General features: G+C 66.7%; 98 protein-coding genes, 2 tRNA genes and 1 pseudogene (2 of these 101 cut by a window edge). 66 read left to right on the forward strand and 35 right to left on the reverse strand.

Annotated features, from left to right (window positions below):
• From FFI87_RS07095 to FFI87_RS07105, 3 genes are all read left to right on the forward strand, one after another.
• A protein-coding gene (locus FFI87_RS07095; protein WP_138847856.1) for an ABC transporter ATP-binding protein crosses the window boundary here: on the forward strand, positions 1 to 34 show its 3' end. Its footprint begins 716 nt before the window's first position; the window shows 34 of its 750 coding nt (coding positions 717-750); its start codon lies off the left edge, out of view; it ends in the stop codon at positions 32 to 34.
• A complete protein-coding gene (locus FFI87_RS07100; RefSeq protein WP_138847855.1) occupies positions 31 to 735 on the forward strand; it encodes an ABC transporter ATP-binding protein in 705 nt (234 codons plus the stop codon). Before FFI87_RS07095 ends, FFI87_RS07100 begins: the two co-directional genes overlap by 4 nt.
• Before the next feature lie 174 nt (positions 736 to 909).
• Positions 910 to 1656 carry a glucose 1-dehydrogenase gene (locus FFI87_RS07105; RefSeq protein WP_012363679.1) on the forward strand — a complete coding sequence of 249 codons (747 nt, stop codon included), beginning with the start codon at positions 910 to 912 and terminating at the stop codon, positions 1654 to 1656.
• A gap of 22 nt (positions 1657 to 1678) precedes the next feature.
• On the opposite strand, the gene FFI87_RS07110 is transcribed toward FFI87_RS07105, so the two are convergent.
• From FFI87_RS07110 to iolC, 5 genes are all read right to left on the reverse strand, one after another.
• Positions 1679 to 2185, reverse strand: a complete 507-nt coding sequence (locus FFI87_RS07110; RefSeq protein ID WP_012363680.1) for a heme-degrading domain-containing protein — start codon at positions 2183 to 2185, stop codon at positions 1679 to 1681.
• A gap of 84 nt (positions 2186 to 2269) precedes the next feature.
• The gene (gene iolB / locus FFI87_RS07115; protein ID WP_138847854.1) at positions 2270 to 3088 is read right to left on the reverse strand and encodes a 5-deoxy-glucuronate isomerase; all 819 of its coding nucleotides are present in this window, start codon (positions 3086 to 3088) and stop codon (positions 2270 to 2272) included.
• Positions 3089 to 3131: 43 nt separating this feature from the next.
• Positions 3132 to 4061, reverse strand: coding sequence for a myo-inosose-2 dehydratase (iolE, locus tag FFI87_RS07120; RefSeq protein ID WP_012363682.1), 930 nt, complete (start codon positions 4059 to 4061; stop codon positions 3132 to 3134).
• 62 nt (positions 4062 to 4123) lie between these two features.
• Positions 4124 to 6007: a 3D-(3,5/4)-trihydroxycyclohexane-1,2-dione acylhydrolase (decyclizing) gene (gene iolD / locus FFI87_RS07125; RefSeq protein WP_012363683.1), complete on the reverse strand. Its 1884-nt coding sequence runs from the start codon at positions 6005 to 6007 to the stop codon at positions 4124 to 4126.
• 46 nt (positions 6008 to 6053) lie between these two features.
• Entirely contained in the window at positions 6054 to 8009 is a 1956-nt protein-coding gene (gene iolC, locus FFI87_RS07130; protein WP_012363684.1) for a bifunctional 5-dehydro-2-deoxygluconokinase/5-dehydro-2-deoxyphosphogluconate aldolase, read from the reverse strand.
• 308 nt (positions 8010 to 8317) lie between these two features.
• Here iolC and FFI87_RS07135 point away from each other — a divergent pair, with 308 nt between their 5' ends.
• The 8 genes from FFI87_RS07135 to FFI87_RS07175 all read left to right on the forward strand — a co-directional run bounded on the left by FFI87_RS07135 (position 8318) and on the right by FFI87_RS07175 (position 17334).
• Entirely contained in the window at positions 8318 to 9244 is a 927-nt protein-coding gene (locus tag FFI87_RS07135) for a sugar ABC transporter substrate-binding protein (protein WP_012363685.1), read from the forward strand.
• 68 nt (positions 9245 to 9312) lie between these two features.
• A complete protein-coding gene (locus tag FFI87_RS07140) occupies positions 9313 to 10887 on the forward strand; it encodes a sugar ABC transporter ATP-binding protein (RefSeq protein WP_138847853.1) in 1575 nt (524 codons plus the stop codon).
• Between the two features lie 26 nt (positions 10888 to 10913).
• A complete protein-coding gene (locus tag FFI87_RS07145) occupies positions 10914 to 11939 on the forward strand; it encodes an ABC transporter permease (protein ID WP_012363687.1) in 1026 nt (341 codons plus the stop codon).
• A gap of 37 nt (positions 11940 to 11976) precedes the next feature.
• Entirely contained in the window at positions 11977 to 12891 is a 915-nt protein-coding gene (locus FFI87_RS07150) for a sugar phosphate isomerase/epimerase family protein (RefSeq protein WP_138847852.1), read from the forward strand.
• A gap of 63 nt (positions 12892 to 12954) precedes the next feature.
• The gene (locus tag FFI87_RS07155) at positions 12955 to 13968 is read left to right on the forward strand and encodes a Gfo/Idh/MocA family protein (protein WP_126227583.1); all 1014 of its coding nucleotides are present in this window, start codon (positions 12955 to 12957) and stop codon (positions 13966 to 13968) included.
• 58 nt (positions 13969 to 14026) lie between these two features.
• Positions 14027 to 14953 (forward strand): TIM barrel protein, encoded by a 927-nt coding sequence (locus FFI87_RS07160; protein WP_012363690.1) that lies wholly within the window; start codon positions 14027 to 14029, stop codon positions 14951 to 14953.
• 63 nt (positions 14954 to 15016) lie between these two features.
• Positions 15017 to 16189, forward strand: a complete 1173-nt coding sequence (locus FFI87_RS07165; RefSeq protein WP_138847851.1) for a Gfo/Idh/MocA family protein — start codon at positions 15017 to 15019, stop codon at positions 16187 to 16189.
• 260 nt (positions 16190 to 16449) lie between these two features.
• Entirely contained in the window at positions 16450 to 17334 is an 885-nt protein-coding gene (locus FFI87_RS07175) for a MurR/RpiR family transcriptional regulator (protein ID WP_012363692.1), read from the forward strand.
• A 60-nt stretch (positions 17335 to 17394) separates the two neighbouring features.
• On the opposite strand, the gene FFI87_RS07180 is transcribed toward FFI87_RS07175, so the two are convergent.
• Entirely contained in the window at positions 17395 to 18915 is a 1521-nt protein-coding gene (locus FFI87_RS07180; RefSeq protein WP_138847849.1) for a CoA-acylating methylmalonate-semialdehyde dehydrogenase, read from the reverse strand.
• A gap of 107 nt (positions 18916 to 19022) precedes the next feature.
• On the opposite strand from FFI87_RS07180, the gene FFI87_RS07185 reads away from it, so the two are divergent.
• From FFI87_RS07185 to FFI87_RS07215, 7 genes are all read left to right on the forward strand, one after another.
• A complete protein-coding gene (locus FFI87_RS07185) occupies positions 19023 to 19958 on the forward strand; it encodes a LysR family transcriptional regulator (protein WP_105830844.1) in 936 nt (311 codons plus the stop codon).
• Positions 19959 to 20090: 132 nt separating this feature from the next.
• The gene (locus FFI87_RS07190; protein ID WP_006753156.1) at positions 20091 to 20318 is read left to right on the forward strand and encodes a sulfurtransferase TusA family protein; all 228 of its coding nucleotides are present in this window, start codon (positions 20091 to 20093) and stop codon (positions 20316 to 20318) included.
• Between the two features lie 225 nt (positions 20319 to 20543).
• A complete protein-coding gene (locus tag FFI87_RS07195; protein WP_138847848.1) occupies positions 20544 to 20933 on the forward strand; it encodes a peptidase in 390 nt (129 codons plus the stop codon).
• Positions 20934 to 21280: 347 nt separating this feature from the next.
• On the forward strand, positions 21281 to 21985 hold the full coding sequence (locus FFI87_RS07200; RefSeq protein ID WP_006756066.1) for a response regulator transcription factor: 705 nt from the start codon (positions 21281 to 21283) through the stop codon (positions 21983 to 21985).
• Complete coding sequence (locus FFI87_RS07205) at positions 21982 to 23343, forward strand: FecR domain-containing protein (protein ID WP_138847847.1); 1362 nt, start codon at positions 21982 to 21984, stop codon at positions 23341 to 23343. The genes FFI87_RS07200 and FFI87_RS07205 overlap by 4 nt, the downstream gene beginning before the upstream one ends.
• A 10-nt stretch (positions 23344 to 23353) precedes the next feature.
• On the forward strand, positions 23354 to 25741 hold the full coding sequence (locus FFI87_RS07210) for a CHASE2 domain-containing protein (protein WP_138847846.1): 2388 nt from the start codon (positions 23354 to 23356) through the stop codon (positions 25739 to 25741).
• A 37-nt stretch (positions 25742 to 25778) separates the two neighbouring features.
• A complete protein-coding gene (locus FFI87_RS07215; RefSeq protein WP_138847845.1) occupies positions 25779 to 26393 on the forward strand; it encodes a DUF4136 domain-containing protein in 615 nt (204 codons plus the stop codon).
• Between the two features lie 60 nt (positions 26394 to 26453).
• Here FFI87_RS07215 and galU read toward each other — a convergent pair whose 3' ends face one another.
• Positions 26454 to 27338, reverse strand: coding sequence for a UTP--glucose-1-phosphate uridylyltransferase GalU (gene galU, locus FFI87_RS07220; protein WP_011656638.1), 885 nt, complete (start codon positions 27336 to 27338; stop codon positions 26454 to 26456).
• Positions 27339 to 27425: 87 nt separating this feature from the next.
• Entirely contained in the window at positions 27426 to 30293 is a 2868-nt protein-coding gene (locus tag FFI87_RS07225) for a valine--tRNA ligase (RefSeq protein ID WP_138847844.1), read from the reverse strand.
• A 214-nt stretch (positions 30294 to 30507) separates the two neighbouring features.
• Between FFI87_RS07225 and FFI87_RS07230 the strand changes: the two genes are divergently transcribed.
• Positions 30508 to 32871, forward strand: coding sequence for a UvrD-helicase domain-containing protein (locus FFI87_RS07230; RefSeq protein WP_012363702.1), 2364 nt, complete (start codon positions 30508 to 30510; stop codon positions 32869 to 32871).
• On the forward strand, positions 32868 to 33665 hold the full coding sequence (locus tag FFI87_RS07235; protein ID WP_138847843.1) for a 5'-methylthioadenosine/adenosylhomocysteine nucleosidase: 798 nt from the start codon (positions 32868 to 32870) through the stop codon (positions 33663 to 33665). Before FFI87_RS07230 ends, FFI87_RS07235 begins: the two co-directional genes overlap by 4 nt.
• A 66-nt stretch (positions 33666 to 33731) precedes the next feature.
• Here FFI87_RS07235 and FFI87_RS07240 read toward each other — a convergent pair whose 3' ends face one another.
• Complete coding sequence (locus FFI87_RS07240) at positions 33732 to 34970, reverse strand: MFS transporter (protein WP_006754226.1); 1239 nt, start codon at positions 34968 to 34970, stop codon at positions 33732 to 33734.
• 394 nt (positions 34971 to 35364) lie between these two features.
• Between FFI87_RS07240 and FFI87_RS07245 the strand changes: the two genes are divergently transcribed.
• Positions 35365 to 37041: a methyl-accepting chemotaxis protein gene (locus FFI87_RS07245; protein WP_138847842.1), complete on the forward strand. Its 1677-nt coding sequence runs from the start codon at positions 35365 to 35367 to the stop codon at positions 37039 to 37041.
• Between the two features lie 18 nt (positions 37042 to 37059).
• Here FFI87_RS07245 and FFI87_RS07250 read toward each other — a convergent pair whose 3' ends face one another.
• The 4 genes from FFI87_RS07250 to FFI87_RS07265 are packed head-to-tail and all read right to left on the reverse strand — an operon-like array spanning position 37060 to position 41975.
• Entirely contained in the window at positions 37060 to 37938 is an 879-nt protein-coding gene (locus FFI87_RS07250; RefSeq protein WP_138847841.1) for an HlyD family secretion protein, read from the reverse strand.
• Positions 37939 to 37950: 12 nt separating this feature from the next.
• Positions 37951 to 38154: a DUF1656 domain-containing protein gene (locus FFI87_RS07255; protein ID WP_006755504.1), complete on the reverse strand. Its 204-nt coding sequence runs from the start codon at positions 38152 to 38154 to the stop codon at positions 37951 to 37953.
• On the reverse strand, positions 38151 to 40352 hold the full coding sequence (locus FFI87_RS07260) for an FUSC family protein (RefSeq protein WP_138847840.1): 2202 nt from the start codon (positions 40350 to 40352) through the stop codon (positions 38151 to 38153). The genes FFI87_RS07255 and FFI87_RS07260 overlap by 4 nt, the downstream gene beginning before the upstream one ends.
• A 15-nt stretch (positions 40353 to 40367) precedes the next feature.
• Positions 40368 to 41975, reverse strand: coding sequence for an efflux transporter outer membrane subunit (locus FFI87_RS07265; RefSeq protein WP_138847839.1), 1608 nt, complete (start codon positions 41973 to 41975; stop codon positions 40368 to 40370).
• Between the two features lie 157 nt (positions 41976 to 42132).
• Between FFI87_RS07265 and FFI87_RS07275 the strand changes: the two genes are divergently transcribed.
• On the forward strand, positions 42133 to 43074 hold the full coding sequence (locus FFI87_RS07275) for a LysR family transcriptional regulator (RefSeq protein ID WP_011656649.1): 942 nt from the start codon (positions 42133 to 42135) through the stop codon (positions 43072 to 43074).
• A gap of 124 nt (positions 43075 to 43198) precedes the next feature.
• The gene (locus FFI87_RS34435) at positions 43199 to 43357 is read left to right on the forward strand and encodes a hypothetical protein (protein ID WP_012363708.1); all 159 of its coding nucleotides are present in this window, start codon (positions 43199 to 43201) and stop codon (positions 43355 to 43357) included.
• A 56-nt stretch (positions 43358 to 43413) separates the two neighbouring features.
• Here FFI87_RS34435 and FFI87_RS07280 read toward each other — a convergent pair whose 3' ends face one another.
• The 4 genes from FFI87_RS07280 to wrbA are packed head-to-tail and all read right to left on the reverse strand — an operon-like array spanning position 43414 to position 46718.
• Positions 43414 to 44241 carry a metallophosphoesterase gene (locus FFI87_RS07280; protein WP_138847838.1) on the reverse strand — a complete coding sequence of 276 codons (828 nt, stop codon included), beginning with the start codon at positions 44239 to 44241 and terminating at the stop codon, positions 43414 to 43416.
• Between the two features lie 25 nt (positions 44242 to 44266).
• Positions 44267 to 45688: an FAD-binding oxidoreductase gene (locus FFI87_RS07285; RefSeq protein ID WP_138848489.1), complete on the reverse strand. Its 1422-nt coding sequence runs from the start codon at positions 45686 to 45688 to the stop codon at positions 44267 to 44269.
• A 20-nt stretch (positions 45689 to 45708) separates the two neighbouring features.
• A complete protein-coding gene (locus FFI87_RS07290) occupies positions 45709 to 46101 on the reverse strand; it encodes a DUF2069 domain-containing protein (RefSeq protein ID WP_138847837.1) in 393 nt (130 codons plus the stop codon).
• Positions 46098 to 46718 (reverse strand): NAD(P)H:quinone oxidoreductase, encoded by a 621-nt coding sequence (gene wrbA / locus FFI87_RS07295; RefSeq protein ID WP_138847836.1) that lies wholly within the window; start codon positions 46716 to 46718, stop codon positions 46098 to 46100. The genes FFI87_RS07290 and wrbA overlap by 4 nt, the downstream gene beginning before the upstream one ends.
• Positions 46719 to 46862: 144 nt before the next feature.
• Between wrbA and FFI87_RS07300 the strand changes: the two genes are divergently transcribed.
• Positions 46863 to 48194, forward strand: a complete 1332-nt coding sequence (locus FFI87_RS07300; protein WP_012363713.1) for a YihY family inner membrane protein — start codon at positions 46863 to 46865, stop codon at positions 48192 to 48194.
• 18 nt (positions 48195 to 48212) lie between these two features.
• Here the strand turns inward: FFI87_RS07300 and FFI87_RS07305 are convergent, their stop codons facing one another.
• Positions 48213 to 48530 carry an Mpo1-like protein gene (locus tag FFI87_RS07305; protein WP_012363714.1) on the reverse strand — a complete coding sequence of 106 codons (318 nt, stop codon included), beginning with the start codon at positions 48528 to 48530 and terminating at the stop codon, positions 48213 to 48215.
• Positions 48531 to 48687: 157 nt separating this feature from the next.
• Between FFI87_RS07305 and FFI87_RS07310 the strand changes: the two genes are divergently transcribed.
• The 3 genes from FFI87_RS07310 (at position 48688) to aroC (ending at position 52518) form a co-directional block, all read left to right on the forward strand.
• Positions 48688 to 49143, forward strand: a complete 456-nt coding sequence (locus FFI87_RS07310; RefSeq protein WP_006755543.1) for a CBS domain-containing protein — start codon at positions 48688 to 48690, stop codon at positions 49141 to 49143.
• A 142-nt stretch (positions 49144 to 49285) separates the two neighbouring features.
• Positions 49286 to 51220 carry an MFS transporter gene (locus FFI87_RS07315; RefSeq protein WP_138847835.1) on the forward strand — a complete coding sequence of 645 codons (1935 nt, stop codon included), beginning with the start codon at positions 49286 to 49288 and terminating at the stop codon, positions 51218 to 51220.
• Between the two features lie 197 nt (positions 51221 to 51417).
• Positions 51418 to 52518: a chorismate synthase gene (gene aroC / locus FFI87_RS07320; RefSeq protein WP_012363716.1), complete on the forward strand. Its 1101-nt coding sequence runs from the start codon at positions 51418 to 51420 to the stop codon at positions 52516 to 52518.
• A 70-nt stretch (positions 52519 to 52588) separates the two neighbouring features.
• Here the strand turns inward: aroC and FFI87_RS07325 are convergent, their stop codons facing one another.
• Positions 52589 to 53671, reverse strand: coding sequence for a LacI family DNA-binding transcriptional regulator (locus FFI87_RS07325; protein ID WP_138847834.1), 1083 nt, complete (start codon positions 53669 to 53671; stop codon positions 52589 to 52591).
• A 238-nt stretch (positions 53672 to 53909) separates the two neighbouring features.
• Here FFI87_RS07325 and rbsK point away from each other — a divergent pair, with 238 nt between their 5' ends.
• The 3 genes from rbsK (at position 53910) to FFI87_RS07340 (ending at position 57214) form a co-directional block, all read left to right on the forward strand.
• Positions 53910 to 54839, forward strand: a complete 930-nt coding sequence (gene rbsK / locus FFI87_RS07330; RefSeq protein WP_138847833.1) for a ribokinase — start codon at positions 53910 to 53912, stop codon at positions 54837 to 54839.
• 63 nt (positions 54840 to 54902) lie between these two features.
• Positions 54903 to 56222 carry an MFS transporter gene (locus tag FFI87_RS07335; protein ID WP_138847832.1) on the forward strand — a complete coding sequence of 440 codons (1320 nt, stop codon included), beginning with the start codon at positions 54903 to 54905 and terminating at the stop codon, positions 56220 to 56222.
• Positions 56223 to 56266: 44 nt separating this feature from the next.
• On the forward strand, positions 56267 to 57214 hold the full coding sequence (locus FFI87_RS07340; protein WP_138847831.1) for a dihydrodipicolinate synthase family protein: 948 nt from the start codon (positions 56267 to 56269) through the stop codon (positions 57212 to 57214).
• Positions 57215 to 57278: 64 nt separating this feature from the next.
• On the opposite strand, the gene FFI87_RS07345 is transcribed toward FFI87_RS07340, so the two are convergent.
• Positions 57279 to 58952: an electron transfer flavoprotein-ubiquinone oxidoreductase gene (locus tag FFI87_RS07345; RefSeq protein WP_138847830.1), complete on the reverse strand. Its 1674-nt coding sequence runs from the start codon at positions 58950 to 58952 to the stop codon at positions 57279 to 57281.
• A gap of 178 nt (positions 58953 to 59130) precedes the next feature.
• Between FFI87_RS07345 and FFI87_RS07350 the strand changes: the two genes are divergently transcribed.
• Together FFI87_RS07350 and FFI87_RS07355 are read left to right on the forward strand one after the other, a co-directional pair.
• Positions 59131 to 59907 (forward strand): SDR family oxidoreductase, encoded by a 777-nt coding sequence (locus FFI87_RS07350; RefSeq protein ID WP_006753332.1) that lies wholly within the window; start codon positions 59131 to 59133, stop codon positions 59905 to 59907.
• 32 nt (positions 59908 to 59939) lie between these two features.
• Positions 59940 to 60371, forward strand: a complete 432-nt coding sequence (locus FFI87_RS07355) for an acyl-CoA thioesterase (RefSeq protein WP_006753331.1) — start codon at positions 59940 to 59942, stop codon at positions 60369 to 60371.
• 106 nt (positions 60372 to 60477) lie between these two features.
• Here FFI87_RS07355 and FFI87_RS07360 read toward each other — a convergent pair whose 3' ends face one another.
• On the reverse strand, positions 60478 to 61023 hold the full coding sequence (locus tag FFI87_RS07360; RefSeq protein ID WP_011656664.1) for a PAS and helix-turn-helix domain-containing protein: 546 nt from the start codon (positions 61021 to 61023) through the stop codon (positions 60478 to 60480).
• A 223-nt stretch (positions 61024 to 61246) separates the two neighbouring features.
• On the opposite strand from FFI87_RS07360, the gene FFI87_RS07365 reads away from it, so the two are divergent.
• Together FFI87_RS07365 and FFI87_RS07370 are read left to right on the forward strand one after the other, a co-directional pair.
• Complete coding sequence (locus tag FFI87_RS07365; protein ID WP_012363722.1) at positions 61247 to 61951, forward strand: CoA transferase subunit A; 705 nt, start codon at positions 61247 to 61249, stop codon at positions 61949 to 61951.
• Between the two features lies 1 nt (position 61952).
• Positions 61953 to 62594 (forward strand): CoA transferase subunit B, encoded by a 642-nt coding sequence (locus FFI87_RS07370; protein ID WP_012363723.1) that lies wholly within the window; start codon positions 61953 to 61955, stop codon positions 62592 to 62594.
• 77 nt (positions 62595 to 62671) lie between these two features.
• On the opposite strand, the gene FFI87_RS07375 is transcribed toward FFI87_RS07370, so the two are convergent.
• From FFI87_RS07375 to FFI87_RS07385, 3 genes are read right to left on the reverse strand one after another with little or no spacing between them, the layout of a single operon-like run.
• Complete coding sequence (locus FFI87_RS07375; protein ID WP_138847829.1) at positions 62672 to 63385, reverse strand: SDR family oxidoreductase; 714 nt, start codon at positions 63383 to 63385, stop codon at positions 62672 to 62674.
• 37 nt (positions 63386 to 63422) lie between these two features.
• A complete protein-coding gene (locus FFI87_RS07380) occupies positions 63423 to 64433 on the reverse strand; it encodes a polysaccharide deacetylase family protein (RefSeq protein ID WP_138847828.1) in 1011 nt (336 codons plus the stop codon).
• A gap of 11 nt (positions 64434 to 64444) precedes the next feature.
• Entirely contained in the window at positions 64445 to 65002 is a 558-nt protein-coding gene (locus FFI87_RS07385; RefSeq protein WP_138847827.1) for an ester cyclase, read from the reverse strand.
• Positions 65003 to 65140: 138 nt separating this feature from the next.
• On the opposite strand from FFI87_RS07385, the gene FFI87_RS07390 reads away from it, so the two are divergent.
• The 13 genes from FFI87_RS07390 to FFI87_RS07455 all read left to right on the forward strand — a co-directional run bounded on the left by FFI87_RS07390 (position 65141) and on the right by FFI87_RS07455 (position 78080).
• A complete protein-coding gene (locus FFI87_RS07390) occupies positions 65141 to 66046 on the forward strand; it encodes a LysR family transcriptional regulator (protein ID WP_138847826.1) in 906 nt (301 codons plus the stop codon).
• Between the two features lie 120 nt (positions 66047 to 66166).
• Entirely contained in the window at positions 66167 to 67063 is an 897-nt protein-coding gene (locus FFI87_RS07395) for an alpha/beta fold hydrolase (RefSeq protein WP_138847825.1), read from the forward strand.
• An 81-nt stretch (positions 67064 to 67144) separates the two neighbouring features.
• On the forward strand, positions 67145 to 67498 hold the full coding sequence (locus FFI87_RS07400) for a RidA family protein (protein WP_006486103.1): 354 nt from the start codon (positions 67145 to 67147) through the stop codon (positions 67496 to 67498).
• 39 nt (positions 67499 to 67537) lie between these two features.
• Positions 67538 to 69757, forward strand: coding sequence for a RelA/SpoT family protein (locus tag FFI87_RS07405; RefSeq protein ID WP_138847824.1), 2220 nt, complete (start codon positions 67538 to 67540; stop codon positions 69755 to 69757).
• 94 nt (positions 69758 to 69851) lie between these two features.
• Positions 69852 to 69928: transfer RNA gene (locus FFI87_RS07410), tRNA-Val, on the forward strand.
• 270 nt (positions 69929 to 70198) lie between these two features.
• The gene (gene thrS, locus FFI87_RS07420; protein ID WP_138847823.1) at positions 70199 to 72106 is read left to right on the forward strand and encodes a threonine--tRNA ligase; all 1908 of its coding nucleotides are present in this window, start codon (positions 70199 to 70201) and stop codon (positions 72104 to 72106) included.
• 49 nt (positions 72107 to 72155) lie between these two features.
• Positions 72156 to 72680 (forward strand): translation initiation factor IF-3, encoded by a 525-nt coding sequence (gene infC, locus FFI87_RS07425; protein ID WP_081467222.1) that lies wholly within the window; start codon positions 72156 to 72158, stop codon positions 72678 to 72680.
• Positions 72681 to 72870: 190 nt separating this feature from the next.
• Positions 72871 to 73068 carry a 50S ribosomal protein L35 gene (gene rpmI, locus FFI87_RS07430; RefSeq protein WP_004191477.1) on the forward strand — a complete coding sequence of 66 codons (198 nt, stop codon included), beginning with the start codon at positions 72871 to 72873 and terminating at the stop codon, positions 73066 to 73068.
• 30 nt (positions 73069 to 73098) lie between these two features.
• The gene (gene rplT / locus FFI87_RS07435; protein WP_006052502.1) at positions 73099 to 73458 is read left to right on the forward strand and encodes a 50S ribosomal protein L20; all 360 of its coding nucleotides are present in this window, start codon (positions 73099 to 73101) and stop codon (positions 73456 to 73458) included.
• A 148-nt stretch (positions 73459 to 73606) separates the two neighbouring features.
• The gene (pheS, locus tag FFI87_RS07440; RefSeq protein ID WP_186381716.1) at positions 73607 to 74620 is read left to right on the forward strand and encodes a phenylalanine--tRNA ligase subunit alpha; all 1014 of its coding nucleotides are present in this window, start codon (positions 73607 to 73609) and stop codon (positions 74618 to 74620) included.
• 96 nt (positions 74621 to 74716) lie between these two features.
• Positions 74717 to 77146 (forward strand): phenylalanine--tRNA ligase subunit beta, encoded by a 2430-nt coding sequence (gene pheT / locus FFI87_RS07445; RefSeq protein WP_138847822.1) that lies wholly within the window; start codon positions 74717 to 74719, stop codon positions 77144 to 77146.
• 72 nt (positions 77147 to 77218) lie between these two features.
• On the forward strand, positions 77219 to 77605 hold the full coding sequence (locus tag FFI87_RS07450) for an integration host factor subunit alpha (RefSeq protein ID WP_006753316.1): 387 nt from the start codon (positions 77219 to 77221) through the stop codon (positions 77603 to 77605).
• 61 nt (positions 77606 to 77666) lie between these two features.
• On the forward strand, positions 77667 to 78080 hold the full coding sequence (locus FFI87_RS07455; RefSeq protein ID WP_012363733.1) for a MerR family transcriptional regulator: 414 nt from the start codon (positions 77667 to 77669) through the stop codon (positions 78078 to 78080).
• Between the two features lie 86 nt (positions 78081 to 78166).
• On the opposite strand, the gene FFI87_RS07460 is transcribed toward FFI87_RS07455, so the two are convergent.
• A complete protein-coding gene (locus FFI87_RS07460; RefSeq protein ID WP_138847821.1) occupies positions 78167 to 80377 on the reverse strand; it encodes a hypothetical protein in 2211 nt (736 codons plus the stop codon).
• 150 nt (positions 80378 to 80527) lie between these two features.
• Here FFI87_RS07460 and FFI87_RS07465 point away from each other — a divergent pair, with 150 nt between their 5' ends.
• The 4 genes from FFI87_RS07465 to bamC all read left to right on the forward strand — a co-directional run bounded on the left by FFI87_RS07465 (position 80528) and on the right by bamC (position 83253).
• Positions 80528 to 80818 carry a hypothetical protein gene (locus FFI87_RS07465; RefSeq protein ID WP_138847820.1) on the forward strand — a complete coding sequence of 97 codons (291 nt, stop codon included), beginning with the start codon at positions 80528 to 80530 and terminating at the stop codon, positions 80816 to 80818.
• 122 nt (positions 80819 to 80940) lie between these two features.
• Positions 80941 to 81654 (forward strand): class I SAM-dependent methyltransferase, encoded by a 714-nt coding sequence (locus FFI87_RS07470; RefSeq protein WP_012363735.1) that lies wholly within the window; start codon positions 80941 to 80943, stop codon positions 81652 to 81654.
• A 172-nt stretch (positions 81655 to 81826) separates the two neighbouring features.
• Positions 81827 to 81903, forward strand: a tRNA-Pro gene (locus tag FFI87_RS07475).
• 141 nt (positions 81904 to 82044) lie between these two features.
• The gene (gene bamC / locus FFI87_RS07480) at positions 82045 to 83253 is read left to right on the forward strand and encodes an outer membrane protein assembly factor BamC (RefSeq protein ID WP_012363736.1); all 1209 of its coding nucleotides are present in this window, start codon (positions 82045 to 82047) and stop codon (positions 83251 to 83253) included.
• Between the two features lie 667 nt (positions 83254 to 83920).
• Here the strand turns inward: bamC and FFI87_RS07485 are convergent.
• The 3 genes from FFI87_RS07485 to FFI87_RS07495 all read right to left on the reverse strand — a co-directional run bounded on the left by FFI87_RS07485 (position 83921) and on the right by FFI87_RS07495 (position 85484).
• Complete coding sequence (locus tag FFI87_RS07485) at positions 83921 to 84178, reverse strand: hypothetical protein (protein WP_006758856.1); 258 nt, start codon at positions 84176 to 84178, stop codon at positions 83921 to 83923.
• Between the two features lie 136 nt (positions 84179 to 84314).
• A complete protein-coding gene (locus FFI87_RS07490) occupies positions 84315 to 84587 on the reverse strand; it encodes a hypothetical protein (protein ID WP_011656682.1) in 273 nt (90 codons plus the stop codon).
• Positions 84588 to 84809: 222 nt separating this feature from the next.
• Complete coding sequence (locus FFI87_RS07495; RefSeq protein ID WP_011656683.1) at positions 84810 to 85484, reverse strand: YdcF family protein; 675 nt, start codon at positions 85482 to 85484, stop codon at positions 84810 to 84812.
• A 199-nt stretch (positions 85485 to 85683) separates the two neighbouring features.
• Here FFI87_RS07495 and FFI87_RS07500 point away from each other — a divergent pair, with 199 nt between their 5' ends.
• Entirely contained in the window at positions 85684 to 86001 is a 318-nt protein-coding gene (locus FFI87_RS07500; RefSeq protein ID WP_006754206.1) for a hypothetical protein, read from the forward strand.
• 189 nt (positions 86002 to 86190) lie between these two features.
• Here FFI87_RS07500 and FFI87_RS07505 read toward each other — a convergent pair whose 3' ends face one another.
• Positions 86191 to 86442 carry a hypothetical protein gene (locus FFI87_RS07505; RefSeq protein ID WP_011656684.1) on the reverse strand — a complete coding sequence of 84 codons (252 nt, stop codon included), beginning with the start codon at positions 86440 to 86442 and terminating at the stop codon, positions 86191 to 86193.
• Positions 86443 to 86644: 202 nt separating this feature from the next.
• A pseudogene (locus FFI87_RS07510) lies at positions 86645 to 87040 on the reverse strand (transposase); the annotation flags it as partial.
• A 432-nt stretch (positions 87041 to 87472) separates the two neighbouring features.
• Here FFI87_RS07510 and FFI87_RS07515 point away from each other — a divergent pair.
• The 9 genes from FFI87_RS07515 to truB all read left to right on the forward strand — a co-directional run bounded on the left by FFI87_RS07515 (position 87473) and on the right by truB (position 99534).
• The gene (locus FFI87_RS07515) at positions 87473 to 88375 is read left to right on the forward strand and encodes a LysR family transcriptional regulator (RefSeq protein WP_011656685.1); all 903 of its coding nucleotides are present in this window, start codon (positions 87473 to 87475) and stop codon (positions 88373 to 88375) included.
• Between the two features lie 64 nt (positions 88376 to 88439).
• The gene (locus tag FFI87_RS07520) at positions 88440 to 89642 is read left to right on the forward strand and encodes a pyridoxal phosphate-dependent aminotransferase (protein WP_138847819.1); all 1203 of its coding nucleotides are present in this window, start codon (positions 88440 to 88442) and stop codon (positions 89640 to 89642) included.
• Between the two features lie 271 nt (positions 89643 to 89913).
• Positions 89914 to 90936, forward strand: coding sequence for an SMC-Scp complex subunit ScpB (gene scpB, locus FFI87_RS07525; protein ID WP_138847818.1), 1023 nt, complete (start codon positions 89914 to 89916; stop codon positions 90934 to 90936).
• A 60-nt stretch (positions 90937 to 90996) separates the two neighbouring features.
• A complete protein-coding gene (gene rluB, locus FFI87_RS07530) occupies positions 90997 to 92715 on the forward strand; it encodes a 23S rRNA pseudouridine(2605) synthase RluB (protein ID WP_138847817.1) in 1719 nt (572 codons plus the stop codon).
• A gap of 416 nt (positions 92716 to 93131) precedes the next feature.
• Positions 93132 to 93590: a ribosome maturation factor RimP gene (gene rimP, locus FFI87_RS07535; RefSeq protein ID WP_006752291.1), complete on the forward strand. Its 459-nt coding sequence runs from the start codon at positions 93132 to 93134 to the stop codon at positions 93588 to 93590.
• The gene (gene nusA / locus FFI87_RS07540; protein WP_006752290.1) at positions 93590 to 95065 is read left to right on the forward strand and encodes a transcription termination factor NusA; all 1476 of its coding nucleotides are present in this window, start codon (positions 93590 to 93592) and stop codon (positions 95063 to 95065) included. The genes rimP and nusA overlap by 1 nt, the downstream gene beginning before the upstream one ends.
• 91 nt (positions 95066 to 95156) lie before the next feature.
• Positions 95157 to 98075, forward strand: a complete 2919-nt coding sequence (infB, locus tag FFI87_RS07545) for a translation initiation factor IF-2 (RefSeq protein WP_138847816.1) — start codon at positions 95157 to 95159, stop codon at positions 98073 to 98075.
• A 114-nt stretch (positions 98076 to 98189) separates the two neighbouring features.
• Positions 98190 to 98588, forward strand: coding sequence for a 30S ribosome-binding factor RbfA (gene rbfA, locus FFI87_RS07550; protein WP_006752288.1), 399 nt, complete (start codon positions 98190 to 98192; stop codon positions 98586 to 98588).
• 13 nt (positions 98589 to 98601) lie between these two features.
• Positions 98602 to 99534, forward strand: a complete 933-nt coding sequence (truB, locus tag FFI87_RS07555; protein WP_012363742.1) for a tRNA pseudouridine(55) synthase TruB — start codon at positions 98602 to 98604, stop codon at positions 99532 to 99534.
• A 102-nt stretch (positions 99535 to 99636) separates the two neighbouring features.
• Here truB and FFI87_RS07560 read toward each other — a convergent pair whose 3' ends face one another.
• The 4 genes from FFI87_RS07560 to FFI87_RS07575 all read right to left on the reverse strand — a co-directional run bounded on the left by FFI87_RS07560 (position 99637) and on the right by FFI87_RS07575 (position 104570).
• The gene (locus FFI87_RS07560; RefSeq protein ID WP_012363743.1) at positions 99637 to 101196 is read right to left on the reverse strand and encodes a DHA2 family efflux MFS transporter permease subunit; all 1560 of its coding nucleotides are present in this window, start codon (positions 101194 to 101196) and stop codon (positions 99637 to 99639) included.
• A 28-nt stretch (positions 101197 to 101224) separates the two neighbouring features.
• On the reverse strand, positions 101225 to 102442 hold the full coding sequence (locus tag FFI87_RS07565) for an efflux RND transporter periplasmic adaptor subunit (RefSeq protein WP_012363744.1): 1218 nt from the start codon (positions 102440 to 102442) through the stop codon (positions 101225 to 101227).
• Between the two features lie 52 nt (positions 102443 to 102494).
• Positions 102495 to 103991 carry an efflux transporter outer membrane subunit gene (locus FFI87_RS07570; protein ID WP_138847815.1) on the reverse strand — a complete coding sequence of 499 codons (1497 nt, stop codon included), beginning with the start codon at positions 103989 to 103991 and terminating at the stop codon, positions 102495 to 102497.
• 84 nt (positions 103992 to 104075) lie between these two features.
• Complete coding sequence (locus FFI87_RS07575) at positions 104076 to 104570, reverse strand: MarR family winged helix-turn-helix transcriptional regulator (RefSeq protein ID WP_138847814.1); 495 nt, start codon at positions 104568 to 104570, stop codon at positions 104076 to 104078.
• Between the two features lie 321 nt (positions 104571 to 104891).
• Here FFI87_RS07575 and typA point away from each other — a divergent pair, with 321 nt between their 5' ends.
• Positions 104892 to 106718 (forward strand): translational GTPase TypA, encoded by a 1827-nt coding sequence (gene typA / locus FFI87_RS07580; RefSeq protein ID WP_006752282.1) that lies wholly within the window; start codon positions 104892 to 104894, stop codon positions 106716 to 106718.
• Between the two features lie 59 nt (positions 106719 to 106777).
• Here the strand turns inward: typA and FFI87_RS07585 are convergent, their stop codons facing one another.
• Positions 106778 to 108103, reverse strand: a complete 1326-nt coding sequence (locus tag FFI87_RS07585; RefSeq protein WP_138847259.1) for an IS4 family transposase — start codon at positions 108101 to 108103, stop codon at positions 106778 to 106780.
• Positions 108104 to 108476: 373 nt separating this feature from the next.
• Here FFI87_RS07585 and FFI87_RS07590 point away from each other — a divergent pair, with 373 nt between their 5' ends.
• The 4 genes from FFI87_RS07590 to zapE all read left to right on the forward strand — a co-directional run.
• The gene (locus tag FFI87_RS07590) at positions 108477 to 111341 is read left to right on the forward strand and encodes a 2-oxoglutarate dehydrogenase E1 component (protein WP_012363747.1); all 2865 of its coding nucleotides are present in this window, start codon (positions 108477 to 108479) and stop codon (positions 111339 to 111341) included.
• 135 nt (positions 111342 to 111476) lie between these two features.
• Positions 111477 to 112754, forward strand: a complete 1278-nt coding sequence (gene odhB / locus FFI87_RS07595) for a 2-oxoglutarate dehydrogenase complex dihydrolipoyllysine-residue succinyltransferase (RefSeq protein ID WP_011656695.1) — start codon at positions 111477 to 111479, stop codon at positions 112752 to 112754.
• An 81-nt stretch (positions 112755 to 112835) separates the two neighbouring features.
• Positions 112836 to 114266, forward strand: coding sequence for a dihydrolipoyl dehydrogenase (gene lpdA, locus FFI87_RS07600; RefSeq protein WP_012363748.1), 1431 nt, complete (start codon positions 112836 to 112838; stop codon positions 114264 to 114266).
• Positions 114267 to 114365: 99 nt separating this feature from the next.
• Positions 114366 to 114821 carry the beginning of a cell division protein ZapE gene (zapE, locus tag FFI87_RS07605; RefSeq protein ID WP_006752278.1) on the forward strand. It continues 642 nt past the right edge of the window, so 456 of the gene's 1098 nt are visible here — the first part of the coding sequence; it begins with the start codon at positions 114366 to 114368; its stop codon lies beyond the right edge, outside the window.

Consider the following 114821-nt stretch of genomic DNA (forward strand, 5'->3'; position numbering starts at 1 on the left):
CGTGCGCGCCGCCTATCTCGGCGACGGCGCATGAGCGCGCTGCTCGACATTCGCGGCCTGCGCGCGTGGTACGGGATGCAGCCCGTGCTCGACGGCGTCGATCTCGCGCTCGCGCCGGGCGAGACGCTCGCGCTGCTGGGCCGCAACGGCTCGGGCCGCTCGACGCTCGCGAAGGCCGTGATGGGGCTCGTGCGCACCGCGGGCTCGGTGCGCATCGGGGGCGCCGAATGCGCGGGCGCCCGAACGTTCGAAATCGCGCGGCGCGGCGTGGCTTACGTCGCCGAAAGCCGTGACGTGTTCTCGCTGCTGAGCGTGCGCGAGAATCTGCGGCTCGGGCTGCGCGGTGCGCGCGGCGCGGCCGAACGCGCCGCGCTCGACCGGCTGCTCGCGCGCTTTCCGCTGCTGGCCGCGCGGATCGACGTGAAGGCCGGGCGGCTGTCGGGCGGCGAGCAGCAGGTGCTCGCGCTGGTGCGTGCGCTTGCCGGCCGCCCGCGCGTGTTGATCGTCGACGAACCGGCCGAAGGGCTCGCGCCGCTCGCGGTCGACGAGGTCGGTGCGTGCCTCGCCGCGCTGCAGGCCGACGGCGTCGCGATCCTGCTGATCGAGCAGCGATTGCAGCTCGCGCCGCGGCTCGCGCAGCGCGTCGCGGTGATGGGGCGGGGACGGATCGTCTACGACGGCGCGCTCGAAGGGCTCGGCGGCGACGTCGTCAGTGCGTGGCTGAGCGCCGGCTGAGGGCAGGCTGAGCGCAAGCCCGCCGATTGTTCGGCAAACCCCGCCAGTCAATTCGTGTCGAGCCGCTTTATCGCTGCGGCGCAGCACCTTACATTGCCAGTCATGCCGGTGCGCCGCCACCGCGCGGCAACCGGCTCCCATCCATCGAAAGTCTTCCGACTGAGGAATGAAATCATGAGCAAGCTGACAGGCAAGGTTGCGATCGTCACCGGCGGGTCCAAGGGCATCGGCGCCGCGATCGCGAAGGCGCTGGCCGCCGAAGGCGCGTCGGTCGTCGTGAACTACGCGAGCAGCAAGGCCGGTGCCGACACCGTCGTGAGCGCGATCGTCGAAGCGGGCGGCCGCGCGGTCGCGGTGGGCGGCGACGTGTCGAAGGCAGCGGACGCGCAGCGCATCGTCGATGCCGCGATCGAGAACTATGGCCGTCTCGACGTGCTGGTGAACAATTCCGGTGTCTACGAATTCTCGCCGATCGAGGCGATCACCGAAGAGCACTATCGCCGGCAGTTCGATACGAACGTGTTCGGCGTGCTGCTGACGACGCAGGCCGCCGTCAAGCACCTCGGCGAAGGCGCGAGCATCATCAACATCAGCTCGGTCGTGACGAGCATCACGCCGCCCGCGAGCGCCGTGTACAGCGGCACCAAGGGCGCCGTCGACGCGATCACCGGCGTGCTCGCGCTCGAGCTCGGCCCGCGCAAGATTCGCGTGAACGCGATCAACCCGGGGATGATCGTGACCGAAGGCACGCACAGCGCGGGCATCATCGGTTCGGATCTCGAAACGCAGGTGCGCAGCCAGACGCCGCTCGGCCGCCTCGGCGAGCCGGACGACATCGCGTCGGTCGCCGTGTTCCTCGCGTCGGACGATGCGCGCTGGCTGACCGGCGAGCGCCTCGTCGCGAGCGGCGGGCTGCACTGACGCGCCAGGTCGGCGCGCGCCGCTACGCGATCATCGCGAGCGCGTTCGCGCCGACATGCCAGCGCAGGCTCTCGACGACGAGCGCGTGATCGTGTTCGTCGTCGAGCCCCGCGATCGTCATCGCGCCGACGAGTGCACTGCCGATTGCGCCGCCGGCAACCCGCAACGGCACGCCGCCGCCGTCGAGCGCATAGTCGGCGTCCGACAATCCCTGTGACTGCAACGACCAGCCGGCACGGCGAAAGCGCGCGCCGACCTCGAGCGAGCTGACGCCGAAACGCAATACCGTGTTCTGTCGGCGCCGGATCGCATCGCTGTGGTGCACGCGGCTGCCGTCGAGCGCGCAATAGAACAGCGGTGCGGCTTCACCGACGATGCCGACCGCGATCGGCAGCCCGCGCCGTGACGCGAGATTGATTGCGATGTCGCCGAGCCGGCGCGCGACGTCGGCATCGAAGTGCGGCAGCATCGGCGCCGACGCGGTGTCGCCGAAAGGCGCGGATGCGAAGCGCGGGAAGGGGATGGCCATGGCAGCTCCGTGTCGTCGCAAGTCCGGCTCGTGCGCGCGCGTGCCGCGTCGCGCCGGCCGTCGATCGTTCATCGCATCAACGTGTCAGCGCTTGGGCGCCGCGTCGAGCATCCACTCGTGCGCGGGATCGTTCCTGAACGCCCATGCGCGGCTCGGCCCGGCCATCACGTTCAGGTAGTACAGGTTGTAGCCGTGCGGCGCGACCACCGGGTGATAGCCGCGCGGCACCATCACGACGTCGTGGTTCTCGACCGCGCACGCTTCGTCGAGGCTGCGATCGTCCGTGTACACGCGCTGGAACGCGAAACCTTGCGGTGGATCGATCCGGTGGTAATAGGTTTCCTCGAGCGAGGTTTCGTCGGGCGCCGCGTCGCGATCGTGCTTGTGCGGCGGGTAGCTGCTCGAATGGCTCGCGGGCGTGATCACTTCGACCACCAGCAAACGGTCGGCAGCCGGGTTGTCGCCCATCAGGATGTCGCACACGTAGCGCGTGTTGGTGCCTTGCCCGCGCACCGCGCGGCGCATCCGTTCGCCGTCGAGGCGCTGCACGCGCTTGTCGCCGCTCGCGTAGGGCGCGATGCATAGCGCAACTTCCGCGTCGCGCGTCGCGACCAGCGTGACGGTCTTGCCGCCCGGCACGTACAGCGCGTCCGGCGACACCTCCTCGAACACGCTGTCGCGCTTGCCGAGCGCATCGTAGGTTTCGCCGTCGACTTGTGCGCGCAGCGTGCCCGTGAGCACGACGACGCACAGTTCGCGCGTGCCCGTGTCGAGCGTTTCGGTGTCGCCGGCCTTCAGGCGCAGCGCGCGAAAGCCGACGTGTTTCCAGCCGGCCGACTCGGGCGTCACGTTGCAGATTTCGCGGCCGGCGGATGCCTTGACCAGCAGGGGAGAAATCGTCATGGAACCGGGCTCCACAATGGGGTGATAGCGGGGGTGGAAGGGCTCACGCGCTCAACCGGTCGACGATCGCGCGCAGCGACTCGTAGCCCTTCTTCGCATACTGATAGCTCGGTGCGACGGCCGGGTCCTGCTCGGCCTCGACGACGAGCCAGCCTTCGTAGCCGGCATCCTTCAGCGTGCGCAGCGTCGCTTCGTAGTCGAGCGCGCCGTCGCCCGGTACCGTGAAGGTGCCGTTGATCACGCCGTTCAGGAAGCTCCAGCCGCCGTTGCGCGCCTGCGTGACGACCTGCGGCCGCACGTCCTTGCAGTGCACGTGCACGACGCGCGACACATGCTTCCTCAGCAGTGCGACCGGATCGGCCGCGCCGCCGAAATACGCGTGCCCCGTGTCGAACAGCAGGAACACCTTCGCGGGATCGGTCAGCGCCATCAGGCGGTCGACGTCGGCCGGCGATTCGACGTAGGCGCCCATGTGGTGATGGTAGGCGAGCTTGATCCCGTAGGTCTCGAGCAGGTGCGCGCCGAATGCGTCGAGGCGCGCCGCGTAGCGCCGCCAGCTTTCATCGTCGACGAAGCGCGGCCGCTTCGCGACCGGCGTGTCGATGCTGCCCTGGATCGTCCCCGCGCATTCGCCGTACACCACGACCTTCACGTCGTTCACCTGCAGCTTCGTCATGTGCGCGCGGCAGCGCTCGATCTCGGCGGCGACCGCGTCGGCATCGCTCATGCCCGGCTCGACTTCCGCGAGGAAGCCCGAATACCAGCCCGACACGCACACGAGCCCGAACTCGGCAAGCTTCGCCTTCAGCTCGGGGCCCGTCTTCGGAAACTTGTTGCCGAGCTCGAAGCCCGCATAGCCGATCTCGGCGCCTTCCTTCAGCGCCGTCTCGAGCGGCGTCTCGCCGCCGAGCGACGGCAGGTCGTCGTTCATCCACGACAGGGGATTGATACCGATGCGAACGTTCCAGCTCATGACGTGCTTCCTTGGTTCGGTTGTTGTTTTCGCGGGGCGGCCCATGGAAAGGGGAAAACGGTTCAGCGCCGCTGCCGGGTTTTTTCGTCGAGATACGCGTGGTGCGCGCGTTCGACGCCGGCGCGCGCGGACACCTGCGGCACCGCGACTTCCCACCACGCGCCGCCGTCCGCGGTCGTGCGCTCGTGCGTCGTGTCGATCACGAGCACCTGGCTCGTCGTGGCCGCGCGCGCACGCTTCATCTCGCGGCGCAGCTCACCGACGTCGCGCACGTGCACGGCTTCGGCGCCCATCGCGCGCGCATGCATCGCGAAGTCGATCGTCGAGCGCTCGCCGCCTTCCGGCACGCAGTCGTCGAGCATGTTGTTGAAGCTCGCGCCGCCGCAATTCAGTTGCAGCCGCTCGATGCAGCCGTAGCCGCGGTTGTCGAGGATCACGACGATGAGCTTGCGGCCGAGCATCACGGAGGTCGCGAGTTCCGCGTTGAGCATCATGTACGAGCCGTCGCCGACGATCACGATCACTTCGCGCTCCGGCCGCGCGAGCTTCGCGCCGAGGCCGCCCGCGATCTCGTAGCCCATGCACGAGTACGCATAGTCCATGTGGTAGTTGCCCGGCACGCCGCTGCGCCACAGCTTGTGCAGCTCGGCCGGCAGCGTGCCGGCCGCGCACACGACGAGATCGTCGCGCGCGCTGTCGCGTCCCGCGTCGGCCGCGGAGTCGCGCACCGCGCCGATCACTTCCGCGTCGTACGGCAGCGTGTCGGTCGGCACGCGCGTGGTCAACTCGGTCACGCGCGCGTTCCACGCGGCGGCCTGGTCGCGGTTCGCGGCGGTCCATCCCGCATCCGCGCGCCAGCCCGCGAGCGCGGCGGACAACTGGCCGAGGCCGGTGCGCGCATCGGCGATCAATTGCCGGCCGCGCTTCTTGCCTGCGTCGAACGGCTGCACGTTCAGGCTCAGCAGCGTGGCATGGCCGAACAGCGCGTGCGAGCCGGTCGTGAAGTCCTGCAGGCGCGTGCCGACCGCGAACACCACGTCGGCCTGCGCGGCCGCGCGGTTCGCGGCGGGCGAGCCCGTCACGCCGATCGACCCGAGGTTCAGCGGGTGGTCCCACGCGAGGCTGCCCTTGCCGGCCTGCGATTCGGCGACCGGCACGCCGTGCGTGTCGGCGAACGTGCGCAGCGCGTCCCATGCCTGGCTGTACAGCACGCCGCCGCCGGCGACGATCAGCGGCTTCTTCGCGGCCTTCAGCACGTCGAGCGCGTCCGCGAGTTCGAGCGCGTCGGCCGGCGGCCGGCGCATCCGGATCACCGGCGGCGCGAAGAAGTCCTCGGGCCAGTCGTAAGCGAAGGTCTGCACGTCCTGCGGCAGCGCGAGACACACGGGGCCGCACTGCGCGGGATCGGTCATCACCTGGATCGCGCGCGGCAGCGCGACGAGCAGCTGCTCGGGCGACGTGATCCGGTCGAAGTAGCGCGTCACCGGCCGGAAGCAGTCGTTCGCGCTGACGTCGCCTTGTTCGAAGTCCTCGACCTGCTGCAGCACCGGGTCGGGCAGCCGCGACACGAACACGTCGCCGGGCAGCAGCAACAGCGGCAGCCGGGCGACGTGCGCGAGCGCGGCCGAGGTCAGCATGTTGGTCGCGCCGGGGCCGATGCTCGACGTCGCGGCCATCATCCGCTGGCGGAAATTCGCCTTCGCGAACGCGATGGCCGCATTCGCCATGCCTTGCTCGTTGTGCGCGCGGAACGTCGGCAGCCGCTCCCGTTCGGAGTAGAGCGCCTCGCCGAGCCCGGCGACGTTGCCGTGGCCGAAGATCGCGAACACGCCGCCGCAGTACGGCAGGATCCCGGTGCGGCCGTCCGGCTGGACGACTTCGGCGCGCAGGGCGGCCAGGTAGCGCACGAGCGCCTGGCTGACGGTCAGTCTCACGGTGGTGGTCATCGTCTGTCGATAGGAAAGAGTCGGGTGGTCGTCACAGGCGCCGGCATCAGGCCGCGGCGGCGCGCGCGGCGGCACGGCGGCCGAGCCACGCGTCGACCAGCTGCGTGAAATTGCCGGCCACTTCGTCGATCAGCGCCTGGTCGTCGCTCTGGCCGGCGAGCCAGCGCAGCGACGCATCGGCCCACAGCGTGCGCCCGACCATGAAGCCCTTGACGATCGGGTTGGTCGCCGAGCGGAAGCTGTCGACCAGGTATTGGAGCGGCTGGTTCAGCCCGAGGATCACCGCGCCGCGGCAGTGATGGTCGCGCTCGGCCACGAGCGTCTCGAGCCGCGCCCAGCCGTCGGCGCTCAGCGGCGGGAGCTTCCACCACTCGGGCATCACGCCGAGGTTGTAGAACCGCGCGACCGTGCGCAGCACCGCGTCGTCCTCGGTGCCGGCCGGCGTGACCGCGCGCGGCGGAATCATTTCGAGCAGCAGCTCGTTGCCGCTTTCGCGCGTGGCTTCCCACAATTCCAGCACGCGCTGCTCCTGCTCGACGCGCAGGTCGACGTCGTCGTCGGGGTGGTAGTGGACGAGGCACTTCACGACCTGTTCGGTCGGCCAGTGCGTGAGCGACGAGCCGACCGAGCGCGTGTCGTCGAAACGCAGCGGCCGCGAGCCCGGCAGCTCGACCGGCCGGCCGACCCACCAGCCGCGGCCGGTGGCCTGCGCGAGCGCGTCGCGGCCGTAGGCGCCGCCGTCGATCAGCACGCCGACGTGGCCTTCGAGATGACGATCGCGCTCGACCTGTTCGACCGCGCGCACGAGCAGGCGCTTGAGCGTCTTGATTTGAGCTTCGTCCGCGCCGGCCTGCACCGCGAGTTCGTAGAACTGGCTGCGATGGTCGAACGCCATCACGCACAGCTCGTCCCATTCGCGGCGCGGCACCGTCACGCGATGCAGGTGCGCGAGCGTGCGATCGGCGTCGACCTGCGGGTGGCGGCTGCCGCCGAACCAGTGAGCGAGCTCGGCCGGCGTCGGCATCGCGGCCGAGCACGCATGGCGCGACACGACGATCGCGCCGCACGCATTCGCGATGCGTGTGGCTTCCGTCCAGTCGCGCCCGCGCAGCAGGCCTGACAGCAGACCCGACAGGAACGCGTCGCCCGCGCCGAGCACGTTCAGGACTTCGACGCGTTCGCCGTGGAAAGTCGGTGCATCGTCGATGCGCGCGGGGATGTCGCCCTCGATCACGCAGCAGCCGAGCGCGCCGCGCTTGACCACCAGCACCGCGCCGCTCGCGCGGCGCACGGCCTGAAGCGACGCGATCAGGTCGTGCGGCACGCCGCCCGCGATCAGGAATTCCTCCTCGGTGCCGACCAGCAGGTCGAATTCGCCGAGCACCTGCTGCAGCTGCCGCGTGACCTGCGCGTCCGGCACGTAGCGGTTCTCGCCCGCGCCGCGCGCGGTCAGCCCCCACAGCACCGGCCGGTAATCGATGTCGAGGATGCGCACGACGCCGTGGCGGCGCGCGTAGCCGAGCGCGGTCAGCGACGCTTCGCGCGTGGCCGGCGTCGAAAGATGGGTGCCGGTGATCGCGAGCGCGCGGCAGCCGGCGATGAAGTCCTCGCGAATCTCGTCGGCGCGCACGGCCATGTCCGCGCAGTTCTCGCGCACGAACAGCAGCGGGAACGTGTCGCGGTCCTTCAGCCCGAGCAGCACGAGCGCGGTCAGGCGTTCCGGATCGGTCTGCAGCTGGCTCGTATCGCAACCTTCGCGCTCGAGCGTCTCGCGCACGAAGCGGCCCATCTGCTCGTCGCCGACGCGCGAGATCATCGCGGTCTTCAGCCCGAGCCGCGCGACGCCGAACGCGACGTTGCCCGACGAGCCGCCGAGATACATCTGGAAGCTGCGTGCGTCCTCCAGGCGGCTGCCGTACTGCTGCGCGTAAAGATCCACGGCGACGCGGCCGAGGCAAGCGAGATCGATGGGGCGGTCAGTCGGAAAGTTCAACGGGCTCATGTCAGGTATCACGCTCGCGGCCGGCGTTCGACCTGGCCGGCGGATTGATGGGACCGATTCCGCGACGGTTCCGCGTCACGTATGCCGCACGGCACGAGAACGCCTGCCGCAAGGAATCGGGCTACGGAACGGAGTCTAGACTTTTTGGAAATCCAGTTCCCTAGGTGAAATCACGTAGAAATAAATTTCCAAATTCTCGAGGAAGTGATCTACAGTTTCATCCGGATGCTTCGGTCCGTATCGGACGCGATGCCGACGGCGCGCAACGCGCCGCTTTCCGCCCCCGGAGATGAGGAGACAGAGTGATCATGAAGACCAAGCTGATGGCCGCCGCGGCCGCCGCGATCCTGACCATGCCGCTCGCGCACGCCGAGAAGATCGGCGTGACGATGGCATCGTTCGACGACACGTTCCTGACGATCCTGCGCAACAGCATCGGCGACGCGGCGAAGAAGGACGGCGCGACCGTGCAGATCGAGGATGGCGGCAACGACGTCGGCAAGCAGTTGAGCCAGGTCCAGAACATGATCGCGCAGAAGGTCGACGCGATCATCGTGAATGCGGTCGACACCGACGCGACGCCGAAGATCACGAAGATGGTGAGCGCCGCGAAGATTCCGCTCGTCTACGTGAACCGCAAGCCGGTCGACTTCGACAAGCTGCCGGCCGGCGTCGCGGTGGTCGCGTCCGACGAGAAGCAGTCGGGCACGCTGCAGGCCCGCCAGGTGTGCAAGCTGCTCGGCGGCAAGGGCGACATCCTCGTGCTGATGGGCGAGTTGTCCAACGAGTCGGCACGTGCGCGCACCAAGGACATCGAGGACGTGATCGCGACCAAGGACTGTTCCGGCATGAAGATCGTCGACAAGCGCGAAGGCAAGTGGAGCCGCACGCAGGGCCAGGACATCACGATGAACTGGCTGAGTTCCGGCACGAAGTTCGACGCGATCGTGTCGAACAACGACGAAATGGCGATCGGCGCGATCAATGCGCTGAAGGCCGCGCGCAAGCTGACGCCGAAGACGGTCGTCGCGGGCATCGACGCGACGCCGGACGGGCTCGCGGCGATGAAGAGCGGCGAGCTGAAGGTGTCCGTGTACCAGAACGCGGCCGGGCAGGGCGCGCAGGCCGTCGCGACCGCGCTGAAGCTGGCGAGGAAGCAGCCGGTCGAGCGCTACGTGAACGTGCCGTTCGAGCTCGTCACGCCGGAGAACATGAACCAGTACGCGAAGCACTGACCGGTTTTTCCGCTGAACTGCGCGGGCCCGGCGCGTCCGGGTTCGCGTGCGACTTTCGAGGAACGTCCATGTTTACTGCCAGGATGGCGCGCCCGATGGCCAACGAAAGCGCGCCGGCCGCGTCGTTCGCCGCGCCGGGTTCGTCCGGTGCGCCCGTCGCCGACTGCCTGCTCGAGGTGCGCGGCGTCGGCAAGTCGTTTCCCGGCGTCGTCGCGCTCGACGGCGTGCAGTTCCGCGTGCGTCGCGGCACCGTGCATGCGCTGATGGGCGAGAACGGCGCCGGCAAGTCGACGCTGATGAAGATCATCGCCGGCGTCTACACGCCCGACCAGGGCGAGATCCTGATCAACGGCGAGCCCGTCGTGCTGAGCGGCCCGCTCGACGCGCTCGATCGCGGGATCGCGATGATTCACCAGGAACTCAACCTGATGCCGTACATGACGGTCGCGGAGAACATCTGGATCCGTCGCGAACCGAAGAACCGCTTCGGCCTGATCGATCACGCCGCGCTGCGCAGCCGCACCGCCGCGCTGTTCGAGCGGCTGTCGATCGACATCGATCCGGAAGCCGACGTGCGCACGCTGACGGTCGCGAGCCGCCAGATGGTCGAGATCGCGAAGGCCGTGTCGTTCGACTCCGACGTGCTGATCATGGACGAGCCGACTTCCGCGCTGACCGACAAGGAGGTGTCGCACCTGTTCCGGATCATTCGCCAGCTGCGCGAGCAGGGCAAGGGCATCGTCTACATCACGCACAAGATGAACGAGCTGTTCGAGATCGCCGACGAGTTCTCGGTGTTCCGCGACGGCAAGTACATCGGCACGCACGCGTCGACCGACGTCACGCGCGACGACATCATCCGGATGATGGTCGGCCGCGAGATCACGCAGATGTTCCCGAAGGAGGAAGTGCCGATCGGCGACGTCGTGCTGGCCGTGAAGAACCTCGGCGTCGACGGCGTGTTCCGCGACGTCAGCTTCGAGCTGCGCGCGGGCGAGATCCTCGGCGTCGCGGGCCTGGTCGGCTCGGGGCGCTCGAACGTCGCGGAGGCGCTGTTCGGCGTCGTGCCGGCGACCTCCGGCGAGATCCGCATCGACGGCAAGCCGGTGCGCATAGCCACGCCCGCGCAGGCGATGAAGCACGGGATGGCGTTTCTCACCGAGGACCGCAAGGACACCGGCTGCTTCCTGAATCTCGACCTGCTCGCGAACATGGAAGCGGCCGTGCTCAGCAACCGCTACGTGAAGTTCAATTTCGTGCGGCAGGCGCAGTTGAAACGCGACTGCGAGGCAATGAGCCGGATGCTGCGCGTGAAGACGCCCGGGCTGCACGAGGAAATCCAGAACCTGTCGGGCGGCAACCAGCAGAAGGTGCTGATCGGCCGCTGGCTGCTGACGCAGCCGCGCATCCTGATCCTCGACGAACCGACGCGCGGGATCGACGTCGGCGCGAAGGCCGAGATCCACCGCCTCGTCAGCGCGCTCGCCGGCAAGGGCGTCGCGGTCCTGATGATCTCGTCGGAGATGCCGGAAGTGCTCGGCATGAGCGACCGCGTGATGGTGATGCACGAAGGCCGGATGACCGGCATCGTCGAACGCAAGGACGCCGACCAGGTCCGCATCATGGACCTGGCCTCGCGCTGAGCCGAAACAAGATTGGAGACAAAGCAATGGGCAACCTGAACCCGGTCGCGGACGCGCAGTCCCTGACGATCAAGACGCGGCACGCGAAGTGGCCGCCCGAACTGAGCATCTTCCTGGTGCTGGTGGGCATCAGCCTGTTCTTCGAGGTGATCGGCTGGCTCGTCGTCGGCCAGAGCTTCCTGTTCAACGCGGAGCGGCTCGAGATCATCGTGCTGCAGATGGCCGTGATCGGCATCATCGCGGTCGGCGTGAACCTCGTGATCATCACCAGCGGGATCGACCTGTCGTCGGGCTCGGTCGTCGCCGCGGCGGCCGTCGTGTCGGCCAGCCTCGCGCAGGTGTCCGATTTTCCGCGCGCGGTGTTCCCGCACCTGACCGACCTGCCGGTCATCTGGCCGGTGCTGGCCGGCGTGTGCGTCGGGCTGCTGGTCGGCCTGCTGAACGGCTCGCTGATCGCGTTGACCGGCATCCCGCCGTTCATCGCGACGCTCGGCACGATGGTCGCCGCGCGCGGCTTTGCGAAGTGGTTCACCAACGGCATGCCGGTGTCGATGCTGACCGACCAGTTCGCGGCGATCGGCGCGGGCGCGAACCCGGTGATCATCTTTCTCGTGGTGGCCGCGATCTTCCACGTCGTGCTGCGCTATACGCGCTTCGGCAAGTACACGTATGCGATCGGCGCGAACCGCCACGCGGCCGTCGTGTCGGGCATCAACGTGACGCGCCACCTGGTGTTCGTCTATGCGATCGCGGGCCTGTTGAGCGGCATCGCCGGCACCGTGACGGCCGCGCGCGCGATTTCCGGCCAGTCGGGCATGGGCGTGATGTACGAGCTCGACGCGATCGCGGCCGTCGTGATCGGCGGTACGTCGCTGTCAGGCGGCCTCGGGCGCGTGACGGGCACCGTGATCGGCGTGCTGATTCTCGGCGTGATGACCTCGGGCTTCACGTTCATCCGGATCGACGCGTACTACCAGGAGATGGTCAAGGGCGCGATCATCGTCGCGGCCGTGATCGCCGATCAGTACCGCAACAAGAAGTCGCGCCGCTGAGCGGCCGAGACCGATACCCACTTCGCCCGGAAAGAAGATGAAGATCGCTCTGGATCCCTACATGATTCGCCACCTGCCGCTCGACCGGTTGCCGCATGCGGTCGCCGAGCTCGGCTACGACCAGATCGAGTTGTCGCCGCGCAGCGATTTTCTCGACTGGTGGGTGATGCCGCGCGCGACGCGCGCGCGCATGACCGCGTTCCGCCACGCGTTGCGCGCAAGCGGCGTGGGGCTCGCGTCGCTGCAGCCGATGTACCGCTGGGCCAGCCCGTTCGAGGACGAGCGGCAATGGGCGGTGCGCTGCTGGAAGAAGGCGATCGAGGTTGCCATCGAGATGGAATGCGCGCTGATGGTGTCCGAGTTCGGGCGCGGCGCGTCGCCGGAGCGCTCGGTCGGCGAGCGCCCGGGCGCGAACCCGAAGGAGCTGTGCGAAGCCGCATGGTTCCGTTCGATGGACGAGCTGCTGCCGATCCTCGAGCGCGAACGCATCGTGCTGTCGGTCGAGCCGCATCCGGAGGACTGGATCGAGCAGCTGCAGCCGGCGATCGACATCGTCACGAACCTCGGCTCGCCGTCGCTGAAGCTGTCGTACATCGCGCCGCACACGTTCTACTACGGCGACGACATGGCCGCGATGATCGCGCAGGCCGCGCCGATCCTCGCGCACGTGCGCGTGGCCGACACCTTCGACCACCGCAAGAGCAGCCAGCTGCGCTACATCGTCAACCCGCCCGGCTCGAACCAGATCCGCGTGCACCAGCATCTCGACATCGGGCAGGGCGAGATCGACTGGGACATATTTTTCCGCGCGCTCGGCGACGCCGGCTTCGACGGCGTGATGTCATCGTGCGTGTTCGCGTGGGAGGACCGCGCGGAAGCGTCGTCACGCTACATGCGCGACACGATCCAGCGCTACGTCGAGCGCCATTTCGATCGCGCGGCGGCGCGCTGACCCAATACTGACCGGCGCGGCACCGGCCGCGCCATGGATGAACGACAGACTGGAGATATCCGGATGACCTTGCAAATCGGCGTGATCGGCTGCGGCGCGATCGGCCAGGACCATATCCGCAGGCTGACGCGCACGCTGTCCGGCGCGCGCGTGGTGGCCGTCAACGACATCGATCCGCAGCAGGCGCGCGATGCGGTGACGAAGTACGGGCTCGATGCGGAAATCTACGGCGACGGCCACGAGGTGGTCGCGGCCGCCGACGTGCAGGCCGTGCTCGTCACGTCGTGGGGGCCGACGCACGAAGCGTTCGTGCTCGACGCGATCGCGCACGGCAAGCCGGTGTTCTGCGAGAAGCCGCTCGCGGTGACCGCGCAAGGCTGCATGCGGATCGTCGAGGCCGAGGTCGCGCATGGCCGCCGGCTCGTGCAGGTCGGCTTCATGCGGCCGTACGACGAAGGCTATCGCGCGCTCAAGCACGTGATCGACAGCGGAGGGATCGGCGCGCCGCTGATGCTGCATTGCGCGCACCGCAACCAGTCGGTCGGTGAGCGCTACACGACCGACATGGCGATCACCGACACGCTGATCCACGAGCTCGACGTGCTGCGCTGGCTGCTCGGCGAGGACTACACGAGCGCGCAGGTCGTCTACCCGAAGAAGACGCGCCACGCGAGCGCGCATCTCGCCGATCCGCAGATCGTGCTGCTCGAAACCGCGAGCGGCGTGCGCATCGACGTCGAGATCTTCGTCAACTGCCAGTACGGCTACGACATCCAGTGCGAGGTCGTGGGCGAGAACGGCATCGCGAAGCTGCCCGATCCGCCGGCCGTCGGGCTCAAGCACGCGGCGCGGCAATCGGTCGAGATCATGACCGACTGGAAGGAGCGCTTCATCGCGTCGTACGACGTCGAGCTGCAGGCGTTCATCGACGGCGTGCGGCAGGGTGCGCTGACCGGCCCGTCCGCGTGGGACGGCTACGCGGCGGCGGTCGCGGCCGACGCGTGCGTGCGCGCGCAGCAGAGCGGGGCGGTCGAGCCGATCGCGATGGCCGAACGCCCGGCGTTCTATCGCGGCTGAGCCACGGCCGCGCCACCCCCACGCGGCACCGCGCCGCTTTTCTGCCGGACTGACCGACATGACGATGAAGATTGGCTGCGCGCCCTGCTGCTGGGGCGTCGACGACGTGAACAACCCGCACCTGCCGTCGTGGCGGCACGTGCTCGCCGAGGCCGCGCAGGCCGGCTACTCGGGCATCGAGCTCGGGCCCTACGGCTATATCCCGCTCGAACTCGACGTGGTGAGCGCGGAGCTCGAACGGCAGCGCCTGAGCATCACCGCCGGCACGATCTTCGACGATCTGGTGTCGCCGGAGAACCTGCCGGACCTGCTGCGCCAGACGCGCGAGATCTGCGCGTTGATCACGCGACTGCCGAAGCTGCCGACGCAGCACGGCCAGCGCTACGCGGCGCCGTACCTGGTCGTGATGGACTGGGGGCACGAGGAGCGCGACTACGCGGCCGGCCATACGGCGCGCGCGCCGCGCCTGTGCGCCGAACGCTGGGCGCGGATGGTCGACCACATCCGCCGGATCGCGACGATCGCGCGCGACGAATTCGGCGTGCGCGCGGTGATCCATCCGCATGCGGGCGGCTACATCGAGTTCGCGGACGAGATCGACCGGATCGTCGCCGATATCGCGGCCGACACGGCCGGCCTGTGTCTCGACACCGGCCACCTGTACTACTCGGGGATGGATCCCGAGACCTGGCTGCGTCGCCATGCGGCGCGGCTCGACTACGTGCATTTCAAGGATATCGACGCGGCCGTGTACGACGCGGTGATGGGCGAGCACATCGCGTTCTTCGCGGCCTGCGCGCGCGGCGTGATGTGCCCGATCGGCACCGGCGCGCTCGACTACCGCGCGATCCGCCGCGCGCTCGACGACATCGGCTATGCCGGCTACATCACGATCGAACAGGAGCGCGATCCGCGCAACGCCGGCACGAGCCTGCGCGACGTCGCGGCGAGCCGCGCGTTTCTCGCGTCGGCCGGGTTCGCATGAACGATCGACCGCCTGAACCTTTGAACATCTGAACACCTGAACACGGACAGGAGCACGACAATCATGATCGACGGACAGATGCTGCTCGGACATTCGATTCCCTGGGGCATGGTCGGTGGCGGGCTTGGCAGCCAGATCGGCTACAGCCACCGGTCGGCCGCGTTGCGCGACGGCAGCTTCCGGCTGGTCGCCGGTGCGTTCGATATCGATGCCGAGCGCGGCCGGCAGTTCGGCGTGAAGCTCGGCGTCGACGCCGGGCGCTGCTATCCCGACTACCGCGCGATGTTCGACGCCGAGGCACGCCGCGCCGACGGCATCCGCGCGGTGTCGATCGCGACGCCGAACAACACGCACTTCGAGATCTGCCGCGCGGCGCTCAACGCCGGGCTGCATGTGGTCTGCGAGAAGCCGTTGTGCTTCACGACCGCGGAGGCCGAGGCGCTGCAGCGGCTGTCGGTCGAGAAGAACCGCATCGTCGGCGTCGCGTACGGCTATTCGGGCCACCAGATGATCGAGCAGGCGCGCGAGATGATCGCGCGCGGCGATCTCGGCGAGATCCGCATCGTGCAGATGCAGTTCGCGCACGGTTTTCACAGCGAGGGTGTCGAGGCCGCCAGCGCGGCCGCGCGCTGGCGCGTCGATCCGACGTTCGCGGGCCCGAGCTACGTGCTCGGCGACATCGGCACGCACCCGCTGTACATCTCGGAGGTGATGGCGCCCGAGCTGAAGATCCGCCGGCTGATGTGCTCGCGGCAGAGCTTCGTGAAAAGCCGCGCGCCGCTCGAGGACAACGCGTTCACGATCATGGAATACGACACGGGCGCGATCGGCTACGTATGGTCGAGCGCGGTGAACGCGGGCTCGATGCACGGGCAGAAGGTGCGCGTGATCGGCTCGAAGGCGAGCGTCGAATGGTGGGACGAGCATCCGAACCAGTTGCGCTACGAAATCCAGGGGCAGCCCGCGCAGGTGCTCGATCGCGGGATGGGCTATCTGCATCCGCGCGCATTGCGCGAGGATCGCATCGGCGCCGGGCATCCGGAAGGGCTGTTCGAAGCGTGGTCGAACCTGTATGCGCGCTTCGCGCTTGCGATGGACGCGGCCGATCGCGGCGACACGCAAGCATTGCAGAACATCCGCTTTCCGGACGTTCACGCAGGCGTCGAAGGCGTGCGCTGGGTCGAGAACTGCGTGCGCTCCGCCGATGCGGGCGGCGTGTGGGTCGACTATCGTTGAGCCATGGCGGCCGATGCGCGGCGTCGGTAGCGGCCCTGATCTTTACGGCGCGGCGAGCGCATTGGAGAATGGGCTCCGGTACGGTTCCAGTATCGCCGTGGAGCGTGTGCAGGTGATGATCGAGCGCGTGGGAGCGAGCAGGCGGCACGGGCCGTGCCGCAAACGTGATTAAATTCGCCCTTCATGCATGTATTCAGGGGAGTCCCGGGCCGCGCCCACAGGCCGCGCGCGCATCGGGGCCGTCAACTTCGCGCTATCCGATGAGCTCATCCGAGAAACCTCCCGCCACCGTCGAGGAGTTCCTGCAGCATCTGACGCAGGAGTACGACGGCCTCAGCAATCGCCTGAAGGTGATTGCGCGTCACGTGGAAACGCATCGCGACCAGCTCGGCCTGGAGGGCATCCAGTCGCTCGCGGAGGCCTGCGGCGTCCAGCCGTCGGCCGTCGTGCGGTTCGCGAAGCATTTCGGCTTCTCCGGCTTCTCCGAGATGCAGCGGCTGTTCCGCGAGGGCCTGGCCCAGCAGATCGCGCCGGGCCGCGCGTACAACCTGCGGTTGCGCGACGTGATCGAATCGGGCTCGTCGAGCCTGCAGCCCGAGCAGATCGCCGACGAATTCATCAAGGGCAGTATCGCCGGGATGCAGCAGCTGCGGCAGACGCTCGATGCGCAGGCGCTCGCGCAGGCCGTCGACCTGCTCGCCGACACGCAGGCAATCTGGATCGCCGGCTCGCGCCGCGCGTTTCCGATCGCCGTGTATCTCGACTATGCGCTGCAGCACACCGACAAGCGCATCGGCCTGTTCAGCGCGCTCGGCAGCATGCATCTCGGCCAGATCCGCTCGGTGCGCGAAGGCGACGTGATGATCGTGATCTCGTTCATGCCGTATGCGGAAGAGACGGTGCAGGTCGCGCAGCAGGCCGTGCAGCGCGGCGCGCGCCTGATCGCGATCACCGACAGCCGAATGAGCCCACTCGCGCGGGAGGCCGAGGTGACGCTGATGGTGCAGGACAGCGCGACGTTCGGGTTTCGCGCGCTGACCGCGACGATGGGCCTCGCGCAGAGCCTGTTCGTCGCGCTCGCGTACCGCCTCGAGCTGTCGTACCTGCCGACCGCCGACGGCGCGCACGGCACGAAGGCCGGCTGACGCCGGCCATGTGCTTGCCCGCCGCCCGCGGGATTGCCCGGCGGGCGGCGCACGGGCTGCTTACTTCGCGGTCGGCATCGCGAACTCGGCGCCCTTGCCGATGCTCGACGACCAGCGCTGCATCACCGACTTCTGGCGCGTGTAGAAACGCACGCCTTCCTCGCCGTACGCATGCATGTCGCCGAACAGGCTCTTCTTCCAGCCGCCGAAGCCGTGCCATGCCATCGGCACCGGAATCGGCACGTTGATGCCGACCATGCCGACCTGGATGCGCCGCGCGAATTCGCGTGCGATGCCGCCGTCGCTCGTGAAGCAGGCGACGCCGTTGCCGAACTCGTGCGCGTTGATGAGGTCGACGGCTTCGCCGAAGTCCTTCACGCGCACGCAGCCGAGCACCGGCCCGAAGATTTCTTCCTTGTAGATGCGCATGTCGGGGCTCACGTGATCGAACAGCGTGCCGCCGGTGAAGAAGCCTTCCTCGCGGCCCGGCACGCGCAGCCCGCGCCCGTCGACCACCAGTTGCGCGCCTTCGCTGACGCCTTGTTCGATATAGCCTTCGATGCGCTTGAGCGCTTCGCCGGTGACGATCGGGCCCATCTCGACTTCCGGCGACATCCCGTCGCCGATCACCAGCTTGCGCGCGCGCTCGGCGACCGCCGGCACGATCCGGTCGGCCACGTCGCCGACCAGCACCGCGATGCTGATCGCCATGCAGCGTTCGCCGGCCGAGCCGTACGCCGCGCCGATCAGCGCATCGACCGCCTGCTCGATGTTCGCGTCCGGCATCACGACGAGGTGGTTCTTCGCACCGCCGAGCGCCTGCACGCGCTTGCCCGACTGCACCGCGCGCTGCTGCACGTAGGCCGCGATCGGCGTCGAGCCGACGAAGCTGACGGCCTGCACGTCCGGGTGGTCGAGCAGCGCGTCGACCGCGCCCTTGTCGCCTTGCACGACGTTGAACACGCCGGCGGGGAGGCCGGCCTGCGTGAGCAGGTCGGCGATGAACAGCGCCGCCGACGGGTCGCGCTCGCTCGGCTTGAGCACGAACGTGTTGCCCGTCGCGAGCGCGACCGGAAACATCCAGCACGGCACCATGCACGGGAAGTTGAACGGCGTGATGCCCGCGACGACGCCGAGCGGCTGGCGCATCGTCCAGTTGTCGATGCCGGTGCTGACCTGGTCGGTGAAGTCACCCTTCAGCAGTTGCGGCACGCCGCATGCGAATTCGATGATGTCGATGCCGCGCGCGACTTCGCCCTGCGCGTCGGAAAACACCTTGCCGTGCTCGGCCGTGATGATCGCCGCGAGGGTGTCGCGATGCTCGTTCATCAGTTGCAGGAAGCGGTGCAGCACGCGTGCGCGGCGGATCGGCGGCGTGTCGGCCCAGGCCGGGAACGCGGCATGGGCGGACGCGACGGCGCGCTGCACTTCGTCGCCGTCGGCGAGCGCGACGCGGCGCACCGCGCGGCCGAGCGCCGGGTTGAGGACGTCCTGGAAGCGGCCGCTGCGGCCGGCAACGGGCGCGCCGTCGAGGTAATGGCCGACGTCGGCGTCGGACGTGTACGCGGGAACCGGGTTCATCGTGTCTCCTGGGGATGGGGCGAATGGAGCCTAGTCTAGGCAAAGCGGCGGGGCGGGAGAAGGCCGCGCAGCTTGATTCACTGTTTAGAATTCTGAATAATCGATGGATGAATCAGCAAAATGTCCAGGCGCTCTGGCCGCATATCCATTCGCTGACGGTGCTCGCCGCGGCCGGCAGTTTCACGGCCGCCGCGCAGCGGCTCGGCATCAGCAAGGCCGCGATGAGCCAGCGCATCGCCGATCTCGAGAAGGCGGCCGGCGTGCCGCTCGTGCGGCGCACCACCCGCAGCGTGCGGCTCACCGACGCGGGGCAGACGCTGGTCGACAGCACGCGCGACGCGTTCGAGTCGATCGGCCAGCATTTCGCGCGCGTGAAGGAGCTGGCCGGCGAACCGCGCGGGCTGCTGCGCGTGACGGCGCCCGTCGCGCTCGGGCGCCAGCAGGTGGTGCCGCACCTGCCCGATTTCCTGCGGCAGCATCCGGGCGTGCATATCGAGCTCGACCTGTCCGACCGGCTGCATTCGCTGACGCAGGAGGGCTTCGATCTCGCGATTCGCCATACGACGACTGCGCCGCAGACCCACGTCGCGTGGAAGCTGTGCGACACGCGTTCGCTGCTGGTCGCGAGCCGCGACTACCTCGATGCGCGCGGCGCGCCGCGTCACCCGAGCGAGCTCGTCGATCATAGCTGCCTGTGCTATCTGCGCGACAACGAGCCGGCCGCCTGGAGCTTCGAGCCCGACGGCCGGCGCCGCCAGCGCGTGAGCGTGCCGGTGCGCGGCAGCTTCGCGGCCAACAACAGCGAGGCGATGCGCGAGGCCGCGCTCGGCGGGCTCGGCATTGCGCTGCTGCCGGATTTCAGCGCGCAGCGCGATCTCGACGCAGGCCGGCTCGTCGCGCTGCTCGACGGCTGGCGACCGTCGGGCGCGTTCGGCGACCATATCTTCGCGATCCGGCCGTACAGCCCGGTCGTGCCGAGCGCGGTGCGCGCGCTGGTGCGGCACCTGCGCGAGCGGCTCGCGGGCGGCTTTTCGGGCGCCTGAGCGGCGCGCGCGGCATGCCTGCCTGCCCGCATGGCCGTGCTTCGGCGGCGCCGGGCAGGCCCGGCCGCACTGCGGTAAAATCGCCGCTTCCTCCCGCGCCCGTGTGGCGCGTCACTCGAAGGTCGACAGCCGATGCAGATTCACAAGGAAGTGGACGCGCGCGGGCTTAACTGCCCGTTGCCGATCCTGCGCGCCAAGAAAGCGCTCGCCGATATGGAGAGCGGGCAGATCCTCAAGGTGCTCGCGACCGATCCGGGCTCGCAGCGCGATTTCGCCGCGTTCGCGAAGCAGACGGGCAACGAGATCGTCGAAGTCACGACCCAGGACAAAACCTTCGTATTCCTGATGCGCCGCCGCTGACGGCCCGCATCACGCGCCTCTCGCGGCACCCGGCCGGGCAGTGCCCGTGGCGGGCCCCCGCACCTTCGCTGCCTCTGACAATTCTTAAACCTCGTCGCACGACCGGCTGCGTATACTGACCCGGCCGGTCGTCCGTCTCGGATGGATGCGCCGGCCACGGTACGTCATACGAGGCGGGCACGGGGGCCATGCCTGACGCTACCGTCGTACAAACGGGGAGAGGACATGTCCTTCAGACAAGGAACCATTCGAAGTCCGTCCGCGGCGGAACGCACCGCGCCCGCCCGCGCGGCGGGGTCGAGCCGGATCGAGCTCGACCCGCAACAGGATCGCCACGCGCGTGCCGCGCTGGAGGCCTATGCCGATTCGGCGGCGGCCGAGATGCCGTGGCTGGCCGAATCGCTCGACGAACGGCTGCGCGACGCCGCGCACGGCGACGGCGCGGCCATCACGTATTGCGGTGCGACGGTCGAGCGCGTGTTCGATCTCGCGCACGCGTGGGCGGCGAGCCAGCCCGACTATGCGGCGCCGGCGTGGGAGCGCGTGCGCGGCCAGCTGGAGCGGATGCTGCGGCAGCCGATGCTGCGGCAGCCGACGCTGCGGCAGCCGGAGTAGGCGTCGCTCGCGCGGCGGCGGGGTGTGCCGACCGACGATTTTGCCGAGCCGATGGCCGGCCTGGCAGGCGCCGACCAGGGCGCGTAATCGCGCGATGGGCAGGATTATTCGAATAAAGGACCGTAGTCCGCGCAATTTCTTGGCGAATTTCATACTACTATGATGAAATCGCCGGTTCGTCCGTGCCCCGTTTTTGAGATATTGGCCGGGGCGCCGTGTCACGCAGGGTGCGCGAGCGGCCAAACGGCGGCTCGCCGGCCGGCTTCGGAAGCCGTGCCCGTGTCCGGCGCGGCGGAGTGAGCGCGGGGAGCTGAACTGGACGAATCGATTTCGATTTGCGGGGTGCTATGAGAATTGCTGTACTGGATGACGATCCGGCCCAGACGGATTTCGTCAGTCAAACGCTGACGGCCGCCGGCCACACGTGCTATGCGTTCAAGGAAGGCAAGGCCCTGAAGAAGCGTCTGCAGCGCGAGACGTTCGATCTGCTCGTGCTCGACTGGAACGTGCCCGACATGTCCGGCGAGGAAGTGCTGAAGTGGGTCCGTGCGAACCAGTCCGAGCACAGCCTGCCGATCATCTTCATGACCAGTCGCGACGACGAGGCGGGGATCACGCAGATCCTCAACGCCGGCGCCGACGATTACGTGGTCAAGCCCGTGTCGGGCCCGATCCTGCGCGCACGCATCGGCTCGCTGCTGCGCCGCGCGTATCCGGTCAATCCGGAGGCGACCGTTCGCGAGTTCGACCAGTTCCGCTTCGACGTGAACCTGAAGCAGGCGTATGTCGGCGACAAGGCCGTGAGCCTCACGCAGAAGGAATTCGAGCTCGCGCTGCTGCTGTTCCAGCATCTCGACCGGCCGCTGTCGCGCGCGCACATTCTCGATCTCGTGTGGAAGCAGGCGACCGACATTCCGTCGCGCACGATGGACACGCACATCTCGATGCTGCGCACGAAGCTTGGCCTGCGGCCGGAAAACGGCTATCGTCTCGCGCCGATCTACGGCTATGGCTACCGGCTCGAGCGCGTCGGCCAGGGAGAACCGGAGTGATCGCGCGCATTACGCAGCGCACGCCGGGCCTGCGCACGGCGGCACTGCGCGCGGCGTGTGCGGTCGCGCTTGCGTGCGCGGCACAGCAGGCCGCCGCGCGGCCGCCGGCGGCCGCGGGCAAGACGATCGTCTACCGCACGCAAGCCGGCGACACGCTGTACGACGTCGCCGCGCGGTACCTGCAGGGCCCGGACGACTGGCAACTGCTGCAGCAGATCAACGGCGTGCCCGCCCCGAAGCACCTGCAGCCCGGCATCGCGCTGAAGCTGCCGGTCGCGCGGCTGCGCAAGGAAAAGCTGACCGCGCGCGTCGTCGCGGTGCAGGGGGCGGCCGAGCGCACGTCCGGCGACGCCTACGTGCCGCTCGCCGACGATGCGACGCTCAACGAGGGCGACCGCGTGCGTACCGGCGCGAACGGTTTCGTGACGATCGAGCTCGCCGACGGCACGCACATGAGCCTGCCGCCCGACAGCCAGCTCGACCTGAAGACGCTGCGCCGTACCGTGCTGACCGGCACGCTCGATCGCGAGTTCGAGCTCACGCGCGGCTCGGTCGACAGCGAAGTCACGCATCTGAAGAAACGCGACGACCGCTTCCAGATCCGCTCGCCGTCGGTCGTGGCCGGCGTGCGCGGCACGCGCTTTCGCGTGAACTACGATGCGGCCGGCAACGCGACGACGCGCGTCGAAGTGCTCGACGGTACCGTCGGCGTCGCCGGCAAGCGGCAACCGGCCGACCCGACGCTCGTGCACGCGAACTTCGGCAGCATCGCGACGTCGTCCGGCGCGATCGGCGCGCCCGTCCAGCTGCTGCCCGCACCGGCGCTCACGCATCCGGACAAGGTGCAGGACGAGCCCGACGTCGCGTTCGACATCGCGCCGCTCGCCGCTGCGCACGCATATCACCTGCAGCTCGCGCACGACGCGGGCATGCTCGACCTGTTCCGCGAAACCCGCACCGATACGCCGAGCGCGGTGTTTCGCGACGTGCCGAACGGCACGTATTTCGTGCGGGTCGCCGCGATCGACACCAACGGCCTCGAAGGTATGCCGCGCACCTATGCGTTCGAGCGGCGCCAGATGGGGCTCGACGCGAGCGCGTCGCCGGGCGCCGGCGGCTACGAGTTCCGCTGGTCGCCGAACGGCGCGGGCAAGGATGCGCGCTACCGGTTCGTGCTGTCGCGCTCGAAGGACCTGAGCGCGCCGGTCGTCGACCAGGTCGGCCTGCACGCGCGCAAGATCACCGTCGCGCACCTGCCGCCCGGCGACTACTACTGGGCCGTGACGGTCGAGGAGTTCGAAGGCGGCAAGTTCTACCAGAAGACGAGTCCGGTCAGCGCGTTCACGTTGTCGCGCTGATCCGCGGCAGATGAAAACCGACTCCGTTTCCCCGCGGCGGCGCCTCGGCCGCCGCTTCCTGATCGAATGGATCGCGATCGGCTGCCTCGGCATCGCGGTGATCCTCGCGTGCGCGCTCGGCCGGCTGTCGTCGAGCGTTGACGGGCTGATCTACGACCGGCTGCTGATGCTGCGCAGCCTGCCGCTGTCGCCCGACGTCGTCGTCGTCGACATCGACAACCAGAGCGTGTCCGCGCTCGGCCGCTGGCCGTGGCCGCGCAGCGTGCATGCGCGGCTGCTCGACACGCTGGCGCGTGCGCAGCCGGCCGCGGTCGTCTACGACGTGCTGTTTACCGAGCAGTCGCCCGAGGATCGTCCGTTCGCGGACGCGATGGCCCACGTGCCGACGTTCCTCGCCGTGCTGCTGAGCCCCGAGCAGGCGGACGGCACGCGCACCGTCGATCCGCCGGTCGCGGAGCTTGCGGCCCGCGCGACGGGGCTCGGCCACATCAATCTCGAAGTCGATCCCGACGGCATCGTGCGCAGCGTCGCGCTGTTCGAAAGCGACGGCCGCGTGCGCTGGCCGCAACTGATGGTGCCCGTCTACCGCGCGCTCGAGGCCGGCCGGCTGCATCCGGTCGGCGGGGCGCCCGGCGCGCATGCGCACGACCTGTCGCGCGACCTGACAGGCGAGGGCCGCTACCTGATCCCGTTCAGCCGCAACACCCCCGCGTATCCGACGCTGTCGTTCGACGACGTGCTCGAAGGGCGCGTGAAACCCGACGCGCTGCGCGGCAAGATCGTTGTCGTCGGCGTGACCGCTTCGGGCCTCTACGACCGCTTCGCGACTCCGGTGTCGGGCGAGTTCGGCCCGCTCGCGGGCGTGTACATCCATGCGAACGTGCTCGACATGCTGACGACCGGCAGCGCGATCCTGCCCGTGTCGCGCGCGGGGCTGTGCGCCGCGTCGCTGCTGCCGCTCGCGGTGCTGCTGGCCGGTTTCCTGATGCTGTCGCCGTGGCGCGGCCTGCTGCTGACGCTGAGCCTGGCGGCGGCGGCCGTCGTCGCGAGCGTCGCGCTGTTGTTCGAGGCGCGCGTGTGGCTGTCGCCCGCGCCCGCGATCTTCGGGCTGATCGCCGTGTACCCGATCTGGAACTGGCGGCGCCTCGAAATGACGATGTCGTACCTGCGCCGCGAGCTGCAGCGGCTCGCCGACGAGCCGCACCTGCTGCCCGAGGCGCCGCGCACGCGCAGCGTCGGCGGCGACGTGCTCGAACGGCAGATGGCGCTGATGGCGCAGGCCGCGCAGCGCGTGCAGGACATGAAGCGCTTCGTATGGGACAGCCTTGACAGCATGCCGGAGCCGATCTTCGTCACCGACCTGGCCGGCACCGTGCTGATCGCGAACCACGCGGCGAAGCGCTACGGGGCGCGGCTCGCGCTGCCGTTGCCGGAAGGGAGGCCGCTGCGCGCCGCGCTCGGCGAGCTGACCTTCATGAAGACCGTCGACGGCAACGTCGAACACGACGTCGCGATCCGCGAGCACTGGCCGGCCGCGCTCGACCCGACGCTCGAGGCCGAGCACGATGCGATGGCGCGCGGCATCGAGGTGCGCGACCGCGACGGGCTCGACCATCTGCTACGCTACGCGGCATGTACGAACGCGCAGGGCCACGTGACGGGCTGGATCGCCGGCCTCGTCGACGTGACCGAGCTGCATGCGGCCGAGCGGCAGCGCGAGGAGGCGCTGCACCTGCTGTCGCACGACATGCGCTCGCCGCAGTCGTCGATCCTCGCGCTCGTCGAGATCGAGCGCGAACGCGTCGAGACCGACGCGACGCGCCGGCTGCTCGCGCGAATCGAGCGGTATGCGCATCGTGCGCTGTCGCTCGCCGACGAATTCGTGCAACTGGCGCGCGCGGAGTCGCAGGCGTACCAGCTCGAGCCGACGAGCCTCGTCGACGTGCTGATCGACGCGAGCGACGAAGTCTGGCCGCAGGCGCAGGCCAAGCGCATCCGCATCGATACCGACGTCGGCACCGACATGGGCTGGACGCGCGCCGACCGCTCGCTGATCACGCGCGCGTTCGTCAACGTGCTGAACAACGCGGTCAAATACAGTCCGTCCGACACGGTGATCACGTGTACGCTGACGATCGAGCACGCATCGAGGCGGATGTTCTGTACGATTCGCGATCAGGGGTACGGCATCGCGCCGGAAGATCAGCGGCATCTGTTCGAGCGTTTCAAGCGGTTCCATGCCGGCGAGCGGCCCGAAATCTCGGGCTCCGGGCTCGGCATGGCATTCGTGAAGACGGTCGTCACGCGCCACGGCGGCAGCGTGACGGTCGACAGCGAAGTGGGTGTCGGCACCGCGGTGACGGTGTCGCTGCCCGCGATCGACGAGCCGTCCGCCTGACAGGGCCGGGCACGACGGCAGGCATTTGGGGGAAGTCATGAGAAAGGAATGGGCAGCGACCGCATTGGCGGCGTCGCTGTTGACGGGTTGCGCCGGCGTCACGACCGGCGTGAGCGCGCTCGGGCAGCCGAATGCGTTCGCGTCCGGTGCGCACGGCTACGATTTCGTCCGCACGGCCGCTCAGGCCGACGATGCCGAATACCGGCGGATCGAGACGCTCGTGCGCGACGAACTCGCGCATCGCGGCTTCGACGCGCAAGCCGGCAAGGACGCGCGCTACCGGCTATCGATCGCGTATGCGACGCAGCCGGCGTCGGTCGCGGCGACGGCCGACCAGTGCGGCGCCGCGAGCAGCGCGTGCGTGACCGTCGACGGGCCGGCGCCGTTCGCGCTGCCGTTCGCGGGCCAGGTGTACCGCCACGTGCTGACGCTGCGTTTCGTCGACGCGAGCTCCGGCGCGGATGTCTATCGCGTGTCGGCGTCGCTGCGCGATCGCGATCCGGGCACGCAGCAGGCCGCGCCGACGCTCGTGCGGAGCGCGCTCGCGAAGCTGCCGTTCGAGCAGGGTGACGGCTGGCTCGTGAAGACGAAAAAAGACGACGCGGGCGCAATGCCGGGCGTCGTCTCGGTGAAGCAGGCCGCCGCGCGCTGACGCGCCGGCCGTGAGGTGAGGGCGGGCCCGCCGGAAAGGCGAGGCCGGCCCGGGCCGCGTTCAGGCGGCCGGATGCGCGTTGCCGCGCGTGCGCAGGTACGCGTCGAACTCGGTGCCGACTTCCGGGTGGCGCAGCGCGAATTCGACCGTCGCCTTCAGGTAGCCGAGCTTGCTGCCGCAGTCGTAGCGCGTGCCCTGGTACTTGTAGGCCAGCACCTGTTCGTCGGCGAGCAGCGCCTGGATCGCGTCGGTGAGCTGCAGCTCGCCGCCCGCGCCCGGCTTCAGCGCACGCAGGTGTTCGAAGATGCGCGGCTTCAGGATGTAGCGGCCGACCACGCCGAGATTCGACGGCGCGACTTCCGGCGCCGGCTTCTCGACGATCGCCGACATCTTGACGATCGACTCTTCCCACTCCTTGCCGTCGACGATCCCGTACGACTTCGTCTCCGACGGCGGAATCTCTTCCACGCCGATCACCGAGCTGTGATAGTGGTCGAACACGTCGACCATCTGCTTCATCACCGGCGGGTTGCCGTCGAGCAGGTCGTCGGCGAGGATCACCGCGAACGGGTTGTCCGCCACGAGCTTTTCCGCGCACAGCACCGCATGGCCGAGGCCGAGCGCTTCCGGCTGGCGCACGTAGAAGCAGTCGACGTGGCTCGGCTTGATGCTGCGCACGAGCTCGAGCAGCTTTGCCTTGCCGCGCGCCTCGAGTTCGGCCTCGACCTCGTACGACTTGTCGAAGTGATCCTCGATCGCACGCTTGCTGCGCCCGGTCACGAAGATCATCTCGGTGATGCCCGCGGCGATCGCTTCCTCGACCGCGTACTGGATCAGCGGCTTGTCGACGACCGGCAGCATTTCCTTCGGGCTCGCCTTCGTTGCAGGGAGGAACCGCGTGCCGAGACCGGCAACGGGGAATACCGCCTTGTTGACTTTCAACATGATCGAACCTTTATTCCTGTAATCGTCTTGTCAGACGGTCTATGTTCACGTTCCGATTATAGTGAACGCAAACGACCTTACCGTTTGTTACGCAGGCAACCGATCGAGCTGGGCACGCAGTTTTTCCAGCGTACTACCGAACTCGGCGACGCGCTTCTGCTCCTGTTCGACCACGGCCGGCGGGGCTTTCGCGACGAATGCCTCGTTGCCGAGCTTCGCGTTGCACTTCGCGATCTCGCCCGTCAGGCGCGCGATTTCCTTCGACAGGCGCTCGCGTTCGGCCGCGACGTCGATCTCCACCTTCAGTACCAGCTTGTTCGGGCCCACGATCGCGATCGGCGCGCCGTGCGCTTCCTTGTCGAGCGTCGCTTCGTCCGCGAGGATCTGAACTTCCGACAGGCGGGCGAGGGCCTGGACGTACGGCGCGAACGAGCGCAGGCGCTCGGCGTCGCCGGCCGCGAGCAGCGGCACCTTGGTCGCCGGCGACAGGTTCATCTCGCCGCGCAGGTTGCGGCACGCATCGACGATCGCCTTCAGGTCGGCCGCCCATTGCTCGGACGTCTCGTCGATCTTCTGCAGGTTCGCGACCGGATACGCCTGCGTCATCAGCGATGCCTCGCCCTCGGCCTTGCCTTGCGGATAACGGCCGGCGAGCGGCGCGACCTTCTGCCAGAGCGCCTCGGTGATGAACGGGATGATCGGGTGCGCGAGGCGCAGCACCGTCTCGAGCACGCGCAGCAGCGTGCGGCGCGTCGCGCGCTGCTGTTCCGGCGTGCCGTTCTGGATCTGCACCTTCGCGAGTTCGAGGTACCAGTCGCAGTACTCGTCCCACACGAACTTGTAGATGCTGGTCGCGATGTTGTCGAAGCGGTAATCGGCGAATCCCTTCGCGATGTCGGCCTCGGTGCGCTGCAGCAGCGACACGATCCAGCGGTCGGCCGCCGAGAAGTCGAGGTAGCCGCCGGGGCCGCAGTCGCCCGCGGCGCACACTTCCGGCTTGTCGTTGCCGCAGTCGTGGCCTTCGCAGTTCATCAGCACGAAGCGCGTCGCGTTCCACAGCTTGTTGCAGAAGTTGCGATAGCCTTCGCAGCGCGCGAGGTCGAAGTTCACGTTGCGGCCGAGCGTCGCCATCGACGCCATCGTGAAGCGCAGCGCGTCGGTGCCGAACGCGGCGATGCCGTCCGGGAATTCCTTGCGCGTCTTCTTCTCGATGGTGGCGGCCTGCTTCGGGTTCATCAGGCCCGTCGTGCGCTTCGCGACCAGCGTTTCGAGGTCGATGCCGTCGACGATGTCGATCGGGTCGAGCGTGTTGCCCTTGCTCTTCGACATCTTCTGGCCTTCCGCGTCGCGCACGAGGCCGTGCACGTAGACGGTATGGAACGGCACCTTGCCGGTGAAGTGCGTGGTCATCATCACCATCCGGGCGACCCAGAAGAAGATGATGTCGAAGCCCGTGACGAGCACCGACGACGGCAGGAAGTGCTGCAGTTCAGGCGTTTCGTTCGGCCAGCCGAGCGACGAGAACGGCACGAGAGCCGACGAGAACCACGTGTCGAGCACGTCCTCGTCGCGCTTGAGCGCGCCGGCATAGCCCTTCGCGGCGGCCTGCGCGCGCGCTTCTTCCTCGTTGCGCGCGACGAACACCTCGCCGTTCTCGCCGTACCACGCCGGAATCTGGTGACCCCACCACAGCTGGCGCGAGATGCACCAGTCCTGGATGTTCTCGAGCCACTGGTAGTAGGTGGTCGTCCAGTTTTCCGGCACGAACTTGATCTGGCCGCTGCGCACGACGTCGAGCGACGTTTCGGTGATCGACTTGCCCGGGTTGAACGTGCCTTCCGGCGCCGCCTTCGTCATCGCGACGAACCACTGGTCGGTCAGCATCGGCTCGATCACGACGCCCGTGCGGTCGCCGCGCGGCACCATCAGCTTGTGCGGCTTCACGGAGTCGAGGAAGCCCTGCGCGTCGAGGTCGGCGACGATCGCCTTGCGTGCGTCGAAGCGGTCGAGGCCGCGATACTGCTCGGGGCCGTTGTCGTTGATCTTCGCGTCGAGCGTCAGGATCTCGATCGGCGCGAGGTTGTGGCGCAGGCCGACCTGGTAGTCGTTGAAGTCGTGCGCGGGCGTGACCTTCACGACGCCCGTGCCGAACTCGCGATCGACGTAGTCGTCGGCGATCACCGGGATCTCGCGGCCCGTCAGCGGCAGCGTGACGAGCTTGCCGATCAGGTGCGCGTAGCGCTCGTCTTCCGGGTGGACCATCAGCGCGACGTCGCCGAGCATCGTCTCGGGACGCGTCGTCGCGACGGTCAGCGACCCCGAACCGTCGACGAGCGGGTAGCGGATGTGCCACAGGTGGCCGTTTTCCTCTTCGCTCGCGACCTCGAGATCGGACACCGCGGTGAGCAGCACCGGATCCCAGTTGACGAGGCGTTTGCCGCGGTAGATCAGGCCCTGTTCGTAGAGCGTGACGAACACGTCGCGCACGGCGGCCGACATCTTGTCGTCCATCGTGAAATATTCGCGTGACCAGTCGGTCGACGCGCCGAGGCGGCGCACCTGGCCGGTGATCGTCGAGCCGGACTGCTGCTTCCACTCCCACACGCGCTCGACGAACTTCTCGCGGCCGAGGTCATGGCGCGACACGCCCTGCGCATCGAGCTGGCGCTCGACGACGATCTGGGTCGCGATCCCAGCGTGGTCGGTGCCGGGCACCCACAGCGTGTTCTCGCCGAGCATCCGGTGATAGCGCGCGAGGCCGTCCATGATCGTCTGGTTGAACGCGTGGCCCATGTGCAGCGTGCCGGTGACGTTCGGCGGCGGCAGCTGGATCGCGAAATCGGGGCGCGCCGGGTCGAAGGCCGGGGCGGCATAGCCGCGTTTTTCCCACTCCGGCCCCCATTGGGACTCGATGGTGTGGGGTTCGAAACTCTTCGCAAGCGTGCTGTCGCTCATGGTTGGAAATCTGCCGAAAAATGCGTGAATTGGATGCCGAATCCGGCAATTATAAATGGATGCACATCGGCCAGCCATTGCAGGGTCCGCGCCGGCCCGTCGGGTGGCCCTCACTGCGCCGCGGCGGCGCGAGGCCGAACGGATCGGAAACGGCATCGCGCCGCCGACTTATAATGTCGGGTCCGCATTTTTCTCGCACGCCCGCTGCCGCTCCATGCCCGATCTGCTCGCCAATCTGAACCCTGAACAATACGCCGCCGTCACGTTGCCGAACGAACCGGCGCTGATCCTCGCGGGGGCGGGCAGCGGCAAGACCCGCGTGCTGATCACCCGCATCGCGTGGCTGATCCAGCAGGGCTACGCGTCGCCGCCCACCGTGCTGGCCGTCACCTTCACGAACAAGGCCGCGCGCGAGATGATGGCGCGCTTGTCAGCGATGATGCCGATCGACACGCGCGGGATGTGGATCGGCACGTTCCACGGGCTGTGCAACCGGATGCTGCGCACCCACTGGCGCGACGCCGGCCTGCCGCAGACCTTCCAGATCCTCGACACGGCCGATCAGTTGTCCGCGATCAAGCGGCTGATGAAGGCGGCGAACGTCGACGACGAGAAGTACCCGCCGAAGAATGTCCAGTACTTCATCAACAACGCGAAGGAGCAGGGGCTGCGTCCCGACAAGGTCGACGCGACCGACAACTTCAACCGCAAGTTCGTCGAGCTGTACCAGGCGTACGACCAGCAGTGCCAGCGCGAGGGCGTGGTCGACTTCCCCGAGCTGCTGCTGCGCTGCTACGAGCTGCTCGCGTACAACGCACCGCTGCGCGCGCACTACCAGGCACGCTTCAGGCACATCCTCGTCGACGAGTTCCAGGACACCAACAAGCTGCAGTACGCGTGGCTGAAGATGCTCGCGGGCGGCGAGAACGCGATCTTCGCGGTCGGCGACGACGACCAGTCGATCTACGCGTTCCGCGGCGCGAACGTCGGCAACATGCGCGACTTCGAAGACGAATTCCGCGTGCGCAACCTGATCAAGCTCGAGCAGAACTACCGGTCGCACGGCAACATCCTCGACGCGGCGAACCAGCTGATCTCGAACAACGCGCACCGCCTCGGCAAGAACCTGCGCACCGACGCCGGCCACGGCGAGCCCGTGCGCGTGTACGAGGCGAGCACCGATGCGCAGGAAGCCGGCTGGATCGTCGAGGAGATCCGCTCGCTGATCAACACCGGGATGTCGCGCAGCGAAGTCGCGGTCCTGTATCGCAGCAACGCTCAATCGCGCGCGATCGAGCACACGCTGATGACTTCGGGCATTCCGTATCGCGTGTACGGCGGCCTGCGCTTCTTCGAGCGCCAGGAAGTGAAGCATGCGCTCGCGTACCTGCGCCTGATCGACAACCCGAACGACGACACCGCGTTCGCCCGCGTCGTGAACTTCCCGACGCGCGGGATCGGCGCGCGCTCCATCGAGCAGCTCGCGGATGCCGCGCGCCTGTACGACTGCTCGATGGCCGCCGCGATTCCGTACGTGACCGGCAAGGCCGGCACGAGCCTCGGCGGGTTCGCGACGCTGATCGCGAAGATGCGCGCCGAGACGCAGCAGATGAGCCTGCCCGAGACGGTCGAGTACGTCGTGCGCGCGAGCGGCCTCGCCGATTTCTACCAGGGCGAGCGCGAAGGCCAGGACCGCCTCGAGAACTTGCAGGAACTCGTGAACGCGGCCACCGCGTTCGTCAGCGAGGAAGGCTACGGGCTCGACGCGCCGGCCCGCTCGATCCCGCTGCGCGCGGGGGCGATCGCGGCGCCGGAGCTCGGCGTGGACGCGAACGATCCGTCGGTCGACGTGCTGGATCCGGCGCCGCTCGACGACCCCGCGCAGAACCCCGACACGATGACGCCGCTCGCGGGCTTCCTGTCGCACGCCTCGCTCGAAGCCGGCGATAACCAGGCGCAGGCCGGCCAGGACGCCGTGCAGCTGATGACGGTGCACGCGGCGAAGGGCCTCGAATTCTCGGCCGTGTTCATCACCGGCCTCGAGGAAGGGCTGTTCCCGCACGAGAACAGCGTGCTCGAATCGGACGGCCTCGAGGAAGAGCGCCGGCTGATGTACGTCGCGATCACGCGCGCGAAGGAGCGGCTCTACCTGTCGTTCGCGCAGAGCCGGATGCTGCACGGCCAGACGCGCTACAACGTGCGCTCGCGCTTCTTCGACGAATTGCCGGAGCACGTGCTGAAGTGGCTCACGCCGAAGGTCGAGGCGGGCGCACGCTGGGGCGGCCGCTCGGACAACGCCGGCTGGGGGCGCGATTGGTTCTCGCGGCCGGGTGGCGGCAGTCGCGAGCAGGTCGTCGACGCGGCGGTTTCCGCGCCGCTGCCGGCGTTCGCGAACAAGCAGCGCGCGGCCGACACCGGCTTTCGCGTCGGCCAGCAGGTGTTTCATACCAAGTTCGGCGAAGGCACGGTCACCGCGCTCGAAGGCAACGGAGCCGACGCGAAGGCGCAGGTGAAGTTCAAGCGGCACGGCGAGAAGTGGCTCGCGCTGGCAGTCGCGAAACTGCAGGCGGTGGAATGATGAGCATCGACATGGTCGGAACGGTTTCGATGCGCCCGCTCGGCATTCTGGCCGCGCTGCCCGAGGAGCTCGGCGACCTGATCGCCGCGATGCGCGCCGAGGGCGTGATGAAGACGATCACGCTCGGCCGCCGCGACTACCACCTCGGCACGGTGCACGGCGCGGCCTGCGTCGTCACGCTCGCGCGGGTCGGCAAGGTCGCGGCCGCCGCGACGGTCAGTGCACTGATCCATGTGTTCGGCGTGTCCGGCGTCGTGTTCACCGGGGTCGCCGGCGGCGTGTCGCGCACCGTGCGCGTCGGCGATGTTGTCGTCGCAGATACGCTGCTGCAGCATGACCTCGATGCGTCGCCGCTGTTTCCGCGCTACGAGGTGCCGCTGCTCGGCATCACGCGGTTCGCGACCGACCTGGAACTGACGGCCCGCCTGAAGGCCGCATGCACGCTGTTCGTCGCCGAGGAGGGCGCGCAGTTCGCCGAGCGTTTCGGGCTGGCCGGCGCGTCGCTGCACGGCGGGCTGATCATCAGCGGCGACCGCTTCGTGTCGAGCGAGCGCGAGGTCGTCGCGCTGCGCGATGCGTTGCCCGACGCGCTCGCGGTCGAGATGGAAGGCGCGGCGATCGCGCAGGTGTGCGCCGAACACGATGTGCCGTTCGCTCTCGTGCGCACGATCTCCGATACTGCCGACGACCACGCGACGCAGTCGTTCTCGCACTTCCTGTCGGCGATCGCGAGCAGCTATTCGACCGGCATCCTCAAGCGTTTCCTGACGCTGCATGCGACGACGGCGGCCTGAAGCCGCCGTCGTCGTTTTCTCTTCAAGCCGGTCGACCAGCCGCGGCACGCATGCCGCGGCCGCCCGTCACGCCTTCTTGCGGCGCGCGCTTTCGAGGTTCGGCAGGAACACCGTCAGCACGCCGATCAGCGGCAGGAACGAGCACACCTTGTAGACGAACGTGATGCTCGTCGCGTCCGCGAGCTGGCCCAGCACGGCAGCGCCCACGCCGCCCAGGCCGAACGCGAAGCCGAAGAACAGGCCTGCGACCATCCCGACCTTGCCCGGCATCAGCTCCGTCGCATAGACGAGGATCGCGGCGAACGCCGACGCCAGCACGATGCCGATGATCACGCTCAGCACGCTCGTCCAGAACAGGTTCGCGTACGGCAGCAGCAGCGTGAACGGCGCGACGCCGAGGATCGACACCCAGATCACGTACTTGCGGCCGATCCGGTCGCCGACCGGCCCGCCGATCAGCGTGCCGGCCGCCACGGCCGCGAGGAACACGAACAGGTGGATCTGCGCGGCCTGCACCGACAGGTGGAACTTGTCGATCAGATAGAACGTGAAATAGCTGTTGATGCTCGCGAGATAGAAGTACTTCGAGAACACCAGCAGCACCAGCACGCCGATCGCGGCGAGCACGCGGCGCGGCGACAGCGTCGGATGGCCGGCCGCGGCGGCCTTCTTCTTCATCGACGGATGCTTCTTGTACCAGTGGCCGATCTGCGTGAGCACGACCATCGCGACGAGCGCGGCCGCCGAGAACCACGCGATGCTGTGCTGACCGTGCGGAATGATCACCAGCGCGGCGAGCAGCGGCCCGAGCGCCGAGCCGGCGTTGCCGCCGACCTGGAACAGCGACTGCGCGAGCCCGTGCTGGCCCCCCGACGCCATCCGCGCGACCCGCGACGATTCCGGATGGAACACCGACGAGCCGCAGCCGACCAGGGCCGCCGCCACCAGCAGCGTCGGGAAGTTCTGCGCGGCCGACATCAGCAGCAGCCCCGCGAGCGTGAAGCCCATCCCGACCGGCAGCGAATAGGGCTTGGGCCGCTTGTCCGTGTAGAGCCCGATGAGCGGCTGCAGCAGCGATGCGGTGATCTGGTAGGTCAGCGTGATCAGGCCGATCTGCGCGAACGACAGCGCGAACTGGCTCTTGAGCATCGGATAGATCGCGAGGATCAACGACTGGATCATGTCGTTGAGCATGTGCGAGAAGCTGATCGCGCCGAGCACCGGGTAGACGGTGCGCGCGGCGGGTGGAGCAGACGGCTGGGCTGCGGCGGCGTTGCCGGCACCCGTATCGAGGCTTGTTTCCATGTGAGCTGAGCGAGTTGAGGTGACGGGACGCGCTCTGATGGGGATCGGCGCGTTCGAATCGTTGTTGCGTCAAAGAAGTGTAATGTGGCGTATCGAGAATGTCCGGCCAAGTTTTATCGCGATTCGGACATCGCCGCCAGCCGCGGGGCCAGCTGATCGGCCATTCCGCCCTTTTTTGGCCGGGTATAACGCAGGCAGCGCGTCTGCCGTGAGCGCGGGCACACAGGGCTCGGCTCGGTGTTTGTCCGGACTCAAGGAATGGCGAGGGCGGCCGTAGAACGACGCAACGGCAACAGAGGCGCGCCGCGCACCGCACCGGCCACGAGCCGGGCGGGCATCACGGTGACCGCCGGGCCCGACCTGTCCGGTGGTGGGATCAATACGGGGAATATCGATGAAAGCAGCATCATTGCATCCGCGGCCGGGTGCGGCCACCAGCGCATCCGGTGCGGCCGCGAGGCCCGCCGCCGCACGACGTCCGCGCGCGGCCCGGCGCGAACGCCGGCCTTGGACGGTCAAGGCGACGTTGCGCGCGGCGTTCGCGATCCTGCTGGCCGGCACGCTCGCGATCGGCGTGTTTTCGCTGTGGCAGATCAGCCGGCTGAACGCGTCGATCGCGTCGGTCTACGAGCAGGGGCACGTCGCGAGCCGCGCGGCGGAGGAAGTGCGCGCCGAGGTGCTGCGTGCGAGCCGCGCGCAGAAGATGCTGCTGACCGCGACCACAGCGAAGGAGCGCGACGACCTGGGCGCCGAGATTCGCGCGGGGCTCGCGTCGATCGGCCAGGCGCTCGCGACGCTGCAGCATTACGCGGATCCGGCCGATGCGGACGATTCCGCGCGCCTGCGCGCGTTCTCGATGGCGGTCGGCACGTGGAGCGGCCATCTGCGCGATTTCGTCGCGCTCGTGCAGGCGCAGCCGCTCGACCTGTCGCAGATGAACTGGCAGGTCGGCACGCAGGACGTGTCGCTGCTGGTCGAGACCGCCAAGCTCGAGAAGTTGGTCGCCATGCTCGTGAAGACGCGCGGCGCGAAGTCGAAGGCGACACTCGATGCGTCCGCAACGATCTTTTCATCGTCGTTCGCGATGATCGCGGCGATGACGGCCGCGCTGTTCGTGCTGGCGATCGTGATCGCCGAACGGGTCGTGCGCCGCCTCGCGTCGCAGCTCGGCGGCGAGCCCGCCGATGCGAAGGCGATCGCAGCCGACATCGCGCGCGGCGACCTCACGCGGCCGATCCCGCTCGGCCGCCACGACCGCGACAGCATGGTGCGTGCGCTGTCCGACATGCAGACCGGGCTCGCGGCGACCGTCGGCGAGATCGCCGTGAGCGCCGAGGCGATCGCGGCTGCGTCCGGCGAGATCTCGACCGGCAATCTCGACCTGTCGCGGCGTACCGAGCAGCAGGCCGTCGCGCTCGAGCGCACCGCGGCCAGCATGGAGCAGCTCACGTCGACCGTGCGGCAGAACGCCGAAAACGCGCGGCAGGCGAGCGCGCTCGCAGCTAATGCGTCGGCCGTCGCGGAAGCCGGCGGCGAAGTCGTCGGGCGCGTGGTCGCGACGATGAGCGAGATCGACGACAGCGCGAAGAACATCCGCGACATCATCGGCACGATCGAGGGAATCGCGTTCCAGACCAACATCCTCGCGTTGAACGCGGCGGTCGAGGCGGCGCGCGCGGGTGAGCAGGGCCGTGGTTTTTCGGTGGTCGCGGGCGAAGTGCGGCTGCTCGCGCAGCGGGCGGCGAGCGCGGCGAAGGAGATCCGTACGCTGATCGGCGCGTCGGTCGAGCGCGTCGCGAACGGGGCGGCGCTCGCGCACGACGCGGGCCGCACGATGGACGACGTGGTGCGGGCGGTCAAGCGCGTGACCGACATCATCGGCGAAATCTCCGCGGCGTCGGACGAGCAGAGCGCCGGGATCGACGAGATCGGCCGAGCGGTGATGCAGATGGATTCCGGCACCCAGCAGAACGCGGCGCTCGTCGAACAGGCGGCCGCCGCGGCGAATGCGCTCGACGAGCAGGCGCAGGCGCTCAAGTTGCTGGTCGGGCGCTTTCGCATCGCGGCGTAAGCGCCCCGCCGCCGGCGCTTAGGACTTCTTCTTCTGCTTGTCCGGGTCGATGATGACCGTGCAGGTCGTGCCCGCCGACAGCACCACGTCGGCCGGCACTTCGTCGATCCGGATGCGGACCGGCACGCGCTGCGCGAGGCGCACCCAGTTGAAGGTCGGGTTCACGTCCGCGACGAGGTCGCGGCTTTGCGGGTTGTCGCGATCGTAGATGCCGCGCGAGATGCTCTCGACGTGGCCTTTCATCACGCCGCCGCTCATCAGCCGCATCTCGGCGGGCGCGCCGATCTTCACGCGCGGCAGCTTGGTTTCCTCGAAGTAGCCGTAGACCCAGAACGAGTGGCTGTCGACGATCGCGAGCTTCGCCTGGCCGGCTACCGCGTAGTTGCCCTTGAACGTCTGCAGGTTCGTCACGTAGCCGTCGACCGGCGCGACCACGCGCGTGCGTTCGAGATTGAGCTTCGCGGCGTCGAGCGCGGCGATCGCCTGCTGGTACTGCGCGTCGGCGCTTGACGCGCTGTGCGCCGCGTTCTCGCGGTTTTCCTTCGACACGACGAGCGCGTCGAGGTCGGCGCGACGGGCCGCGTCGTCGCGGCGCATCTGCAGTTCCGCGCGGCGGGCGGCGACTGCCGCCTGGGCCTGCTCGACCGCGATCTGGTAGTGCGACGGGTCGATCTGCATGATCAGGTCGCCCTTTTTCACGAGCTGGTTGTCATGCACGGGCAGCTCGACGATCGCGCCCGACACGTCCGGCGCGACGTTGACGATCTCGGCGCGCACGCGCCCGTCGCGGGTCCAGGGATCGTCCATGTAGTGCACCCACAGCGAGCGCCCGATCAGGATCGCGACGAGAAGGATGACGGCGGTCGCGACGAAGCCGAAGAGTTTTCTGAGCATCATGATGGTTCGGAATCAACGGTAAACGGCAAGACTCAGTCCGCCGCAAATGCAGACGAGAAGGCACGCGCGGAACAATGACGGGTGCCAGACGTGACGGTAGAGGCCCGTATAGGCGAGCACGCGGTCGACGGCCCAGGTTGCCAGCGCACCCAGGACGAACATCAGGACCACCGTGGGCATGTAGGCATCGAGAATGGCGATTTCACGCGGCATCATGACGAGGCTCCTTGTTGGGGACGCACGGGGCGGTTGCGGTTGAGCGGCTCGAGCGGCGATTCCGGATCGAGCAGCGCCGTGCGTACGAAATGCAGATGGCTCAGGATGCGCTGCAGCCGGTGGCGCTCGTCGCGCGACGGCGTGACGGCATCGAGCGTGTGCCGGGTTGCGTCGATGGCGGCATTGACCGCCGCGAGCGTCGCGTCGAAGCGCGCTGCGTCCGGCTTGCTGAACAGCCTGGACAGCGCGGTGCGCATCGTCTCGATCGCGCGTCGCCACGGCGTCGTCGGCGCATGGCGCGGGTCGGACGGCAGCGCCGCCAGCTCGGCGCGCAGGTCGAGCACCGCGTTGCCCGTTTCCAGCACCGCGAACATCCAGCGCAGCGCGTCGCGCTGCACGTCGGGCTGGTCGGCCGACAGCGTGTGCGCCTGATACATCAGGTCGCGCGCGCCGCTCTCGAAGCGCGTGCGCAAGCCGGCGAGCCGGGCGTGGCACGCGGCGACCACCTGATGGCGCAGGTCGGCGAACAGCCGCTTCTTCAGCCACGGCGCGGTCGGCGGGAACAGCACCGCGAACGCGATCGCCGACACCACCATCGACAGCACCAGCGCGAGCGCATCGTTCATGAAGCTCGTCGGATCGTAGTGGGTGATGTTGTCGGGGCCGGCGAGGAAGCAGAAGAAGATCAGGTAGCCCATCCCGTAGCCCGCGAGCTTCGGCTTCATTGTCATGTAGATGCCGATCGCGAGCAGCGGCGCGAGCGCCACACACAGCAGCGGGAAGCCGTCGATGTGCGGGTAGATGCCGAACATCAGCAGGAAACCCGTGCAGACGGCCAGGGCCGTCCCGATGCCCATCTGTGCGGACATCGCGGTCGGGCGCGGCGTCGACGACGCGAGCGCGCAGGTGGCCGCCGCCGTCAGCGTCATCGTCACGCCGCTCGGCCACGCGGTCTCGATCCAGAACCAGCCGAGCACGAGGATCACGGTCGCTGTGCGGATCGCGGCGATCACCATCGCCGTCACGTTGGTGCGCGGCTCGTAGCGCTCGATCCAGCGTTCGCGCTCGTGCGTCGCGGTCGACAGCGACGCGTAGGTCGCCGCGTATTCGTGCAGGTCGGTGATGAAGCGGTACAGCAACTCGGCGGCCGTGTCGAAGTCGAGCAGCGGAAAATCCGGCTGCGTTTCGAGCGCCGCGCGCGTGGCGCGAATGCGCCGCGGCAGCGCGTCGCGCCATGCGAGCAGCTGTTCGGCCGCGCGCGCCGCGTCGGTCGACGTGCGCACGGGTTCGCCGTTGCGGGTCAGGAGCGGCGCGATCTCGCGGAAGTACGGCTCGATCGCATCGATCGCGGCCTGTGCGCCGGCCGCGCGCAGCCGGTTCATCAGCTGGTGCAGCGCATGGAAGCGGCTCGACACGCTCATGAACTCGCTGTTCAGTCGCGCGAGGCGGCCGCTGCGCATCCGCGTGTCCGGGTCCTCGAACACGGCCATGCTGCGCGCGGCCTCGAAACCGACCACGTCGGCGACGAAGCGCGTATGGATCGTTTCGATGTGCGCACGGTCGAGCTTGCCCGACAGGGCCGCCGCGACGTAGTCGACGAAGCCGCCGAAGCGCGTGCGTACCGTCGTGCGCATCTGCTCGCCCGTGTACTGCGGAAACACCAGCGCGCTGACGACGCCGGCCGACACGATCCCGATGATGACCTCGGACACGCGCGTCATGGCGCTCATGAACGCGCCGTCCGGATGCTGCGACGCGGGCAGGCCGATCAGCGCGGTCGTATAGCCGGCGAGCAGGAAGCCGTAGCTGCGGAAGTTGCGGTTGCGCGCGGCGCCGGCCGTGCACAGCGCGATCCACAGCGCGACCGCCAGCAGGAACAGCTGCGGCTGCTGCGGGAACAGCCCGACGAACGTGAGCGTCGCGATCAGCCCGAAGATCGTGCCGGCGACCCGGTAGAAGCTCTTCGCGAGCACGGCGCCGCTTTGCGGCTGCATCACGATGAACACCGTGGTCATCGCCGTCTTCGGCGCCGGCAGGTCGAGCCGCATCGACACGCCGGTCGCGATGAACGCGGCGAGCAGTGCCTTGAACAGATAGAGCCATGCGGCGCCGTCGTTGCGGGCCCAGTCGCCGAACGCGGCGTACCAGGCCGCGAGCGGGCCGCCGGCGGGCGTGGAAGCGGGGGAGGAGGCTGACATGACGGTCACTCCGCGTTACCGTGCGGCCGGCGTGGCGCTCGCACCGGCCGTCGCGACCTGCGCGGGCCGGGCCATGGCGGCGACGGGCTTCGTACCCGATGCGGCCGCCGGCGCGGCGGCACCCGCGGCGGATTCGTCGCGCGACGGATGGTCGCCCGACGGATGGCCGTCCCGTCCGTCCTCGCCCGTTTCGACGCCGCCGCCGAGCGCGGCCATCAGCTGCGCGTGCGCGGCGAGGCGTTCCGCGTCGATGCGGGCCGCCGTCTCCTGCGCGCGCAGCAGCTGCTGTTGCGCGATCAGCACGTTCACGTAATCGGTCAGCCCGCGGCGGAAGCCTTCGCGCGACAGCTGGTAGCTGCGGTCGTTGGCGGCCACCGAGCGCGCGGCGTCCTTCTTCTGCGTATCGAGCGAGCGGATCCGCACGACCTGGTCGGCGATGTCCTTCAGCGCGCCGACGACCGTCTGGTTGTAACGCTCGACCGCCTGGTCGTAGCCGGCATCGGCCGCACCGAGTTGCGCGCGCAGGCGGCCGCCTTCGAAGATCGGCAGCGACAGCGCGGGGCCGGCCGTCCAGCCGCCGTTCATCGCGCGCAGGAAGTCGGTGAACGGCGCGGTCACGCCGAAGCCGCCGACCGTCGCGAGCAGGTCGATGTTCGGGTAGAACGCGGCCTTCGCGACATCGATGCCGCGGGCTTGCGCGTCGACCGTCCAGCGGGCCGCGACGACATCCGGGCGGCGGCCGAGCAGGTCGGCCGGCATCGCGGACGGCAGGCCGGCCGGCGCGTCGAGCGTGAGGCTCGGCCGCTTGATCGCGTCACCGGCGCCCGGGCCCTTGCCCGCGAGCGCGGCGAGCTGATGGCGCGCGAGCTGGATGGCTTCTTCGTAGCTGTCGATCTGGCGCTCGTAGTCGGGCAGCGTCGATTCGGCCTGGCTGACTTCGAGCTGCGTGCCAATCCCGGCCTGCAGACGCTTGCGCGCGAGATCGGCCAGCGCGCGCTGGCGTTCGAACGTCTCGTGCGCGAGGTCGAGCAGCGCGTAGTTCATCGACATGCCGACATACGCGCGCACCACGTTGACCTCCAGCTCGAGCTTCGCGGCTCGTGCGTCGGCCGCGGTTGCATGCGCGGTGTCGAGCGCGCGCTCGGTCGCGTTCTTGTCCTTGCCCCACAGGTCGAGGTGATACGACAGGCCGAGCGTGCCGGTGTTGTTCCACGTGTCGGTGTCGGCGAGCGGCCCCGGGCCGTAGTAGACGTTATCGGGCCAGTGCTGGCGCATCAGCGACAGGTTGCCGTTGATCTGCGGCAGCTCCGCCGACCGGGCCACGCGCGCCATTGCCTGCGCTTCGCGCACGCGGGCCTCGGCCGCCGCGAGGGTCGGGTTGCCGGCCTGGGCGGCGGCGATCCACGCGTCGAGCTGCGGATCGCGATACGCGCGCCACCAGTCGGACGCGGGCCAGCCCGCGTCGCGGTCGGCCGCGCGGATGGCCGCGCCGGCGTCGAGCGCGTTCGCTTCGATGCGGGTGGACTTAGGCTTGTTGTCGCCCATGCTCGCGCAGCCGGTCATTATTAATGAGACTGCAAGAACCGCCAGTGCCAGCGTCCCTTTTGTTGCCGGAGACCGCACGATTTTCTCCCTTTCGGATATAGATGAGTCGGCTGCGATTATATTTTTCAGTGATTCCTGAATAAACGGACAACGGTGCAAGTCATTTTTACGAATCCTGAGATAATATTTGTTGGCCCCTGTGCAACAATCCACCCGGATTCAAAGGGGTAATGGGATGGATACGTTACAAAACATGCGGGTATTCGTCCGCGTGGTCGATGCGGGAAGCTTTACCGCCGCCGCTCAGCAGATGAATTCGACGACCGCCTATGCGTCGCGCGCCGTGTCGGATCTCGAGGCGCACTTGCGCACGCGCCTTCTCAACCGGACGACACGCCGGATCGCGCTGACCGAAGCGGGCGAGCGCTACCTGCAGCGCTGCGAGCAGATCCTCGCGTATGTCGATCAGGCCGAAGCCGAAGCGGGCGACGCGCACGCGCGCCCGTCGGGCAAGCTGAAGGTCCATTGCTTCACGAGCCTCGGGCAGCACTATCTGGTGCCGGCCATTGCGCGCTACCGGCAGCGCTATCCGGACGTGCACGTCGAGCTGACGCTCGCGCAGCGGATGCCCGACCTGCTCGACGAGGGGTACGACGTCGCGATCGTCGTCGGGCGCGACCTGCCGGATTCGGGGCTCGTGTCGCAGCGGCTCGGCGAGAGCTACAGCGTGGTGTGCGCGTCGCCCGGCTATGTCGACGCGCACGGCGCGCCGCATACGCCGGCGGATCTCGAGCAGCACATTTGTCTCGGGATGGTCGCGCCGGGCTTTCACTTCGACGAGTGGGCGCTGTCGGGGCCGCACGGCGACGAGGTGATTCCGATCACGGCGCCGCCGTTCCGCGTGAACGTCGCGGAGGCGCTCGCGGTGGCCGTGCGGGAAGGGATGGGGATCGGCGGGTTGCCGCTCTATTCGGCGATCGGCGGGCTGCGCAGCGGCAACATCGTGCGCGTGTTGCCCGAATACCGGTCGCACGTGATGAACATCTACGCGCTGTATCCGTCGCGCCAGTACCTCGACGCGAAAATCCGCACCTGGGTCGATTTCCTGCGCGACGAGTTGCCGGCGACGCTCGAAGCCGACGAAGCCGTGCTCGCGCAGTTCAGGGCTGCGACATGACGGCGCGCTCCACGCCGATCTGACGAGATTTGTCGTTCGTGCAACATTTTTTTACCATCGGCCGGCAGACAGTTTGATACTGTTGGATCATAGAGACATGGATCTGCCCACACCCGGAGTCGCAATGGATACCCAATTGATGATCGGCCTTGGCGTTCTGCTTGGCGCGGCCGCCGCCGCCGCGGCTACGCGGGATCTGCTGCGCGCGATGAAGGCACGCATGAAGCCGGTACCGGTGCGGGTGCGCGCGTCGTCGACCGGATCGCGCCGCGCCGAGCGCTGATCGGGCGGTATGCCGGATCGGAAAGGGCCGCATCGCGCGGCCACAGGGCCCGGCGTTTAGCCGAGCTCGACCACTTTGTCCCACGCAAACGCGGGATTTTCCAGCTCCCCGGTGCGCCGGAAGATATAGCCGCGCGGGTTGCACACCACGCGCGTGCCGCTGTCGGTCACGTAATCGAATGAAGTATGCGTGTGGCCGTGGATCCACAGATCCACGGGCGGCCGCACGAGTTCCGCCATGTCCGTGACGAATCCCGCCGACGCCAGGTCATCCGCGTAACGCTCCGCCAGCGAGCGCAGGTGCGGTGCATGATGGGTGACGACGATCGTGCGCCCCGCGAACGGCGTCGCGAGGCGCGCTTCCAGCCACGCGCGGCCGTGCCGGTGCAGCGCGATCGCGTCGGCAGGCGCGAAGTCCCGCTCCGGCGTGCCGCCCGCATGCAGCGCGGCTTCATGCGGCCACGTCACCTGGATCAATCCCTTGAAATCGAGCATCACGCGCCTGCCGGCCTCGATCGCGCGCGCGACGCTCGCATCGTCCGCGCCGAACAGCGTGAAATCGCTCCACAGCGTCGTGCCCAGCACGCGAAAGCGCCGCGCCGGATCGACGTACACGCCGTTGTTCAGATAATGCACGTTGTCGAGCGTATGCGCGGCGTCGCGCATCGCGGTTTCGAGCGCGCCGAATTCCCCGTCGTAGTACTCGTGGTTGCCCGGCACATAGACTACCGGCATGGCGGGATCGAACGTCTCGGCGGCCCAGCGCAGGCCTTCCGCGTGATTGTGGATGTCGCCGGCCAGCACGACGAGATCCGCGTCGGCATGGACGATCGTGTCGGGCGCGTTGCATTCGAGATGCAGGTCGGACAGCACGCGGATTCTCATGGCCATCGCTCCGGGGTAGGTGGCTTCAGCGCAGGACCTTGCCGGGATTCATCAGCCCGCGCGGGTCGAGCGCCGTCTTCAGCGTGCGCATGAGCGCCGTTTCGACCGGCGACTTGTAGCGCTGCGCGTCGTCGATCTTCAACTGGCCGATCCCGTGTTCCGCGCTGATCGTGCCGTGGTGGCGATGCACGTTGTCGTAGACGATCCGGTTGATCGGCTTCTGGAATTCCGTGAGGAACGCCTTCGGGTCGCCGCCTTCGGGCGTCTGCACGTTGTAGTGCAGGTTGCCGTCGCCGAGATGGCCGAACGTGACCATCCGCGCGCCCGGCGCGGCCTGCTGGATCGCCGCGTCGGTTTCGTCGATGAAGCGCGCGATCGACGAGATCGGCACCGCGATGTCGTGCTTGATGTTGAGCCCTTCGTCGGCCTGGGCGAGCGGAATGTGTTCGCGCAGGCCCCAGAACGCGCGCGATTGCGCGAGATTTTCCGCGACCACCGCGTCGACCACGAGCCCGGCCTCGAACGCCTCTTCCATCAGCTTCTCGAACAGCGCGCGCGCATGCGCCTCGCTCTCGTTGTCCGACAGCTCGAGCAGCACCGTCTGCGCATGGGGGTGGTCGAACGGGTAGCGCAGCTGCGGATAGTGCTTGCCGACGAGTTTCATGCAGAAGTCCGACATCAGCTCGAAGCCGGTCAGCAGCGGGCCGGCCGCGCGCTGCGCGAGCGCGAGGAAGTCGAGCGCCGCGTGCGGCGACTCGAGCGCGGCCAGCGCGGTGACTTGCGCGGCGGGCAGCGGATGCAGCTTCATCACGGCGGCCGTGATGATCCCGAGCGTGCCCTCCGCGCCGATGAACAGGTCGCGCAGGTCGTAGCCGGTGTTGTCCTTGCGCAGCCCGCGCAGGCCGTCCCAGATCTCGCCCTGCGGCGTCACGACCTCGAGCCCGAGGCACAGTTCGCGCGCGTTGCCGTAGCGCAGCACCGCGGTGCCGCCCGCGTTGGTCGACAGGTTGCCGCCGATCGTGCAGCTGCCTTCGGCGGCGAGGCTCAGCGCGAACAGGCGGCCGCCTTCGCGGGCGCGCGCCTGCACGTCGGCGAGGATCACGCCGGCTTCGACCGTGATCGTATTGTTGTGCGGATCGAGCGCGCGCACGCGGTTCAGGCGCGCGAGGCTCAGCACGGCCTGGCCGCCGCTCGCGTCGGGCGTCGCGCCGCCGGCGAGGCCCGTGTTGCCGCCCTGCGGCACGAGCGCGACGCCGTGCACGTTCGCGAGCCGGACGAGCGCGGCGACTTCCGCCGTATCGGCCGGTTTCAGCACCGCACACGCGCTGCCCTTGTAGCGGCGGCGCCAGTCGGTCAGGAACGGTTCGGTGTCGTGCGGATCGGTCAGCACGCCGGCGGCGCCGATCGCGTCGCGGCAGGCGGATACGAAGGCTTCGGAAGAAATCATCACGGTCGGTCGCGTAAGGGTCAGGACGCAGCGCGCTGCTTTTTCGCCGCGCGCTTGAACGGCGCGACGTAGGCAAGCGCGGCCACGAAGAAGCCGACGGCGAGCGCGGTCTCGCACCAGCCGAGCATCGCGGACAGCCCGCGGTCGGACATGCCGCGCACGATGCCTTCGGCAAGATAGACGAGGATCAGCATGCTCGCCCACTGCATCGTATAGATGTTACGCCGCCAGACGCCGGGCAGCGCGAGCGCGAGCGGCACCGCCTTGAGCATCAGCGCCGAGCCGCCCGGGCGCAGCGGCGCGAGCCACAGCTCCCAGGCGAGCGACAGCGCGATCAGCGCCGCGAGGCACGCGGCGGCGGCCAGCGCATAGCGCGGCCGGCCGGCGACGGCGGGGCGGGCGGGCGCGTTCATGCGGCGTCGGTCGGCTGGGCGGCGGACAGCGCGGCCGCCGCGCGGGCGAGCCGCACGCCGAGCGCGGCTGCAAGCGCCTTTTCGTCGGCCGACAGTCCGGCGGACGCGCTGCGATCGTGCTGCGACACGTGCGACGCGCCGTAAGGCGTGCCGCCCGTGCGCGTCGTGCTGAGCGCGGCTTCCGTGTATGGGATCCCGACGATCATCATCCCGTGATGCAGCAGCGGCAGCATCATCGACAGCAGCGTGGATTCCTGGCCGCCGTGCAGGCTGCCGGTCGACGTGAACACGCTCGCCGGCTTGCCGGTCAGCGCGCCCGACAGCCATTGCGGGGTCGTGCCGTCGAGGAAATACTTGAGGGAGGCGGCCATGTTGCCGAAGCGGGTGGGCGAGCCGAGCGCGAGGCCCGCGCATTCCTCGAGATCGCGCAGCTCCGCGTATGGCGGGCCGTCGGCGGGGATGTCGGGGGCGGTGGCTTCGCAGACCGTCGAGACGGACGGCACGGTGCGGATGCGCGCCTGCATGCCGGGTACGCTGTCGACGCCGTTCGCGATCGCGAGCGCGAGATCGCGCGTGGCGCCGTGACGGCTGTAATAGAGGACGAGAATGTCTTTCATGGGCGGCGGGGCCGCGTGCGGCCGCGCGGATGCCCGGTGCAGTCGGCCCCTGCTGGATCGAGCGGCTATTATAGGGGCTGAAGTCGTCGCGCAGCGCGGCGGCGGCGCGCCGTCGGGCGCGCGGCATCAAGAAGGAGAAACCGTTTGCCGAAGTTGAGCGTCGATCTCGACACCATCAAGCGCCTCGCGCAGTTCGCGGCCCGGCGCAGCGCCGAGGATCGCATCCCGCAAGTGGCGGGCAGCCTTACGTTCACGACGATGCTGGCACTCGTGCCGCTCGTGACGGTCGCGTTCGCGCTGTTCACCGCGTTCCCGATGTTCTCGTCGTTCCAGATCTCGCTGCAGGGGTTCCTCGCTGACCACCTGATGCCCGCGCAGTTCAACGTCCAGATCTTCAAGTACCTGAACCAGTTCGCCGCGAAAGCCAAGGGGCTGACGACGGCCGGCCTGATCGTGCTCGTCGTCACGTCGGTGATGACGATGATGACGATCGAATCCGCGTTCAACCTGATCTGGCGCGTGCGCAAGCCGCGGCCGTTCGCGCAGCGCGTGCTCGCATACTGGGCGCTGATCACGCTCGGCCCGCTGCTGTTCGGCGTGAGCCTGTCGATTTCGTCGTACCTGTTTACGCAGTCGCTCGCGTTCACAGGCGCCGCGCCGTCGACGTCGATCGTCGAGTGGCTGCTCGCGCTCGTGTCGCTGCCGCTGACCGTGCTCGCGTTCACGCTGCTGTACGTGTACCTGCCGAACTGCACGGTCGCGTGGCGCGACGCGGTGATCGGCGGCCTGTTCGCGGCCATCGCGTTCGAACTCGCGAAGCGCGGCTTCGGCTATTACGTGCGGCGCATTCCGACCTATACGGCCGTATACGGCGCGTTCGCGGCGCTACCGGTGTTCCTCCTGTGGGTGTACCTGAGCTGGTTCATCGCGCTGCTCGGCGCGATGGTCGCGTCCGCGCTGCCGGCGATCCGCGTCGGCCAGTTCCATCGCATCCACTATCCGGGCAGCGACCTGCTCGACGCGCTCGAACTGCTCGCGCGGCTCGCCGAGGCGCATGAGGTCGGCAAGGCGGGCTATACGGCAACGCGGCTCGCGACCATGTTGCGCTGCGACATGGAAACCGCGCAGCGGCTGCTGCTGACGATGGAGGAGCGGGAATGGATCGCGCGGCTGGATGGCGGTGAAGTCGGGCCGCGCTACATCCTGCTGGCGAACCCGGCGCGCCTGACGCTCGCGCAGCTGTTCGACGTGCTGGTGATAGACCGCACGGAGCTGACCTACCAGCTGCAGCGGCGCCGCAGCCACGTCGATGGCGCGGCGTTGCTCGACGTGCTGACGAACGACCGGTTCGACGTATCGCTCGCGTCGCTGATCGCCGCGCACCGGCTGACGGGTGCGCAGCCGGAGGAAAGCGTGCCCGGGCCGGTGCCCGGCGCGGCGCCCGACCCGCACGCGCGGCCGCCGAAAACGGCGTGACGCGGTGCCGGGCGGGCGTTACAGCCCGATCTTGCCGGTGCAGATGTCCTTGAACATCACCCAGTCGCCCATCAGGCTGTAGATCGGGTGCCGGAACGTGGCGGGGCGATTCTTCTCGAAGAAGAAGTGTCCGACCCACGCGAATCCGTAGCCGCACACGACCGCGGCCGGCAGCCACAGCCAGTAGCCCGTCGCGATCGCCATCGCGACGCAGCCGATCACGCCGAGCGAGCCGATGAAATGCAGCCGTCGCGACGTCAGGTTCTGGTGCTCGTTCAGGTAGTACGGGTAGAAATCAGCGAAGCTGGCGAATTGCTCCGTATGCGTATGCGCCATGGCCGTCTCCTCGGGCCGCCGTCCATGCAGCCATTGTGCGGCGGGCGGCCCGCGTCCGCAAGCGCTGGCGGCCGCGCCGCGCGGGCCCGCGCTTTCCTTTTGACAGGCTTTCCGATAGGATCGAAAGCGATTTGCATTCAAGCATGAGGGGACTACGATGCGCGTCAGCGATATTCTGAAAGTGAAGGGCAACACGCTGTTTACGGTGACGCCCGATAAGCCGCTGCGCGAAGCGGTCGATACGATGGCCGAACACGATATCGGTTCGCTCGTCGTGATGGAGTACGGCGATCTCGTCGGCATGCTGACGTTCCGCGAGATCATCCTGCGGCTGCACGTGAACGGCGGCGCGATCGGCGACGTGCAGGTGCGCAAGGTGATGGACGAGCCGCTCACCTGCACGCCGGAAACCGACGTCAACGAAGTGCGCCGGATGATGCTCGAGCGCCATGCGCGCTACATGCCGGTGCTCGACAAGAAGGTGCTGATGGGCGTCATCTCGTTCTACGACGTCGCGAAGACGGTCGTCGAGGCGCAAAGCTTCGAGAACCGGATGTTGAAGGCGTACATCCGCGACTGGCCGGAATCGGAAGCCGAAGCGCACAAATCGTGATGCACGCCGCGCCCGGTGCCATGTCGCGCGGGCGCTGCCATTCGACGGCCGGCGGCGCAGGTTCAGCCTGCGCCGCCGTTTTTTCAACAACAACAACACGAGGCCCGCGCAGCTTCGCCCAGACGATGCGCGCGTATTCCGCATGAGCGATCACACGCAAGTCTCTTCCGCGTCGCGCGACGAACGGCGCGCCCACGCGTCGCAGTTCGATCTGTTGCGCCAGCGCCGTTTCGCACCGTTCTTCACGACCCAGTTCCTGGGCGCGCTGAACGACAACGTGTTCAAGATCGGTTTCACGTCGCTCGTCACCTATCACACCGCGCGCTTCTCCGGCGTCGATGCGAAGACGGCCGCGTTCCTGATTTCCGCGATCTTCATTTTGCCGTTCGTGCTGTTCTCGGCCACGTCCGGCCAGATCGCCGACAAATACGACAAGGCGACGCTCACGCGTTTCGTGAAGACCTTCGAGATCGGGCTGATGCTGGTCGGCGCGGCCGGGTTCGTCACGCACAGCGCGACGCTGCTGTATCTGTGCACGTTCATGATGGGGATGCACTCGACGCTGTTCGGCCCCGTCAAGTATTCGTACCTGCCGCAGCATCTCGGCGAGCATGAACTCGTCGGTGGCAACGGCCTCGTCGAGATGGGCACGTTCATCGCGATCCTGATCGGCACGATCATCGGCGGCGCGGCCGCGGGCATCGAAGGCAGCGGCGAGCGCGTGCTCGCCGTCAGCGTGGTCGTCATCGCGCTGGCGGGGCGGCTCGTCGCGCAACGCGTGCCGCCGACGCCGGCGCCGCAGCCCGATCTCGTGATCAACTGGAACCCGTTCAGCGAGACGTGGCGCAACCTCGGCCTCGCGAAGCAGAATCGCACCGTGTTCCTGAGCCTGCTCGGCATCTCGTGGCTGTGGTTCGTCGGCGCGACGTTCCTCACGTCGTTCTTCAATTTCGCGAAGGACGTGCTGTCCGCGAGTCCCGACGTCGTCACGGTCCTGCTCGCGACGTTCTCCGTCGGGATCGGCCTCGGCTCGCTGCTGTGCGAGCGGCTGTCGCAGCGGCGCGTCGAGATCGGCCTCGTGCCGCTCGGCTCGATCGGCATCAGCGTGTTCGCGATCGAGCTGTATTTCGCGAGCCGCTCGCTGCCGTCGCCCGGCCATCTGCTGTCGGTGGGGGAATTCCTGGCCGGTGCGCGCCACTGGCGCATCCTGGCCGACCTGTTCCTGCTCGCGATGTTCGGCGGTTTCTACAGCGTGCCGCTGTATGCGCTGATCCAGAGCCGCAGCGCGCCCACCCACCGCGCGCGGATCATCGCCGCGAACAACATCCTGAACGCGCTGTTCATGATCCTGTCGGCCCTGATGGCGATGGGGCTGACCCACGCCGGCGTCGACATCCCGGGCCTGTTCCTCGTCACCGCGCTGTTGAACGTCGTCGTCGCGACGTACATCTACCTGCTCGTTCCCGAGTTCCTGCTGCGCTTCGTCGCGTGGGTGCTGGTGCATACGTTCTACCGGATTCGCCTCGTGCATGCGGAGCGCATCCCGGCGGAGGGCGCGGCCGTGCTCGTGTGCAACCACGTGAGCTACGTCGATGCGCTCGTGCTGGCCGCCGCGAGCCCGCGGCCGATCCGGTTCGTAATGGATCACCGGATCTTCAAGGCACGTTTTGCGAGCTGGGTGTTCCGGCATGCGAAGGCGATCCCGATCGCACCACGCCACGAGGATCCCGACATGCTCGCGCGTGCGTACGACGCGTGCGAGGCCGCGCTGAAGGACGGCGAACTCGTGTGCATCTTCCCCGAAGGCAAGCTGACCAAGACGGGCGACATCAACACGTTCCACCGCGGCATCACCGAAATCCTGGGCCGCACGCCGGCGCCCGTGATTCCGATGGCGCTGCGCGGGCTGTGGGGCAGCTATTTCTCGCGCCATTCCGATGCGCGGATGCCGCGGCCGATCAAGCGCGGCGTGATGAGCCGCCTGACGCTCGCGGTCGGCGAGCCGATGCCGGCGTCGGTCGCTACACCCGAGGCGCTGCAGGCCGCGGTGACCGAACTGCGCGGCGCGCGCAAGTAAGCGCGGCGGGCCCGGCGGCATCGCGCCGGGCCGGAGAGACGGCCGGCCCGTGTGGTCTGAACGGTTCACACGGCCCGCCGGCCCGGGACGGCTGGCATAATAGCGGTTTACCTCTTTTTCTCGACCGGCAAACGATCGGCCTGCCCGCGGCCCCGGCAGCGCATCGGTTTGTCCATTTCTCTTTGGGCGGTTCCATCATGTCCGGCAATACCCTCGGCACGCTTTTCACTGTCACGACCTTCGGCGAATCGCACGGTCCCGCGATCGGCTGCGTGATCGACGGCTGCCCGCCGGGAATGGGGCTGACCGAAGCCGACATCCAGGTCGAGCTCGACCGCCGCAAGCCCGGCACGTCGCGGCACGTGACGCAGCGCCAGGAGGCCGACGAGGTCGAGATCCTGTCGGGCGTGTTCGAAGGCGTGACGACCGGCACGCCGATCGCGCTGCTGATCCGCAACACCGACCAGCGCAGCAAGGACTACGGCAACATCGTCGAGACGTTCCGTCCCGGCCATGCCGACTACACCTACTGGCAGAAGTACGGCATCCGCGATTACCGCGGCGGCGGCCGTTCGTCCGCACGCCTGACCGCGCCGATCGTCGGCGCGGGCGCGGTCGCGAAGAAGTGGCTGCGCGAGCGTTTCGGCGTCGAGGTGCGCGGCTACATGAGCTGCCTCGGCGACATCGACGTGCCGTTCGTCGACTGGTCGCATGTGCGCGAGAACCCGTTCTTCTCGCCGAACGCGGCGATCGTGCCGGAGCTGGAAGCCTACATGGACGCGCTGCGCAAGGACGGCGACTCGATCGGCGCGCGCATCGACGTCGTGGCGTCGGGCGTGCCGGTCGGCTGGGGCGAGCCGGTATTCGACCGTCTCGACGCGGACATCGCGAAGGCGATGATGAGCATCAACGCGGTGAAGGGCGTCGAGATCGGCGCGGGCTTCGACAGCGTCGCGCAGCGCGGCTCGGTGCACGGCGACGAACTGACGCCGGCCGGCTTCATCGGCAACCATGCGGGCGGCGTGCTCGGCGGGATTTCGACCGGGCAGGACATCACCGTGTCGATCGCGATCAAGCCGACGTCGAGCATCCGCACGCCGCGCCGTTCGATCACGAAGGCCGGCGACGAGGCGACGGTCGAAACCTTCGGCCGCCACGACCCGTGCGTCGGCATCCGCGCGACGCCGATCGCCGAGTCGATGCTCGCGCTGGTGCTGATCGATCATGCGCTGCGCCATCGCGCGCAGTGCGGCGACGTCGAGACGTCGACGCCGAAAATCTCCGGCAGCGCGACCTGATCCGCGCGGAGCCGGCACTCGCCGGCTCGACCGATACGATGCGAAACGGGGCGCCTCGAGCGCCCCGTTTTCATTGGGCTGCCGGTGCCCGCGCCGGCGGTGGCGGCGCGGCCGATTCACGCACCCGCAGTTCCGGCTGTACCGCGTAACCGGGCCCGGTTTCGCCGTTCCCGAGCGCGTCGAGCAACGCGTGCGCGGCCTTGCGCCCGATCGCAGCGGTGTCGACCCACATCGTCGTCAGTGACGGCCGGATTTCGCGCGCCAGCGCGACGTCGTCGAAGCCGGTGATCGACAATTGCGACGGCACGTCGAGCCCCAGTGCCTGCGCCTCGAGCAGCGCCCCGAGCGCGAGAGCGTCGTTGCCGCAAATCACGGCTGTCGGGCGCGTCGCGCCGCTGTCGGCAATCGCGCGCAGGCTCGCCCGGCCGAACGCGATCGTTGCCGCGCCTTCGTGCTGGTGGACCGGGCGCACCGCGAGGCCACGCGCGGCAAGCGTGTCGTGAATGCCGCGCAGGCGGGCCTGCACGCGGTCGTTGTCCGCGGAAGGCTGCATGATGATCGCGAAATCGCGATGGCCGAGGTCGAGCAGATGCGTGGTCAGCCGTGCGAATGCCGCGCGATTGTCGAAGCCGATGCAGCAGTGCGGGCTGTCGTCGCGATACGCGTAGGTCACGACATACGGCACGCGATGCTGGTGCAGCAGTTCGAAGACTTCCGGCGGATACGCTTCACCGACCAGCGACACGGCTTCCACGCCGCGCGACAGCATCGCGCGCACCTGCGCCAGCGCTTGCGCGGGGTCGTAATTCGAGCAGCCGAGAAAGAGGGTGATGCCGTGTTCGGCCATGACCGCCTGCATTCCCGCGACCTGCGACGCGAACACCTGGTCGTCGAGCGTCGGGATGATCGCGCCCGTGATGTGGGTGCGCGTGGACGCGAGTGCGCGGCCGGCGGCGTTCGGAATCCAGTTCAGCGCGCGCGCGGCGTCGCGCACGCGCTGCTGTACGTCGGCCGATACCTTGCCGGGATCGTTGTACACCCGCGAAACGGTCGCGGTCGACACGCCGGCGAGTTTCGCGACATCGCCGAGCACCGACCGGCCGCTGCCGCGGCGTGCGCGCGCCGCGCCGCCGCCGGAAGGAGGCGTACTCATCGGGCCCCCCTGGCCGCGGCTGTCGCGCGGACGCCGCCCGTTCTGAAAAGCGCCATCGTTTACCCTCGATTCATCGTGGTCCCGCTTGCATTTCCAATCCGGCCTGTGAGAATGTAAGCGCTATCTTGATGCGAATCCGTATTATGTCAGACATAGATTGCTGCTGTATTGCGAAGTTTTCGTCGACGTCGGCCTTTCCGGCCATTTTGTTTGTCTCAAATGTAAGCGGTTACATTCGATGATGAATCCTGTAAAGCCACCGCGAATCGCCGTCGTCGGCAGCGTCAACGTCGATCTCGTCACGCGCGCGCCGCGTCTGCCCGTCCCGGGCGAAACACTGCTTGGCACCTCGTTCCAGACCGTCCACGGCGGCAAGGGGGCGAACCAGGCGGTGGCCGCCGCGCGCCTCGGTGCGTCGGTCGCGATGATCGGCTGCGTCGGCAACGACGCGTTCGGCGCACGCCTGCACGACGCGCTCGCGGCGGAGCGTATCGACGTCACGCACCTGCGCCGGATCGACGGCGAGGCCACCGGCGTCGCCACGATCACGGTCGACGCACACGGCGCGAACAGCATCGTCGTCGTGCCCGGTGCGAACGCCTGCGTCGATGCCGCATTGATCGACGCGTCGCGCGACGTGATCGCCGGCGCGGCGCTGATGGTGTGCCAGCTCGAGGTGCCGATCGAGACCGTCGCGCGCGCCATCGGCAGCGCCATCGCCCATCGGACGCCCGTGCTGCTCAATCCGGCGCCCGCCCGGCCGCTGTTCGACGCATTGCTGGCCCGCATCGACTACCTCGTCGTCAACGAAACGGAAGCGGAGTCGCTGACCGGCATCGCCGTCGGCGACGACGCATCAGCGGTGCGCGCCGCCGATGCGCTGTGCGCGAAGGGCGTGGGCAACGTGCTGGTCACGCTCGGCGCGCGCGGCGTCTGCTGGCGAGGGTTTGCGGGGGAGGGCCGCCTTGGGGCGAGGGCGGTGGTCGCCGTCGATACGACGGCGGCCGGCGACACCTTCGTCGGCGGCTTCGCGGCGGCCCGTGCGAGGGGTGCGTCGATGGATGACGCGATTGCATTCGGCCAGCACGCGGCCGCGATCAGCGTGACGCGCCACGGCGCGCAGACCTCGATTCCGACACGCGAAGAAGTGGAGCGTGCGGCCGTATAGATTCCGCGACGACGGAACGGGCAGCAGCCCGGCCAACCATTCAGGACAATGGAGACAGACGCAATGAACGAGAATCACGCAGTTCCGACGGCGCCGCCACGCATCCGGCGCGGACAACGTATCGCGCTCGCGCTGCTGATGGTGAGCGGGATCGTCAACTATCTCGACCGCGGCACGCTGGCCGTCGCGAGTTCGGCCATCCGCAGCGATCTTGGTCTGTCGCTCTCCGAGATGGGCTTGCTGCTGTCGGCATTTTCGTGGAGCTATGCGTTATGCCAGTTCCCGGTCGGCGGACTCGTCGATCGCATCGGGCCGCGCCGCTTGCTGGGCGTCGGGCTGATCGTCTGGTCGCTCGCGCAGGCGGCGGGCGGCATCGTCTCCACCTTCGGCTGGTTCATCGTCGCGCGTATCGTGCTCGGCATCGGCGAGGCGCCGCAGTTCCCGTCGGCGGCGCGGGTGGTGAGCAACTGGTTTCCGCTGCGCGCGCGCGGGACGCCGACCGGCATCTTCAACGCGGCATCGCCGCTCGGCACCGCGCTCGCGCCGTTGCTGCTGGCGGTGCTCGTCGCGTCGTTCAACTGGCGCTGGGCGTTCATCGCGACGGGGGCGCTCGGCCTCGTCGTCGCCGTCATCTGGTTCGCCCTGTACCGCGATCCGGCGCGTGCGCAATTGACGGCGTCGGAACGTGCGTATCTCGACGCCGATGCGCAGACTGCCATCGCGATGCCGAAGCTGACCTTCGCCGACTGGCGCAGCCTGTTCTCGCACGGCACGACCTGGGGCATGCTGATCGGATTCTTCGGGTCGGTGTATCTGAACTGGGTCTACCTGACCTGGTTGCCGGGGTACCTGACGATGGAGCGTCACATGAGCCTCATTCGCACCGGGTTTGCGGCGTCGGTGCCGTTCCTGTGCGGATTCGTCGGCTCGCTGGTCGCCGGCTGGCTGTCGGATGTGGTCACGCGCCGCAGCCGCTCGCCGGTCGTGAGCCGGCGCAACGCGGTGGTCGTCGCGATGCTCGGGATGGTCGCATTCACGATTCCGGCCGCGCTCGTGCAGAGCAACACGGTCGCGCTCGCGTGCATTTCGGTCGTGATCTTTCTCGCCAATGCGGCATCGGCGTGTTCGTGGGCGCTCGCAACGGCGGCCGCGCCGCCGAGCCGCATCGCATCGCTCGGCGCGATCCAGAATTTCGGCGGTTTCATCGGCGGGGCGCTCGCGCCTATCCTGACGGGTGTGATCGCGCAGAAGTGGTCGTTCGTGCCCGCGCTGCTGACGGCAGCGGCAATCGCATTCGCCGGTGCGATGGCCTACCTGCTGCTGGTTCGCAAGCCGATTCCCGAGCAGGCCGCGAGCACCGCGTCCGGCGCGCTGCCGGCCTGAGCGCCGCGGCGACATCACGTATTCAAGAAAGCAAGGAGAAACAGATGCAACACCATCAGCAGTCGAGCGCGACCATCGAGGGGATCGTACCGGTGATGTTGACGCCGTTCGACGACGCCGGGGCCATCGATTACGCGGGGCTCGAGCGACTCATCGAATGGTATCTGGCGCACGGTGCGGATGCGCTGTTCGCGGTCGCGCAATCGAGCGAGATGCAATTCCTGAGTCTGGCCGAACGGGCGGAACTCGCGCGTTTCGTGGTCGAACGCGTGGCCGGGCGCGTGCCCGTCGTCGCGTCCGGGCACCTCAGCGACGATCTCGATGCGCAGGTCGCCGAGCTGCGCGCAGCGGCGGAGTCGGGCGCACAGGGCGTCGTGCTCGTGACCAACCGGCTCGATCCGCAGCGCAAAGGCAGCGCCGCGTTGCTCGACCATCTTCACAAGCTGCTTGCGCGCCTACCGTCGGATTTGCCGCTCGGCTTGTATGAATGCCCGGCGCCATACCGCCGATTGCTGTCCGACGACGAACTGCGTGCGTGCATCGACACCGGCCGCTTCGTGATGCTCAAGGACGTGAGTTGCGACCTCGAGACGGTGAAGCGGCGCGTGGCGCTCGCCGCGGGGTCGCCGCTGAAGATCCTGAATGCGAACGCCGCGATCGCATGGGATGCGATGAAGGCGGGCTCCGCCGGGTTCAACGGCGTGTTTACCAACTTTCATCCGGATCTGTATCGATGGTTGCGCACGCAGGGCGACTCGGATCCGGCCCTCGCTGACGAGTTGTCGACGTTCCTGGTGGTCTCGGCCGTGTCGGAAGCACTGGGCTACCCGGCGCTGGCGAAGATCTATCACCAGCGGATCGGCACGTTCGCGTCGATTCGCTGCCGCGCGATCGACTACGACGTGCGCGAGCGGTTCTGGGCGCTCGATGCGGTGCTCGACAAGATCGTGTCCGGTACCGAGCACTTCCGTCGGCGGATCGCGGCGCGCTGACCGGGCAGCGCCGACTATCGAACGGGCGAAAAAAACGCCGCGCGAGGCGGCGTTTTCCGGCAGGTTACATGTTCGGGTAATTCGGGCCGCCACCGCCTTCCGGCGTGACCCACACGATGTTCTGCGTCGGGTCCTTGATGTCGCAGGTCTTGCAGTGCACGCAGTTCTGCGCGTTGATCACCAAGCGATCGCCGCCGTCGTCGTTCTTCACGAACTCGTACACGGCCGCCGGGCAGAAGCGCGCCTCCGGCCCCGCGTACGTGCGCAGATTCACGTTCACCGGCACGTTCGCATCTTTCAACGTCAGATGCGCCGGCTGGTTCTCCTCGTGGTTCGTGTTCGAGATGAACACCGACGACAGCCGGTCGAACGTCAGCTTGCCGTCCGGCTTCGGATACTCGATCGGCGTGCATTGCGATGCCGGCTTCAGCATCTCGTGGTCCGCATGCTTGTGATGTAGCGTCCACGGCACGTTGCCGCCCATCACCTTCTGTTCGAGCCCGACCATCAGCGTGCCGAGATACAGCCCCTTGGCCATCCACTGCTTGAAGTTGCGCGCGCGGTACAGCTCCGTGTACAGCCACGATTGCTTGAAGGCGTCCGGATACGCGTTGAGCTCGTCGCTCTGACGGCCGGCCTGCACCGCGTCGAACGCGGCGTCCGCCGCCAGCATGCCGGTCTTGATCGCCGCGTGGCTGCCCTTGATTCGCGATGCGTTCAGGAAGCCCGCGTCATCGCCGATCAGCGCGCCGCCCGGGAACACCGTCTTCGGCAGCGACAGCAGCCCGCCCGCCGTGATCGCGCGCGCGCCGTACGACACGCGCTTGCCGCCTTCGAGGAACGCGCGGATCGACGGATGCGTCTTGTAGCGCTGGAATTCCTCGAACGGCGACAGGTACGGGTTCGTGTAGCCCAGGCCCACCACGAAGCCGACCACCACCTGGTTGTTGTCCATGTGATACAGGAACGAGCCGCCGTACGTATCGGACTTCAGCGGCCAGCCGGCCGTGTGGATCACGAGGCCCGGCTTGTGCTTGGCCGGATCGATTTCCCACAGCTCCTTGATGCCGATCCCGTATGCCTGCGGATCGGCGTTCGCGTCGAGCTTGAACTTCGAGATCAGCTGGCGGCCGAGGTGGCCGCGGCAGCCTTCGGCGAACAACGTGTACTTCGCGTGCAGCTCCATGCCGAGCTGGAAGTTCTCGGTCGGCTCGCCGTCCTTGCCCACGCCCATGTTGCCGGTCGCGACGCCCTTCACCGAGCCGTCGTCGTTGTAGAGAATCTCCGCAGCGGGGAAGCCCGGGAAGATCTCGACGCCCAGCGCTTCGGCCTGTGCCCCCAGCCAGCGCGTGACGTTGCCCAGCGAGATCACGTAGTTGCCGTGGTTCTGGAAGTTGGCGGGCAGCGCCCAGTTGGGCGTCGTGACCGCGCCCGTCTCGGACAGAAACAGGAAGCGGTCTTCCGTCACCGCGACGTCGAGCGGCGCGCCGCGTTCCTTCCAGTCGGGGAACAGCTCGGTGATCGCGCGCGGATCCATCACCGCGCCTGACAGGATGTGCGCGCCGATCTCGGAACCCTTCTCGAGCACGCACACGCCGATCTCGGTGCCTTTCTCGGCGGCCAGCTGCTTGAGCCGGATCGCCGCCGACAGCCCGGCGGGGCCGCCGCCGACGATCACGACGTCGTATTCCATCGATTCGCGCGGGCCGTATTGCTCGATGAGGCTTGCGGGGGTCATTGGCGTTCCTCTAACCGTTAGAATGCTTTTATTCGGGAGCGTATTGTCTGCGAAACGAAACGCTTGCCGCAACAGCATGCGAATAGATTAGCACGATCGTTCTATTTTTTGTGCCAGGGTTATGCTGCGTGGGGCAGGGCGCCCGTCGCGGCGAAACGATATCGAAAGGGGATGTGCAATGGGTCGATCGATCAATCTGGAAGGCAAGGTCGCGCTGGTCACGGGCGCATCGAGCGGTCTCGGGCAGCGCTTCGCGCAGGTGCTGTCGCAGGCCGGCGCGAAGGTCGTGCTCGCGAGCCGCCGCGTCGAGCGCCTGAAGGAACTGCGCGCGGAGATCGAGGCGGCGGGCGGTGCCGCACACGTCGTGTCGCTCGACGTCACCGACGTGCAGAGCATCAAGGCGGCCATCGCGCACGCGGAGACGGAAGCCGGTACGATCGACATCCTCGTGAACAATTCGGGCGTCTCGACGATGCAGAAGCTCGTCGACGTGACGCCGGCCGATTTCGAATTCGTGTTCGACACCAACACCCGCGGCGCGTTTTTCGTCGCGCAGGAAGTCGCGAAACGGATGATGATGCGCGCGAACGGCAACGGCAAGCCGCCGTACCGGATCATCAACATCGCGTCGGTGGCCGGCCTGCGCGTGTTTCCGCAGATCGGGCTGTATGCGATGAGCAAGTCGGCGGTCGTGCAGATGACGCGCGCGATGGCGCTCGAATGGGGCCGCCACGGGATCAACGTCAACGCGATCTGTCCGGGCTATATCGATACCGAAATCAATCATTACCTGTGGGAAACCGAGCAGGGCCAGAAGCTGCAGTCGATGCTGCCGCGCCGGCGCGTCGGCAAGCCGCAGGATCTCGACGGGCTGTTGTTGCTGCTCGCGGCCGACGAGTCGCAGTTCATCAACGGCTCGATTATCTCCGCCGACGACGGCTTCGGCCTCGCCTGAGTGGATGACATTCAGCAACAAAGAAGACTGCAATGAGCGAATATTCCCCCGTATTTGAAATGTCGATGCCGATCCGCTGGGGCGACATGGATGCGTTCGGCCATGTGAACAACACGGTCTATTTCCGCTACATGGAACAAGCGCGGATCTCGTGGTTCGAGGAACTCGGCATCGCGGGCGGCAACGGCGAGGGGCAGGGGCCCGTGATCGTCACGGCGTCGATGGAGTTCCTGAAGCAACTGCACTATCCGGGCGACGTGATCGCGCGGATGTCGGCCGCGAAGCCGGGCCGCAGCAGCTTCGACACCGGTTTCGAGTTGACGCGCGCGGACGATCCGCAGCACGTCTATGCACGCGGCAACGCGCGCTGCGTGTGGGTCGACTATGCGCTCGGCAAGTCGGTGCCGCTGCCGCAACTGCTGCGCGATACGATCGAGCGCGCGCTCGCCGCGAAGGTCGGTTGAGCGCCGCGGCATCGACGCCGGTGCACGGGCGCCGGTGTGTCGCCATTTCCTGAAGTTTTCCCGAATCGGCCGCGTCACGCGGCCGATTGCCATTGCGGCGCGCGTGTCACTGGCCGAGCAGGCGTTGCAGCAGCTCCGGCGTATTGTTCGTGCCGTACTTGCGCATCAGCCGCGCGCGGTAGATGTCGACCGTGCGCGAACTGATGTCGAGCATGCGCCCGATCTGCTTGCTGGTCTTGCCGGTCGCGAGCTGCGCGGCGATCTCGCGTTCGCGCGGCGTCAGCTCGACGGCGACGCGGCGTGTCGCGCTCAGGTCCTCGAAGGTCCAGATGCCGGCCGCGAGCGGTGCGGTGCGGTCGAGCGCGCGGCCCGTCACGTGGCACCAGAACAGCTCGCCGTCGGCCCGTTTCATGATTCTGTCATCGGCGTAGATGCCGTTCGCGATCATCACGCGCGAAATGCGTTCGCCGATTCGCTGGAATTCGCCCGGCGACGGATAGAGCACCTCGTACGACTTCCCGAGCAGGTCGGCGCGCGCGCAGCGGAAGATCGACGCGAGGGCGTCGTTGCAGTCCTCGATCACGCGGTCGCGCGACATCACGAGGCCGAGCGGCGCGAGGTGAAAGGCAGTCTGGTAATCGAGAGCGGGCATGGCGCAGGCAAGCGGAGGGAAATGCTTATGTATTTTTGCGTATTGTGCCGTATCCGCGCCGCATCGTACCCTTTCAGGCATCTCGCGGCGGTTTGTCGCGATATAAAAACAGCGCGCCTCGACGCAGGTATCGCCGTGCATGCATAGAATGATGCGGCGGGCTTGCGGCCCAGTGGGCGCGTGAACCGGTTTTGCTGGTTTCCATAGAGGAAGGGACATACAGATGAACAAAGTCTATCCAAGCGCGGCCGCCGCGCTGGAAGGGATCGTCCGTGACGGACAGACCTTCGCGGTGGGCGGCTTCGGCCTGTGCGGGATTCCCGAGGCGCTGATCGCGGCACTGCGCGATTCGGCCGTCAAGGGCATCACCTGCATCAGCAACAACGCGGGTGTCGACGGCTTCGGTCTCGGCCTGCTGCTGGAAACGCGCCAGATCAAGAAGATGATCTCGTCGTACGTCGGCGAGAACAAGGAGTTCGAGCGCCAGTACCTGGCCGGCGAACTCGAGCTCGAATTCACGCCGCAGGGCACGCTCGCCGAGAAGCTGCGCGCGGGCGGCGCCGGCATTCCCGCCTTCTTCACGAACACCGGCTACGGCACCGTGATCGCCGAAGGCAAGGAAACGCGCCAGTTCGGCGATCGCCACTACGTGCTCGAGCCGTCGCTGACGGCCGACGTCGCGCTCGTGAAGGCGTGGAAGGCCGACAAGTCCGGCAACCTGATCTATCGCCGCACCGCGCGCAACTTCAACCCGATGTGCGCGATGGCGGGCAAGATCACCGTCGCGGAAGTCGAGGAGATCGTCGAGAACGGCACGCTCGATCCGGACCAGGTCCACACGCCGGGCATTTTCGTGCAGCGCATCGTGCTGAACGCGACGCCCGAGAAACGCATCGAACAACGCGTCGTACGCGCGAAAGGAGACTGACATGGCCTGGAATCGTGACCAGATGGCCGCGCGCGCGGCGAAGGAACTGCAGGACGGCTTCTACGTGAACCTCGGCATCGGCCTGCCGACGCTCGTCGCGAACCACGTGCCGGAAGGCGTCGAGGTGTGGCTGCAGTCGGAGAACGGCCTGCTCGGCATCGGCCCGTCGCCGACCGAGGACGAAGTCGACGCCGACCTCATCAACGCCGGCAAGCAGACCGTCACGACGCTGCCGGGCTCGTCGATCTTCTCGTCGGCCGATTCGTTCGCGATGATTCGCGGCGGCCACATCAACCTCGCGATTCTCGGGGCGATGCAGGTCAGCAAGACAGGCGACCTCGCGAACTGGATGATCCCGGGCAAGATGATCAAGGGCATGGGCGGCGCGATGGATCTGGTCGCGGGCGTGAAGCGCGTCGTCGTGCTGATGGAGCACGTCGCGAAGGGCGACCAGCACAAGATTCTCGACGAATGCAACCTGCCGCTGACGGGTGTCGGCGTGGTCGACCTGATCATCACCGATCTCGGTGTGATCGAAGTGACGCCGACCGGCCTGAAGGTGCTCGAACTCGCCGACGGCGTGAGCGCGGAAGAGATCCAGGCGAAGACGGGCGCACCGCTCGATGTGAGCGCGGTCGCCTGAGCATCGTTCTTTCCGCATGACCCTCGACGCCCCGCGTTCCGTCAGGAGCGCGGGGCGTTTTGCCATCACCGCATGCGTCACGCGATCGCGCCGCCGCCGTCGATCAGCACCGTCGAACCGGTCGCGTAAGGCGTCGTGGCCAGGTAGACGATCGCGTTCGCGACGTCCTCGGGCTGGCCCACGCGGCGTGCGGGGAGGCGCTGGGCGGCGCCCGCGTACATCGCATCGCGCACGTCGGGGGCGAGCTTGTCCCACAGCGGCGTCGCGATCAGACCCGGCGACACGGTGTTCACCCGCACGGGCGCCAGTTCGAGCGCAAGGCCGCGAGCGAGCGCCTCGAGCGCTGCGTTGATCGCACCCTGCAGCACCGACGACGCGCTCGGCCGCACGCTGAGGTAACCCGACACGAATGTCAGCGAACCGCCGGGTGCGATGTCGATCGAGCGGGCGATGCGGTATGCGCCCCAGAACTTGCTGTCCATCGCCGCCTGCGCGTCGGCAAGCGGCAGTGCGCGCAGCGGGCCCGTGGCTGTCTTCGCGGCCGAAATCACGACGTGGTCGAACTGGCCGACGCGCGCGCAGAACGCATCGACGGCCGCCGTATCGGTGATGTCGAGCGCTTCGGTGCGCACGTGCCCGTCCGGCGCGACATCTGCACCGGCCCTGGCCGGGTCGCGCGATGCGATCGTGACGACAGCGCCGCGTTGCGCGAAGGCTTTCGCGGCCGCGGCGCCGATTCCCGAGCTGCCGCCGACGACAAGTACTTTCTTTCCGTGGAGTGGATCGTTCATGGTGTTGCTCCGATAAGAGGAGGTGAGCGGAATCCGGTCAGATCGTTTCGGCTTCGCGCAGCGTCGACGGACTGCGCAGCGCGAAGCGGGCGATGTCGTCCTTGCGCATGAAGGCCACCCCAGGATGCGATCGGGCGTAGCGCAGGAAAGCATCCCAGGCGCGGACCATCTGCGGCGTGCCGCTGATCCGGTCGTGCGCGCTGATCGACATCAATCTGCGCCGCTGCCCGGCTTCAGCGTACAGCTGGTCGAAATCGAGCTTGATCTGCTCGAGAAACATCGTCGGCGAGTAGTTGCGGCCCTCGATCAGCAGGATGTCGTTGTTGCGCAGCGTGTACGGGACGACCACGAAATCGCGACCGCCGACGGTCTCGATGAACGGCTCGTCCCGGCTGACGTCGTCGATGTGATACACGTAACCGAGTTCCTGCAGCAGCGGCAGCGTGTGCGGCCCGCGCCGCAGCCAGTTGCAGTTGTAGCCGACCGGGCGCTGTCCCGTCACCGCTTCGACCATGTCGCGGGCCTCGGTGAGGAAGCGACGCTCGTCGTCGCGGGTCATCGCGAATTGCGAGCGCCATGTCGGGCCGTGCGCGGCCGCTTCGTGGCCGCGCGACACGATCTCGCGCGCCAGTTCGGGGTGCCGGCGTGCGGCCTCCCCGATCATGTGCGACGTGACTTTCACGCCGTGCCGATCCCACAGGTCAAGCAGGCGCGGAATCCCTTCACGATAGCCATACGCGAACCACGTGGCCGACGCCAGATCGACCGGCACCGACGATGGAAATTCGACGGGCGGGAACGGGCTGTCCGCGCCCTTGGGCGGTTGTCCGCCGGCCTCGAATTGCATCGAGATCGAGATGACGAGCCGCGTATCGTTCGGCCAGAATCCGCCGGCGCGCGTGTCTTCCGGCTGCGATGCCGGCGCGGCGGCGGCCGGCTGCGAGACGCCCGCGACCATCGCGACGCCGGCCGCGAGCCCGGCGCCGGCCTGTGCCAGAAACGTGCGGCGCGCCGGAGGCGTCGCCGAATGGGAGTCGTTGTAGGTCATCGTCACCTCCCTCAGCCGACGAGCCCGAGCTGGCGCATCAGCGTCAGGTTGTCCTCGATGTGCCAGTTTTCCGCAATCCGGCCATGGTCGATCCGGTAGATGTCGGTCGCGATGAAGTCGACCGCCTGCCCGCTGCCGGCCGTGCCATTGAACGTGCCGGTGAAGTGCCCGCGAAAGTGCAGGTGCACGACGACCCGGTCGCCCGCAACGATCATCTGCTCGATGTCGCAACGCAGGTCCGGGATGGCCGCGCGCATCGTTTGGGATGCCGCGAGCGGCCCCGGGACGCCCTGTGCGCGGCCTGCCGGAAGCGTCCGGTCGATGAAGCCGGCGGCGAGTGCCGTTTGGGCGAGGCTGGCGTCGCCGGTATCCCAGAACGTGCCGTAGCGACGCGCGGCGAGGATCTGCGCGCGTGCCTGCGGGGCCGGCAGGTCGGCCGCGACGGTCAGGCTGTGCGGCTCGACGAGACCGGCCGCGTGGGAGGTGGCCGGCGACAGCGCAACGACGCAGGTGGCCGCGGCGATGACACGGGTGAGCGGGCGAGCGGCCGAAAGAAGGCGAATCGACATGGTTTCGGGTGTCCTGTGGATGGCGTCGTGCGACGACGCGGAACAGGTATGGTAGGTTTTCGATTTCCATCTAAATACGGTCGGAAATCGAATGGATTATTCGAAAAAAGGAAAGGATTGCTCGGGGTCGAGGCCAGGATGCTGATCGACGATCTCCCGGCGCTCGATACCTTCGCGAGGATCGTGTCGGCAGGCAGCCTGTCGGCGGCGGCGCGCGAACTCGACCTGTCGCTGTCCGTCGTCAGCAAGCGGCTTGCGCATCTCGAGTCACAGCTCGGCGTGCGTCTGCTGCACCGGACGACGCGGCAGCAGACGCTGACCGACGACGGTGCGCAGTTTCACGCGCAGGTGCTGCGCATCCTCGCCGAAGTCGAGCGCGCCGAAACGCTGATGAGCGATCGCCGCGGCACGGTCGGCGGTGTGCTGCGCGTGACGGCGCCGGGCGAGCTCGGCCGGCTGCGGATCGCGCCGCTCATCGCGGCGTTTCAGCGGCGGCATCCCGAGCTGATCGTGCAACTGATGCTGACCGATGCGATCGTCGATCTGCTCGCGCACGACATCGATATCGCCGTGCGGATCGGCAGCCTCGCCGATTCGACGATGATCGCGCGCGAGCTGGCGCCCAATCATCGCGTGCTTTGCGCGTCGCCGAGCTATGTCGCCGAGCACGGTTTGCCGGCTGAACCGGCCGAGCTTCGTGCGCACCGATGCATCGTGATGGGCGACCAGCCGCGTGCCGAGTGGCGGTTCGACGGCGCACACGGCGTGGTTGCGGTCGAGGTGACGGCCGCGCTGCTGACGAACGACGGCGGCGCGGCGCGTACGTTGGCGCTGGAGGGCGCGGGCATCGCGCTGAAGTCGATCTGGGACGTCGGTGCCGATCTCGATGCCGGTCGACTGGTCCGCGTGCTGCCGGCATTCGCGGCGCCGGCGGCGCCGCTTCATGCGGTTTATCCCGGTGGTCGTCACGTACCGTTGCGCGTGCGCGCATTCGTCGATTTCCTGCGCGAGCAGTTGCGCGGCGCATGGGGCCGCGGCGGCTGAGCACGCTGCGAACGATGGGCGTGCGTGACGACCCGCGTTGACGAAGCGGTTTACAATCGTTTGCATCGGGCGGCGCACGCGTTGCCCGCCGCGCCGCCTCCGTTCGACAGGATCCCAACGATGCCGATCACCTCAGCGAATCCCCCGGTTCCCCGTCAGCGACGCGTGCAGTGTGCAAGCGCCGCCGGCCTTCACCACGTCGCCTATACCGAATGGGGCGACCCGGCCAATCCGCGCGTGCTGGTCTGCGTGCACGGCCTGACCCGTTCGGGGCGCGACTTCGACCGGCTCGCCGCCGCGCTCTCCGATACGTATCGCGTCGTCTGCCCCGACGTCGTCGGGCGCGGTCGCTCCGACTGGCTCGCCGATCCGCGGCATTACGCGATTCCGCAATACGTCGCCGACATGGTCACGCTGATCGCGCGGCTCGACGTCGAGTCGGTCGACTGGTTCGGCACGTCGATGGGCGGGCTGATCGGCATGGCGCTCGCGGGGCTGCCCGGTTCGCCGCTGCGACGGATGATCGTGAACGACGTCGGCCCGCGCATCGAACCCGATTCGCTGACGCGCATCGGCGAATACCTCGGCGTGCAGCCGCGCTTCGCGACCGAGCAGGAAGGCGTCGACTATCTGACGTCGCTGTCGCTGCCGTTCGGTGAGTTGACCGCCGATGAATGGCGCGGGATCAACCGGCCGCTGCTGCGCGAGCTGCCCGACGGCGGCTGGACGATGCGCTACGATCCGCGCATCGCCGAGCCGTTCAAGGCGACGACACCTGAACTGGCCGCGCTCGGTGAGGCCACCCTGTGGCGCGCGATCGAGACGACCGATGCGTCGCTGCTCGTCGTGCGCGGCGCCGAGTCGGACTTGTTGTCGCGCGAGACCGCGGCCGAGATGGTGCGCCGCGGCCGGCATGTGGCGCAGGCGGAAATTCCCGGCACGGGGCACGCGCCGGCGTTCCTGAACGCCGACCAGATTGCGCTCGCGCGGCGGTTTTTCGTCGAAGGCGCCTCATAAACGCGTCATAATATGCGGTTCGGCGGCACGCGGGCCGCGTCGTCGCCGATTCTTCACCCACTCAAACGACCGGAACATTCCATGGCAGTCATTCGTCACCACGTCGGAGCCCGCCTCTCCGAAACCGCGATCCACAACGGTACCGTGTATCTGGCTGGCCAGATCGCCGAAGACACCACCCAGGACATCAGGGGCCAGACGCGCGAAGTGCTGGGCCACATCGACCGCCTGCTCGCCGAAGCGAACAGCGACAAGGCGCATCTGCTGTCGGTGCAGATCTACATTTCGGATCTCGCGAACTTCGAAGGCATGAACGCGGAGTGGGACGCGTGGGTCGCGCCGGGCAACACGCCGCCGCGCGCGACCGTCGAGGCGAAGCTCGCGGATCCGGCGCTGCTGGTCGAGATCGTCGTCGTCGCCGCGCAGCGGAGCTGAGCGAAGCATCACGATGACCGCAATACGCCAGGCTGTGCGATGACCGAGTCCGTTACCGCTTCTTCCGTCGCGGCGCCGTCGTTCGACGACGTGCTCGCGTTCGTGCGCGAGCGGGCCGGCGACGCGCGCCTGTCGACGGGCGAACTGCTCGCCGATCACTCGGCGGGCACCGCGTCGATCATGCGCACGTTGAACGTCGACCCGCACGCGATGCAGGCGGCCGCGCTGTTCGTGCTGACGCCGCACCTGAACGATCCCGAGCGGGAACTGACCGAACGGTTCGGCGAAGAAGTCGCGCGGCTCGTGTCCGACGTGCGCAAGCTGCTGCGGCTCGGCACCGTCAGCCTGCGCGCCCAGAATGCGATGCCTGAAGCCGGGCGCGACGCGGCGGAAGAGCGGCGCACGCAGATCGAGGCGCTGCGCAAGATGCTGCTGGCGTTCGCGCAGGACATCCGCGTGGTGCTGATCCGGCTGGCGTCGCGGTTGCAGTCGCTGCGGTATTACGCGGCGGCGAAGATCGATCCGCCGCCCGACGTCGCGCGCGAGACACTCGAGATCTACGCGCCGCTCGCGAACCGTCTCGGCATCTGGCAACTGAAGTGGGAACTCGAGGATCTCGCGTTCCGCTTCGAGGATCCGGTCACCTACAAGCGCATCGCCAAGCTGCTCGACGAGAAGCGCGTCGAGCGCGAGGCCTACGTCGCCCAGGCGATCGAGCGGCTCCAGCACGAGCTGGCGGAGGCGCACATCCCGGCCGACGTAAGCGGCCGGCCGAAACATATCTACAGCATCTGGCGCAAGATGCGCGGCAAGGAGCTCGACTTCGCCGAGCTGTACGACGTGCGGGCGTTCCGCGTGATCGTGCCGGACATCAAGGATTGCTACGCGGTGCTCGGCATCGTGCATCACCTGTGGCAGCCGGTGCCGAAGGAATTCGACGACTACATCTCGCGCCCGAAGCCGAACGGCTACAAGTCGCTGCATACGGTCGTGATCGGCGACGACGGCCGCGCGTTCGAGGTGCAGATCCGCACGCAGGAAATGCACCGCTTCGCGGAGTACGGCATCGCCGCGCACTGGCGCTACAAGGAAGCCGGCGCGCGCGGCTATGGCGGCCAGTTCTCGGCGAGCGACAAGTACGACGAGAAGATCGCGTGGCTGCGCCAGCTGCTCGCATGGAAGGACGACGTCGAGGTATCGGGCGACCAGGCGTGGGCCCAGCTGCGCGAGACGTCGCTCGACGACGACCACATCTACGTGCTGACGCCGCAGGCGCGCGTGATCGCGCTGCCGCAGGGTGCGACGCCGGTCGATTTCGCGTACCACCTGCACAGCGAACTCGGCCATCGCTGCCGCGGCGCGCGCGTCGACGGCGTGATGGTGCCGCTGAACACGTCGCTCGCGAACGGCCAGACGGTCGAGATCGTCGCGGTGAAGGAGGGCGGCCCGTCGCGCGACTGGCTGAACCTGCAGCTCGGCTACCTGAAGAGTTCGCGCGCGCGACAGAAGGTGCGGGCGTGGTTCAACTCGATCGAGCAGGAAGAGAACATCGCGCATGGCCGCGCGCTCGTCGAAAAGACGCTGCAGCGCGAGGGCAAGACGTCGGTCAATCTCGACAACCTCGCCGCGAAGCTCGGCTTCAAGTCGCCCGACGAACTGTTCTCGGTCGTCGGCAAGGAAGAATTCAGTCTGCGCAACGTCGAGCACGCGCTGTCCGATGCGCCGCCGCCCGAGCATGCGCCCGAGGCGCCCGCCGATTTCGAGAAGCGCAGCAGCGGCGCGAGTGTCGCGCACGGCGCGTCGACCGGCGTGCTGGTGGTCGGCGTCGATGCGCTCTTGACCCAGCTTGCGCGCTGCTGCCGTCCGGCGCCGCCCGACCCGATCAGCGGTTTCGTCACGCGCGGCAAGGGGATGTCGATCCACCGCAGCGACTGCCCGACGTTCCGGCGGATGGCCGAACGGGCGCCGGAGCGCGTGCTGCAGACGACATGGTCGGCCGACGTGCTGGGCGGACGCGGCGCGTCCGTCTATCCGGTCGACCTGATGATCGAGGCGAGCGACCGGCAAGGCTTGCTGCGCGACATCTCCGAAGTGTTCGCGCGCGAGAAAATGAACGTGGTGGGCGTGAAGACGCAGAGCCGGCGCAATGCGGCGTTCATGCAGTTCACGGTCGAGGTGTCGAATTCGGCGCAGGTGCAGCGTGCGTGCACGCTGCTTGGCGAAGTGCCGGGCGTCGTGCGGGCGGGGCGCAAGACATGACGCCCCGTAATGGGGGCGGAACGCTATCGTTTTGCTGCGGCCGCATAAAACACTTGCCAAGTCAGCATTAGCTCCATATAATCTTAGCTTCTCTAGGCTCGTAGCTCAGCTGGTTAGAGCACCACCTTGACATGGTGGGGGTCGTTGGTTCGAGTCCAATCGAGCCTACCAACGAATTGAGAATGCCCGGTTTCCGGGTATTCGATGCAGTAGATAACTCAACGCGAACAGGGCGAATACGGTTATGACACCGCGAACGTTGACCGAAACCTTTTCGGAGCGACGCTAGTCGAGGAACGTTTTCGCCCTTTCAGCCTGAGTGAAGTATCGAATGCGGCCCCTCGAAAGCGGGGCCGCATTTTTTTTGTCGCGAAATTTCGCGCGCGACTTTTATATCGCGTACCTGGTTTGCCGCCCACTGTCGGCATCACGGAGATTGCTATGGTTTCGATACGCTTGCCTGACGGCTCAGTTCGACAATACGAGCATCCGGTGACAGTTGCCGAGGTTGCGGCCTCGATCGGTCCCGGCCTCGCGAAGGCTGCGCTTGGAGGCAAGCTCGACGGCGAGCTCGTCGACACGTCCACGGTCATCGATCGCGACGCAGCGCTCGCGATCATCACGGACAAGGATGCCGACGGTCTCGACATCATCCGTCACTCGACCGCGCACTTGCTCGCGTACGCGGTGAAGGAACTGTATCCGGATGCGCAAGTGACGATCGGTCCCGTGATCGACAACGGCTTCTACTACGACTTCTCGTATAACCGCCCGTTTACGCCCGAAGATCTGGAAAAGATCGAAAAGCGCATGCAGGAAATCGCGAAGAAGGACGAGCCGGTGACACGCCGCGTCGTGTCGCGCGACGAGGCGGCCGGCTATTTCCGCAGCATCGGCGAGAAGTACAAGGCCGAGATCATCGAATCGATTCCGCAAACCGACGAAATCAAGCTGTACTCGCACGGCGGCTTCACGGATCTGTGCCGCGGCCCGCACGTGCCGTCGACCGGCAAGCTGAAGGTCTTCAAGCTGATGAAGGTCGCGGGCGCGTACTGGCGCGGCGACTCGAAGAACGAGCAGCTGCAGCGCATCTACGGTACGGCCTGGACGAAGAAGGAAGACCAGGATCAATACCTGCACATGCTCGAGGAAGCGGAAAAGCGCGACCACCGCAAGCTCGGCAAGCAGCTCGACCTGTTCCACATGCAGGAAGAGTCGCCGGGCATGGTGTTCTGGCATCCGAAGGGCTGGGCGCTGTGGCAGCAGGTCGAGCAGTACATGCGCCGCCGCGTGAACGACGCCGGCTACCTCGAGATCAAGACGCCGATGATCATGGACCGCTCGCTGTGGGAAGCGTCGGGCCACTGGCAGAACTACCGCGAGAACATGTTCACGACGGAGTCGGAGAAGCGCGACTACGCGATCAAGCCGATGAACTGTCCGGGCCACGTTCAGGTGTTCAAGCACGGCCTGCGCTCGTACCGCGACCTGCCGCTGCGCTACGCGGAATTCGGTTCGTGCCACCGCAACGAGGCATCGGGCGCGCTGCATGGCCTGATGCGCGTGCGCGGCTTCGTGCAGGACGACGCGCACATCTTCTGTACGGAAGAGCAGTTCATCGCCGAGTCGATCGCGTTCAATACGCTGGCGATGAGCGTGTACAAGGATTTCGGGTTCGATCACATCGACATCAAGCTGTCGCTGCGCCCCGAACAGCGTGCGGGCACGGATGAAACGTGGGACCGTGCCGAGCAGGGCCTGCGCGACGCGCTGACGGCGTGCGGCCTGTCGTGGGAAGAGCTGCCGGGCGAGGGTGCGTTCTACGGTCCGAAGATCGAGTACCACATCAAGGATGCACTCGGCCGTTCGTGGCAGTGCGGCACGCTGCAGCTCGACATGGTGCTGCCGGAGCGCCTCGGTGCCGAGTATGTCGCGGAGGACAACAGCCGCCGCCGGCCGGTGATGCTGCACCGTGCGATCGTCGGTTCGATGGAGCGATTCCTCGGCATTCTGATCGAGCACCATGCCGGCGCGATGCCGGCCTGGCTCGCGCCGTTCCAGGCAGTTGTGCTCAATATCGCCGAAAGTCAGGTGGAATATGCACACTCTCTGACCCAAACGTTGCAAAAACAAGGGGTTAGGGTGGCGGGCGATTTGCGCAACGAGAAGATTAGCTATAAAATACGCGAGCACACGCTGGAAAAGGTGCCTTATCTCCTCGTCGTGGGTGATAAGGAGCGTGATGCGCAAACGGTAGCCGTGCGTGCCCGTGGCGGCGTCGATCTTGGCGTTATGCCGATCGAAGCCTTCGTTGAGCGTCTGCAGGAAGACCTGCGCTCGTTCAAGTAACCGCCCTGGCAGCGCGGCTCGTTTTTTTAATTTTTAGAGGAAACGTAACATCGCTACTGATAAGTCGTCGCATCGCATCAACGGTGAAATCTCTGCGCCGGAAGTGCGTCTGGTCGGGCTCGAGAACGAACCGCTCGGTATCGTAAAACTCGCTGATGCGTTCCGTAAATCGGAAGAACTGGATGTCGACCTGGTGGAAATCGCGCCGCAAGCGGTTCCTCCGGTCTGCCGCCTGATGGACTACGGCAAGTTCAAGTATCAGGAGTCCAAGAAGCAGCACGAAGCGAAGCTGAAGCAGAAGGTCATCCAGGTGAAGGAAGTCAAATTCCGCCCGGGTACCGATGACGGTGACTACAACGTCAAGCTCCGCAATCTCGTGCGCTTCCTCGAAGAGGGCGACAAGACGAAGATCACGTTGCGTTTCCGCGGCCGCGAAATGGCTCACCAAGAGATCGGCATGCGGATGCTGGAACGTCTGCGCACGGATCTCGAGGAAGTCGGCCAGGTCGAGCAAATGCCGAAGATGGAAGGGCGCCAGATGATCATGGTGCTCTCGCCGAAGAAAAAGAAGTAACGGGCCCGCGCGCACGGCGCGCAGGTTCGCAAGTGGTTCGGTGCGTTGCCCGGTGAGGGCGGCGCGCCAGCAATGACGGCGGCTGCGCAAGCGGTTCGCCGTACACAAGTGGACTGGGTTTCGAAGGGCGGGTCAAGGGCGCATGCCAACCGCACACCCATCGCCATCTAATAAACTGGAGTTGTTCGTCATGCCTAAGATGAAGACCAAGAAGAGTGCTGCAAAGCGCTTCGTGGTGCGTCCGGGCGGTACCGTCAAGCGCGGTCAAGCCTTCAAGCGTCACATCCTGACCAAGAAAACCACGAAGAACAAGCGTCACCTGCGCGGCGCAACGGCAGTTCATGATTCCGATCTGAACTCCGTCCGCGCAATGCTGCCGTTCGCGTAACCCCTCAACTGATACTCTAAGGAGAGAAACATGCCTCGAGTCAAACGTGGGGTAACCGCACGGGCCCGCCACAAGAAGATCATCAAGCTGGCCAAGGGTTATCGCGGCCGTCGCAATAACGTCTACCGCATCGCCAAGCAGGCGGTGATGCGCGCTGGTCAGTACGCGTACCGCGATCGCCGCAACAAGAAGCGTGTGTTCCGCGCACTGTGGATCACGCGTATCAACGCGGCAGTTCGCCAGCACGACATGACCTACAGCGTGTTCATCAACGGCCTGAAGAAGGCGTCGATCGAACTCGACCGCAAGGTCCTGGCCGACATGGCGGTGTTCGACAAGGCTGCTTTTGCTGCGATCGTCCAGCAGGTGAAAGCCGCCGTTGCAGCCTAATTGCGAAATTAGCACTGCGTGGTGAGTTGCAGCGATGCTCCGGTAGTTTCGGCCGCTGCAGCGAAAACGGGGCTCTTCCGAGCCCCTTTTTTGTTTGGTGGGCAGATTTGCTCGCCAAGACCGAATGACGTTGGAAATGATGGGATCTATGGATCTGGACCAGATTGTCGCCGACGCGCAGCAGTCCTTCGAACAGGCTGCCGACATCACCACGCTCGAAAACGAGAAAGCACGATTTCTCGGCAAGTCGGGTGCGCTGACCGAGTTGCTCAAGGGCCTCGGCAAGCTCGATCCCGAAGCACGCAAGACCGAAGGCGCACGCATCAACGTCGCGAAGCAGCAGGTTGAAGCCGCGCTGAACGCACGTCGCCAGGCGCTCGCCGACGCGCTGTTGAGCCAGCGCCTCGCCGCAGAGGCGATCGACGTCACGCTGCCGGGTCGCGGCGCCGGTGCAGGCAGCCTGCACCCGGTGATGCGCACGTGGGAGCGCGTCGAACAGATTTTCCGCTCGATCGGCTTCGACGTGGCCGACGGTCCCGAAATCGAGACCGACTGGTACAACTTCACGTCGCTGAACAGCCCGGAGAACCATCCGGCGCGTTCGATGCAGGACACCTTCTACGTCGAAGGCAAGGATGCCGACGGCCGCCAGCTGCTGCTGCGCACGCACACGAGCCCGATGCAGGTGCGTTACGCGCGCATGAACCGTCCGCCGATCAAGGTCATCGCGCCGGGCCGCACGTATCGCGTGGACAGCGATGCGACGCACTCGCCGATGTTCAATCAGGTCGAGGGGCTGTGGATCGACGAAAACATCAGCTTCGCCGACCTCAAGGGCGTCTATACCGATTTCCTGAAGAAATTCTTCGAGCGCGACGACATCCTCGTGCGCTTCCGTCCGTCGTATTTCCCGTTCACGGAACCGTCGGCCGAGATCGACATGATGTTCGAGCACGGCAAGAACGCCGGCAAATGGCTCGAGATCTCGGGCTCGGGGCAGGTGCATCCGACCGTGATCCGCAACATGGGCCTCGATCCCGAGCGCTACATCGGCTTTGCGTTCGGCAGCGGCCTCGAGCGCCTGACGATGCTGCGCTACGGTGTGCAGGATCTCCGGCTGTTCTTCGAGAACGATCTGCGTTTCCTGCGCCAGTTCGCATAACGCACGCGCCGCGCCGACATGTGCCCGCGCACGCCCCGCCGGACGGTTCCGACGGGGCCCGGGCGTCGATCTAACCTGTTTCGAACGTAGACATCCATGCAATTCCCTGAATCCTGGTTGAGAACCTTTGTCGACCCGCAGCTGACGACCGACGAGCTGTCGCACGCGCTGACGATGGCGGGGCTCGAAGTCGAATCGCTGAGCAAGGCTGCGCCGCCGACGTCGAAGATCGTCGTCGGCCGCGTGCTCGAAGTCGTCAAGCATCCGGATGCGGACAAGCTCAATGTCTGCCAGGTCGACGCCGGCACCGGCGCGACGCTGAACATCGTTTGCGGCGCACCGAACGTGGCGCCCGGCATCAAGGTGCCGGTCGCGCTGGTCGGCGCGGAGCTGCCGCCGGCGGAAGAGGGCGGCAAGCCGTTCGCGATCAAGCTGTCGAAGCTGCGCGGCGTCGAGAGCCAGGGGATGCTGTGCTCGGCGCGCGAGCTGAAGCTGTCCGAAGACCACAGCGGCCTGCTGATCCTGCCGGAAGACACGCCGGTCGGCCAGGACATCCGCGACACGCTCAATCTCGACGACACGATCTTCGAAATCAAGCTGACGCCGAACAAGGCCGATTGCCTGTCCGTGTTCGGCATCGCGCGCGAGACGGCCGCGATCACCGGTGCTCCGCTGACGCCGGTCGACATCCGCACGGTGCGCGTCGAGCTCGACGAGACGCTGCCCGTGCGCATTGCCGCGCCCGATCTGTGCGGCCGTTTCTCCGGCCGCGTGATCCGCGGCGTGAACGCGCACGCGAAGACGCCGCAATGGATGGTCGAGCGCCTCGAGCGTTCGGGCCAGCGCAGCGTGTCGGCGCTCGTCGACATCTCGAACTACGTGATGTTCGAGCTTGGCCGTCCGTCGCACGTGTTCGACCTGGACAAGATCCACGGCGGCATCGAGGTGCGCTGGGGCAAGCGCGGCGAGTCGCTGAAGCTGCTGAACGGCAATACGGTCGAACTCGACGAAACGGTCGGCGTGATCGCGGACGACCGCCACGTGGAAAGCCTCGCGGGCATCATGGGCGGCGACAGCACGGCCGTCACGCTCGACACGACCAACATCTATCTGGAAGCCGCGTTCTGGTGGCCGGACAGCATCCGTGGCCGCGCGCGCAAGTACAACTTCTCGACCGATGCGGCCCATCGCTTCGAGCGCGGCGTCGACTACGCAACCACTGTCGAGCACGTCGAGCGCATTACTCAACTGATTCTCGAGATCTGCGGCGGCAAGGCCGGCCCGATCGACGATCAGGCGGTCAACCTGCCGCAGCGCGCGCCGGTGAAGATGCGCGTATCGCGCGCGAACCGCATCATCGGCGTGAAGATCGACGCCGACGAGATCGCGGACATCTTCACGCGCCTCGGCCTGCCGTTCGAGCGTGACGACGACGCATTCCTGGTCACGCCGCCGTCGCACCGCTTCGACATCGAGATCGAGGAAGACCTGATCGAGGAAGTCGCGCGCATTTACGGCTTCGAGAAGATTCCGGCGCGTCCGCCGGTCGCGACGAGCGAGATGCGCGCGACCAACGAGACGCAGCGTTCGATCCACGACATCCGTCATGCGCTCGCGGCGCGGGACTACGCGGAAACGGTCAACTTCAGCTTCGTCGATGCGGAGTGGGAGCACGATTTCGCCGGCAACGACAACCCGATTCGCCTGCTGAATCCGATCGCCAGCCAGCTGTCGGTGATGCGTACGACGCTGTTCGGCAGCCTGATCTCGGTGCTGCGCCACAACCTGAACCGTCGCGCGGATCGCGTGCGCGTGTTCGAGGCCGGCCGCGTGTTCCTTGCCGATTCGTCGGTGAAGGCCGGCGAGCTGACCGTCGAAGGCTACACGCAGCCGAAACGTGTCGGCGCGCTCGCGTACGGCCCGGCGGTCGACGAGCAGTGGGGCGTGGCCACGCGCGCAGTCGATTTCTTCGACGTGAAGGGCGATCTCGAGGCGCTGCTCGCGCCGGCCGCCGCGCGCTTCGTGAAGGCCGAACATCCGGCCCTTCATCCGGGCCGCAGCGCGCGCATCGAGGTCGATGGCCGCGCGGTCGGTTGGATCGGCGAGCTGCATCCGCGCCTGATGCAGAAGTACGAGCTGCCGCACGCGCCGGTGATGTTCGAAATCGACACGGACGCGCTCACCGCGCGTGCGCTGCCGGCACCGACCGACGTGTCGAAATTCCCGCCGGTACGGCGCGATATCGCTGTCGTGGTCGATCAGGCGGTCGAGGTTCAGGCACTTTTCGACGAAATGAAGAAGGCGCTGGCCGAAGACGCCTGCCGATTCGTTCAGAAGGTTGTACTCTTCGACGAATTTCGTGCAAAATCAAATACTTCCGGTGGCCTTGCCGCGCACGAGAAGAGCCTTGCCTTCCGCGTGACGCTGCAGGATCCGGCTGGCACGCTACAGGACGAGGTCGTCGATCAGGCGATCCAGACGCTGGTCGAGCGGATGGCTCGCGCCGGTGCCCGCCTGCGCGGCTAAGGAGAGGGGCCGCCCGTTGGCGGGCGGCTTTTTCCCCTCGCAAGTTTTGGTTTAACGCGCTGTATGGCAGATATGAACGACATGACCTCGAGTGAATTCGAAGCCCTCCTGACGGCGCAACGGAGCGCCATGAACCGCGACGCTTCGGCGCCGGCGTCCACCGAGACGCCGACGCTGACGAAAGCGGAACTGGCGGAGCTGCTGTTCGACAGCGTCGGGCTGAACAAGCGTGAAGCGAAGGACATGGTCGAGGCTTTTTTCGAAGTGATCCGCGACGCGCTCGAAAACGGTGAAAGCGTCAAGCTGTCGGGATTCGGCAATTTTCAGCTGCGCGACAAGCCGCAGCGTCCGGGCCGCAATCCGAAGACGGGCGAGGCGATTCCGATCGCGGCCCGCCGGGTGGTAACCTTCCACGCGAGCCAGAAGCTGAAGGCGCTGGTCGAAAACGGCGTGGAATGACGCCCGCGCGTTGACGTCTCCGCGCGGCCGCCGCGCACCCTTTACCGACGGTTAACCGACGATGACCACTACGGTTGAGAAAGTCGTCTTGCCTCCGATTCCCGCGAAGCGCTACTTCACGATCGGTGAGGTCAGTGAGCTGTGCGGGGTCAAGCCGCACGTGCTGCGTTACTGGGAACAGGAGTTCACGCAGCTGCGGCCGGTGAAGCGGCGAGGCAATCGCCGGTATTACCAGCATCACGAAGTACTGCTGATCCGGCGGATTCGCGAGCTGCTGTACGAACAGGGGTTCACGATCAACGGGGCGCGCAACCGGCTCGATTCGCCGGGCAGCGAACGCGGCGCCGCGGCACCGGCCGAGCCGGACGTGCCGGGAGCCGATGAGCGTGCGGCGGGCCAGCAGGGTGAGACGGTCGACGTGAATGCGCTGCGGCAGGCGCTCCTCGACGTGATCGACGGATTGAAGCGCGACTGAGCGTCACTGAGCGCGACGCTCGAAACAAGGAAAGCCCGGTTGGCGAAGCGCCACCGGGCTTTTTTCATGCGCGCGGGCCCGCACTGTCAGCGCGATGCGAGCGGATTCGGCTTGCCCATGTCGACGACCAGCGTGCCGTCCGGCAGCATCCGCACCGAGCCCTGCGCGACCTGGCTGCGGTAGCCGTACAGGTCGAAACGCATCGGGCCGGCTTCGGCAGAGTTCCGGATCAGTGCGCGCACATTCAGTTCGAGCACGTTGAACATCTTCATGTCGCCGCCTTCCATCCACATGTAGCTCGGCGCGTCGATCTGCGGCCGCTTCGGCACGGGTGCGTCGGAGGCACGCCGGAACGTGAGGCGCAGCCCGTCGCGTTCGACCGTCGCCTGGGCGAGTTTTCCGTTCAGCACCGGCGGCGGAAATACGGTGTACTGATCGAGCACGAGCGTGTCGCCGCGCAATTCCGCGCCGCGGCGCTGCAGCGGCGTCAGCGACGCGAGTTCGATGCCGAGCGAACGCAGCAGCTTCGCCTGCGGAATGCCGAGCACCGACACCTGCGACGGCTTGAACGCGAGATGCCGGTCGTCGAGCACCGACAACGAGCCTTTCATGTCGGTCGGTAGCCACACGCCGGGCACGTGATTCCAGAGCTTGATGCCGCCCTGGACGCGCAGGTCCTGGCCGTCCGCGCTCAGTTGCAGATCGTTCAGCGAGCGCGGCGAATAGTCGAGCAGATAGTTGTTGAAGAGCGCCGACATCGCCTTCCACGATTCGACGACCGTTCCGCCGAGAATGCGGATGTCGTACTGGTTCGGATCGTCGAGGTCGACCGGCTCGCCCGGCCGTTTCGCGATGAGCTGCACGTCGAGATCCTCGACATGGAAGCCGATGTCGCCGGCCAGGTTGAAGTCGACGTCGTGCAGGTGGATCGTCGGGTTGCGGTTCGACACGTGCCGTTCGTTGAACGGCGTGGTCGACGAGCGCCGCATCGCGACTTTCCGCATGCCGGGCTGCGCCGCGGCGGCCGCGAGCGCAAACGCTTCCCAGTGCTGGCGCAAGTCGCGCAACGCGTTCTGCTGCGCGGCGAGGAAGCTGTCGTTCAGGCGGGCGGCCGCATTGCCCAGCGCGGCGCCGCTCGCGACGCCCGCATACGACGGCATCCGGATCGCCATCGCGCCGCTTTCATCGAAATTGAAATAGCCGGCCGATACCTGGTCGCGATAGTGATACAGGTCGAACACGAATTTCTGGTCGCGCTTCGCCGGATCGACGGGGCTGATCAGGATGTCGGCGTTCATCGGCATCGAGCGCATGAATTTCACGTCGCCGCCGCGAATGTACATCGCCTGTTGCGGCGCGTTCGCGGGCAGCGCGAAGCCGGCGTGCGAGCCGTCGTCGAGCGTCAGGTCGAGCCCGGCCGGCGTCACGCGCAGCGCGGTGATCCGGATCTTCAGCCGCGGCGGCGGCATCAGCTTGTCGACCGACATCACGAGGTCGTCGCCGACGAGCCGCGCGATCGGTGTCTCGACCTTCAGCAGGTCGGCCATCTTCACGTTGGCCGCGCGCATCACCGGCTGCGCATTGATGCCCGATACGCGCACGCCGCTCGGGTGGAACACGAGCTGACTGCCGTCGCGGATCGCCAGCGTGCCGGTCAGCGAGAACGGCACCCAGCCGTCGCGCTGCATCTCGCCTTGCAGATGGATCACGCCGTCACCGGCCGAGACGGCGAGCTTGCGCAGCGGTGCGTTGCGGTAACCGAAGATGTAGGTGTCGAAGAGTGCGGTCAGCTTCGTGTTGTCGAGCGTGACCGTGCCTTCGTGTACGTCGATCTCGAAGCTCGTCGGATCATCGAACACGATCGGCGCGCCGGCCTGCGTCGGCACGAGTGTCGCGGACAACTGATGGATGAAGAAACCGAGGTTGTTGACGATGCGGAAATCGACATCGCGCAGAAACGTCATCGCACCGTTCTGGCCCGAGTCGCGCAGCGTGAACGGGCGCGGCTGCGTGAGGCTGATCGATGCGAGCGACGGCACGGTGCGGGCGATCTGCCGTTCATGGGCCAGGCGTTCGGCCTTCGCGCGCTCGATCTTCGTCGAGGCGACCGACGCGTTGCCGTCACGCTGCGCGGCTGGTTCCGCGCAGCCGGCGCAGAGCAGCGCGAGCGCCAGCGTGCCGCAGCCGAGTGCGCGGGAGGTGCCGTGTGAGACCGAGGCCGCCGCGCGTCGCGGGGCAGTCATCCAGTCGAGAATTGCCAAAGGCATGCGATGGCCGCGCCGGACCGCATTCCGCATCGTCTGTCTCCAGGTCTTGTCGTGATCGACGAGGGCGCGCGGTTCGTGCGCAGCGCGGACGTCGATGCCGTGCAGTGTGGCATAGCGCGCTAGAGCGGCGTCACCAAACAACGGGCGTGCGGGCAAGGCCGGGCGACGCACGACAGGACAATGGATTCCCGGTGGCAGGGCGGCAAGATCAAACGCTCGTTTGGTTTTGCGGGCGGGGCGGGCGCCGCGCTGAACCGATCGTCAAACCCGGCGCCGACATGGGCTGACGCGGGTTTTCGTGCGGGGCGGGGCGGCGACGGACGCGGTATCGCTGTCGTCGCCGGCACGGCCGATCAGACCAGCATGTGCAGTCGGACGATGTGCCGTGCGCGTCGATTCCGCGTCGATCTCGCGCCGGGCAAGCGCACGGTAGCGATCCGCGGCGAAACGGCCATCGTCCTTTTCGATTAGGACGCGACGCGGGTTGCCGGCGCGATTCGCGCAACTTGCCGTGGGTGCGCCGGCCGAGGCGCGGTAAGATCGGCATCAGTGGCTGGATGGATCAGCATGGTGGCCGACACGGGGGAGGCGTCATGGATCTGAAGGAACTCGACGTATTGGGAGCGGATGTAGGCGATCACTGGTACTACGCGTCGAAGGCGCGCGCGATCCGTCGGTTCCTGGGCTCGCCGGATGCGAGCCGGATCCTCGACGTCGGCGCGGGCTCGGGATTCTTTTCCAAGCATTTGCTCGAGCGCACGCGGGCGACCGAAGCATGGTGTGTCGATACGAGCTACCCCGACGATACCGACGGGGAGGCGGCCGGCAAGCCCGTCCATTTTCGGCGCGCCGTCGATCGATTCGATGCCGATCTCGTATTGCTGATGGATGTCCTCGAGCACGTCGATGACGATGTCGGGCTGCTTGCGCGATATGTGCAGGGTGCGCCGAAGGGCAGCCGGTTCCTGATCACGGTTCCCGCGTTTCAGTTCCTCTGGAGCGCGCACGACGATTTTCTCGAGCACAAGCGCAGGTACACGCTCGACGGTCTTGAAGACGTCGCGCGTCGCGCGGGGCTGGAGGTCGAGCACGGCGCATACTACTTCGGCCTCACGTTTCCGCTCGCGGCGGCAATGCGGCTGAGCGAACGCGCGCGTCGGCAACCGCGCGAACCGGCGTCGCAATTGCGCCGGCATCATCCGGTCGTCAATGGTTTGCTCAAGCTGATCTGCCGGGCCGAGTTGCCGATGTTCCGGTTCAATCGGATCGGAGGCCTCACGGTCATCTGTGTCGCGCGCAAGCGGTGAGCATCGGGCGGATCGCATCGACGGCGCATGGGCGCGGCAGGATGCGCGTTGCCGCGCCGGTCGAGGTCGTCACATGCAGTCACAGCAGCTCGAAAAAAATTCGCAGGAACATTCACAAAATGCATGCGACCCGTTCTAAACCGGCGAACTGTCTGTTATAATTTTTTTCTTTCGGGGCGTAGCGCAGCCTGGTAGCGTACCTGCATGGGGTGCAGGTGGTCGGAGGTTCAAATCCTCTCGCCCCGACCAGATAAAGAACCCGCGTCAGTTCAGGCTGACGCGGGTTTTTTCTTGGCCGTCGCTTTTTTGCACATCCCGGCGCGGCCCCGGTAAAATGCAAGGTTGATCCACGGAAAGCGCCGTGATTTAGCGGAAGAGGATTCCCCGAACATGACTGATCTTCGTCTTACCATGCGGTTCGCTGCAGTGCTCGCCACTGGCGCGCTCGTCGCCGGTTGCGGTACGTCGTCGCCCACGAAAGTGGACTACAAGAGCGATTCGAAATCGAAGGAAGCGTCGCTCGCAGTGCCGCCCAACATGCTTGACGAGACGGCCGATCAGCGTTCGCTGCCGCCGCAGGGCGGCGCGACTTCCCTGTCTGCGCTTCAGCAGGTCCAGCACGCGGCACCCGCGCTGGACACCGTCGCGCCCGCCGTGTCCGGCATGCATATCCAGCGCGACGGCACCGAGAGCTGGCTCGTGATCGACGGCAAGAAGCCCGCCGACATCTGGCCGCAGGTTCGCCGCTTCTGGCAGGAACAGGGTTTCCTGCTCGTCGTGGACCAGCGCGACAAGGGCGTGATGGAAACCGACTGGAACGAAACTCACCCGCAGATCAACGACGGCCTGATCCGTAGCGTGATCTCGAAGGCGATGGGCAACTCGTATGTGACAGCCGAGCGCAACAAGTACCGCACGCGCCTCGATTCGGCGCCGAACGGCGGCACCTACGTGTTCATCAGCCAGAAGGGCATGCGCGAGGCGATCACCGGTGCGAACAACGATTCGAGCAAGTGGGAAGCGAAGCCGAACGATCCGGCGCTCGAGACGGAATACCTGAAGCGGCTGATGGCAGTGCTCGCCCAGAACGAGCAGCGCGCGAAGAACGGCGAGCCGCCGATCGCGAACATCAACGACAACACGGTGCCGAAGGACAAGAAGGCGGATACCGACGCATCGAAGGCTGCCGCCGCGGCGATCGCCGCGCAGAATGTCGCGCGTACGTCGTCGCAAGCGAACGACGTCGATTCGGCTTCGGTGCCGTCCGAAGTCACGCTCGGCGAGCCGTACGACCGTTCGTGGCTGCACGTCGGCCTCGCGCTCGATCGTGCGAACTTCACGGTCGACGATCGCGATCGCACGAAGGGCCTGTATTTCGTGCGTTATGTCGATCCGAAAGACATCAGCGCGGCCGAGCAGGGCTTCTGGAGCCAGCTGTTCCACGGCAAGAAGGAAAAGCAGGCGAAGCAGTATCGCGTTAACGTGAAGGCGCTGTCGTCCGACCAGACGCGCGTCGCGGTCGTCGACGATTCGGGTGCGATCGATACGTCGTCGCCCGCTCGCCAGATCATGGGGCTGCTCGTGAATCAGCTGCGCTGATCGCGGCACGATCCCGGCCTTCGAAAAGCCCGCCTTCCGGCGGGCTTTTTTCATTGTCGCGCGCGCTGGCGGCGGCGCGTGCGGGACGTTCGATTCCTTCTCGTGACGTTACGTAACATCCGCGCGTTACGGCCGCAGGACGGGTGTTACATCGTCATGACCGCAGTAAATATCCTTACGGATCAATGGTGTACTTTCGTAAATGTGCCTGGCACACAAACTGCTTTATAAGGTGGAATCGTGAAGACAGGGGGTAGCGTCCGAGTGCGGGCGGCGTCTCGACCGTCCGACCGACGGTATCCACGTCTTCAGATGCCGGTGCTGCGAGCGCCGGCGCAAAACCGATGACGATCCGCGCGATGTGCGGATCCCGATGGCCCCGTCGCCTTTCCTCGTAGGGCGACGGTTTCGCCCGCGCTTCTTCTGGAGCGCGGGCAATTTTTTTGTGGGGCGGCAAAGCGAGTGCGTGCCGATCCAGCCGCGGGTATTCGTATTGGTCGAGCGCTGGGAGGGTGGGGCTACGTTGGCCGTGCATGTGCGTTTGACACACATTCCGGCTTGCCGCGGAGCGGTCGCGGACGGATCGATCGTTCCCGGATCCGCGTGCTGTGGAGGTTCGTTTGAGCGGGGCAAGGCGGCCGGACGCATTGCCGGCCGCTGCGATCCGTCAGTGCGACGTGCTGGGTACGTCGAGAATCAGGATGATCGTCCAGTCGGCATCGCCGTCGTGATGATACTGACGCTCGGCGACGATGAACGGTTGCTGCTTGCCTTGCGGGCCGAGGAAAAGCACGTCGCCCTCCATCGGCAGGCACTCGATCGGCGGCAGCGCGAGGAACGCGTCGGTCGAGCCGCGCGGCATCAGTTGCTTGATCTTGCGAGTGGCTTCTTCGGTCCACTCGATGTCGAGTTGAATGTTGCTCATGCTGTCCTCCGCACCGGGGTGCGCACGGGTGGAAAATTTCGGTGCGCGACTTTAGCACAACGCGCGGGCGCCGCAACCAAAAAAGCCGAACCCGGTTGCCCGGATTCGGCTTTTCGCTTGTGCGGTGCCGCCGAACTTACTGGCTGGCAGCTTCTGCCGGAGCCGCCTTCTTGGCGGCCTTCTTCGCTGCCTTGTGATGCATCGCCTTCTTGACGTGGTGATGCTCTTCCTGCGCCGCCGGCTGTGCAGCCTCGGCTGCTTGCTGCTGTTGCAGTGCCTGTGCGCGCTGCTCGATCTCGGCGATCTTTGCCGGATCGGTGATGGTCTGGATTTGCGTGCTCTCTTGCGCATACGCTGCGCCAGTCAGCGCCGACATCGCGACCAGAATAGCCAGGGACGTCTTCTTCATTGCTTTACCTCCGCTAAGTGGTGATGAACCCGAATGTTGCCGTTTTGTCTGGCGACTGCAATCGAGTGCGTGTCGAGTGTAACAAAAGTGACGGATCAATGTGCACCGGATCGAGGCGCAGCGCAAGGCCCCGTTGAAGTCGCGCAACACTTCGTGCGTTCCGTCACGCGCCTGCCATCCGGGGCGATACCGTCGCTTTCGCCTCCGGTGCCCGTGGCGCCGTCAGAACCAGCCGAGCCATCGATACACGTGAAATTGCGCGATGCCGACCAGCTCGTGCAACGCCCGGTTCGCGTTTTCCAGGTTGTCTCGGCGGGGCAGCCAGCCCAGTTGAGCGCGCCGGCGATTCGAATAAACGGGCTGCGGATCGATGCCGAAGTGGCGGAAGTCGAGCAATGCGCGGCGCATCTGGTACGACGACGCGACGAGAATGCGCGTGTCGTCATGTTGTGAGCGTAGTATAGAAGCAGTGAATTTCGCGTTTTCGTAGGTTGTACGGCTGTTCGGCTCGAGCACCAGGTCGCCCGGAGCGACACCTTCCGCCACCAGCCGGCGTCCGTAGACGGCCGCCTCGGTTTCGCCGTGATGTTGCGGGTCGCCGCCCGACATCACCACGGTGCAGCGGGTGGCCTGCTGCACGCACGTGCGATAGAGCGCGGCGGTCGTGCGGATGCGCGCTTCGCCGTCGGGCGGCGCCTGCAGGCCGGTTTCGCCGCGCCGCGTGCCGATGCCGAGGGTGATCAGCGTGGTCCGGCCGTGCATGGCGGGGTGCTCGACCGGCGTCACGCCGGCCTCGGTCCACGCGATGAGCGGCGCCGCGAGCCAGCCGGTCGCAAGCAGCCAGAACACCGCGGCGCCGGCGATCGCGATCTGTCGCCGCCGCTTGCGGCAGAGCATGAAACAGATGAAGAGAAGTACAAACGAATCGAACAGAATCAATTTGATTGGGGTATGGTGTCTTTTTATGGACGGCTGACGATCTGGCCCTAACGCGACGCCGAACGTCGGCCTCCAGAATCGGTGGCGGTATCGGCGGGCGGAGCTCCCGCCCGGCACGCCGCTTCGCATTGTCGCTGCACTTTAAGAAAGAATCGAGATGGCCACGTATTCCAACGAAGCGGTGCTCGACGCATTGAGACGAGTGCAGTACCGCCAGGTACCGTGGGCGCGCCGCCCGGGCGTGTTCGAGTATCTCCGGTCGCTAGGACTGATGGACACGGTCAGGCAGAAGACCGTTGCGCCCGCACCGGGTTTTCATGCGCCGGTCGACATCGCGGTGCTGACCGACAACGGTCGAGCCGAATGCGCGCGCCTCGAGCGCGACGAGAAATTACTTTCCTGGACCGATCGCCGCATGGACGACTACGCATTGAGCGAAGCCAGCGCCGTGGCGATTCTCGAAAGCCGCCTGTAGCGGCGCGCGCCTGTCCTCGCGCAGCCCTGCGCGACACGCCGAAAAAAAGCCCGTATCGCGAGGATACGGGCGTACCGGATACTTTTGCTGTTGCCATGCTGTGCTCATGGCAACGAATGTGACTCGTCGCATATCGAGCAGTTCCCGAATCGGGGAATTTTCTTTGACGAAAACCAGCAGGTTGCCGGGCTACGGATGGCGCGGCAGCTCGGTCGGCTGCGAGCCGATGCGCGCGCGTGCGTTGCTGGCGATGTCGCCGCGCAAGTCGCCGCGCGGCACGGTCTGCCGATTGGACGCCGTGGCGGGCGGTTGCTGGCGAAGGGAATTGCGGTGCTCTTGCTGGCGGTGAGGCTGCTTGCCGCGATCATCGGCGCGAGCGGGGGCGGTCAGCGCCAGTGAAATGACAATGCCGCATGCGACGAGCAGTGACATTGGTTTCATGGCGGGGGCTCCCTTCAAGCCGCCGGCGCAGCTTGTTGATATGACGCTAAGGTAAGCGCGGGAGTGCAGGTTTGCTGTAAATAATAGTAAAGAGATGTATCGCAGCACGACAGCGGGGATCGACGACGACGCGAGCGCCGCGCAATGAACGGGGCGCTGAAAGAAACCGGGCGGCCGAAGCCGCCCGATCGAGCATGCGTTACGCCATCTTCACGGGGGCGCGCCAGGATTCCGGGTTGGTCCAGAAGGCGCCGCGCAGCCGGTCACGGCTCGGCGGTGCAGGCGGCTTCGCCGCGCTGGCCCCGATGCGACCGCGCAACGAGATCTGGCGGCCGCTCGTGCCGAGTCGCTTGACGATTTCGGCGAGCGTACCGTCTGCCTGCCATTCGTCGAAGCGACGGCGGCAGGTCGGCGGCGACGGATAGCGGCCCGGCAGTTTGGACCAGCCTTCACCCGTCGACAGTACCCACAGCACGGCATTGACCACGGAACGGGCCTCCACGCGGGGACGGCCGCGCCGTTCGCTTCGTGCGGGTTCCGAGCAAAACAGACCTTCGACCAGCGCCCACTCGTTATCTCTCAAATCGTCGAACAGCATCATGTCCTCACCTCAGCGAAGCTAACTCCGGTGCGCTGCCCTGCGCCGCGCACTCTTCAGGCACTCGAACGTCGAGTGCCGGGTGGGGGCGTCCGGTTGGCCGGCAGCGGCGTTTCTGCCTTCCCGTCCGACGAAAACCTGCGCCCTGTGCGTCAGATAAAGCACGATGTGTGCCACGTCGGAGGCGATTCCCTCGAGAGCCGCTTGGCAGCGGGCTAACGGCTAAGTCAGCTAGGGGCGTATAAGACGCCAAAATAACCCGGCAGCAAATCGGGACAATCACCAATCTTGTGCAATTCGCCCGTACCGCGTGCGTTCGCGCGAATATTGCACCGCAGCGAAACATGGGTGGTCGATACCGGATTCGCACCTCGAAGCGTGTTTCGCGCATTAAAATCGCGCATCGGTATCCACGATTGATGAGGTGAAGGGATGAACGTAACGCTGCGCCAGCTTCGCGTGTTCATCGAGGTAGCGCGGCTCAGGAGCTTCAGCCGCGCGGGCGATGAGATCGGGCTCACGCAGTCCGCGGTGAGCCGTTGCGTGCGTGAGCTCGAGACGGAGCTCGGGCTGAAGCTGATCGACCGGACCACGCGCGACGTGCAGTTGACCGATGTCGGCGCAAACCTGATCGCGAGCGTGTCCCGGCTGATCGACGATCTCGACGACACGCTGCGCGAGATTCGCGAGATCGGCGAGCAGCGGCGGGGGCGCGTGATCGTCGCCGCGAGCCCGACGATCGCGTGCCGGCTGATGCCGCGCGTCGTCGCGTCGTGCGAGCGCCAGTTCCCGTTCGTCACGCTTGGCTTGCGCGACGACGTGCAGAGCGACGTACTGCGCAAGGTGAAGTCGAGCGAGGTCGATTTTGGCGTCGTCATCGGCCCGCTTACCGTGGCCGATCTCGTGTGCGAACCGTTGATGACCGACTCGTTCTGCCTGGTCGCGCGCGCCGATCATCCGCTTGCGGCGCGGCCCGAGGTGCCGTGGACGGCACTCGACGGCGAGCGCCTCGTGCTGCTCGACCATGCGTCCGGAAGCCGGCCGCTGATCGACGCTGCGCTGGCCACCCATCGGGTGAACGCGACGGTCATGCAGGAACTCGGCCATTCGGCGACGGTATTCGGGCTCGTCGAGGCCGGGGTCGGCGTGAGCGTGCAGCCGTGGCTGTCGCTACCGCTGCCGGCAGGATCGACGCTGGTCGCGCGGCCGCTGACGCCGCGTACCGAGCGCACCGTCGAGCTGGTGCGCCGCCGCGACCGGTCGCTGTCGCCCGCCGCGCAGGCGATCTGGGAGCTCGCGCGCCAGATGCCGGCGCGGGCGGAGGACCTCGACTGACGGTGCGGATCCGGCGCGCACGCCGGTACACTACGCGGATCGTGTTCCACGGGGGCAGTTCTCGATGACGCATTCCGCAGATGCCCGCCCGGCGACGGGCGCGCCGGCGGCACGCAGCGCGGTCCAGGCGCTGCGTCCGTCGCTGATCAGGGAAGTGGCGAACGCCGGCTTCGACGTGCCCGACGTGCTGCCGTTCTGGTTCGGCGAATCCGATCGCGTGACGCCGGCATTCATTCGCGACGCGGCCGCGGCGGCGCTGCGCGACGGCGCAACCTTCTATACGCAGAACCTCGGCACCGTCCCGCTGCGCCGCGCGATCGCGGCCTACGTGAGCGCGCGCCACGGCGCGACGCCGGTCGATACAGTCGCCGTGACGAGTTCGGGCGTGAGCGCGCTGATGCTGGCTGCGCAACTGCTGGTCGGTCCCGGCGATCGCGTCGTGGCGGTCACGCCGCTCTGGCCGAACCTCGTCGAAATCCCGAAGATCCTCGGTGCACAGGTCGAATGCGTGCCACTCGGCCATGGCGATGCGGGCTGGCGGCTCGATGTCGACCGGCTGCTCGCGGCGCTGACGCCCGACACGCGGATGCTGTTTGTCAATTCGCCGAACAATCCGACCGGCTGGACGATGTCCCGCGACGACCAGCAGGCCGTGCTCGCGCATTGCCGAAGGCACGGCATCTGGGTGGTCGCCGACGAAGTGTACGAACGACTCGCGTTCGGTGCGGCCGGCGCGCCGTCGTTCCTCGACATCGCGTCGCGCGACGAGCGGCTGATCGTCGTGAATTCGTTCTCGAAGGCGTGGGCGATGACGGGCTGGCGGCTCGGATGGCTGGTCGCGCCGGCGCAGGTCATGGGCGATCTGTCGAAGCTGGTCGAATACAACACGTCGTGCGCGCCCGCGTTCATCCAGGCCGCGGGCGAAGTCGCGCTGCGCGATGGCGAGCCGTTCGTGCAGTCGTTCGTCGCGGCGCTGCGCGGTGCGCGTGACCATATCGTTGCCGCGCTGCGCACGCTGCCGGGCGTCGACGTGCCGCCTCCATCGGGCGCGATGTATCTGTTCCTGCGCTTGCCCGGCGCGGACGACAGCCTCGCGTTCTGCAAGTCGCTGGTCCGTGAGACAGGGCTCGGACTGGCGCCGGGGCGCGCATTCGGCCCGGAGGGGGAAGGGTTCGTGCGCTGGTGCTATGCATGCGATCCGGCGCGGCTCGATGCGGGCGTCGAGCGCTTGCGCCGCTTCCTCGCGCGCGGCGCGGGTGCGCGCTGAAGCGGGGACGGAGCGCCGCGGGGCCCGCGGAACGGCGGCCCGTTCGGCTCATCTTTACGCACCGGGCGAATTTGCGTAATATGGCGCTCAGTCACGCGGTTCCGTCGTTGAGCCGTGCTGTTCCGTCCGGTTTGGGCCTGGCTTGAAGTTGGTTCGCCGCCCCCGGTTCGTGCTCCCATCAATATGACCGATCAGAATCGGGCGAGCGCGTCTTCCGTTACTTTCGTCTGTTTGATCCGGTTCGTTTGACCACAGGGTCTGGCCTAGCTGCATGAATACCCAAGAGGCGAAGATCGTCCTCGAGACTGCTTTGATCTGCGCGCAGGAACCGCTGAAGCTCGGCGATTTGCGCAAGCTCTTTGCCGACGGCGTGTCGGCTGACACGGTCCGCACGTTGCTCGAAGATCTGAAACAGGAATGGTCCGGCCGCGGTGTCGAACTGGTGGCGCTGGCAACCGGATGGCGCTTTCAGAGCAAGCCGGCGATGCGTCACTACCTGGATCGACTGCATCCCGAGAAGCCGCCGAAATATTCGCGCGCGGTGCTCGAAACGCTCGCGATCATTGCGTATCGGCAACCCGTCACGCGCGGCGACATCGAAGAGATTCGCGGCGTCACGGTCAATACTCAGGTGGTCAAGCAGCTCGAGGACCGCGGCTGGATCGAGGTGATCGGGCATCGCGACGTGCCGGGGCGTCCGGCGCTGTATGCGACGACCAAGCAGTTCCTCGACGATCTCGGCCTGAAGGCGCTCGACGACCTGCCCGCGCTCGAGGAGCCCGCCGCGAACATCGAGGCCGCGCTGCTCGCGCAGCAGGCGATGGATTTCGACGGTGACGTACCGGCGGTGGAAGCGGCGCCGGAAGCCGGCGAAGCGGCGGCCGACGAACCACACGCGCAGCCTGACGAATTGCCGGGCGACGCGGCGACGGACGTCGCGTCGACGCACGAAATACCGAACCGCGATACGCTGGAAGCTGATCGCGTTCAAACCGAACAGGGCGGCGCCGACGCAGCGCCGGCCGGCGGGCAGTCCGAGCCGCCGCGCGCGGAGTGGAACGAGGAAGATCGCAAGCCGGCCGCCGACGCGGTTGCCGGAGACGGAGCGGAGGCGCTCGGCGACATGCCGGGCGAGCCTGGAAACGCCGGCGCCTCACGATCCGGTCCCGCGGATGGCGAGATGCTGGACGATACGTCCGACAGCCTTGCCGATGCCGTACGCAGTGCCAGTGCGCCCATCGGCGCCGACGCGCTACCGGACGACGAAGCAGAACCCGAACAGCGCCGCGCCTGATCGCGGCCGACTTCTTGCCGCGCCCGCGCCGGGCGCGAGACCTGACATTTTGAGGTTGTTTTGACAGATATCCACGATATTGAATCGTCCGCGCCTGCCGCACAGGCCGCGCGTGCCGACGATGCGCCGGAGCAGGACGCTCCGGCCGCGGGTGGTGACGAGCGTCCCCGCCGCGGCCTGCGGCGCGGTCCGCGCAGCCTGATCGCGCGTCGCCGCGCAGCGGCCAAGTCGAAGGGCGCCGAGGGCGAGTCGCAGGACGGCGAAGGCGCCGACGCGCAGCCGGCCGACGCCGCCGAAGCGCAGCCCGCGCGCGCGCCACGCAAGGAAGGCGCGGCCAGGGGCGGCCGCAAGCCGGCCGGCAAGCGTGAAGGTGCACCGAAGGGTGCGCAGGGCGGACAAGGCGGCCAGTCGCGGCGTGGCGGCCCGGCGAAAGCCGAGGGCGGCGCGGCGAAGGCCGACGGCGATGCAGCGTCGCAGGACGATCTGTTCGCCTATGTGACGTCGCCGGCGTTCGACGCGGACAACTCCGCGGGCGGCAGCGGCGTGCGTGCGCCGATGCTGCGGCGCGGTCGCGCGCAGCCGACGAACAAGCGCGTGCTGTCGCCGGACGACGACGCGCCGAAGCTTCACAAGGTGCTCGCGGAAGCCGGCATGGGCTCGCGTCGCGAAATGGAAGAGCTGATCGTCGCCGGCCGCGTGTCGGTGAACGGTGAGCCCGCGCACATCGGCCAGCGCATCATGCCGACCGACCAGGTCCGCATCAACGGCAAGCCGGTCAAGCGCAAGCTGCCGAACAAGCCGCCGCGCGTGCTGCTGTACCACAAGCCGACGGGCGAGATCGTCAGCCATGCGGATCCGGAAGGTCGTCCGTCGGTGTTCGATCGCCTGCCGCCGATGAAGACGGCGAAATGGCTCGCGGTGGGCCGCCTCGACTTCAACACCGAAGGTCTGCTGATGCTGACCACGTCCGGTGATCTCGCGAACCGCTTCATGCATCCGCGTTACAGCGTCGAGCGCGAGTATGCGGTGCGTGTTGTCGGCGAACTGTCCGAAGGGATGCGGCAGAAGCTGCTGCATGGCGTCGAGCTCGATGACGGCCCGGCGAACTTCCTGCGCATCCGCGACGGCGGCGGCGAAGGCACGAACCACTGGTATCACGTTGCGCTGGCCGAAGGCCGCAACCGCGAAGTGCGCCGTATGTTCGAGGCGGCCGGCCTGATGGTGAGCCGCCTGATCCGTACGCGCCACGGTCCGATCCCGCTGCCGCGCGGCCTGAAGCGCGGTCGTTGGGAAGAGCTCGACGAGGCGCAGGTGCGCAAGCTGATGGCGACCGTCGGCCTGAAGGCGCCGTCCGAGGAAAAGGGCAAGCGCGGTGGCAGTGGGCCGGCCGAGCGCCGCCAGCCGGATCCGATGCAGACGTCGATGGGCTTCATCAGCCGCGAGCCGGTGCTGACGACGCATGGTCAACTCGACCAGCCGCGTCGCGGCGGCGGTCGGCGCGGCGGCCCGGGCCTGCCGGGCCTGAGCGGCTACGGCAGCCTGCCGGTTTCGCCGTCGGGCCATGGCAACCGCTCGGGTGGCGGTCGCGATGTCGACGGCAATCGTGCGTCGTATGGCGCCGGTCCCAAGCGTGAAGGCGGCGCGGGCGCCAAGCGTGGCGGCGGCAAGGGCGGCGGTAACCGCAACCCGAACGGCAATCGCGCCGAAGGCGGCGGCAACGCCGGTGGTGGTGCGCGCGGCGGCCCGCGCCCGCAGCGCAATCGCTCGCGCGGTCGCTGAGCGTTTCTGGCGGACGGCGGCGTCAAGCCGCCGGCGCGCCGGCGAAATCGGCGTGAATCCGGTTGGGTCGGCACCGCGCGCTGCGTGACTTGCTTTCGACTGTATATATATCGCGCTGCCGGACTGTGCCTGGTCGGACAGTCCGGTTTCGCATTTTTGATCGGTAAATGCGGGCTGGGCGCTGCATTTACCGGCTGGCTTGGCGTTTGCGCCAAAAAACGCTATAATCGCAGAGTCGCTGGGCGTACGGATTCAATGTGCGGCTCAGGTGCGACCACCAGTAAGAAGATGGGCGTTCCGCCCATTTTTTTTTGCTGAAACGGTTAGGCATCTCGGGTAGCGCTTCCTGCGCCGGCTAAGGCGCGCGCCCGCGGGTGTAATCGCGAGCGGCGGGCGCGAACACCTGAGAGGACACTGTGCAACTGACGGAACTGATAGAAACCACGGTCACCGGGCTCGGCTACGAGCTGGTGGATCTCGAGCGCACCGGGCGCGGCATGCTTTGCATCTATATCGATCAGCTTGCCGGCATCTCGCTCGAAGATTGCGAAAAGGTCACGCGTCAGCTCCAGCACGTCTTGACGGTCGAAAACATCGATTACGAACGGCTCGAAGTCTCGTCTCCGGGGCTCGACCGCCCGTTGAAGAAACTGGCCGACTTCGAGCGCTTCGCCGGCAGCGAAGTTTCCGTGACCTTGAAAAAGCCGCTGGACGGGCGCAAGACGTACCGGGGCATTCTGCACGCGCCGAATGGCGAAACGATCGGTTTGGAATTTGAGGGGAAGAAGGGCGAGGCGGCCATGCTGGATTTCACGCTGGCAGACATCGACAAAGCCCGCCTGATTCCGCAAGTTGACTTTAGGAGCCGCAAATAATGAGTCGCGAAGTGTTGATGCTGGTGGATGCGCTGGCGCGCGAGAAAAACGTCGACAAGGATGTGGTGCTGGGCGCCCTCGAGGCTGCGCTCGCGTCCGCTTCCAAGAAGCTGTTCGACGAAGGCGCCGAAATCCGCGTCCATATCGATCGCGAAAGCGGCGAGCACGAAACCTTCCGTCGCTGGCTCGTCGTCCCTGACGAGGCAGGCTTGCAGGAGCCGGATCGCGAGATCCTGCTGTTCGAAGCGCGTGAGCAGAACCCCGACGTCGAAGTCGGCGAATTCGTCGAGGAGCCGGTGCCGTCGATCGAGTTCGGCCGTATCGGCGCGCAGGCCGCCAAGCAGGTGATCCTGCAGAAGGTGCGCGATGCCGAGCGCGAGCAGATCCTGAACGACTACCTCGAGCGCGGCGAAAAGATCATGACGGGCACGGTGAAGCGCCTCGACAAGGGCAACTTCATCGTCGAATCGGGCCGCGTCGAAGCGCTGCTGCGCCGCGACCAGCTGATTCCGAAGGAAAACCTGCGCGTGGGCGACCGCGTGCGTGCGTACATCGCGAAGGTCGACCGCACCGCGCGTGGTCCGCAGATCGAACTCTCGCGCACGGCGCCCGAGTTCCTGATGAAGCTGTTCGAGATGGAAGTGCCGGAAATCGAGCAGGGCCTGCTAGAGATCAAGGCAGCCGCTCGCGATCCGGGCGTGCGCGCGAAGATCGGCGTGATCGCCTACGACAAGCGGATCGATCCGATCGGTACCTGCGTCGGCATCCGCGGCTCCCGCGTGCAGGCCGTGCGCAACGAGCTTGGTGGCGAAAACATCGACATCGTGCTATGGTCCGAGGATCCCGCCCAGTTCGTGATCGGCGCGCTCGCGCCGGCAGCCGTCCAGTCGATCGTCGTCGATGAAGAAAAGCACTCGATGGACGTCGTCGTCGACGAGAACGAGCTGGCTGTCGCGATCGGGCGCAGCGGTCAGAACGTTCGCCTTGCCGGCGAACTGACCGGCTGGCAGATCAACATCATGACGCCGGACGAATCCGCCCTGAAGCAGGGTGAAGAGCGCGATCGACTGCGTGCGCTCTTCATGGCGCGTCTCGACGTCGACGAAGAAGTTGCCGATATCCTGATCGACGAAGGCTTCACGAGCCTCGAAGAGATCGCTTACGTGCCGCTCAACGAAATGCTCGAAATCGAGGCATTCGACGAGGACACCGTGCACGAGCTGCGCAACCGCGCACGCGACGCACTGTTGACGATGGCGATCGCCAACGAAGAAAAGGTCGAAAACGCAGCGCTGGATTTGAAGGGCCTCGACGGCGTCACGCCGGAGTTGCTCGCAAAGCTGGCCGAACACGGCATGCAGACGCGGGACGATCTCGCCGAGCTGGCTGTGGATGAACTGGTCGACATGACCGGGATGGAAGAGGATGCCGCTAAGGCGTTGATCATGAAAGCACGTGAACACTGGTTCCAGTGAGAAATGACCATGGCGCACTGATTTGATGGCGGCCGTATGGCCTGACCCGATGCTAACCGCAAGGAATCGGTCCTTGCACTAAGAGGAATGAATGGCGAGTAACAACGTAGCCCAATTTGCCGCGGAACTGAAAATGCCTGCTGGTGTGCTGCTCGAACAGCTGCAGGCAGCGGGCGTCCAGAAAGCGAGTGAAGACGATGCGCTGTCCGAGGCGGACAAGGCGCGTCTGCTCGATCATTTGCGCAAGTCGCACGGCGCAACCGACGGCGACAAGCGCAAGATCACGCTGACCCGCAAGCATACGTCGGAGATCAAGCAATCTGACGCGACGGGCAAGGCTCGCACCATTCAGGTCGAGGTCCGCAAGAAGCGTACGTTCGTCAAGCGCGACGACGTGGCCGAAGGTGCGGAACAGGGTCAGGCACAGGTCGCCGAAGCGGACGACGATGCGGAACTGAAGCGTCGCGAGGAAGAAGCGCGCCGCGAGGCCGAACTGCTCGAGAAGCAGGCGCAGGAACTGCGCGAGCGCCAGGAACGCCTCGAGCGCGAGGAAGCCGAGCGCCGCGCCCGCGAGGAAGCGGCCGAAGCCGAGCGCCGTCGTGCCGAGGAAGAAGCGGCAGCGAAGCGTGCCGCGGCTGCAGCCGTAGAGGCACAGCAGGCTGCTGCCCAGCAGGCCGCCGAGGCTCAGCAGGAAACGGCCGGTGCGCAGTCCGCGCAGGACGAAGCACGCGCGGCCGCCGAACGGGCGGCCCAGCGCGAAGCGGCGAAGAAGGCCGAGGACGCTGCCCGCGAGGCGGCGGACAAGACGCGCGCCGAGCAGGAAGAGATTCGCAAGCGTCGCGAGGCGGCCGAGGCCGAAGCGCGCGCGATCCGCGAAATGATGAACACGCCCCGCAAGGCCGTGGTCAAGGCAGTCGAGCCGCCGAAGCCGGTGGAACCGCCGAAGCCGGTCGAAGCGAAGGGCACGCTGCACAAGCCGGCAAAGCCGGCGGGCGCAAGCGCGGCACGTCCGGCCGTGAAGAAGCCGGCCGGCGCAGCGCCGGCGACCACGCAGGCACCGGCAGGTGCGGGCGACCGCAACAAGAAGCCGGGTGGCGGCAAGGGCGGCTGGCAGGACGACGCAGCCAAGCGCCGCGGCATCAAGACGCGCGGCGATTCGAGCGGCGGCGTCGACCGCGGTTGGCGCGGCGGCCCGAAGGGCCGTGGCCGTCACCAGGACAGCGCATCGACGTTCCAGGCACCGACCGAACCGATCGTACGTGAAGTGCACGTGCCGGAAACCGTCTCGGTTGCCGATCTCGCGCACAAGATGTCGATCAAGGCCTCGGAAGTCATCAAGGTGATGATGAAGATGGGCCAGATGGTCACGATCAACCAGGTGCTGGACCAGGAAACGGCGATGATCGTCGTCGAGGAACTGGGCCACCGCGCGGTTGCCGCGAAGCTGGACGATCCGGAAGCGCTGCTGGTCGAAGGCGAGGCCACCACCGATGCGGAGCAGCTGCCGCGTCCGCCGGTCGTCACCGTGATGGGCCACGTCGACCACGGCAAGACCTCGCTGCTCGACCACATCCGCCGCGCGAAGGTTGCAGCGGGCGAAGCGGGCGGCATTACGCAGCACATCGGCGCATACCACGTCGAAACGCCGCGCGGCGTCATCACGTTCCTCGATACGCCGGGTCACGAGGCGTTCACGGCAATGCGTGCACGCGGCGCGAAGGCGACCGACATCGTGGTGCTGGTGGTGGCTGCCGACGACGGCGTGATGCCGCAGACGAAGGAAGCCATCGCTCACGCGAAGGCGGGTGGCGTGCCGATCGTCGTGGCGATCAACAAGATCGACAAGCCGGAAGCGAACCCGGACCGCGTCAAGCAGGAACTGGTCGCGGAAGGCGTCGTGCCGGAAGAATACGGTGGCGATTCGCCGTTCGTGCCGGTGTCGGCGAAGACGGGCGTCGGTATCGACGACCTGCTCGAGAACGTGCTGCTGCAGGCCGAAGTGCTGGAACTGAAGGCACCGATCGAGGCGCCGGCCAAGGGCATCGTGATCGAAGCGAAGCTGGACAAGGGCAAGGGCCCGGTCGCGACGATCCTGGTGCAGTCGGGTACGCTGAACCGCGGCGACGTCGTGCTCGCAGGCTCGGCTTATGGCCGCGTGCGTGCGATGCTCGACGAGAACGGCAAGCCGACGAAGGAAGCCGGCCCGTCGATCCCGGTCGAAATCCAGGGTCTGTCGGAAGTGCCGGGTGCCGGTGAGGAAGTGATCGTTCTGCCGGACGAGCGCAAGGCGCGCGAAATCGCGCTGTTCCGCCAGGGCAAGTTCCGCGACGTCAAGCTGGCGAAGCAGCAGGCCGCGAAGCTGGAAAGCATGCTCGAGCAGATGGGCGAAGGCGAAGTGCAGAACCTGCCGCTCATCATCAAGGCGGACGTGCAGGGCTCGCAGGAAGCGCTCGTGCAGTCGCTGCTCAAGCTGTCGACCGACGAAGTGCGCGTGCAGATCGTGCACAGCGCGGTGGGTGGCATCAGCGAAAACGACGTCAACCTCGCGACGGCATCGAAGGCGGTCATCATCGGCTTCAACACGCGTGCGGATGCACAGGCGCGCAAGCTGGCCGAATCGAACGGTATCGACATCCGCTACTACAACATCATCTACGACGCAGTGGATGAGGTGAAGGCCGCGATGTCGGGCATGCTGGCGCCGGAGAAGCGCGAAGTCATCACCGGTATGGTCGAGGTACGCCAGGTGTTCAAGGTGCCGAAGATCGGCACGGTCGCCGGCTGTATGGTCACGGACGGTATCGTCAAGCGCTCGTCGTCGGTGCGCGTACTGCGCAACAACGTCGTGATCTTCACGGGCGAACTCGAATCGCTGAAGCGCTTCAAGGACGACGTGAAGGAAGTGAAGCAAGGCTTCGAGTGCGGTATGTCGGTGAAGAACTTCAACGACGTCATCGAAGGCGACCAGTTCGAAGTCTTCGAAGTGACCGAAGTCGCGCGTACGCTGTAATCGTCGCGTATCGGCTCGTGGGCGGGGCAGGCTTGTGGGCCTGTCCCGCCCATTTTCATGGCGGCGCGCCCGACGGCGGCCGCATTATCCTGATAAACGAATCAGGGATGGATCATGTCCAGGAAACGTACTTCCCCCAATCGCAACGTTCAGATCGCCGACCAGATTCAGCGCGATCTGTCCGAACTCATCATGCGCGAGGTCAAAGACCCGCGTATCGGTATCGTGACCATCCAGAGCGTGGAGCTCACGCCGGACTACGCGCACGCGAAGATCTATTTCACGGCGCTCACCGGCGATCCGGACAAGACGCAGGAAGCGCTGAACCACGCGTCGGGTCACCTTCACAACCTGCTGTTCAAGCGCCTGCATATTCATACGGTGCCGACGCTGCATTTCCATTACGACCAGACGATCGAGAAGGCCGTGGAAATGTCGCGGCTGATCAAGGAGGCCAACTCGACGCGCGCGAAGGACGACGACGAAGCCGACGCGCCCGCGAAGGACGATTGAGCGCGCGCGCCCTATGACGAATGCAGCCCCCCAGCGTCCGCGCGTGCCCCGGCGCGCACTGGACGGCGTCCTCCTGCTCGACAAGCCGGTCGGCCTATCGAGCAACGACGCCCTGATTCGCGCGAAGCGCCTGCTTCTCGCGAAGAAAGCCGGTCACACCGGCACGCTAGATCCGCTGGCCTCGGGCCTGTTGCCGCTGTGCTTCGGCGAGGCGACGAAGTTCTCGCAGGACTTGCTGGAAGCGGACAAGACCTACGAAGCGACGATGCGTCTCGGCGTGCGCACAACCACCGGCGACGCGGAAGGCGACGTGCTCGACACACGCGCGGTCGAATGCGACCGCGCGGCGGTGGAAGCCGCACTCGTGCGCTTTACCGGCGAGATCGTGCAGGTGCCGCCGATGTATTCGGCGCTCAAGCGCGACGGCAAGCCGCTGTACGAATATGCGCGCGCGGGCCAGACCGTCGAACGGGAAGGCCGCAACGTGACGATTCATGTACTCGACCTGCTGGCCTGCGAGCTGCCGGACGTGACGTTTCGCGTGACCTGCAGCAAGGGCACGTATGTGCGTACGCTGGCCGAAGATATCGGCGAAGCGCTCGGTTGCGGCGCGCATCTGACGATGTTGCGTCGTACGGGTGTCGGTGCGCTGACGCTCGAGCATGCGGTGACGCTCGACGCGCTGTCCGACGCCAACGAAGCGGCGCGCGATGCGTGGCTTCAGCCGGTCGACGCGCTGCTGTCGACGTTTCCGCTGGTGCGTCTCGACGAAGCCGGCGCGAAGCGGTTCCTGCATGGTCAGCGCTTGCCGCTGTCGGCGCTCGATCCGATCGATGCGGCGGAGGGCGAGCGTGTGCGCGTGTACGATGCGGCACGGCTGCTCGGCGTGGCGCGCAAGGCCAACGGCGTGCTCGCACCCGAACGCCTGGTCGTGACGGCTGCGTGATGCGCGGCGCGCAAGCGCCGCCGTCGGAATAAAAAAATAGCCCGGTCGGAGTCGACCGGGCTATTTTGTTTGGCGCGCTCGTTCGAGCGCGGTGCTCAATGTTCAGTGCGCAGCCGACGCCGCCGCGCCCGCATCGCCGCCGCCCGCGCGCTCGGGCTTCGTGATCCAGATCAGTCCGATCAGCAGCACGAAGATCGCCGCCGAGATATAGAACAGATCGTTCACGCCCAGTTGCGCGGCCTGCTGCGTGGCCATGTTGTTGATGAGGCCGTGCGCCTGGTTCTGTGTCAGCCCCAGGTTGCCCATCTGCGTGACGGCCTGGTTGAACGTCGGGTTGTACGGGTTCGCCTGCTCGACCAGTTGAGCGTGGTGGAAGTTGTTCCGGTGATCCCACGCGGTCTGGAAGATCGACGTGCCGATGCCGCCGCACATGATCCGCACGAAGTTCGACAGGCCGGATGCGGCAGGAATGCGATGGCCGGGCAGGCCGGACAGCGTGATCGACACGAGCGGGATGAAGAAGCCGGCCATCGCAATGCCTTGCACGAGCGTCGGCAGCGTCAGTGACCACTCGTCGACGCCGGTCGTATAGCGCGAGCGCATCCAGAAGCACAGCGCGAACGTCAGGAATGCGGCGGTCGCGATGTAGCGCGGGTCCGTGCGCGGCAGGAACTTGCCGGTCAGCGGCGACAGCAGGATCGCGAACAGCCCGACGGGCGCCATCACGAGACCCGCATCGGTGGCCGTGTAGCCGATCTGCGTCTGCAGCCACAGCGGCAGCAGCACGAGGTTGCCGAAGTAGAGCCCGTAGCCGACCGCGAGCGCGATCGTGCCGCCCGTGAAATTGCGCATCCGGAACAGCGACAGGTCGACGACCGGATGTTCGGCGGTCAGCTCCCAGATCACGAAGAACGCGAACGAAATGACCGCGATCAGCGCGAGCGCGATGATCGTCGTCGACGCGAACCAGTCGAGATCCTTGCCCTTGTCGAGCATGATCTGCAGCGAACCGACCCAAAGCACGAGCAGCGCGAGGCCGACGCCGTCGATCGGCGCGCGGCGCACCGTCGATTCGCGCGTGCGATAGATCGACCACGTGGCCAGCGCGGCGGCGATGCCGACCGGGATGTTCACGTAGAAAATCCACGGCCACGAATAGTTGTCGGAGATCCAGCCGCCGAGGATCGGGCCGGCGACCGGTGCGATCAGCGTCGTCATCGACCACAGCGCGAGCGCCATCGGCGCCTTCGCGCGCGGGTAGCTCGACAGCAGCAGCGATTGCGACAGCGGAATCATCGGGCCCGCTACCGCGCCCTGGAGCACGCGCGACGCGAGCAGGAACGGCAGGCTCGGCGCCAGCCCGCACATCCACGACGAGATGACGAACAGGATGATCGACGCGAGGAACAGGCGAACCTGTCCGAAGCGATCGGTCAGCCAGCCCGTCAGCGGCACGGAGATCGCGTTCGCGACCGCGAACGACGTGATGACCCACGTACCCTGGTCGGACGATACGCCGAGGTCGCCCGAGATGGTCGGGATCGCGACGTTCGCGATGGACGTGTCGAGCACGTTCATGAACACCGCGAGCGATACCGCGATCGTCCCGAGCACGAGTTGCCCGCCCTGCAGGGGCGGGTGGGAGACTGGAGCCTGTGCCATGTCGGTAGTTTTTCCGGAGTCGGAGTCGTTACATCATCTTGGCGGCGCCGCTCGCCTTCGCGGCGGCCGGTGCCGGCGCGTTGCCGCCCGCGTTCTCGGCGATGATGCGTGCGATTTCGGCGTCGGCTTCATCGCCGTACTTCGCGAACACATTGGTCTCGTAGACGGTGTTCTGCGCGTTGGCGAGCTGGTCGCCGCGCTCGTCCTTGATGTTGACGTCGACCTGCATCGACAGGCCGATGCGCAGCGGGTGCTTCTCGAGCTCCTTCGGATCGATCTCGATACGCACCGGCAGGCGTTGCACGACCTTGATCCAGTTGCCCGTCGCGTTCTGCGCCGGCAGCAGCGAGAACGCCGAGCCCGTCCCGGCCGAGAAGCCGACGACCTTGCCGTGGTAGACCGCCGACGAGCCGTAGATGTCGGCCGTCAGCTCGACCGGCTGTCCGATGCGCATGTGCTTGAGCTGGACTTCCTTGAAGTTCGCGTCGACCCACACCGCATTCAGCGGCACGACCGACATCAGCGGGTTGCCCGGCGACACGCGCTGGCCGACCTGCACCGAGCGCTTCGCGACATAGCCGGTGACCGGCGCGGGCAGCACGTTACGCGCGTTCGCGAGGTACGCGTCGCGCACCTTCGCCGCAGCAGCCATCACGTTCGGGTGCGACGCGATCGTCGTGTTCGCCGTCAGCGCGCGGTTCGATGCGAGCTGCTGTTGCGCCGCGTCGACCGACGCCTGGGCGGCGCGCACCGCGTCGCGTGCGTGGGAGATTTCTTCCTGCGACACGGCGCCCGTCTGCGCGACGGCCACGCGGCGGCGCAGGTCGTCCTGCGCCTTCGACAGGTCGGACTGGCGCAGCGCGACTTGCGCACGGTATTGATCGTCGTTGACGAACAGGCCGCGCACCTGGCGCACCGTCTGCGCGAGGTTGGCCTCGGCCTGCTGCAGCGCGACCTGCGAGTCGGCCGGATCGAGCACGACCAGCGGGTCGCCGGCCTTGACCGTCTGCGTATCGTCGGCCTTCACGGCGATCACGGTACCCGTGATCTGCGGCGTGATCTGCACGACGTTGCCGTTTACGTACGCGTCGTCGGTCTCTTCATGGAAGCGCGCGACGAGGAAGTAGTACAGGCCGTACGCGATGGCCGCGATCACGATGACCGCGATCAGCAGCGTCATCATCCGTTTGCGCTTCCCGTTGTTCTGCGGCTGTGCGCTGGCGGCGTTTTGTTGAGGGTCGCTCATGGCGATTTTCTCCGTCCGTTATTTCGAGTGTCTGCGTAGTGGTGGCGCCGGATCAGTTGGCGGCCTGTTTCGTCGGCTTGTCTGCGTCGGGCGCGGCGAGGCGCGTGCCGGTCGCGTCGAACCCGCCGCCGAGCGCCTTGATCAGCGCGAGCTGCATGTCGCGCCGGCGCATCTTCAGGTTGGTCACCGTCTGTTCCGATGCGAGGCGGTTGCTGTCCGCGGTCAGCACCTGGAGCTGGGGCGACAGGCCGGCCTTGTAGCGGATCACGGCGAGGTCGTACGCACGCGTCGACGCGTCGAGCGCACGCTGCGCGTCGTCCATCTGGCGATCGACCGCGCGGATCGACGCGACCTGCGTCGCGACGTCGTTCAGCGCGTTGATCAGCGTCTGGTTGTAGTTCGCGACCGACAGGTCGAAGTCCGCATAACGGCCCTTGAGCTGCGCGCGCAACGCGCCGGCATCGAAAATCGGCAGGTGGATGGCCGGGCCGAATTGCGCCTGGCGGCTCGCGAAATTCAGGAATTTGCCCCACCCGAACGCATCGAAGCCGAAGCCGGCCGCGAGGTTCACGTCCGGGAAGAACTCGGCCTTCGCTTCCTTCACGTCGTGCATCGCGGCCTCGACCTGCCAGCGCGCGGCGACGATGTCGGGGCGGCGCGACACGAGGTCGGCCGGCAGGTTGCCCGGCAGCGCGACGTCGCCGGCCGGGCTCATCACCGGCGCGGCGATCTGCAGCCCGCGGTCCGGACCCTTGCCGAGCAGCGCGGCGAGCTGGTAGCGCACGGTCGTGATCTGGCCGTCGAGGTCGGACAGCGACGCCTGGGTCGTCGCGATATTGCCTCGCGCGGTCTGGCGTTCGACGTTGGTGTCGAGGCCGGCCGACACGCGGCCGTCGGTGATCTTGCCGACCGTCTGGCGGTTGGTGATCTCGCGTTGCGCGATGTCGCGCAGCGCATACAGTTGCGCGAGCGAGTTGTAGGTGCGGGCGACCGACGCCGCGAGCGTGATGCGCGCCTGCTGCATGTCGGCTTCGGCGGCCTTTTCCTGCGACACGGCCGTGTGCAGGCGCTCGCGATTCTTGCCCCACAGGTCGAGATCCCACGACGCGCTCGCGAGCGCGTTGTTCTCGCTGTACCACTGGCCGCCGTACGGCGGCGGGAACAGCGCGTTCGACGAATACAGCTCGCGCGTCCACGAGTAGCTGGCTTCGGCCTTCGGCATCAGGTTCGAGCGCGACGATTCGATGTACGACGATGCTTTCGCGATGCGCGCCTGCGCCTGCGCGATCGACGGGCTGCCCTCGAGCGCCTCGTCGATCAGCTTCGGCAGCTGCGGATCGCCGAACTGGTTGGCCCAGTCGAGCGCCGGCCACTGGCCGCCCTGGGCCGGCAGGCTCTGGGCGGTGTCGAATTGCGACGCGGGAGCGATCTGCTTGTCGCTCTTGATGCCGATGTAGTTTGCGCAGCCCGCCAGCGCCAGCGCGGCAACTGCAGCGGCGACGGCGGCGCGGCACGACTTGGCGCGCACGGACAACGGGGTGGTTTTCATCGCGCTGTTCCCTGACTCGGAATGAATGATGGACACTGCAAGGATTTCCTTACATTAATCTGTCAAAATTAATTGTTATGGCAACTATTGCGGGGTGCCACCGCCGGCGTTCTCGCAATAGTTGCTGAGAATGCGGCGCAGCATGCTCTTGAGGAACCCGACTTCTTCCGGCGTAAATCCGCCGAGCAGCTCGTCGAGCACGCTGCGGAACACCGGCGGCAGCCGCTCGGCAAGCGCCCGGCCTTCGTCGGTCAGCTCGAGCCGAACGACCCGCCGATCCTCGATGCTGCGCACGCGGGACAGCAGCCCGCGCTTCTCGACGCGATCGAGCAGGCGCGTGACCGCGCTCGCGTCGATCCCGTATTCCCGCGCGAGTTCGGCGGCCGTCGAGCACTTGCCGACCGCGATCATGAACAGCATGCTCGCCTGCGTGCCGGTGATGCCGAGCTCTTCCTGCGTGCGTTGCGTGACGAGGTTGGTCATCACCGATTTCACGCGCGACATCAGATAACCGACGCTGTCGTTCATCTGATACGAGGACAGTGGCGAAACAGGCGGTTGGGAAGGAGAATCCGACATAAAACCCTGAGGCTGCAATAGTTGACTAGGCAGCAGTATAGGCACAATTGCTTGCCGCGGCAAATGTTAATCGAACGGGCGAGGGCGCGCTCCGCGCCCCCCAATCCCCTTGTCGCTGTCAGGGTCTTCGGTGTACCGCCGGGCTCGTCGATCCGGAGCGGGCAGCCGCAGCGCCGGTGGTTTGTTGCGCTGCAACGAACACTCCGGCTCCCGCCACGCTCACGTGCTATAATTTGTGGTTTCCAAGCTGCAACGCGCGCGCACGTGTCCCACGGACTGACGAGCGTGCGCGTTTGCGCGTTCAACGATTTCCAGGTTTCTATGACCCGCGCCCTTCGCAATATCGCCATCATCGCCCACGTCGACCACGGCAAGACCACGCTCGTCGACCAACTGCTCCGCCAGTCCGGCACCTTCCGCGAGAACCAGCAGATTGCCGAACGGGTGATGGACTCGAACGACATCGAAAAAGAGCGCGGGATCACGATTCTCGCGAAGAACTGCGCGGTCGAATACGAAGGCACGCACATCAACATCGTCGACACGCCGGGGCACGCGGACTTCGGCGGCGAAGTGGAGCGCGTGCTGTCGATGGTCGACTCGGTGCTGCTGCTGGTCGACGCGGTCGAAGGCCCGATGCCGCAGACCCGCTTCGTCACGAAGAAGGCGCTCGCGCTCGGCCTGAAGCCGATCGTCATCGTCAACAAGATCGATCGTCCGGGTGCGCGGATCGACTGGGTCATCAACCAGACCTTCGACCTGTTCGACAAGCTGGGCGCGACCGAAGAGCAGCTTGACTTCCCGATCGTCTACGCATCGGGCCTGAACGGCTATGCGTCGCTCGACCCGGCCGCGCGCGAGGGCGACATGCGCCCGCTGTTCGAGGCGGTCCTCCAGCACGTGCCGGTCCGTCCGGCCGATCCGGACGCGCCGCTGCAGCTGCAGATCACGTCGCTCGACTATTCGACGTACGTCGGCCGGATCGGCGTCGGCCGCATCACGCGCGGCCGCATCAAGCCGGGTCAGCCGGTCGCGATGCGCTTCGGCCCGGAAGGCGATGTGCTGAACCGCAAGATCAACCAGGTGCTGTCGTTCACGGGCCTCGAGCGCGTGCAGGTCGACTCCGCCGAAGCAGGCGACATCGTGCTGATCAACGGTATTGAAGATGTCGGCATCGGCGCGACGATCTGCGCGGTGGATACGCCGGAAGCGCTGCCGATGATCACCGTCGACGAGCCGACGCTGACGATGAACTTCCTGGTCAACTCGTCGCCGCTGGCCGGTCGCGAAGGCAAGTTCGTCACGAGCCGCCAGATCCGCGATCGCCTGATGAAGGAACTGAACCACAACGTCGCGCTGCGCGTGAAGGACACGGGCGACGAAACGGTGTTCGAAGTGTCGGGCCGCGGCGAACTGCACCTGACGATTCTCGTCGAAAACATGCGCCGTGAAGGCTATGAGCTGGCCGTGTCGCGTCCGCGCGTCGTGATGCAGGAAATCGACGGCGTGCGCCACGAGCCGTACGAGTTGCTGACCGTCGACGTCGAAGACGAGCACCAGGGCGGCGTGATGGAAGAGCTTGGCCGCCGCAAGGGCGAAATGCTCGACATGGCGTCGGACGGCCGCGGCCGCACGCGTCTGGAATACAAGATCTCGGCGCGTGGCCTGATCGGCTTCCAGAGCGAATTCCTGACGCTCACGCGCGGCACGGGCCTGATGAGCCACATCTTCGACTCGTACGCACCGGTCAAGGACGGCTCGGTCTTCGAGCGCCGCAACGGCGTGCTGATCTCGCAAGACGACGGCGCGGCAGTGGCATACGCACTGTGGAAGCTGCAGGATCGCGGCCGCATGTTCGTGAAGCCGGGCGACGCGCTGTATGAGGGCATGATCATCGGCATCCACAGCCGCGACAACGACCTCGTCGTGAACCCGATCAAGGGCAAGCAGCTGACCAACGTGCGTGCGTCGGGTACCGACGAAGCCGTGCGTCTCGTGCCGCCGGTCCAGATGTCGCTCGAATACGCGGTCGAATTCATCGACGACGACGAGCTCGTCGAAGTGACGCCGCAGTCGATCCGCCTGCGCAAGCGCTTCCTGAAGGAGCACGAGCGTCGCCGCGCGAGCCGCGAAGGCGCGGTCGACTAAGCATCGATCGTTCCCGTGCATGACGAAAAAGGCTGCCTGCGGGCGGTAATGCCGTTCAGTTAAGGGACAGTGATGTGCCGAACGGCGTAACGCTTGGGGCGAGCTTTAACCACACGGGGGCATTCACGCCCCCGTTGTTTTTCCACGGTCTCGAACGCAAGGCGAGCGTGCAGGCGGTCGAGCCACGCCGGTATCTTGCCGAAGGCCGGGGTGACGGCAGCCCACATCATTTCGTGCTGAAAGACGTGCAATGCCCGTACGAAGCTGATGTCGGTCGGATCGAGTTTCGCCTGCCATGCGGCAGTGGCCATCTCGCGGCGAATCAGATTGTAGGCAATCAATGCGCCCCAGATCTCCTGATAGACCCCTTCGACGGTCCGGCTACGCAAGCTCAGCTCCGCACCGAGCATCGACTGCTTCAATTCTCGGTAGCTGGTTTCGATTTGCCAGCGGCGCCCATAGCAGGCGACGATATCGGCCGGTTTGAAGCGTTGGCGATCATCCAGCGAGGTCAGCAGCACGCGTTCGCGCCCGCGCGCATCGATGGTGCGAATCGCACGGACCTGCCAGAACTCCGGCAGTTCGGGAGATTGTTTGCGCGCCTGCGGGGACACGCGCATGCGTACTGTCGCATCGTCCGGCGTGCCGTCGATCACGTCCCATCGGGTATGGGATTTGGCCGGAATCAGGAAGTGGCGGTTGTGCCCATTCATCGTCAGGCCGCACAAGATCCGAGCGGCCAGAAAGCCCTTGTCGAATACCGTCAGTGAATTGTCCGGTATCTGCGGCAGCAGATCCTGGGCGTACACCATTTCGTTGGTGCCATAAGCGCCGAAGTTGATATCGGCCACCAGATGCGTCGGAATGGCAGTCAGCGTCACGGCCCGCACCTGCGGGTAACTGGCGACCTTGCCGCTGGCATAGCGTTGCGCGCCAAAGTGCTCACGATTGGCCGGGCTGTCGGCCGTGCGCAGCGTGGTGCCGTCCATCGCCCATAGACTCAATCCCTTGAATGCATGGCGTGCCGCGTCCTGCGTGGTCCACGCCCAGGCTGTCCGTTCGAACAGCCACGCCAGCGGCGCTTCGCCAATACGCTGGCGCGCCTGCGCCACGGCACTCTTGCTGACGAAGGGGACGACCTCGTTGGGCAGCGCCAGATCGAGACTGTCGAGTACCTCATTGATCGACCAGTGCCGGTACATGGCCAAGGCAATCACCAGCCAAACCACTTGTTCGGCCGGCAAGCGCCGACGGCGGATACTCGCGGTGCCCGTCGCCTCGATCGCATGCTCGATCCATTCTTGCGGCAAATGTTCCGCCAGCCGGCTCAGGTCCGGCGTGGGCTGTTGGGCTGCACTTAGATAGGTGAGGTGGCTGGAAAGCATCGCGCCAGAAGTTAACACCTCTGCGCACCGTTTACAACCACTCCTCCCAAAAACAAAAATGCCGTTCAGTCGCTTAACTGAACGGCATTAGCCTGCGGGCGGCCTTTTTCGCATCCGCGCGCGGTGCAACCGGAGCGGTTGCAAAACACTGTTCCCCAGTGTCGTGGCAATCGGTCAAAACCCCGTCGTACGGTGCTTCCGGGCGCCTCTCGCCGTGAACTTCGATATCGGTTCTGTGATATGCTGCGCGCACGCAAGTTTTAGGTCCTTCCAAGCAAGACTTGATTCGCAATCCGCTAAACGGTCAGGCCGTGTCGCGGAAGGTTGAGTAACCCGCTATTTCTCGAGAAGCTCGAAGAAAGGTGAGCGTAAAATGTCAGATGTAATGAAGCAGTTTCAGCTGAACTCCTATCTGTTCGGCGGCAATGCTTCGTACGTTGAAGAACTGTACGATGCATACCTCAACAATCCGGCATCGGTGCCGGAGAACTGGCGAGAGTATTTCGACGCGCTGCAGAACGTGCCTGCAACCGACGGCTCGACCGCCAATGACGTCGCTCATTTTCCGATCGTCGAATCGTTCGCCGAGCGTGCGAAGGCCAATGCCTTCATCCCGCGCGAAAGCACCAGCAATCTGGCGACCGCGCGCAAGCAGGTGCACGTCCAGTCCCTCATCAGCGCATATCGCTTCCTCGGCTCGCAATGGGCCAATCTGGATCCGCTGAAGCGTCGCGAACGTCCCGCCATTCCCGAGCTCGAACCCGCGTTCTACGACTTCTCCGAAGGCGACCTCGACCAGACCTACAGCGCAAGCAACCTGTATTTCGGTTTCGACCAGGCTTCGCTGCGCGACATCGTCAAGGGCTTGCGTGACACGTACTGCGGCACGATCGGCGCCGAGTACATGTACATCAGCGATCCGGAGCAGAAGCGCTGGTGGCAGGAGCGCCTGGAATCGACCCGCGCGACGCCGGCCTTCTCGGCCGACAAGAAGAAGCACATCCTGAATCGCCTGACGGCAGCGGAAGGCCTCGAGCGCTATCTGCACACCAAGTACGTCGGCCAGAAGCGCTTCTCGCTCGAAGGCGGCGAAAGCTTCATCGCGGCGATGGACGAAGTCGTCCAGCACGCAGGCAAGAGCGGCGTGCAGGAAATCATCATCGGCATGGCGCACCGTGGGCGTCTGAACGTGCTGGTCAACACGCTGGGCAAGATGCCGGCCGACCTGTTCGCCGAATTCGAAGGCAAGCACGTCGACGACCTGCCGGCCGGCGACGTGAAGTATCACAAGGGCTTCTCGTCGGACGTGTCGACCGAAGGCGGCCCGGTCCACCTGTCACTCGCGTTCAACCCGTCGCACCTCGAAATCGTGAACCCGGTGGTCGAAGGTTCCGCGAAGGCGCGGATGGACCGTCGCGGCGACGAAGACGGCCTGCAGGTGCTGCCGGTGCAGATCCACGGCGACGCGGCCTTCGCCGGCCAGGGCGTCGTGATGGAAACGCTGAACCTCGCGCAGACGCGCGGTTACGGCACGCACGGCACGCTGCACATCGTCATCAACAACCAGATCGGCTTCACGACGTCCGACCCGCGCGACGCGCGCTCGACGCTGTACTGTACCGACGTGGTCAAGATGATCGAGGCGCCGGTGCTGCACGTGAACGGCGATGATCCCGAAGCCGTCGTGCTCGCGATCCAGATCGCGATCGACTACCGGATGCAGTTCCACAAGGATGTCGTGATCGACATCGTCTGCTTCCGCAAGCTGGGTCACAACGAGCAGGACACGCCGGCGGTCACGCAGCCGCTGATGTACAAGAAGATCGCGCAGCACCCGGGCACCCGTGCGCTGTACGCCGAGAAGCTCGTGCAGCAGGGCGTGATCACCGCGGAAGACGCCGACAACTACGTGAAGGCGTACCGCAAGGCGATGGACGACGGCCACCACACCGTCGATCCGGTCCTGTCGAACTACAAGAGCAAGTACGCGGTCGACTGGGTTCCGTTCCTGAACCGCAAGTGGACGGATGCAGCCGATACGGCCGTGCCGCTCGCCGAACTGAAGCGCCTCGGCGAACGCATCACGACGGTCCCGGAAAACTTCAAGGTTCACCCGCTCGTCGAGCGCGTGATCAACGACCGCCGCAACATGGCGCGCGGCGACCAGCCGCTCGACTGGGGCATGGGCGAACACCTCGCATTCGCGTCGCTCGTCGCATCGGGCTACTCGGTGCGCCTGACGGGCCAGGACTCGGGCCGCGGTACGTTCACGCACCGTCACGCGGTGCTGCACGACCAGAACCGCGAGCGCTGGAACGACGGCACGTACGTGCCGCTGCAGAACATTGCCGAAGGTCAGGCGAAGTTCACGGTGATCGACTCGGTGCTGTCGGAAGAAGCGGTGCTGGGCTTCGAATACGGTTACTCGACCGCCGAGCCGAACACGCTCGTGCTGTGGGAAGCCCAGTTCGGCGACTTCGTCAACGGTGCGCAGGTCGTGATCGACCAGTTCATTTCGTCGGGCGAAGTGAAGTGGGGCCGCGTGTCGGGTCTCACGATGCTGCTGCCGCACGGCTACGAAGGCCAGGGTCCGGAACACTCGTCGACCCGTATCGAGCGTTTCCTGCAACTGTGTGCCGATCACAACATGCAGGTCGTTCAGCCGACGACGCCGGCGCAGATTTTCCACCTGCTGCGTCGCCAGATGATCCGCCTGTTCCGCAAGCCGCTGATCGTCGCCACGCCGAAGTCGCTGCTGCGCCACAAGGAAGCGGTGTCGGATCTGTCGGAACTCGCGAAGGGTTCGTTCCAGCCGGTGCTGGGCGAAACCGACGGCGGCATCGACGCGAAGAAGGTCAAGCGCGTGCTGGCATGCTCGGGCCGCGTGTATTACGACCTCGTCGCACATCGCCGCGAAGCGAAGGCGAACGACGTCGCGATCATCCGTATCGAGCAGCTGTATCCGTTCGCGCACAAGCAGTTCGAAGCCGAAATGAAGAAGTACGAGAACGCGACTGAAGTGGTCTGGGTGCAGGACGAGCCGCAGAACCAGGGCCCCTGGTTCTACGTCGAGCACCACCTGAAGGAAGGCATGAAGGAAGGACAGAAGCTGGCATACAGCGGCCGTCCGGCTTCGGCCTCGCCGGCGGTTGGCTACTACGCGAAGCACTACGAGCAGCAGAAGGCACTGATCGAAGGTGCGTTCGGCCGCCTGAAGAGCGCATCGATCGCGAAATAACCGACGGAAGCGAAACGGGAAGGCGCGCGGCGCTTTCCCGTCTCTTTTGGCCCGCCGGGCGCGTCGCGCGCCGCTCCGGCCGAAGGAATCGCACGAACCTCGTCATTACCCAGATTAAGCATCCAGGAAAATCACATGGCTATCGTAGAAGTCAAAGTCCCCCAGCTTTCGGAGTCGGTGTCGGAAGCCACCATGCTGCAGTGGAAGAAGAAGCCGGGCGAAGCAGTCGCGCAGGACGAAATCCTGATCGAACTCGAGACCGACAAGGTCGTGCTCGAAGTGCCGGCACCGGCCGCGGGCGTGCTCGCGCAAGTGCTGCAGAACGACGGTGACACGGTCGTTGCCGACCAGATCATCGCGACGATCGACACCGAAGCGAAGGCAGGTGCCGCCGAAGCCGCGGCAGGTGCCGCCGAAGTGAAGCCGGCAGCAGCACCTGCCGCAGCCGCACCGGCAGCCCAGCCGGCTGCCGCCGTCGCATCGAGCTCGGCTGCTGCATCGCCGGCCGCATCGAAGCTGCTGGCCGAGAAGGGCCTGTCGGCAGGCGACGTCGCAGGTTCGGGCCGCGACGGCCGCGTCACGAAGGGCGACGCGCTCGCAGCTGGCAGCGCACCGAAGGCCGCTCCGGCCGCCGCACCGGCGAAGACCGCCGCTGCGAAGCCGGCACTGCCGGAAGTGAAGGTGCCGGCGTCGGCAGCGACGTGGCTGAACGACCGTCCGGAACAGCGCGTGCCGATGTCGCGCCTGCGTGCGCGTATCGCCGAGCGCCTGCTCGAGTCGCAGCAGACCAACGCGATCCTGACGACGTTCAACGAAGTGAACATGGCTCCGGTCATGGAGCTGCGTAACAAATACAAGGACAAGTTCGAGAAGGAACATGGCGTGAAGCTCGGCTTCATGTCGTTCTTCGTGAAGGCGGCCGTGCACGCGCTGAAGAAGTTCCCGCTGGTGAACGCGTCGATCGACGGTAACGACATCGTCTATCACGGCTACTTCGACATCGGTATCGCGGTCGGTTCGCCGCGTGGCCTGGTCGTGCCGATCCTGCGCAATGCGGATCAACTGAGCCTCGCCGAGATCGAGAAGAAGATTGCCGAATTCGGTCAGAAGGCGAAGGACGGCAAGCTGTCGATCGAGGAAATGACGGGCGGTACGTTCTCGATCTCGAACGGCGGTGTGTTCGGCTCGATGCTGTCGACCCCGATCATCAACCCGCCGCAGTCGGCCATCCTCGGCGTGCATGCGACGAAGGAGCGCCCGGTTGTCGAAAACGGCCAGATCGTGATCCGTCCGATCAACTACCTGGCGCTGTCGTATGACCACCGGATCATCGACGGCCGCGAAGCCGTGCTGTCGCTCGTCGCGATGAAGGATGCGCTGGAAGATCCGGCACGCCTGCTGCTCGATCTGTAAGCCGAGTCTCACTGCATTGACCCGCTCCGCACGCTCGCGCCACCGCGCGAGCGTGCGGACGTACAAGTAGAAAGGATTGTCATGTCCAAGGAATTTGACGTCGTCGTGATCGGCGCCGGCCCCGGTGGCTACATCGCCGCGATTCGCGCCGCGCAGCTCGGCAAGACCGTTGCCTGTATCGAGAAGTGGAAGAACCCGGCCGGCGCGCTGAAGCTCGGCGGCACCTGCCTGAACGTCGGCTGCATTCCGTCGAAGGCGCTGCTCGCGTCGTCGGAAGAGTTCGAGAACACGTCGCATCACCTGGCCGACCACGGCATCACGGTCGACGGCGTGAAGATCGACGTCGCGAAGATGCTCGGCCGCAAGGATGCGATCGTCGAGAAGATGACGAGCGGGATCGAGTTCCTGTTCAAGAAGAACAAGATCACCTGGCTGAAGGGCCATGGCAAGTTCACCGGCAAGACCGACGCCGGCGTGCAGATCGAAGTGAGCGGCGAAGGTGACACCGAAGTCGTCACCGCGAAGAACGTGATCATCGCGACGGGCTCGAAGGCGCGTCACCTGCCGAACGTGCCGGTCGACAACAAGATCGTGTCGGACAACGAAGGTGCGCTGACGTTCGACTCGGTGCCGAAGAAGCTTGCCGTGATCGGCGCAGGCGTGATCGGCCTCGAGCTCGGCTCGGTGTGGCGTCGCCTGGGTGCCGAAGTGACGGTGCTCGAAGCGCTGCCGGCGTTCCTCGGCGCGGCCGACGAAGCGCTCGCGAAGGAAGCGGCCAAGCTGTTCAAGAAGCAAGGCCTCGACATCCATCTCGGCGTGAAGATCGGTGACGTGAAGACGACCGCGAACGGCGTGTCGATCGCTTACACGGACAAGGACGGCAACGCGCAGACGCTCGACGCCGACCGCCTGATCGTGTCGGTCGGCCGCGTGCCGAACACCGACAACCTCGGCCTCGAGGCAATCGGCCTGAAGGCGAACGAGCGCGGCTTCATCGACGTGGACGACCACTGCCGTACGGCCGTGCCGAACGTCTACGCGATCGGCGACGTGGTGCGCGGCCCGATGCTCGCGCACAAGGCGGAGGACGAAGGCGTGCTGGTCGCGGAAGTGATCGACGGCCAGAAGCCGCACATCGACTACAACTGCATTCCGTGGGTGATCTACACGTACCCGGAAATTGCATGGGTCGGCAAGACGGAGCAGCAGTTGAAGGCCGAAGGCCGCGAGATCAAGTCGGGCAAGTTCCCGTTCTCGATCAACGGTCGCGCGCTCGGCATGAACGCGCCGGACGGTTTCGTGAAGATGATCGCGGACGCGAAGACCGACGAACTGCTCGGCGTGCACGTGATCGCGGCGAACGCGTCGGACCTGATCGCCGAAGCCGTGGTGGCGATGGAGTTCAAGGCGGCGTCGGAAGACATCGCACGCATCTGCCATCCGCACCCGTCGATGTCGGAAGTGATGCGCGAAGCGGCGCTCGCCGTCGACAAGCGCTCGCTGAACAGCTGAGTGCGGTATAGCGGCGGCCGGCCCTTGGCCGGTGCGGCCGTCTCATGACGAAGGCGGGCGGGAGTTTCCCGCTCGCCTTCGTTTTTTCCGGTTTGCCCGATGAACGTCACCGAATACTACACGCGCGAATTGACCACGCGCGGCTATCAGTCCGATCCCGCCCAGCGCGCGGCCGTCGATCGCCTGCAGCACTGCTTCGACGAGTGGGTCGACTACAAGGCGCGCCGCTCGAACGCGTTCAAGAAGCTCATCAATCATCCGGACCTGCCGCGTGGTGTCTACATGTGGGGCGGCGTCGGCCGCGGCAAGAGCTTCCTGATGGACAGCTTCTACGCGGTGGTGCCCGTGCAGCGTAAGACACGCCTGCACTTCCACGAATTCATGCGCGAAGTGCACCGCGAACTCGAGGAGCTGAAAGGGCAGGCCGATCCGCTCGACGAACTCGCGCGACGCATCGCGAAGCGCTACCGGCTGATCTGCTTCGACGAATTCCACGTGTCGGACATCGCGGACGCGATGATCCTGTACCGGCTGCTCGATCGCCTGTTCAACAAC

This window comes from Burkholderia sp. KBS0801, from assembly GCF_005937855.2.
Taxonomy (GTDB): domain Bacteria; phylum Pseudomonadota; class Gammaproteobacteria; order Burkholderiales; family Burkholderiaceae; genus Burkholderia; species Burkholderia ambifaria.

Coding starts and splice junctions, on each gene's coding strand:
- FFI87_RS07100 (WP_138847855.1), top strand. CDS start 31: ATGAGCGCGCTGCTCGACATTCGCGGCCTGCGCGCGTGGTACGGGATG.
- FFI87_RS07105 (WP_012363679.1), top strand. CDS start 910: ATGAGCAAGCTGACAGGCAAGGTTGCGATCGTCACCGGCGGGTCCAAG.
- FFI87_RS07110 (WP_012363680.1), bottom strand. CDS start 2,185: ATGGCCATCCCCTTCCCGCGCTTCGCATCCGCGCCTTTCGGCGACACC.
- iolB (WP_138847854.1), bottom strand. CDS start 3,088: ATGACGATTTCTCCCCTGCTGGTCAAGGCATCCGCCGGCCGCGAAATC.
- iolE (WP_012363682.1), bottom strand. CDS start 4,061: ATGAGCTGGAACGTTCGCATCGGTATCAATCCCCTGTCGTGGATGAAC.
- iolD (WP_012363683.1), bottom strand. CDS start 6,007: ATGACCACCACCGTGAGACTGACCGTCAGCCAGGCGCTCGTGCGCTAC.
- iolC (WP_012363684.1), bottom strand. CDS start 8,009: ATGAGCCCGTTGAACTTTCCGACTGACCGCCCCATCGATCTCGCTTGC.
- FFI87_RS07135 (WP_012363685.1), top strand. CDS start 8,318: ATGAAGACCAAGCTGATGGCCGCCGCGGCCGCCGCGATCCTGACCATG.
- FFI87_RS07140 (WP_138847853.1), top strand. CDS start 9,313: ATGTTTACTGCCAGGATGGCGCGCCCGATGGCCAACGAAAGCGCGCCG.
- FFI87_RS07145 (WP_012363687.1), top strand. CDS start 10,914: ATGGGCAACCTGAACCCGGTCGCGGACGCGCAGTCCCTGACGATCAAG.
- FFI87_RS07150 (WP_138847852.1), top strand. CDS start 11,977: ATGAAGATCGCTCTGGATCCCTACATGATTCGCCACCTGCCGCTCGAC.
- FFI87_RS07155 (WP_126227583.1), top strand. CDS start 12,955: ATGACCTTGCAAATCGGCGTGATCGGCTGCGGCGCGATCGGCCAGGAC.
- FFI87_RS07160 (WP_012363690.1), top strand. CDS start 14,027: ATGACGATGAAGATTGGCTGCGCGCCCTGCTGCTGGGGCGTCGACGAC.
- FFI87_RS07165 (WP_138847851.1), top strand. CDS start 15,017: ATGATCGACGGACAGATGCTGCTCGGACATTCGATTCCCTGGGGCATG.
- FFI87_RS07175 (WP_012363692.1), top strand. CDS start 16,450: ATGAGCTCATCCGAGAAACCTCCCGCCACCGTCGAGGAGTTCCTGCAG.
- FFI87_RS07180 (WP_138847849.1), bottom strand. CDS start 18,915: ATGAACCCGGTTCCCGCGTACACGTCCGACGCCGACGTCGGCCATTAC.
- FFI87_RS07185 (WP_105830844.1), top strand. CDS start 19,023: ATGAATCAGCAAAATGTCCAGGCGCTCTGGCCGCATATCCATTCGCTG.
- FFI87_RS07190 (WP_006753156.1), top strand. CDS start 20,091: ATGCAGATTCACAAGGAAGTGGACGCGCGCGGGCTTAACTGCCCGTTG.
- FFI87_RS07195 (WP_138847848.1), top strand. CDS start 20,544: ATGTCCTTCAGACAAGGAACCATTCGAAGTCCGTCCGCGGCGGAACGC.
- FFI87_RS07200 (WP_006756066.1), top strand. CDS start 21,281: ATGAGAATTGCTGTACTGGATGACGATCCGGCCCAGACGGATTTCGTC.
- FFI87_RS07210 (WP_138847846.1), top strand. CDS start 23,354: ATGAAAACCGACTCCGTTTCCCCGCGGCGGCGCCTCGGCCGCCGCTTC.
- FFI87_RS07215 (WP_138847845.1), top strand. CDS start 25,779: ATGAGAAAGGAATGGGCAGCGACCGCATTGGCGGCGTCGCTGTTGACG.
- galU (WP_011656638.1), bottom strand. CDS start 27,338: ATGTTGAAAGTCAACAAGGCGGTATTCCCCGTTGCCGGTCTCGGCACG.
- FFI87_RS07225 (WP_138847844.1), bottom strand. CDS start 30,293: ATGAGCGACAGCACGCTTGCGAAGAGTTTCGAACCCCACACCATCGAG.
- FFI87_RS07230 (WP_012363702.1), top strand. CDS start 30,508: ATGCCCGATCTGCTCGCCAATCTGAACCCTGAACAATACGCCGCCGTC.
- FFI87_RS07235 (WP_138847843.1), top strand. CDS start 32,868: ATGATGAGCATCGACATGGTCGGAACGGTTTCGATGCGCCCGCTCGGC.
- FFI87_RS07240 (WP_006754226.1), bottom strand. CDS start 34,970: ATGGAAACAAGCCTCGATACGGGTGCCGGCAACGCCGCCGCAGCCCAG.
- FFI87_RS07245 (WP_138847842.1), top strand. CDS start 35,365: ATGAAAGCAGCATCATTGCATCCGCGGCCGGGTGCGGCCACCAGCGCA.
- FFI87_RS07250 (WP_138847841.1), bottom strand. CDS start 37,938: ATGATGCTCAGAAAACTCTTCGGCTTCGTCGCGACCGCCGTCATCCTT.
- FFI87_RS07255 (WP_006755504.1), bottom strand. CDS start 38,154: ATGATGCCGCGTGAAATCGCCATTCTCGATGCCTACATGCCCACGGTG.
- FFI87_RS07260 (WP_138847840.1), bottom strand. CDS start 40,352: ATGTCAGCCTCCTCCCCCGCTTCCACGCCCGCCGGCGGCCCGCTCGCG.
- FFI87_RS07275 (WP_011656649.1), top strand. CDS start 42,133: ATGGATACGTTACAAAACATGCGGGTATTCGTCCGCGTGGTCGATGCG.
- FFI87_RS34435 (WP_012363708.1), top strand. CDS start 43,199: ATGGATACCCAATTGATGATCGGCCTTGGCGTTCTGCTTGGCGCGGCC.
- FFI87_RS07280 (WP_138847838.1), bottom strand. CDS start 44,241: ATGAGAATCCGCGTGCTGTCCGACCTGCATCTCGAATGCAACGCGCCC.
- FFI87_RS07285 (WP_138848489.1), bottom strand. CDS start 45,688: ATGATTTCTTCCGAAGCCTTCGTATCCGCCTGCCGCGACGCGATCGGC.
- FFI87_RS07290 (WP_138847837.1), bottom strand. CDS start 46,101: ATGAACGCGCCCGCCCGCCCCGCCGTCGCCGGCCGGCCGCGCTATGCG.
- wrbA (WP_138847836.1), bottom strand. CDS start 46,718: ATGAAAGACATTCTCGTCCTCTATTACAGCCGTCACGGCGCCACGCGC.
- FFI87_RS07305 (WP_012363714.1), bottom strand. CDS start 48,530: ATGGCGCATACGCATACGGAGCAATTCGCCAGCTTCGCTGATTTCTAC.
- FFI87_RS07310 (WP_006755543.1), top strand. CDS start 48,688: ATGCGCGTCAGCGATATTCTGAAAGTGAAGGGCAACACGCTGTTTACG.
- FFI87_RS07315 (WP_138847835.1), top strand. CDS start 49,286: ATGAGCGATCACACGCAAGTCTCTTCCGCGTCGCGCGACGAACGGCGC.
- aroC (WP_012363716.1), top strand. CDS start 51,418: ATGTCCGGCAATACCCTCGGCACGCTTTTCACTGTCACGACCTTCGGC.
- FFI87_RS07325 (WP_138847834.1), bottom strand. CDS start 53,671: ATGAGTACGCCTCCTTCCGGCGGCGGCGCGGCGCGCGCACGCCGCGGC.
- rbsK (WP_138847833.1), top strand. CDS start 53,910: ATGATGAATCCTGTAAAGCCACCGCGAATCGCCGTCGTCGGCAGCGTC.
- FFI87_RS07335 (WP_138847832.1), top strand. CDS start 54,903: ATGAACGAGAATCACGCAGTTCCGACGGCGCCGCCACGCATCCGGCGC.
- FFI87_RS07340 (WP_138847831.1), top strand. CDS start 56,267: ATGCAACACCATCAGCAGTCGAGCGCGACCATCGAGGGGATCGTACCG.
- FFI87_RS07345 (WP_138847830.1), bottom strand. CDS start 58,952: ATGACCCCCGCAAGCCTCATCGAGCAATACGGCCCGCGCGAATCGATG.
- FFI87_RS07350 (WP_006753332.1), top strand. CDS start 59,131: ATGGGTCGATCGATCAATCTGGAAGGCAAGGTCGCGCTGGTCACGGGC.
- FFI87_RS07355 (WP_006753331.1), top strand. CDS start 59,940: ATGAGCGAATATTCCCCCGTATTTGAAATGTCGATGCCGATCCGCTGG.
- FFI87_RS07360 (WP_011656664.1), bottom strand. CDS start 61,023: ATGCCCGCTCTCGATTACCAGACTGCCTTTCACCTCGCGCCGCTCGGC.
- FFI87_RS07365 (WP_012363722.1), top strand. CDS start 61,247: ATGAACAAAGTCTATCCAAGCGCGGCCGCCGCGCTGGAAGGGATCGTC.
- FFI87_RS07370 (WP_012363723.1), top strand. CDS start 61,953: ATGGCCTGGAATCGTGACCAGATGGCCGCGCGCGCGGCGAAGGAACTG.
- FFI87_RS07375 (WP_138847829.1), bottom strand. CDS start 63,385: ATGAACGATCCACTCCACGGAAAGAAAGTACTTGTCGTCGGCGGCAGC.
- FFI87_RS07380 (WP_138847828.1), bottom strand. CDS start 64,433: ATGACCTACAACGACTCCCATTCGGCGACGCCTCCGGCGCGCCGCACG.
- FFI87_RS07385 (WP_138847827.1), bottom strand. CDS start 65,002: ATGTCGATTCGCCTTCTTTCGGCCGCTCGCCCGCTCACCCGTGTCATC.
- FFI87_RS07390 (WP_138847826.1), top strand. CDS start 65,141: ATGCTGATCGACGATCTCCCGGCGCTCGATACCTTCGCGAGGATCGTG.
- FFI87_RS07395 (WP_138847825.1), top strand. CDS start 66,167: ATGCCGATCACCTCAGCGAATCCCCCGGTTCCCCGTCAGCGACGCGTG.
- FFI87_RS07400 (WP_006486103.1), top strand. CDS start 67,145: ATGGCAGTCATTCGTCACCACGTCGGAGCCCGCCTCTCCGAAACCGCG.
- FFI87_RS07405 (WP_138847824.1), top strand. CDS start 67,538: ATGACCGAGTCCGTTACCGCTTCTTCCGTCGCGGCGCCGTCGTTCGAC.
- thrS (WP_138847823.1), top strand. CDS start 70,199: ATGGTTTCGATACGCTTGCCTGACGGCTCAGTTCGACAATACGAGCAT.
- rpmI (WP_004191477.1), top strand. CDS start 72,871: ATGCCTAAGATGAAGACCAAGAAGAGTGCTGCAAAGCGCTTCGTGGTG.
- rplT (WP_006052502.1), top strand. CDS start 73,099: ATGCCTCGAGTCAAACGTGGGGTAACCGCACGGGCCCGCCACAAGAAG.
- pheS (WP_186381716.1), top strand. CDS start 73,607: ATGGATCTGGACCAGATTGTCGCCGACGCGCAGCAGTCCTTCGAACAG.
- pheT (WP_138847822.1), top strand. CDS start 74,717: ATGCAATTCCCTGAATCCTGGTTGAGAACCTTTGTCGACCCGCAGCTG.
- FFI87_RS07450 (WP_006753316.1), top strand. CDS start 77,219: ATGAACGACATGACCTCGAGTGAATTCGAAGCCCTCCTGACGGCGCAA.
- FFI87_RS07455 (WP_012363733.1), top strand. CDS start 77,667: ATGACCACTACGGTTGAGAAAGTCGTCTTGCCTCCGATTCCCGCGAAG.
- FFI87_RS07460 (WP_138847821.1), bottom strand. CDS start 80,377: ATGCGGAATGCGGTCCGGCGCGGCCATCGCATGCCTTTGGCAATTCTC.
- FFI87_RS07465 (WP_138847820.1), top strand. CDS start 80,528: ATGGATTCCCGGTGGCAGGGCGGCAAGATCAAACGCTCGTTTGGTTTT.
- FFI87_RS07470 (WP_012363735.1), top strand. CDS start 80,941: ATGGATCTGAAGGAACTCGACGTATTGGGAGCGGATGTAGGCGATCAC.
- bamC (WP_012363736.1), top strand. CDS start 82,045: ATGACTGATCTTCGTCTTACCATGCGGTTCGCTGCAGTGCTCGCCACT.
- FFI87_RS07485 (WP_006758856.1), bottom strand. CDS start 84,178: ATGAGCAACATTCAACTCGACATCGAGTGGACCGAAGAAGCCACTCGC.
- FFI87_RS07490 (WP_011656682.1), bottom strand. CDS start 84,587: ATGAAGAAGACGTCCCTGGCTATTCTGGTCGCGATGTCGGCGCTGACT.
- FFI87_RS07495 (WP_011656683.1), bottom strand. CDS start 85,484: ATGCTCTGCCGCAAGCGGCGGCGACAGATCGCGATCGCCGGCGCCGCG.
- FFI87_RS07500 (WP_006754206.1), top strand. CDS start 85,684: ATGGCCACGTATTCCAACGAAGCGGTGCTCGACGCATTGAGACGAGTG.
- FFI87_RS07505 (WP_011656684.1), bottom strand. CDS start 86,442: ATGAAACCAATGTCACTGCTCGTCGCATGCGGCATTGTCATTTCACTG.
- FFI87_RS07515 (WP_011656685.1), top strand. CDS start 87,473: ATGAACGTAACGCTGCGCCAGCTTCGCGTGTTCATCGAGGTAGCGCGG.
- FFI87_RS07520 (WP_138847819.1), top strand. CDS start 88,440: ATGACGCATTCCGCAGATGCCCGCCCGGCGACGGGCGCGCCGGCGGCA.
- scpB (WP_138847818.1), top strand. CDS start 89,914: ATGAATACCCAAGAGGCGAAGATCGTCCTCGAGACTGCTTTGATCTGC.
- nusA (WP_006752290.1), top strand. CDS start 93,590: ATGAGTCGCGAAGTGTTGATGCTGGTGGATGCGCTGGCGCGCGAGAAA.
- infB (WP_138847816.1), top strand. CDS start 95,157: ATGGCGAGTAACAACGTAGCCCAATTTGCCGCGGAACTGAAAATGCCT.
- rbfA (WP_006752288.1), top strand. CDS start 98,190: ATGTCCAGGAAACGTACTTCCCCCAATCGCAACGTTCAGATCGCCGAC.
- truB (WP_012363742.1), top strand. CDS start 98,602: ATGACGAATGCAGCCCCCCAGCGTCCGCGCGTGCCCCGGCGCGCACTG.
- FFI87_RS07560 (WP_012363743.1), bottom strand. CDS start 101,196: ATGGCACAGGCTCCAGTCTCCCACCCGCCCCTGCAGGGCGGGCAACTC.
- FFI87_RS07565 (WP_012363744.1), bottom strand. CDS start 102,442: ATGAGCGACCCTCAACAAAACGCCGCCAGCGCACAGCCGCAGAACAAC.
- FFI87_RS07570 (WP_138847815.1), bottom strand. CDS start 103,991: ATGAAAACCACCCCGTTGTCCGTGCGCGCCAAGTCGTGCCGCGCCGCC.
- FFI87_RS07575 (WP_138847814.1), bottom strand. CDS start 104,570: ATGTCGGATTCTCCTTCCCAACCGCCTGTTTCGCCACTGTCCTCGTAT.
- typA (WP_006752282.1), top strand. CDS start 104,892: ATGACCCGCGCCCTTCGCAATATCGCCATCATCGCCCACGTCGACCAC.
- FFI87_RS07585 (WP_138847259.1), bottom strand. CDS start 108,103: ATGCTTTCCAGCCACCTCACCTATCTAAGTGCAGCCCAACAGCCCACG.
- FFI87_RS07590 (WP_012363747.1), top strand. CDS start 108,477: ATGTCAGATGTAATGAAGCAGTTTCAGCTGAACTCCTATCTGTTCGGC.
- odhB (WP_011656695.1), top strand. CDS start 111,477: ATGGCTATCGTAGAAGTCAAAGTCCCCCAGCTTTCGGAGTCGGTGTCG.
- lpdA (WP_012363748.1), top strand. CDS start 112,836: ATGTCCAAGGAATTTGACGTCGTCGTGATCGGCGCCGGCCCCGGTGGC.